This window comes from Sphaerimonospora thailandensis (assembly GCF_016863115.1).
Taxonomy (GTDB): domain Bacteria; phylum Actinomycetota; class Actinomycetes; order Streptosporangiales; family Streptosporangiaceae; genus Sphaerimonospora; species Sphaerimonospora cavernae.
Map to the genome: position 1 here is coordinate 1 of NZ_BOOG01000035.1, position 82,763 is coordinate 82,763.

The following is an 82,763-nucleotide window of genomic DNA, read 5'->3' on the forward strand; positions in this document are numbered from 1 at the left end:
ACCCGCGGCCGGCATCGTATGGCGCCGTATGGCGCCGTATGGCGCCGTATGGCGCCGTTTTCCGCGCAGCGGAGACCCGTCGGGAACACCATGAGAATATCTCCGGAAAGTCGCCGGAAGGAGGCCCCCGGCTCGTCGCGTCCCGGCACCGATCAAAAGCCCGGCAAGAAAACGATCGGGCGGATGCGCCCGAGCCCGTCCGGGCCGATCGGATAGCCAGGCTTGCTCCCATGGCGACATCTGACATGCGTTCCAGGGGGTCGACATGAGAATTCTGCACATCGGACATCGCCTGCCGCCGGAGCCGGGCGGCAAGGAACGTTACATCGAGCGCCTCGTCCATGAGCAACTCCGCCGCGGGCACGGGGTCGTCCTCGCGCATCGGCGGGGCAACGCGCCACACGGGACGGAGCTCCTGCCGCTCACCCGCACCGCCATGAGCCGGGCCGTGTCGCTGAAGTCCGATGAGATCGCGTTCGCCATGGAGTGTGCGAAGGCCCTCCGCCGGGTCCGCGGCATCGACATCATCCACGCGCACGGCGATCACCGCGAGACGCTTCACCTCGGTCCGGCCGCGCGGCGGCTGGGAATCCCGCTCGTGGTCCATGTCCACGGCGCGCTGAACACCCGCCACCGGCGGGTCATGCCGTGGGCCTTCCGCGATGTCGCCGGGTTCATCGTGTCGGGTACGAGACCCGCAGCGAACCTGCTCGCGGCCGGGGTCCCCGACCGGCTCATCCGCTCGCTGCCGGCCGGCGTGGACCTCTCCCGTCTCACCGCGATCCGGGACAGCGAACAGGTCGAGCGCGGGCTGATCGTCAGTGTGGGGTCGCTGCTGCCGGTGAAGAACCATCCGCTGACCATCGCGGCGTTCCACGAGATCCAGGCCGCGCATCCGCACGCGCGCCTGGTCATCGCCGGGAGCGGCCCGGAACGGGCCCGGCTCGAACGCCTGGCCGGCCCGGCCGTCCGCTTCACCGGGCAGATCCCGCCGGACGAGGTCTACCGCCTGGTCAGCCGGGCCGAGGTCTTCGTTCATTCCTCCCATCTGCTGCCCACCATCGGCGAGGGGATCCCCACCGCACCGCTCGAGGCGCTGGCGCTCGGCGCCGCGGTCGTCGTCTCCTCCGAGGCGTCACTCGAACCCGCGGTCATCGACGGGGCCGCCTACCGTGTGTTCCGCTCGGGATCGGTCGCGGATCTGGCCAGGCACCTGCGCGCGCTGCTCGGCGACGACGCGGCGCGGCGACGGATGGTCGCGCGCGGTGTCCGCGCGGCGTCCGATCTCGACTGGCCCCTCGTGGCCGGGCGCATCGAGGAGTGGTACGAGCGGCTGATGCGTACGAGGGGAACCGAGATCTCGATGCCCTCGTACGCCGACGCCCTCACACCCGGGCTTCACGCCCGTACCAGGTCCTCGTAGAGCTCTTCGAACCATTCCGCGGTCGTGGCCATGTCAAGGCTGTCGGGATCGCTCTGGGCGGCGCCGGCCCGCAGCTCACGATGGGTCCGCGGGTCCATCGCCTGAATCACGGCGCCGGCGAGGGCGCCGGGCGAGCCGGGGTCGGTGAGAATCCCGTTCCGCCCCGAGGTGATCAGATCGGGCAGCCCCCCGACCCTGGTGGAGACGACGGGCACCCCCGCCGCGAGCGCCTCCATGACCACGACGGGCAGCCCCTCGTGGTGGGAGCTGAGAACGAGGAGGTCGGCCGCCGCGACCAGCCTCCTCGCTCCGGGCACCGGCCCTAGGACGCGCACCTGCCCGCCGAGGCGCCGCCGCTTCACCTCGCGAGCGGTCTCGTCCCGCAGCGGTCCGTCACCCGCGAGCAGGAAGACGGCGTCCGGACGGGTCCGTATCACCTCGGCGGCCGCCTGAAGGAGCATGCGGTGATTCTTCTCGGGCCGGAAGTTGGCGACGGTGACGCACAGGAAGGCGGTCTCGGGCACGTCGAACTCACGCCGCACGTCGGCCGCCCGGGCGGCCCACCGCCGCTGCTCCCCCACGTCGACGCCGTGTACCCGGGTCAGCACGCGGCGGGAACCGATGACGGCGCGAGACCGCGCCACAGTCGGTGACACGGCTACGGTGCGGTCGTCCAGCCCCCGAGTGAGCCGGTCGAGATACATCGTCTTCGGCCATCGCACGCCGTGAACCGTCGAAACGAGAACGGGCCGGCGCCTGGTGAGGCGGACGAACGGGCGGAGCGCGATGGCGGGCGCCGGAGAATGCACATTCAGCACATGAGGCGCCATCCGGCGGACCGTGGCGACAAGCCTCGCGTAGACCAGCGCCCGCGGGCACGAGCTGAGGTCGATGACCGTGACCCCGGCCGCGCGCAACCGCTCGATGAGCTCACCGGTCGACGCCCGCAGACAGATCACCGTATAGTCCACCGCGCTGTTCACGATCCGTCTCCGGGCCGCCAGAAGTCGCTCGACGAGCAGCACTTCGGCCCCTCCGGTGTCGAGGGTCTTCACGACCTCGCACACCCTGACACCGCTCATGGCGGGCCCGGCCAGTGCCACCACATCAGCGCGATCGCAGCCGAAATTGGAATGACGGTCCATGCGTTCCACCTACCGATTCTTTGTCTGCGCCATTCGGAACCACGGGTTTGAAGTGCCTGGTGGTCACCGTGCGTCGGCTCGGCGAGCGTGCCGGAGGATATGTAAAAGGAAATCATCATGAGAGGCACAGGCAAGCGGAACACGCTCCCCTTGGCATCTCCTTTCCAGCGAACTCGGACCGCTCGTCCACACTCGGGCCAACAGCGGGTCACACCGTCGTGACCAGCTGCTTTGTTCTACTCGCCCAAGCCGGCATCCGCTCGATCAGCTACGGGTAGCGAATCTGGAAACTCTTCTCCGTGACGGTGAGCGCACCAATGCGGAAATCCTCCGGCGAGTTAGCTTCTCCGGCGTGAGTCATGCCTATCAGCGAGGAGCCCTATGAAGCCGGACAGCCGGATTCGGGTCATGGAAATCATCGCCCGGATGAACGTCGGCGGCCCCGCCATGCAGGTTTTGGGGCTGTCGGAGGGCATGAACTCCGAGGAGTTCGACCACCGGCTCTACACCGGCCACGTCGACGACGGCGAAGGCGACCATCTGCGCCTGCGCGACGCGTCGGTCCGGGTGCATCGGGTGGCAGGCCTCGGCAGGTCGGTCAGCCCGGCGGACGACGTTCGGGCCCTTTTCCGACTGGTCGGCGCCATGCGGAGGTTCCGGCCGCACATCGTGCACACCCGTACGGCCAAGGCCGGAGCGCTCGGCCGTACGGCGGCCCGCCTGTCGGGAGTGGGGGCGGCGCGGATCCACGTGTTCCACGGCCACCTGCTGCACGGATACTTCTCCCCCGCCAAACTGCGCCTTTACATAAGCGTGGAACGGGTGCTCGCGTCGATGTCGGACCGGCTGGTGACCGTCGGCGCGCAGGTCCGCGACGAACTGCTGGCCGCCGGCATCGGCCGGCCCGAGCAGTACGTCGTCATCCCGCCCGGCGTACGGCTCGGCCCGGTGCCCGGTAGAGATGCGGCCCGCGCCGATCTGGGACTCCCCCGCGACGCGCCGGTCGTCGCCTACGTCGGACGGCTCACCCGGATCAAGCGGCCCGACCGCTTCCTCGACGTGGCCCGCGCGGTGCTCCATCGAGTGCCCTCCTGCCGGTTCATCGTCTGCGGTGACGGCGAGCTGAGGCAGGAGCTGGAGCGCGGCCTCGAGCCTGTCCGGGGCTCCTTCGACCTGCTCGGGTGGAGAAGGGACGTCGAAACGGTCTATGCCGCCGCCGACGTGGTGCTGCTGACCGCGGACAACGAGGGCACGCCGTTGACGCTCGTGGAGGCGGGCATGGCCGCAACGCCCGTCGTCTCCACCCGGGTCGGCAGCGTCGCCGAGGTCGTGCGCGACGGACACACCGGCCTGCTCGCCGCTCCCGACGCCGCCGAGCTCGCGGAGCACGTCGTGCGGCTGCTCTCGGACGCCGGCCTGTCACGCCGGATGGGCGAGGCGGCCCGTGACTGGACGATGCGCGCGTTCGGCGTCGAACGCCTCGTCTCGGACACCGAACACCTTTACCGATCACTTCGCGGCGCCTCCCGGCACCGTCCTACTCTTGAGAGCAGCAACATATGAGGATCCTTGTGACGGGGGGCGCCGGTTTCATCGGCGCGAACCTCTGCCGCGCGCTCATCACCCGGCCCGAGATCGAGGCCGTCACGGTGCTCGACGACCTCAGCACCGGGGAACGACGCAACATCGACGACATCGGCGTGGAGCTGGTAACCGGGAGCATCCTGGACCGGGAGCTGCTCGCGGACCTCGTCTCGGCGGCGACGACGGTCGTGCATCTCGCCGCGCGGCCCTCGGTGCCGAGGTCGCTGGCGGACCCGCTGGCGTCGCACACGGTCAACGCGACGGGCACGCTCCACGTCATGGAGGCGTGCCGGGCGACCGGGCCGCACGTGATCCTCGCCTCCTCGTCCTCCGTCTACGGCAACTGTGCCGAGCCGTACAAGCACGAGGACCTGCCCACCCGTCCGCTCAGCCCGTACGCCGCGAGCAAGGTCGCCGCCGAGGCGTACGCCCTGGCGTACGCGGAGAGCTTCGGCCTGCGTGTGCTCCCGTTCCGCTTCTTCAACGTGTACGGCCCCATGCAGCCGGCCGGACACGCGTACGCGGCGGTCATCCCGGCGTTCGTGTCCGCCGCGCTCAGCGGCGAACCGGTGCCGATCCACGGCGACGGCACCCAGTCGCGTGACTTCACCTACATCGGGACGGTGGCCGAGGTGCTCACCGACGCGGTGGTCCGCCAGGTCACGAGCGGCACCTCGGTGAACCTCGCCTACGGGACGCGGGTCTCGCTGCTGTCCCTGAAGGACGCCCTAGCCGCGGTGTTCGGCCGTCCTGTGGAGGCCGCGTTCCTGCCGCCGCGCCCGGGCGACATAGGCGCGTCGCAGGCGTCGCCTCGGCTGCTTGCCAAGCTGTTCCCCGGCGTGCGTCCGGTGCCGCTGGATGAGGGCCTCTCCCGGACCGTGGAGTGGTTCGAGAAGAACACGGGCACTCCTGCCTGATCGCGTCCCCTCCCGACACATCCGTTTCCCGAGCCGTCATTCAACCTCAGCGCACCATGTCACGGGAGAATTCGGTGACCAACTCACCAAGGCGCACATACCTGATTACCGGGGGGAGCGGCTTCGTCGGCTCCCATCTGAGCGACGCGCTGCTCACACGCGGCGACTCAGTCGTGGTTCTCGACAATCTGTCGACGGGCCGGCGAGCCAACCTCGCCCCACACCCCAACCTGCGTTTCGTCCAGGGATCGGTGCTGGACGAGCTGGTGGTCGACGAGCTCGTCCACCAGTGCGACGCCGTCGTCCACCTCGCCGCCGCCGTCGGGGTGAAGCTGATCGTGGAGCAGCCGCTGCGCTCCTTCACGACGAACATCCGCGGCTCGGAGATCGTGATCGAGGCGGCCCACCGCTATCGCCGCAAGATCCTCGTCGCGAGCACGAGCGAGATCTACGGGAAGAATTCCGGCGGGCCGCTCACCGAGACGTCCGACCGCGTTCTGGGCAGCCCCGGCGTCGTCCGGTGGGCGTACAGCACGGCCAAGGCCGTCGACGAGATCCTGGCCAACGCCTACCACCGGGAGCGCGGCCTGCCCGCGATCATCGTCAGGTTGTTCAACACCGTCGGACCTCGCCAGAGCCCGGCCTACGGCATGGTCATTCCGCGGCTCGTCAGGCAGGCGATCATCGGTCTTCCGCTCACGGTTTTCGGTGACGGCACCCAGACCCGCTGCTTCGCCCACGTGCTCGACGTCGTGGACGCCCTGGTCCGGCTGCTCGACCATGACGGCGCGGTCGGCCAGACCTTCAACGTCGGCCGCGGCGACGAGGTGAGCATCCTGGAGCTCGCCAAACTGATCGTCGAGCTGGCCGGAAGCATCTCCGGGGTCGACCTCATTCCGTATGCCGAGGCCTACGGCGCGGGCTTCGAGGACATGGAGCGCAGAGTCCCCGACACCACGAAGCTTCGCGAGCTCACCGGGTGGGCGCCACGCCGCACACTCGATGACATCCTGGTGGAGACCATCGCCGAGGCCCGTGCGGAACTGGCGGCCTCCCGGCGATGAACGGCTCGGCTCTCCTCACCGCGGCGGTCAGCGGGTTTCTCCTCGCCGCCGCGGCAACCCATATGCTCCGCCGGGTCGCTCTGCGCTGGGAGTTCACAGATCGCCCCGGGGGCCACAAATCACACGAGCGGCCCACTCCGTACCTGGGTGGCGTGGCCATCGCACTCGGCACCATCGTTCCCCCGGTCGCGCTTGTCGGCCTGCCCGATGAGCGAGTCGCCGGGATCATCGTCGGGGCCCTGGTCCTGGCCCTGCTCGGTCTGATCGACGATCTGCGGTCGCTCCGCCCGCTCACCCGGCTGACCGTCGAAACGCTGGCCGCCGTGGGCGTGGTGCTGACCGGGGTCCGGGCCACGGTGACCGGCACGTGGCTGGACGTCCCGATCACGGTGCTGTGGATCGTCGTCATCACCAACTCCTTCAACCTTCTGGACAACATGGATGGCGCTCTCGCCGCCGTCACCGTTGTCAGCGCCGCGATCCTCGCGGCGGCCGCCTTCGTGTCCGCCCGACCTGTGGCCGGGCTGATCCTGGTGACGCTGCCGCTGTCCGTCCTGGGATTCCTGCCGTACAACTGGGTCCCGGCGAAGATCTTCATGGGGGACGCGGGCTCGCTGTTCATCGGATTCGTCCTCGCCTGTTCGGCCGCCCTGCTGATCACCGGTCGGGACACCGGCACCGCGATCGCCGGCCTGCTCCTGCCGACCTTCGTCGCGACCGTCGACACGGGAGTCGTGGTGCTGTCACGGAGGAGGGCGGGACTGCCGATCATGCAGGGCGGGACCGACCACCTGTCCCATCGCCTGTGCCGGCTCGGTCTCAGCAGGAGTCTCGCGGCTCTCGCACTCGCCGCCCTCGCCGCCACGACCGGCATGCTGCACCTGGTGATGACGCTGCGCTGGATCTCGTCGCTCACCGCCTCGCTCATCGGTCTGGGATCCGCCTGCATTCTTATCGGCCTGCCTCAGCGGGTGCGCGTCTATCCGTCGGTTCAGCCGCGGAAAACTCCTACAGGAAAGCGGTAAGGAACATGGAAGCGCTCTATTACATACGACTCGTACGCAGAAACTGGCTGTTCCTCCTGCTCTCGCTGCTCATCGGAGTGGGGGTCGCGGTCGTCGTGACCGTGAACACCCCGCCCAAGTACCCCGCGACGATCTCCATGCTGGTCTCGGGGGATGAAAAGGAGGGCGGCGTGGCCGCCGCCCTCCAGGCCGGCGCACTGTCCCAGCAGCGGGTGCGGTCCTACGCCACCCTGCTGACCAGTCGCCGGGTCATCGGCCAGATCGCGGCCGGCCGGGACGTTCCCGAGCTCCAGGCGAACATCACCGCTGAAGTCATCCCCGACACCGCTCTGCTGCGCGCCACCGTCACCGACACCGACCCGGCGCGGGCGGCCCAGCGGGCCAACGCCCTGGGGGCGGCGTTCACCAAGCTGATCGACCAGATCGAGCGGCCCTCCCCCGGAAGCCGTCCGACGGTCCGGGTCACCGTGGTCGATCGGGCGGAGATCCCACGCGCACCGGTCTCTCCCAAGCCGTCGGTCAACGTGGCGCTCGGCGTGCTGCTCGCACTGTTCGTCGGCATCGGCGCGCTCACGCTGCGCGATCGTCTGGACACCTCCGTCAAGACCTCGGACGAGCTGCGGCAGGTTGCCAAGATCCCGGTCCTCGGGGTGATCGGGTACGAGCGGGACGCGCGGCGTCACCCGTTGATCCTCCGCGGCGACGGCCGATCGTCGCGATCGGAGTCCTTCCGGTCCCTGCGGACGAACCTGCAGTTCATCGGAGTCGACAGCCAGCCCAAGTCCCTCGTCGTGACCAGCTGCCTGCCGAACGAGGGTAAGTCCTCCACCTCCACCAACCTGGCGATCACTCTGGCGCAGGCGGGCTGGCGCGTGATCCTGGTCGACGCCGATCTCCGCCGCTCTCGCATCGCCGACTACCTGGGCATCGAGGGCGCCGTAGGCCTCACCGACGTCCTCATCGAGAAAGCACACCTCCATGAGGCCGTCCAGGCGTGGGGCCGGCCGGGCCTGTCGGTACTGCCGAGCGGCCAGGTCCCACCGAACCCCAGCGAACTGCTCGGGTCGAAGGGGATGCGTGCGGTGCTCGCTCGGCTCACCCAGGACTATGACATGGTGATCCTCGACGCGCCGCCGCTGCTGCCCGTCACCGACGCGGCGGCACTCGGCGCGGTATGCGACGGCGCGCTGTTGGTCGTGCGGTACGGCAAGACGCGACGCGAGCAGGTGACGCGAGCCGTCGAACTCCTGTCGTCGGTCAACGCCCGGCTCGTCGGTGCCGTACTGAATTTCACGCCGGTCAAACAGGACGGCTACTACGGATACGGCTACGACCCGGAGCCGGAGCGGGAGACGTCGGAGGTGTTCAGGACGCCGGCGGGTGTTTGAGCAGCCGGAGCGGCGCGGCGAGCGACTCGGCGATCCGTCGCGCCGCGTCCCGGAAATCCCTGCGGGAGCCGCCGTAGGGGTCGGCGATGTCGGGATGGTCCACCCGGACCAGCCCGCGTAGCGCTCTCGCCTCCGTGACCAGAGTGTGAGCCCGCCGTTCCGGCTCGCGATGGCGCGCGATGTTCTCAGCGGGTACGGCCCGAGCCAGCGCGCCGAACTCGGCGATCGTGAATGCGCGCGCCGCCGCGAGGGGATGCAGCGCCACCGCCTCGGCACGGTGCTCGGACGAGGCGGCGAGCACGAGGTCAGCGGTGACCACCAGCTCGGCGGTGAGCGGGCACGAGACGAAGCCCTCCGCCTCCCCGCCGAGCCGGGCCAGCTCCCGCCGCGCCCGCTCGGCCATCGGGCGTCCCGGCACGGCCCGGGTCCCCGCGCTGCTCACGGTGAGCGGGGAGCCCGGCCCGAGCATCGACCGGGTCAGCCGCTCCGCCAGCGCCGACCGGCAGATGTTGCCGGTGCACACGAACAGGATGTGAAAGCCGCCGTTCATGGGCGCGACCGTAGGCCGTCCTCGGCGTGCCGCCGCCCGCGGCACGCCGTTCTTTACGGTCAAGGGGCGCAGTTCTGGCCTTCCTGCCGGATCACGGTCTGCTGAGGCCGGACGAGCGGTTGCACCGGAACGACCGGCGGCGCCGCCGAGTAGGGCTCGATCAGGTCGAACTCGAGCGTCCTCGCCTGACGGGGAGCGAACTCCAGCACGGCCGAGTAGACGGGATGCGACCGCTCCGTCTCCGCGTAGAAACCGACGGGCCGGCCGTCGAGGCGGGCCGCGGTCGCCCTGGCGCCGATTCCCGCGTAGAGCGACACCCACAGCCGGTTGGAGCCGGGCGGGTGCGAACGTCCCGGGGAGTCGAGCCGATCGGTGACGTAGGTGGGCAGACTTCCCCGCGGCACATCGTTGGCGAGCCGGATCCGTACCGTGCTGGCGCGCAGCCCGTCACCGCGGCAGGGCCCCTGCGTGTAGGTCAGAGAGCGCTTGAGGTAGTAGTCCAGCTTAGTGCCGCCCGAGTTGTTGATCACCAATCCGGCGAACGGCCCCGGCCGCTCCGGCAGCACACCGCCGAGCGGGGTGGCCGCGAGACGCCGCTCCTCGGCGTCCCTGCGACTCCAGATCTGGATCCTCCGCTCGTCCACCATCCGCGACAGGACCGGCAGCAACCGGGTCGGTTCAGCGAAGGCGTCCGATCTGACCAGCGCCTCGCTGACCGCGGCGGCGACCTTGATGAGGAACCTCTTGCGCTCCGCCGGATCCGGATATCGGCTGTACGTCGTGCGCTCGGTGAGATCGACGACGTTGCCGGCCGTCACCCTCTCGCCCCCGGGCAGCCTGACCGGCCCGATCAGCCCCAGCAGATAGGAGAGGCCGACCGGGTCGGTGGCGATGGCGCCGTCCAGGGACCGGCCGGTCTTCCGCTGCCACAGTCCGGTCCAGGTGGCCGCGGCGTACGGGAAATGCGGCGACAGGTTGGAGACGGAGAGCATGGCGGTCGCGCCCCGGCCGTAGCGTGAGCGGAAGTCCGGCCCGAAGTCGGTGACAGAGGTGGAACTGAGAGCGAGTCCGTTGTTGGCCGAGAGCCGCTCGATGCCGAGCCTGCCGTGATCGGCCGTCAGGATGCCGAACGCGCCGACCAGGCCCCCGGTGCCGCGCGCCTCGGCGTTGGTCTGGAATGCCAGGAAGTATCGGCGCGGGCCGTCGCGCCCGAGCATCGGGGGGATCAGCGAGGCGGCGTCCGCGCCCGTACGCACCCAGCCGCGCAGCCGATCCACCTCACGCAGCATCGTGTCGCGTGCCTGGTCCAGGGCCGCCACTCCGGTCCGCGCCGGCGTCCCCGCCACCAGCGACCGCACCGCGGCCAGTCGTGTGACGGCACGGTCGAGGACCGGCGCCGCCGCGTCGAGGCCGGCCAGGACCGGCCGCAGATCACCGACAGATGCGGGTCCCGCCCCCACCTCGATGAGCGGCGCGCCGGCGCGTTCGATGTCGGCCAGCATGTCGGTGACCTGCGCGACGGCTTCGGCCAGCCCGCGGGTGGTCGTGGCGCCGTCCCCCACGACCGGAGCGTGGGTGAACAGCCGCCATTCGGGGCGGTCGGTGAGCCTGCGCGCCTCGGCCGCGTGTCGCCGGGCGTCCGCGAGCGTTCCGGCCGCGGTCGTCACCGCGGTTCGCGGGTCGGCCGAACGGAGCCGGAGCAGATCGGCCCTGGTCGCCTCCAGATGGTCTCGCACGCTCAACACGAGGTGCGCCGACCAGCCCCCGGCCAGCACGAGGCCGAGGGCCAGCGACGGCAGGCCGATGACGACGGCCCGACGACTTCTCCTACCGAGCACCGGAAGACCGGCGGCGCCGTACGGAGATCAGCATGCAACCGATGGCGGCGGCGAGCAGGCCGAGCCCGGCCGCGGCGATCCCGGCCGGTGCACCGGTGAACGGCAACTGGCCCGCACCGCTCGATGCCATGGCACCTCCCGGACCGACGTTCTGCGGGGGCATGACGCCCATCGGCATCGCCTCCGGACCGACGGCCTCTTCAGGAGCCGCCTCCCCGGAAGCGGCCTCATCAGCTGCCTCTTCCTCCTCCGACTCGTCGGAATCGTCAGACTCCTCCGGCTCGGCCGCCTCGGGAGCGGTCTCCTCCCATGGTCCGGCGGCTACTCCCGGGGCGGTTTCGTCCCATGGTCCGGCGGCTGGTCCGGCGGCTGGTCCGGCGGCCGCCCCCGGGGCGTTCTCCATGCCCGGCTGAACGGCGGGTCCCACGGGAGCGGCCTGGTTCTGCGCCGCGGGCCCGACGATGGGCGTAACCTGATGCGTCGTCCCGTTTGGCGTCCCGTTTTCGCCCGTTCCTGGGCCCATGCCGTTCCCCGGCCACATGTTGGGCATATATTGCCCAAAGCCGCCCTGGGGGTACCAGCCCGGATATCCCCCATAGCCGGGATAGCCCACGTTGCCCGGGTTGCCCTGGACGGCCGGGGCCGCCTGGTTGGCCGGCACCACCTCGTCGACCAGGACCGGGTTGGTCTGCGCCTGCTCGACCTGCACAGGTTCGGACTGGAGTTGGGTAGCCGGCGTGACGACTTGCTGGGCCGGGGGCACGAATGCCGCGATAGGCGCGGCGGGGAGGGGCGGATAAGGATTCGTATCCCCCCGAACCACGACACTGGACGGCGACAGACCGGTCGCGGCCGCCGCCACCCCTCCCGTCGCCAGGGTAAGTCCGCCCGCGGCCGTCACCGCCAGCAGAATGGGTATCGTATTATTTCTCGCCACTTGGACCCCCGATAACCGTCGTTCAGGTCATAGCGCAGTTCGCCCGAAATGCTGGCGACTTGTTCGCCACTCGACAGTTATATGTGTCCGGTGAATGAGCGTCCCGCCCCGCCACACGATGCTTACCGAGAGATCGGTGACCGTTCCCGGTTCATTGACGAACCGCACCCGGCCGCACCCGCCCCGGCTTCCGGCCGACCTTAGACCGGGGGTTCGGCGATATGTGGGACCTGACCTACTTCGCACCGGCCGAACGGCGGCGCCGTACGGAGACCAGGGCGGCGCCGGCGCCCGCGGCGAGCAGGCCTGCCCCCGCCAGGGCGATCCCCGCCGGTGCGCCCGTGAACGGCAACCCTCCGGGGATGTGGCCGGACGGCACGCCGTCCCGCAGCACGGGGATGTGCGGCGGTGCGATGTCCCGCGGCGTCTTCCCGGCAGGCGTGAAGCCCCCCTGCGGGGTGGCCGTCTCCCCCGGCGGGTTCACCACCGGCCCGGAGGCGTCCCTGGGGTCCGGCCGTCCCCCCGGCTGGGCCGGCCCCCCGGGTGCGTTCCCCTTTCCCGTCTGTCCGGGTCGTCCGGACCGTTCGGGCTGCCCGGGCCGTCCGGGCCGTCCGGGGCCGTTCCTGTCACCGGTGCCCACCCCTGGCACGACGACGGACAACGCCACAGCGGGATCTTCCGGTGCCGTTCCCCTGCCCGGCCTCCTCGGGCAAGGGACGGGGACCGGTTGCCCGCAGCCGCCCCGGAGCGACGCCCCGTCTTCCTCGCGCGCCCCGCCGTACTCAGGGACCTCCTCGTCCTCGCGCGCCCAGCCGTACTCAGGGACCTCCTCGTCCTCGCCCACGCCGTCGTCCGCGGGCGCTCGGGTGTTCGCATCGCCCGGGCCTACCTGCCCGGCCTCGTCTGCCGGGCCGGCAGGAGCCTCCTCGCTGACCCCGCTGGTCGCGGTGGCCCTCCTGTCACCGCACGGGGTGGCCCGCTGGTTACACGCGGCCCGATCGCCGGCGTCGTTCCGGCAGTGGTGGGCGTGGCCGCCCTCGTCTGCCTCCCCGCATCGGGGCTTGTCGAGGCAGACGTGGTCGGCCCGCTTCAGCCGGTTGCCTCGGCAGCCGGGACTTACCGGCCAGACGCGTTCGATGTGGCTCGGACCGCAGACGGCCGGCCCGTGCCGAGGAATGAAGATCGCCAGCGATGCGGCGAGGACCGGCGGGGTGAGACTCGCGTTCTCCCGCGCTGTGGCCTTGGGCGGCGGGCAGGGCGCCGCGACCGCGACCGCGCTGGTGCCCAGCGCGAGGCCGCCCGCGGCCGTCAGCGCCAGAAGAATTGGTCCCGCATGCTTCCGTGTCACCTGGACTCCCATTAACTGTTGTTCAGGTCTGTACGGCATTCGCCCCGATCAGGTGCCGTATTCGCCAGCCAACAGTTATATTCGGCGGGGCCGGGACCCGTTCCCTCATCTACCTATTGCTTACCGAATCATCGGCCACCGTTCCCGGTTCGTTGACGTTCGGCCCGCGTTTCGTCCGTCTCGGCTCTCTCAAGGAATGCAGCCGACCTCGGCGGTGCCAAAGAATTCCCCGATCTCCGGCGAACGGCCGCCGCCTCCTGTCGAACGAGGCGATACTCGACCTGTGCTCACCGACCTGACTTCACCATGAGGGCTCTGCGCGCCATCGGCGAGCTCGGCATCTCCATGGGACTGGTGCTGCTGCTGTTCTATGCGTACCTGCTCTGGGGCACCGACTCATACACCGAGGGGCAGCAGCACACGCTGCAGCGGCAGCTCGACCATATGTTCAGCCACGAGACCACCGGGAAGAAGAGCGGCCACGCCCTGGGCAGGATCAGGCTCGGCCACGCCCTCGCGCTGCTCCGCATCCCACGGCTCGGCGCCGATTACAAGTACGCCGTAGTCGAGGGCGTGGGAGCGGATGAGCTGCGCAAGGGGCCCGGCCATTACCCCGGTACGGCAATGCCCGGCCAGATAGGAAATTTCGTGATATCCGGACATAGGACCACATATGCGGCACCGTTCAACCGGATCGACGAGCTACGACGCGGCGACGACATCGTGGTGGACGTGGCGGACGCGCGCTATACCTACCGGGTCGACCACAAGGAGATCGTGGACCCGACCGATCTGGCCGTCGTCGACCCCGTGCCCGGACACCCCGCGCTGCGACCGTCGAAGGCGATGATCACGATGACCACCTGCCACCCGAAGTATTCGGCACAGCAACGCCTGATCGTGTACGGAGTGCTCGCCACCCGCGAGGAGCGGTCATAAGGGGATGGACATGTACGGATTGATCTGGCGACGGCTGCCCGGCGGCACCGCGGCACGGGTCGTCGTGTCCCTGCTGCTGATCGGCGCCGTGGCGGCGCTGCTCTGGTACGTCGTGTTCCCCTGGCTGACGCCGCTGCTGCCCCTCGACGCGATCTGATCGGCCCGGCCCCTTTGGAAGGGGCCGGGAACTGCGATCAACGACTGATGTTGGCCTCGTGGCCGATGGACAGGCCGGAGTCGACGTCGAAGAAGTGCAGGTTGTGCGTGTCGACGACCAACTCGACCTCCTGGCCGGGGCGGACGTGGCTGCGGGCGTTGACACGCGCGGTCCACAGGGACTTGTTGCCGCCCAGCGGCAGCGAGGTCTCCTCCTCGTCGCCATCGTGCTGAGCGGCCATCGCGTCCTTGTGCTCGACCGGCGGAGCGTCGATCGTGAACAGCACGTTGATCTCGGAGCCCAGCTCCTCGGTGACGTTGGCGCGGACCGGGACGCGCACCCAGCCGCCGATGCTGCCGTGGGCCGCACGGGAGTCCTCGAAGTCCGACGGACGGATGCCGAGGATGATCTTCTTGCCGAGGTAGCGGTCGAGGCCCGGCTTCTCCGCGAACGTCGAGTCGGGGACGGGCAGCCGGTAGCCGGCGAAGACGACCGCCGCGCCGCCGTTGTCGCGGATCAGATCGGCGTAGGTGACGTTCATTGCCGGGGAGCCCATGAAGCCGGCGACGAACAGGTTGACCGGGTTGTCGAACAGGTTCTGCGGGGTGTCGACCTGCTGCAGCACGCCGTCGCGCAGCACGCAGACGCGGTCGCCGAGCGTCATGGCCTCGACCTGGTCGTGGGTGACGTAGACCGTGGTGACACCGAGGTTCTCGTGCAGTTGGTTGAGCGAGGCGCGCATGGAGACACGGAGCTTGGCGTCCAGGTTGGACAGCGGCTCGTCCATGAGGAAGGCCTGCGGCTCGCGGACGATGGCGCGGCCCATGGCGACGCGCTGGCGCTGACCACCGGACAGCGCGGCCGGCTTGCGCTTGAGGTACTGCTCCAGACCGAGCATCCGGGCGGCCTCGCCGACCCGCTTCTGGATCTCCGGCTTGGACATCTTGCGCAGCTTGAGACCGAAGGCGAGGTTCTCCTCGACCGTCATGTGCGGGTAGAGCGCGTAGTTCTGGAAGACCATCGCGATGTCCCGGTCCTTCGGCGGCAGGTGGTTGACCACCCGGTCACCGATCAGGATCTCACCGCCGCTGATGTCCTCCAGCCCGGCGATCATACGCAGCGCGGTGGACTTGCCACACCCGGAGGGGCCGACCAGCACCATGAACTCGCCGTCCCTGATCTCGAGGTCGAGGCCGTTCACGGCCTTCACCCCGCCCGCGTAGATCTTGTCGACCTTGTTCAGAACGATCGATGCCATACCGGCCCCCTGAATACAGAAGATGTGGATACGTTTTCACAACTGTCCCGTGAAACCCCGTCCAGTGTCAATATTTCGATTGATTCGGCCATGAAACTATGATGGAATCGTTTCCATGAACGGTCCAATGCAGCGCCGTACGACGATCAAGGACGTGGCGGAGGCGGCGGGTGTCGGGGTGGCGACGGTGTCTCGCGTCCTGTCGGGCGGCTCGGCGAGCGCGCAGACGCGGGAGCGTGTGCTGGCCGCCGCCGCGCGGCTCGACTACCACCCCAGCGCGCTCGGACGCAATCTGCGCCGGCAGCGGACCGGCGGCATCGGCCTGCTGATCCCGGACATCACCGATGCCTTCTACGCCAAGCTCACCGACGGCGTGCTCTCATGCGCCCGTTCGTACGGCGAGCCGGTAACGGTGGGCGTCACCGGCGACGACCCCGAGCGGGAGGCCGAACTGATCGGCGCGCTGATCGAGCAGAGCATGGACCGGGTGATCGCCGTCCCCTCCCGCGACGGGGAGACGGCCGGGGAAACCTGGGCGCCGGCACTGCGGGCCGGGCTGAACGTCGTCTTCGCCGACCGCCGGGTCCGGGCCGACGTGCCCAGCGTGGTCGCCGACGACGCGGCGGGCGTGCTGACGGCGATGGAGTACCTCATCGGCCTGGGCCACAGGAAGATCGCGTTTCTGGCGCGGCACGGGCAGTCGCGGCGAGTGGCCGCCTTCACCGACGCCCTGACCTCGCTCGGCGTCCCGGCCGATCGGGGACTCGTCGTGCACGCGCGAGCCAGCCGAGACTCGGCGTACGCGGCGGTCGCCGGGCTGCTGCAGAACCGGCCCGACGTCACCGCGCTCCTGGCCGGGGGAAACGTGCTCGGCGAGGCGGCCGTGCTGGCCGCGCGCGAGCTCGACGTGCGGATACCGAAGGACGTGTCGCTGATCATGTTCGACGACGTGCCGTGGGCGGAGCTGTGCTCCCCCCCGCTGACCGTGGTCGCCCGGCCGGCGCAGGACCTCGGCTACCGCGCGGCCGAACTCGCGCTGCGGCAGGGGCGCCGCCCCCGCACGGTCGCCCTGCCCACCGAACTGGTCGTACGGGCCAGCTGCGGACCTAGGTCGCGATGACCTTCTCGACCGCCTCGACGATCTCCGGAGCCTCCGGCTCGACACGCGGGCGGAACCGCGCGACGACCTCGCCGTCCAGTGTGTTCACAGGGATCTCGAGGATGCTCATGCCGTGACTCTAACCGCGCCCCGCACGAGAGTCGGCGAAGGGGGCTGGATCGGCAAAGAATCACCCAGCACGGACCGGCGTCGGGGGCCTACGGCCGCATGCGCGTATTTCAATCCCGCTGAGGACCCGTCGCGGCGCCCACCGGGAAACCGGATCCGGTGCAGGCCGAGCGGACGGCCGCGCTCACTCATGGGCGCGGTACGGCACGGCGGGCACGGTGTCTGCCGCCGCCCGCCCTCCGCACGCGACCCGACGACAAGGACCGATTTGGACAGCTACAGAAGCGCGCGACATGCCGCGGCCACCGCCGTTATCGCCTTCGCCGTCACCGGCTTCGCCAACTGCCCGCCGGCATGGGCCCGGGAAGGGGTCCCCCCGGGGACCCATCCGCCCTCGGCCACTCACCTGGGAGTGTGGCGGACCCAGGCCAAGGCGGACACCCGGAAGGCCCGCCGGGCTGACACCAAGGAGCGCAGCAAGGCCTTCGCCTTCCGGCTCGTGACCCGGCGCTCCTGGTCAGGCGACCAGTTCCAGTGCCTGGACAGCCTCTGGACCAGGGAGAGCAACTGGGACCATCGAGCTCACAACGCGGGCTCGGGCGCTTACGGGATCCCCCAGGCGCTGCCCGGCAGAAAGATGCGCTCGGCCGCGAGCGACTGGCGGATCAATCCGCGGACCCAGATCAAATGGGGGCTGAGTTATATCGAAGCCCGGTACGGCTCGCCGTGCGGCGCCTGGGGCCACTTCCGGTCCCACAACTGGTATTGACGGCCCCTTCTCGACTCCCCGGGGGCGGCCGACACCACCGCTATCCCTCGTGCCCGGCGGCCTGCTCCGCCCGTACGGCCATCGTCTGGACGAGCAACTCCAGGCCGAAGTCGAACTCCTCCTCGTGGTCGCAGGCCATCAGATCCGGCGCGAACGCGCTCACCATGGGGAACAGCGCCGGGTCCACCTCCGCCACCGCGATGTCGGGCCGCACCGGCGCGAACGTCGGGGTCACCCCCACCTCCCGGAGCAGGGAGCCGACGATGTAGGCGATGAACACCCGCAGCATCTGGACCGCCTCCCTGCCGTCGAAACCGGCGTCACGCAGGGTGGCCAGGGCGCGTTCGACCGGCAGCAGCCCGGCCGTCGACCTGAGCTGCCGGCTCACCACGACCATGGTGCAGCGTGGAAAGTGGTGGGCGATCTGCCGGAACGCCCTGGCCTGCATGCGGACCCGCTGCGTCCAGTGCGCCGCCGGGTCGTCGGTGAACTCGATCTGCGACAGCACGGTCTCGGCCACCGCGTCGAGCAGCGCCGACTTGTTCGGGACGTGGTTGTACAGGGACATCACCCCGACACCCAGCTCCGCGGCGATCCGGCGCATGGACACCGCGTCGGCGCCCTCGCGCTCGATGACGGCGATGGCGGCGGCGACGATCCTGTCCCGGCTGAGCATGACCAGATCCTCCCGCACCGTTGACGTACGTACAGCGTACGTGACACGCTCACAAGTACACGTACGGTGTACGTCAAGGAGGCTCCCGTGTCGACCCACGAGCTCTACACCATCCCCGCCGAGCTCTCCACCTGGGACGTGGAGATGGCCGGCGCCGCCCGCTTCACCTGGGAGTACGACGAGGGTCGCGATCGCATGCTCGCCCTCTACCAGAAGGGCAAGGACAAGCAGTGGGACTCGGTCAAACGGATTGACTGGGACCTCGAGGTCGATCCGTACGACATCCTCGGCATTCCCGACCAGACGATCGCGATCTACGGCACCCCGCTGTGGGAGCGGATGGACGAAAAGCAGCGCCGGGAGGTGCGCAGACACGGCGCGGTCTGGCAGTTCTCCCAGTTCCTGCACGGCGAGCAGGGGGCGATGATCTGCTCGGCCCGGATCGTCGAGTCGGTACCCGATCTGGACTCCAAGTTCTACGCCGCCACTCAGACGATGGACGAGGCGCGGCACGCCGAGACCTATGCCCGGTTCCTGCAGGAGAAGGTCGGGCTCGCCTACCCGATCAACAAGCATCTGAAGGCACTGCTGGACAGCACGCTCAGCGACTCCCGGTGGGACATGCCCTACCTCGGCATGCAGGTGCTGATCGAGGGGCTGGCGCTGGCCGCCTTCGGCGTGATGCGCGACATCACCACCAAGCCGCTGCCCAAGCAGATTCTGGCGTACGTGATGCAGGACGAGGCCCGGCATGTCGCCTTCGGCCGGATGGCCCTGCGCGACTATTACCGCAGCCTGTCGGAGGCCGAGCTGCGCGAGCGTGAGGACTTCGTCATCGAGGGCTGCCACCTCATGCGGGACCGCCTGCGCGGCCAGGAGACGTGGGAGAACCTCGGCCTGTCCAAGCAGGAGGTCTCCGAGGCCATGCGGTACGTCGACCAGTCCGAATATCTGCGACTGTTCCGGTCGCTGCTGTTCAGCCGCATCGTGCCGTGCGTGAAGGACATCGGACTGTGGAGCCCCCGCCTGCAGCAGGCCTACGCCGACATGGGCGTGCTGGAGATGGCCGGGCAGAGCCTCGACGCGCTGATGAAACAGGACGAGGACATCGCCGACAAGCTGGACGCGGAGCGCTTCGCCGTCGAGGAGGCCGAACGCCACGCGGAGGTCGCCGAGACCATCGACGCGGCCCAGGGAAACTAGGTCGTGATCGGTACGGCTCAGGCCGCCGCGGCGATCACCACGGCCAGTGCGCCGGCGACCACGGCCAGCGTGCCCAGCCAGGCCAGCCGGGCATCCGCGGTGACGTCGAGGGGGTGACCCTCGCGCATCGCCCGCTCCACCCGCCGGAACCGGACTCCCGTGCGGACCAGCAGCACCGCGCCGCTGAGCGCGGCCAGCGCGAAGGGCGCCACGATCCAGGCAGGGGCCTCGTGGCGCAGCGCCACCCCCGCCGAACCCAGCGCACCGGCGGCCAGCAGCGCCGCCGTGCGGACCCAGGCCAGCCGGGTGCGCTCACTCTGCAGGCCCTTGTCCGCCACGGTCGAGTCACCTGTTCACGAGGACGAACACGAGCGCCAGCACCGCCACGGCCGCCACGCCGTACCCCAGGAGGGGGGCGAGCGCGGGCGGCGGGAGCGGCTCGTCCCGGCGCAGCGCCACCTGGATTCGCCGCCACCGCGGATAGGCGGAGCCGGCCGCCACGGCGGCCAGCAGCACCAGCACGACGGCCAGCGGCGTGCGCACCCACGATCCGAAGACGTCCGCCGGCGCCACCGCCAGGCCGATGCCCCCCGCGCTCAGAGCGAGCGAGGTGCTGAGCCAGGTGAGAAACGTGCGTTCGTTGGCCAGCGTGAACCGCGGATCGGGTTCGTTCCCTTCCATGGCAATCAGGCTAGTTCCGCTGTATTTCCCCTGGATTTACCGGGGTTAGGACGTCAGCGTCCCCAATCGTCCTCGTGTCGCCGGCCGAGTTGCTGATCGTCCGGGCGCAGGCGCTCGCCGGTGACGTACATCGGATCCGGGACGTACGGCCGGGCCACGCCGAGACCGAGGGGATCATCGGGGTCCACGTCGGGCTCGGGCGAGGGGGCGGCGACCAGGCGATCCGGAGCGGAGGCCCCGCGGGCGACGAGCACGTCGTTGGAGACGGGTGGGGGAATCGGCGGCCGGGCGTACTGTCCTGTGCCCGGGTAGTCGGGATAGTCCTGGTACGGAGCCTGGTCCTGCTGATAGGGCGTGTTGTCCTGGTAACCCTGCTCCTGGTAACCCTGGTCCCGGTAGGCGACCTGCTCCTGGTACCCCTGATCCTGGTAAGTCTGATCTTGGTAGCCCTGATCCTGGTAACCCTGGTCCCGGTAGGCGACCTGTTCCCGGTAGCCCTGATCCTGGTACGCCGCCTGGCTCTGATAGGCGGTTTGATCGTGGTAGGCGGCGGTCTGATCCTGGTACGTCCCGTGATCCTGATAACTCTGGTCTCGGTAGGCGCCCTGATCCTGGTAGCCCTGATCCTGAAAACCCTGATCCGGAAAACCCTCGTGCGGCGGCGCGTATCCCTCTGGGCCCGCAGGGGCCGGTCCGTCCGGGATCTGGGCGTTCGGGATCTGGACGTCCGGGTTTTGGGGGCCCGGGATTTGGGCCTCCGGGTTTTGGGGGCCCGGGAACGGTCCGGTCGCCGGATCATCGGCGCCCTCGTCGTCGTGGCCGTCGACCTCGGCGAGCCCCTCGTCGAGGGTGTCGATCAGACGGTCCACTTCGGCCATCGGCATCCGGAAACTCGCGGTGCACATCTCGCCTCGCCACAGGCTCAGCACCAGCGTGCCTTCATGCCAGGTGACCCGGAGCACGCGGTCCTGACCTCGGGCGTCGAAGAACACCTCACCGAACGATGGCAGCGGGACAACTTCTGACATGGCAGACATAGTGCCTTTACCTGGCCTTATCCGTCCACTCGACCTCTGTAGATCACCACTGATCTCGAAAGCGTGCGGATTCAGTGTGCCATGCCGATCGGCGTCGAGTTTCTGGAACGTCAGGATGTGCCCAAGCGGTCACGCAACGAATGTCGGTGGCAGCGGGTACGGTTCTTCCCGTGCCCAAAGACCTGCCGCCCGTCGAAGAGTTGCTCACCGTCGCTGTGAAGGCGCTCGGGGGGGCCGAGCGTCCCGGACAGGTCAAGATGGCCCAGGCCGTTCAGCAGGCGGTGGAGGACGGCGAGCACCTCGCGGTGCAGGCCGGCACCGGCACCGGCAAGTCGCTGGCCTACCTGGTGCCCGCGATCCGGCACTCCGCCGAGACGGGCGATGCGGTCGTGGTCTCGACCGCGACGATCGCTCTGCAGCGCCAGTTGGTGGACCGCGACCTGCCCAGGCTCGCCGACGCGCTGGAGGGCCACCTGCCGCACCGGCCGGAGTTCGCCATTCTCAAGGGCCGCCGCAACTACCTGTGCCGGTACAAGATGGGCGCCGACATCCCGGACGACGAGGAGGAGCAGCTCTTCGACCCGCGCGAGGTCAGCGCGACCGGTCGGATGGTGCAGCGCATCCTGGACTGGGCGAACGAGACCGAGACCGGCGACCGTGACGAACTGGTGCCCGGGGTGAGCGACCAGGCGTGGCGGCAGTTCTCGGTGAGCGCCAGGGAGTGTCTGGGCGCGGCGCGCTGCCCCAGCGGCGCCGAGTGCTTCGCCGAGTTGGCACGCGAGCGCGCGGGAGAGGCCGATGTCGTGGTGACCAACCACGCGCTGCTGGCCATCGACGCCATGGAGGAGTTCGCGGTCCTGCCCGACCACGATGTGGTGGTGGTGGACGAGGCGCACGAGCTCGTCGACCGGGTGACCTCGGTCGTCACCGGTGAGCTGTCGGAGAACAGCGTGGCCCTGGCCGCCCGCCGGGTGGGCAGGCTGATCGAACAGGGGTTGGCCGACCGCCTTCAGGAGGCGGGCGAGGACCTGCGCGCCCTGCTCGCCGTGGCCCCGCCCGGTCGGATCGACGACCTGCCCCGGTCGCTGGGCGCGACACTCGCGCTGGTGCGCGACGCGGCGTCCGCCTGCCGTACGGCCCTGGGTCCGCGAGGTAAGGAGGACCAGGACGCGGCGGCACGCAAGGCCGCCTTCAGCATGCTCGACGAGATCCACGACACCGCGCAGCGGATGCTCGACGCGTTCGGTCCGCCGCCGGAGGGCGGCTCGACGAGTGATTCCGGCGGCGGTTCCGACGGTGACTCCGGGGGGAGCGTGTCGGAGATCGACCGGGCCGAGGTCGTCTGGCTCGATCCTGCGCACGAGCACGGGCGTGGCCGCGTCCCGCCGACCCTGCGCGTGGCGCCGCTGTCGGTCGGCGGCATGCTGCGCGACAAGCTCTTCGGCGAGCGGACGGTCGTTCTGACGAGTGCGACGCTTGCGCTCGGCGGCACGTTCGACGGGCTGGCCCGCCAGTGGGGCCTCGGCGCCGACGACTGGACCGGCCTCGACGTCGGCTCACCGTTCGATCACCCGCGCCGGGGCATCCTCTACGTCGCCACGCACCTCCCGCAGCCGGGCCGCGACGGGCTCCCGGAGGCGTACCTGACCGAGATCATCGAACTGATCGAGGCGGCAGGAGGTCGGACGCTCGGGCTGTTCTCCTCCATGCGGGCGGCCAAGGCCGCCACCGAGGCCCTGCGCGAGCGGCTGGAGGTGCCGTTGCTGTGCCAGGGCGACGACTCGACATCACAGCTCGTCAAACAGTTCGCGGCCGACCCGGCGACCTGCCTGTTCGGCACGCTCTCGCTGTGGCAGGGCGTCGACGTGCCGGGGCCGTCGCTCTCCCTCGTCGTCATCGACCGGGTCCCTTTCCCCCGGCCCGACGACCCACTCACCTCCGCCCGGCAACGGCACGTCGCCGCGAAGGGGGGCAACGGCTTCATGACCGTCGCGGCCACCCACGCCGCGCTGCTCCTGGCCCAGGGGACAGGCCGGCTGCTTCGCTCGATGGACGACCGGGGGGTCGTCGCCGTACTCGATCCGAGGCTGGCGACCGCGCGATACAGCGGGTTCCTGCTGAGCTCGCTCCCGCCGTTCTGGCGCACCACCGACCCGGCCAAGGTCCGCGACGCCCTGGTTCGGCTCAGCGCCGCCGCAGGGGCGTGACCGGGTCGCCGATGGAGATCGTGCCGGTGCCGCAGGACCAGATGCAAGATCACGCGGAGGGTGGGGGGAGGGGGGTGAGATCGGGGCGCTTGGGGTCGAGGCCGTCGCCGGAGGACCTGCCGCGAAGCCGGCGGCCGATCCACGGGCTGAGGTGCTCCCTGAGCCAGCGCGCGTCCTCCCGGCGCCTGGCCCGGGGGTCCGCCCACTCGCGCGGCGGCCACGTCTTGCGCCAGTCGTCGTCGATCGGCACGCCCAGAACGTCGAGCACCTTCGCCGCGACCAGGCGGTGGCCCTCGGCGTTCATGTGCAGCCGGTCCTCGCTCCACGCCCGCCAGTCCCGCAGGCCCTGCATCGACCACTGGTCGATCAGGCGGCAGCCGTACAGGTCCGAGATCGAGCGGACGTGCAGGTAGAAGACGGCGAACTTGCCGCGCACCCGGCGCATGATCGGTATGTCGCGCGGGTCGACGCCGGTGAACAGCACCACCTCGGCGCCGGTGGCACGCAGGTCGCGTACGGCGGCCGCCAACTTCTTGGCCATCCGGTCGGGGTCGCTGCCCGGCCGGAGCAGATCGTTGCCGCCCGCGCACAGGCTGACCAGATCCGGCCTCAGCTCGACGGCCCTGGGCACCTGATCCTCGATGATCTGGTCGATCAGCTTGCCGCGCACCGCCAGATTCGCGTACCGGAAGCCGGGCTCGAGCTGAGCCAACCGCTCGGCCACCCGGTCGGCCCAGCCTCGAAATCCCGTCGTCCCGGCGGGATCGGGGTCGTTCAGCCCCTCGGTGAAGCTGTCGCCGACCGCCACGTACGACCTGTAACCCATCGATCCCGCCCTGAACGTCTTTTTGCCGTTACGTTACTCCTCAGTATCCGCGATCGCGCGCAGCGCGAGCTCATAGGAGCGCATGCCGAAACCGGCGATCGTGCCGGTCGCCACCGCCGCCACCACCGAGGTGTGGCGGAACTCCTCCCGGGCGTTCGGGTTGGAGATGTGCACCTCGACCAGCGGCGCCGTACGCTGCGCGATCGCGTCACGCAGGGCATAGGAGTAGTGCGTGAACGCGGCCGGATTGAGCACGACGGGCGTGCGGCTGTCGGCCGCCTCGTGGATCCACGACACCATCTCGGCCTCGTCGTCGGTCTGCCGCACCTCCACAGAAAGACCCAGCTCGCGGCCGGTCTCCCGGCACAGGGCCGCCAGATCCTCGAAGGTCTGCGCGCCGTACACGTCGGGCTCCCGGCTGCCGAGCCGGCCCAGGTTGGGGCCGTTCAGCACGAGCACCTGCCTCACCGTGCCACCTCCCCGTAGGCGGCCTCCAGCAGTTCCTCGGCCGGGTCCTCCAGGCGGGAGACCTGGGCGATCCCGTCGAGCACGATGAACCGCAGCTTCGCGCCGCGTGCCTTCTTGTCCACTCGCATGTGATCACGCAGGTGCGGCCACGCGTCCCGCCGGTACGACGTGGGCAGCCCGACGGACTCCAGGATCGAGCGGGTGCGGTCGACCACGTCCTGGCCGATCCTGCCGTCCAGCCGGGACAGTTCGGCGGCGTAGACGAGGCCGATGGCGACGGCCTCACCGTGCCTGATGCGGTAGTCCTCCACCCGTTCGATGGCATGGGCCAGCGTGTGCCCGTAGTTGAGGATCTCCCGCAGGCCGCTCTCACGCAGGTCGGCGCCGACGACGTCGGCCTTGACCTGGATCTTCCGTTCGATGAGCTCCCGGGTGTGCTCGCCCTCCGGGGTGCAGGCGCCGGCCGGGTCGGCCTCGACCAGCGTGAGGATCGCCGGATCGGCGATGAACCCGCCCTTGATGATCTCGGCGAGACCGGCGACGTAGTCCTGGCGCGGCACGCTCACCAGCGTGGCCAGATCGCACAGCACGCCCACCGGCGGGTGGAAGGAGCCGACGAGGTTCTTGCCCTCGGGCGTGTTGATGCCGGTCTTGCCGCCGACCGCGGCGTCCACCATGGCCAGCAGCGTGGTCGGGACCTGCACCACCCGCACGCCGCGCAGCCAGGTCGCGGCCACGAACCCGGCGAGGTCGGTGGTCGCTCCCCCACCGACGCCGACGACCGCGTCGGACCTGGTCACGCCGTACCGCCCGAGCGCGGACCACAGCCCGGCGGCGACCTCGGCGCTCTTGGCCGCCTCGCCGTCCGGCACCGGCAGCGGGACCACCTCATACCCTGCCGCCTCGATCGCGCCGCAGACCGGGCGAGCGATCTCCGGCAGCCCGGCCGGGTGGATCACCGCCACGGTCCGCACCCCGTCGCCCAGCAGGCCGGGCAGCTCGCCCAGCACGCCGGCGCCGACCACGACGTCGTAGGGGTTGTCGCCCCGCACGGTGATCCGCGTCGTGCTCACTGCTCCCCCGTTTCGCCGGCGGTCTTCTCGGAGCCCGTCTCGGCGTGCTTGCCGGCGCTCTCCTCAGAGGCGATCTCGGCCGCGATCTGCGCGGCCACGTCCTCGGGGTCGCGTTCGTCGGTGGCGACCGTGATCGCGGCGAGGCTCTCGTAGATCGGGCGGCGCTCCTCCATCAGCTTCCTGAGCCGGCTGCGCGGGTTGAGCACCAGCAGCGGCCTGGCGGAGGCGAGGCCCACCCGCCTGACCGCCTGATCGAGGCCCACCCGCAGGTAGACGACACGGCGGCCGGCGAGCAGCTCCTGGGTCGGCTCATGCAGGATCGCCCCGCCGCCCAGCGACAGCACGCCCTGATGGCCGTGCACGGCCTCCCGTACGGCTGCCGCCTCCAACTCACGGAACCGGGCCTCGCCGTCCTCGACGAAGATGTCGCTCACCGACTTGCCCGCGACGGCCTCGACATCGCTGTCGGTGTCGCGGAACGGCACACCGAGGCGGTCGGCGAGAAGCCGCCCGACCGTGGATTTCCCCGAGCCCGGCGGGCCGATGAGAACCACGAGTGAATTCATGATCAGGACCTTATTGTGTTATTTGATCACCAGGGATGACAGGTACCCCGCGAGGTTGCGCGCGACCTCCTCGACGGAGTCGCCGCCGAACTTCTCGACCGCGGCGTCGGCCAGCACCAGCGCCACCATCGCCTCGGCGACGATCCCGGCGGCCGGCACCGCGCAGACGTCGGACCGCTCATGGTGCGCCTTGGCCGGCTCCCCGGTCAGCACGTCGACCGTCGCCAGTGCGCGGGGCACGGTTGAGATCGGCTTCATCGCGGCGCTGACCCGAAGCGGCTCGCCATTGGTCATGCCGCCCTCGATCCCGCCGGCCCGGTTGGTGATCCGGCGCACACCCTCCGCGGTGTTCTCGATCTCGTCGTGGGCACGCGAGCCGGGGCGGCGCGCGGTCTCGAACCCGTCGCCGACCGCCACCCCCTTGATCGCCTGGACGCCCATCAACGCCGCGGCCAGGCGGGCGTCGAGCCGCCTGTCCCAATGGGTGTAGCTGCCCAGGCCCGGCGGCAGGCCGTACGCGATGACCTCGACCACCCCGCCCAGCGTGTCGCCGTCCTTGTGCGCCTTGTCGATCTCGGCGACCATCGCGGCGCTCGCGCCCGGATCCAGGCAGCGCACCGGGTCGGCGTCCACCGCGGCCATGTCGTCGGGGCCGGGAAGCACGTCGGGCGGGGCGCTCGCCTGTCCGATGGACACGACGTGGCTGACGATGTCGACGCCGATGGCCTGCTTGAGGAAGGCCCGCGCGACCTGGCCGAGCGCCACCCGGGCCGCGGTCTCCCGGGCGCTGGCCCGATCGAGGACCGGCCTGGCGTCGTCGAAGCCGTACTTCTGCATGCCGGCCAGATCGGCATGACCGGGCCGGGGGCGCGACCGCGGCGCGTTGCGCGCCTGCCCCTCCAGGACGGCGGGGTCCACCGGGTCGGCCGCCATCACGGTCTCCCACTTCGGCCACTCGGTGTTGCCGACACGGAGGGCCACCGGCGAGCCGAGCGTGCGGCCGTGCCGTACGCCTCCGGAGATCGTCACGACGTCCTGCTCGAACTTCATCCGCGCGCCCCGGCCGTAGCCGAGCCGCCGTCGGCGCAGCGCCTCATCGATCTGGGCGGTCGTCACCTCCACGCCCGCGGGCAGGCCTTCCAGGATCGCGAGAAGTTCGGGGCCGTGGGATTCCCCGGCGGTCAACCAGCGCAACATGGTGACAAGTCTTCCATGAGCGCCCGACTGCGCCGTCACCAGACACAGTGGTTGTGGACCAACGCCGCCGGCCCCGCTTCATTCGAGGGGCAGGGCCGCCGCCGCGAGTGCGGCCACGAGCATGAACGGCCCGAACGGGAACTCGGTCTTGCGCGTCCCCCGCCTGGTGACCAGCAGCCCCACCGCGTAGAGGGCGCCCAGAAGGAAGCCGCCCATCCCCGCCGCGACCGCCGTCCGCACGCCGAGCGCACCGGTCAGCAGGCCGATCAGCCCGGCCAGCTTGACGTCGCCGAGACCGATGCCGGTGGGACGTCCGAACCACATCACCGTGTAGAACGAGACGAGCACGCCCCCCGCCGAGATCGCGTCGAACCATCTTCCTGACGGCGCGAGCAGGGCCAGCAGCACCGGATAGGACGGCAGTGTGATCACATCCGGCAACCGCCAGGTCCGCCAGTCGATCACGGCGAGCGTGACGCCCACGACGGCCGCGTACAGCCAGGCCGCCGTGACCCAGCCGCCCGCGCCCGGGACCCGCCAGGCGACCAGGGCGGCCGCCACCGCCGTGGCGGCCTCCACCACGTACGGCCTTCGGGGCACCGGCGCGGTTCGCACGGCCGTGTCGAAGGCCTCCCGGAGCTCCCCGGGATGACCGGCCGGGCCGAACCCGGCTGCGAAAGCACGGACGTACGCCCCGGCGACCAGTCCCAACGCCGAGACACCCGCGACGACAAGGGGAGTCACGCCGCCGACACTAGCGGCGGCCCCACCCGCCCCACCAGCGTCTCTTGGAACGTTCGACAGTGCCGCCCGCCTCGATCCTGGCGACGGTCGCACCCGGTACGGCATGGGCGAGCCGGTCGAGCGCGGCGGGATCGCGTCTGGCCTCCTCGACGAGCGAAAGCGCCCGCAGCATGCCGCCCTCGATCACGAACGGGATCGGGCCCGCGACGTCGACGACCACGGCCGCGGCCTCCTCATGTCGTGCGGCCTGACAGACCTGGGGCGCCGTGGCCTGCACCGGGCGTGCGTCCGGCCGCCACTTCTTCATCGGATCGACCCCGGTGAACGCCAGCACCGCCTCCCTGCCGTCCCTGCCGACCAGCTTGGGGAGCGCCATCTCGCTCTCCTTCTCCTGGCGCAGGCCGTGTTCCCCCACCTCCGACTCGGTCAGCAGGGCGACCACCGGCACCAGCAGCCTGGTCTCGGCGAGGGCGGCCAGCACGTCGGCGGCCGTAGCCGTACCGGCCTGGAACCCGGTCAGCGCCGAGGCGACCGCCTCGTCGGCGCCGCCGTCGTCGTCTGGGCGCATGGGCTGCGGAATCACTGGCACGCCTGCCAATCCTAGTGCCGCCCCCCCGCACCCCCCTCGCCGCACCCGTGCACGAACGTTCAAGACAGGCGCCGTCCGCGCCGCGTACAACCGGGTCGACGCATCGGCTTCGCTGGAGGTGGGCGGCGCATGGACATGGTGGGGTTCATCGGGCTGGGAGTGATGGGCCGACCGATGGCCCTGAACCTGGTCCGGGCGGGCGTTCCGCTGATCGTGTGGAACCGTACGGCGTCACGCTGCGACCCGGTGGTCGCCGCGGGGGCCCGGCGCGCTGACGGCCCCGGCGAGGTGTTCGAGCGCTCCGAGGTGGTGCTGCTGATGCCGGCCGACGAGACGGCGATCGACGCCATCTTGGGCCGCGGGTCCGCGGAGTTCGCCTCCCGGGTGCGCGGCCGTACGGTCGTGCAGATGGGCACGATCGACGCGTCGTACTCTCTCGACCTGGCCGCGGAGATCGCGGCGGCCGGCGGTGACTACGTCGAGGCGCCGGTGTCGGGTTCACGCGGCCCGGCCGAGACCGGCGAACTGGTCGGGATGCTGGCCGGCGCCGATCGCGCGGTCGAGCGGGTCCGTCCGCTGCTGGCGCCCATGTGCGCGGAGGTGTTCGTCTGCGGCGCGGTGCCCTCGGCGCTGGTCATGAAGTTCGCGGTCAACCTGTTTTTGATCACAATGGTGACCGGGCTCGCCGAGGCCTTCCACTTCGCGGAGGAGAGCGGCCTGGACGCGACGCTGTTGGAACGGATCCTCGACGCGGGCCCCATGGCGTCGGCGGTCTCGCGGGTCAAGGCGCGCAAGCTGGTGCGGAGCGACTTCGAGGTGCAGGCCGCGATCGCCGACGTGTTGAAGAACAACCAGCTGATCGCGGACGCGGCCCGTGGCCGGGGGGTCGCCGCCCCGCTGCTGGACGCCTGTCACGCGCTGTTCGCCGAGACGCTCGACCTCGGACACGCCGGTGCGGACATGGCCGCGGTGATCCACGCGCTGCGGGCACGCACCGGCACCCGCCCACGTGACAGTCGCCGTTCGCTATCCGGATAACAGCCTCGCCGGGAGGATAGCTGATCGCCATGGGAATGGCTATCTTCCAATTCGGACAGTTTTTAAGACCGCGTGAATCAACCCGAGTGGCATCGCAGGACAACGGAGAAACGAGCATCGGCGGATCCGTTGAACGGTAACAGCGCGAACGGCGCGAAGGAATCGCTGGCCGCCAGTCCTTCTCCATGCGAGGCCTGTCTCCGGGTGACCGAGGAGCGCAGCACTATGACCTACCAGATCTTCGATGACTCCGCCGCCGTCGCCGCGATGCTGCAGATGGCGAATGTCTACACCTGTCCCGTGCCGCACATGCTTGGGGCAGCGGGGGTGGTGCGCCGCCGCGCACAGAACGTGCTCGCAGCCTGGGGGATTCCGGCCGCCGCCGCCCAGGAGGCCCTGCTGGTGATCTCTGAGCTGGTCACCAATGCCGTTCTGTACGGCCTGCCCCCTGCCGAGTTGCGGCTCTGCCTGCACCGCCAAGGTGTGCGCACGGTCGTGCGCGTCGAGGTCGCCAACGCTGGAGCAGGGCTGGCTTCCGCATGGCCGGACAGCGCTCCGCGCGCGCGTGACCGCGGGTGCGCCAACTCCGTCGTCAAGGCATTGGCCATCCGGGACGGCACCGACAGCCTTTCCGGCACGATCATCCGATGGGCGGAACTGCCGGCCTTCTGACGGTCGTCCGGCAGTCCTTCCCGGATTCGGGTCAACGGTACAGCGTCTCCGATGGGGTCTCTCCGAACCGCTGGCGATAGGCGAGGGAGAAGCGCCCCAGGTGTACGAACCCCCAGTGAAAGGCGATGTCGGTGACCGTGGAGGTTCTCGGAGCGCCGACGGTCAGCTCGGCGCGCACCCGGTCCAGGCGCACGTCCCGCAGGTAGGTCATCGGCGTGGCGCTCAGGTGGCGGCGGAACCCCTCCTGGAGCGCGCGGGCGCCCACTCCGACGGCCTCGGCGATGTCCGCGGTCGTGAGCGGCTCGGCGGCATGCGCCTCGATCAGGTCCAGGGCCCGCTTCACCGTGGGCGGCGCGACGCGTAGCTGTTCCCCCAGCAGAGCCGGGGTGTAATTGCTGGGCTGCGCCAGGAGAAGCTGCGTCATCAGCAGCTCTTCCAACTGTTTGAAGGCCAGCGGCTGAGCGAGCAAACCGCCGCCGCGCTCCGCCTCCCCGCGAAGCAGGTCCACGATCGACAACCAGGAACGCACGGAAGGCCGGAGCAGGTCCATGCCCAGCGAGAAGACGAGAGGGCGATGCACCTGCCGCCCGAGCATTCGGCCGAGGTGGGCTTCGAGCTCAGAGCGATCCAGCGTCGTGACGAGCTGACAGGTCCCAGCCGCCCAGCGCATGTATTTACCCACCTCCGGCGACAACACGGAGGCGCGCTGCGGGGTCGCCACGATGTGCTCCCGGTCGCGGGACACCTCGGCGATGCCGACCAGCGGAATCTCGACGAAGAAACAGCTGTCCGAGGTATCTGACGTGATCAGTACCTCCGCCCCGTAGCCGATGCAGTACAGGCCGATCCGGTCGAACGTCACCGCGTTCATGTAGGCGTCGAGCCGAGCCCCATGCTCAACCAGCCGCAGCCTGTGAGGAGAGAACACACTCCCGACTTTCGCGCAGGCCTCATCGATCTCGTGCGTGCGAAACCGCTCATACTCGGCGAGCGGCAGCAGCTGAGCGGCCACCTCACCCACCCCCTCAGCGTCGCGCGATCCGGCGGCCACCACATCAGGCGGACAGCGGCCGCATACCCATACCGGACCTGGCTCAACTCGCATGATAAGAGCCGCGACGAGGCGGGGTTGACGAAGGGGCACGCTCTCTTGTGTCCAATGGAGTCAGGATCGTCGGATAAGACGATGGCCATGGGCCGTACCGACCGCCGTTGCCCAGGCCGCGGGGGTCAGGCCGTATGCCCGCTTGAACATCCGGGTCAGGTGGGCCTGGTCGGCGAACCCGGCCATGACGGCGACATCGGACAGCCGCCGGCCGGTACGGATCAGCCGTCGAGCCATGTCGAGCTGTCGCATCGTGCGGAACCGGGTGGGGCTCGTGCCGAAGGCGGCACGGAACTGGCGGGCCACCGACCAGCGGTCCAGACCCGCCACGATCTCGAGTTCCTCGGCACGGTGACGCGTGGTGGGATCATCAGACAGCAGGGCGCGGACGCGCCGCACGGCCGTCATGTCCAGTGCGACCGGGCGACGGCGGGAGGGCGCCGCGTGGGTACGCAGCACATCTGCTATCGCCGTCGCCGTCTCGGCCGCCTCGACGTCGTCGAGCGGCTCGTCGATGTTGGTGAGGAATCCGGCCAGATGCGACGGCACCGCGTGGATCACCGGATCGGCCACGAAGGGCAGCGGCCCGCCGCCGAGGGCGTCCCGTACCAGGACCGGGTCCAGATAGATGATCCGGTAGCCGAAGCCGTCCTCGGTGCCTGCGGCGCCGTCGTGAAGCTCGTCGGGGTGCAGGACGTGCCATTCTCCGGGCAGGCAGTGACGCCGCTCGCCGCGATAGCGGAACGTCTGGACACCCGCCAGCGTGATGCCCACGGCGTAGGTGTCGTGCCGGTGCGGTGAGAACGCCTCCCCCACGAGCGCGGCCTCCAGCCGCTCGATGCCCGGGGCGCCACCACCGAGCCGGAAGCGATTCCCCCCCGACGGCAGGTGCCGCCGCAGCAGCTCAACTCCGCCCGCGTTGTCGCGCATGTTCGGCACACTACGGGTGACCGTCCAAGATTTCGATCGCTTGGCCAGGACGGGATATATGAGGATGAATCGACAGAGACTCCCCTCATCGCCCGAGCACCCGGTAATCGACCATGACGTTAGTGCTGCGGAAAAGGCGTTTTCACAGCACTAACGTCGTGATCGATTCGTTCCGACAGGCGGCGAACGCTGGTCGCGGCGTCAGGAGAGGTCGGCGATGGCGATGACCGGGCCGCCGCCGGAGGGGCCCTGGTGTACGGCCGCCACCGAGACGAACACCGCCGGGTCGCCGGTCACGCTCGCCACGACACCGCCGACGGTGGCCTTGATCTGCCGGTGCCAGTGCACGTCGGAGTCGTCGAGCATGATGTTGCGGCGGCCGCGCACCCGCCCGGACGGGTCGGCCTCGCACTTCAGGAAGAGGTTGACCAGTCGGCCGCCGAGATCGCTCGGGTGCGGCCGCTCGGGCAGTTCGATGCCCGCGTCGCGGATGGCCGCCCAGACGCCGTCGGTGTCGAGTGCGTCCTTCATGACCGAATGCCCGGCGCGGTACCGCCCGCCGATGCCGCGCACGTTGCCGACCACCACGATCTGCGCGCGGTCGAGCTCCACGCCGCTGGAGCACGAGGCGACCGACGAGAAGAGCGACAGGTCCTTGTGGATCTGCTCGGCCGTCGGCATCTCGATCTCGCCGAGCGCCACGGCGATGCCGAGGGCGGTGGTGGAGTTGGAGATGTCCATCGACTTGAGCGTGTCCTCGGTGACGACCGTCTGGCCGCGCTCCTTCGCGTCGGTGATGGTGGCGAGCGTGAGCAGCGGCGTCTTGGTCTGCACGTAGTGCACGTCGGCCGGGTCGTCGATGCCCGCGATCTTCATGGCCTCCCGCACTCCGGCGGCGACCTTCTCCACCATCGCGGGCCTGCCGATGTCCTCGGGCAGGATGACCTCGCTCATGGCCACGCCGACGCTCAGTCGCGGCTCGTCGGACTGTACGGCCTGGGCAGGGTCGATCGTCGCGAAGATCGTCGCGTGCGGGCTGAGCACGCCGTCGGTGCCGCCGGACCAGACGAGCGGCACCTGCGCCGCCTCTTCGGGCGTACGGGTGCCCTTGGCCACGAGAACCTCGCGGAAGGCGCGGTCGGCCAGGATCCGGGTGTAGTCGTTGACGCCGCCGTTGCCCTCGGTCTTGCCGATCACCGCCAGCACCCGGTCGGCCTCGATCACTCCGTCGTCGATGAGTCGTGCGAGTCCGGAAGCGTCGGTGACGCTCTCGATGGCGACTTTCCGTACCTCGATCGGATCCGGCATCTATTCCTCCACCCCTCTGGACACCCTTGTCCCGATATTTCCTGATAGGGCCTCGCCGATGTGTTCCAGCGAGGTGATCACCGCACGTTCCCCGCCCTGCTCGACGAACCGCAGCGCGGCTTCCACCTTGGGGCCCATGCTGCCGCTCGCGAAGTGCCCCGCGTCCTGCAACTCGCGCAACTCGCGCACGGTCACCGCCTCGACGGGCTTGGCGTCCGGGCCGCCGAACCCGACGACGGCATGCGGCACATCTGTCGCGATGACCAGGTCGGTCGCCCGTACGGCCCGCGCCAGAACATCGGCGGCGAGATCCTTGTCGATCACGGCCTCGACGCCGCGCAGCGTCCCATCGGGGTCGCGGACCACCGGCACTCCCCCGCCACCGGCGGCGACGACCGTGTAGCCCAGCTCCATCAGCGCGATGGCGGCCGGGGCGTCCAGCACCTCGACGGGATCCGGTGAGGCGACCACCCTGCGCCAGCCGCGTTCGAACCGCCGCCAGATCTGCCCCTGCTCCTCGAAACGCCGGGCCTCGTCCTCGTCGAAGTACCGCCCGATGGGTTTGGTCGGACGCTGGAACGCGGGGTCGTCCGCGTCGACCAGGGTCCTGGTCACGACCGTGGCGACCCGGGCCGGCTCGGGCGCCGGCGCCTGTTCGAGGGCGTTCATGATCAGGTTGCCGATCGTGCCCTGTGTCTGCGCCACGCACCAGTCCAGCGGGACCGGCGGCACCGTGTGAGCGGCGAGCTGGTTCTTCAGGATCAGGTTGCCGACCTGGGGACCGTTCCCGTGGGTGAGCACGACCTGGTGGCCCGCCGACATGAGCGCGGCGACATGGGTCATCGCGCGCCGGACGGCATGCCACTGATCCGCCGGTGCCGCGCTCCCGTCGGAGGTCGTCATGGCGTTGCCACCCAGCGCGATCAGCACGCGTTTGCCCACATCAGGCAAACTATCCAGCCCGCGGCACGCCTTCATTGGCGACATTCGCCCACCCCTCACCCGCCCCTGGGCAAGATTCACCAAGGTGATCGGTGGGAGGTCCGTACGCGTTGATCGCGAGACAGAATCGGAATATGCCCCCCGTGAACGAGCAGCCCGAGAAGCTGGAAGCCACCGAGTTGGGCGCCGCCTTCGCGGCCCGGCGCGAGCTCGGCCCGCAGTACGAGCTTGAACTCGCCGAGTCGCTCACCGACCGGATCAACGCGGTGATCGACAATCGGCTGGCCGCGCAGAAGGTACGGCGCCCGCCGCTGGACTGGGCCCAGATGACACTCGGCCTCGGCTCCCTCTCCCTGTCGATCCCCCTCGTCGCGATCACAGCTGGTACAGGCGGCGGCACCGCCGCCATGCTCCTCATCTTCGCCGTGGTGGCCATTGTCAATCTGGCCTACGTCCTCACCCGCGCACTCCACCGCCGCGACTGAGGGATGTGCCCAGAAGGGTTCACCCGGCTGTCACCAGAGGTAGTCATCCCGGGCGTTTCTCGTCGAGGTGATCATCATTCAACGAACTCATGTAGCGTGCCGCCGCCGTTCTCCAGCCGCTCGATCGCCATCATGAGACGACGAGCATTCGCCGGGCTGCGCAACAGGCAGGCCGCCTCCCGCCGCGATCGATCATCGTCCAGAGAGACGGTTACCACCGACTTGCGGCCAGTACCCGTGACCGCGACATCATCACGATCTTTCTCGGCGCGCGTCATGTACTGGCGGTGAGCCGGAGGGCGAGAAGCTCGCGGAACTCGCCGACGGCGGGGCGTTCTCGCTGTTCGCGCGGTACGGCACGGAGCACCCATCGGGCCGTCTCGGTCGTCATGGCGCTGCTGGCCTCGGGACGAATGTCACCCATCACCGTCGCGGCAAGGCGCACGCCCTCGTCTACGCCCCCGTTGAGGATCACGCACAGGGCCGTGTGCAACTGGATCATTGCCAGGTACTGGTTATCACGGGTCGATGCCAGCGCGACTTCGCGGGCCTGCAAGTGGGCGGACTCGTCGCCCGTGCCCGCGTAAATCATGCACTCCCCGTAGGCCAATTGGCCCGCGCGCCAGTAGCCCGGCATGATGCTGGCCCCCGGAGGATCGGCCGCCAGCAGGTCACGGGTGACGTCGAGTGCTCGCCGAGCCTCCTCGTGCCTGCTGAGCAGGGCGAATGCCTTGGCCTGAGAACACGTGGCCAGCGCCAGCCCCAGGGACGGCCGAGATCCGGCGATCTGCTGCGCGTTCTGAGTGAGTTGGAGAACGGCCTCCGGTGCGCGCTGGCCGTACAACCCGTGGCCGGTCTCCGTTGCCAGGACGCACAGCATGAGTTCGAGATCACCGGAGGCGTCGGCGGACTGGCGGGCCGTACGCCACCAGCGCAGGGCGGCTCCGTGCTCGCCGAGCCGGGTCAGCGCGTTGGCGTGGACGGTCGCGAGCGCGGCCGTGACCCGCTGCAGCTCGGTCACGTCGGCGGGCGTGGCCGTCTCGATCTGCCGCCGTAGGGCCATCAGGTCGATGAGGAGATCGGCCGCGACCTGCGCGGGAGGGCGAGTCCGCAGCGCGTACAGGTGATCGGCACAGGCGAGGTTCCAGTCCTCGTTGCTACGGGGCTCGCCGTTCATGGCCAGGTCGAAAAGGCGGCGCACCGGCTCGTCCCCAGGACTGATCGCCCCGAAGCCGATGCCGGCGACGGCCATCTGGAGCAGGCGACGACGCTCCATCATGTCACTCTCGTCACGATTTGAGGTTTCGGTCTTGGCCACGGCCTGGAGCCGCGCCAATTCGGCCACTGCCCGATGAAGCGCGATGAGGAATCCGTCCGCCCGGAGGAAGCCGTCCAAGCGCTGCACCGAATCGGCATGAGGCAGACATTCCCCGCGTTCCCACCGGGCAATCCTCGACCAATCGGTATGAGTTTCTCGACCCACCTCGACCAGGGGAATCTCACCACGACTCCGGCGCAGCGCGAACCCGAACAGGTGCAACGGCGATGCGCTCGGGTCCACCGGGTTGGGTTTACGCGACATGCTGTGCTGCTCCAATTGGCGTTGTTGGCTTGCGCATTCCGGCCAGGTGAAACCGCTTCAGCGGTCTTTGATCCACCGTCAGTATGAACCTGAAAACGCCCAGCGTCCTGGAAATAAGGACGGCAACAAACCCCGGAAACAGCGGGACCCGCAGGCGCTGCCCACGCCGTACGGGCCCCTTGATCAGGAAGTGAGGTTTCCTGACCCGTGTCAAACGATAAAGCCACCGAGCCCGCTACGGCGTTCGCCGGGTGGCGGATCATGCGGAGCGACGTCGGACGCCTGTGGGCCAGCCGCGAGCAGCCGTTCCCCCCGGCGGCCGAGCAGGCGGGCGCCTACCGTACGGTCGACGGCGACGACCTCCGCGAACTGTGCCGCGCCATCGCCGAGCAGGAGAGCCTGGCCGAGCTGGCGGTGACCCAGTGACCGCGAACGACGTCAGGAGCCAGGCCGGAAACGACGCCGACGCTCACGGCACAAGCGGCGGCGGCGAACTCGTGGACGGCCCCGCCCCGGGCAACCGTGCAAAGCGGCCTCTCTCCAACCAGTCGTGCCCGCCCTGGTGTATGGAAGCCCACATCGACGAGCACCCCGGCGAGCGCATCCACAACGCCTGGATCCGGGCCGTCGACCTGAACGCCCTCCCCCTCCCCGGGCCTCCACAGCAACTGTGGCTCGACCTGTTCCTCGGCCCCGGAGACAAAGACCCGCGCGTCCACGTGCAGATCGACGACCGCTTCATCGCCGAGCTGACGGTGGCCGAAGCACGGGCCATCGGAACCCACCTCATCGGGATGGCCGCCCTCGGCGTCATGGAGATCCCCCCGACCTCGCCCGCCTGACGACCCCGTGCGGCCGCATCCCACCCAACGGCCCGTCTACCGGACAGCCCCTAACGGCAGGCGGGCCACGGCATGCAACTCGGGCGTCTGCTTCACCGGATACCTCTGGAGCCGAGTAGACGTCACTGACTGCCCCGCCAGCTCGTCGAGCGCAGCCGCTGCTGCCTCCATGTCGTCCGCGTCGTACGGCGCCGCGGGATCACGCCCCTTCGGCGGGCGGCTCCACAGCAGGAACGCCACGCCGTACTCACCGCCGCGATTGCACCGCCCCGCGCGCTGCACGATTGAGCTCCATGGCGCGACCTCGGTGAACAGCGTCCGGGACGTAATATCCACCCCCGCCGGCTCCACTGGCGCGTGGACACTCGGAGGGTGTCCACACACCCAATGGAAGTCGCATCTACCGCAGACCAACCATGACCGGCCAAGCAGTACGAGATAGAGATCGCGAAACTGTTGTACGTCCTCGGCGGCCAGATCGTGAACCTGCCGACCCCGAGGTACGGGCTCATCAAACGAAGCGGTTGAGGGGAGACCGCGACATCAGAGGCCGTTGGAGATTCTGATCGAGCAGGACCTTCACACGCTCTCCGCCTGCGGGAGTAGATCTCACGCTGGATCAGGGAGAGGGCATAGCCGAGTGCCTGGCGGATGTCTTCGGGCTCGATGAAAGGGAACTCTTCGATGATGCGCTCGTCGTCCCAGCCGTTGACGTGCAGTTCCACCAGGTGCTCAGCTGTGAACCGGTACCCCCGGATACAGGGCTGGCCGCCCATCTTGCCCGGTTCCACGGTCAGGCGATCGAACCCAGGTACTGTCTGCGTCACGTGGGACGTCATTGAGCGAGGCGGTTGAGAAGGGACTGCCAGCGGTGGGAGGCTTCCACTGCCAGCTGATGGACCTCCTCGTCGCCGTCTGCACGGGCAAGGTACTCGCCGATCGCGGTAACGACGATCTCCGGCACGCTGCGGCCTTCTATCTCGGCCCGGCGATAGAGAGCCCTGGTCAGCTCGTGAGTCAGGTGAATGGTCATCATCCTCACACCACCTCCATGCTCGTGCAGGACAAGTCACGGAGAGCATATGGGTCCACACACGGCGTTGGCGGAGGTTTGACTGGTGGGAGAACGCTCAGACCACGGCCGCACAGTCGCCCTTCAAAGAAACGGAGGCGCCCGGTTGGGGCGCCCCCGTTGGTGTGTCTCGTGAACCTGGATCAGACCGTGGCCAGGGCGGTCTCGGCCTCGAGGGTCGTGGCGACGGCGTTGACGACCGCCGCGATCTTGATGGCCTCCTGGACCTGCTCACGGGACAGGCCCGCGGAGCGGACGACCTTCTCGTGGGACTCCAGGCACTGGCCGCAGCCGCCGATCGCGCTGACGGCGAGGCTCCACAGCTCGAAGTCGAGCTTGTCCACGCCCGGGTTGCCGATGACGGTCATCCGCAGCCTGGCCGGCATCGTGGCGTACTCGCCACCGATCAGGTGGGCCGAGCGGTAGTAGACGTTGTTCATCGCCATGATGCTCGCCGCGGCCTTGGCCGCAGTGTGCGCCTCGGCCGACAGGTGGTCGGCCGCCTCGTTCGACACCTCGGCGATCACCGGCTGGGACTTCGTCGCGACCGCCGTGGCGAGCAGCGTCCCCCACAGCTGCTGCTCGCTCAGCGACGAGGTGGTGACGAGCGATCCCAGGTTGAGCTTGATGTCCTTGGCGTACCCGGGCAGGGCGCCCTTGAGGTTGTCGATGGACATCAGGCGCCCGCCAGCAGCTTCTGGGCGTCGAGCGTCTCCTCACCCTTGTTCCAGTTGCACGGGCAGAGCTCGTCGGACTGGAGGGCGTCGAGGACCCGCAGGACCTCCTTCACGTTCCGGCCCACCGAACCGGCCGTGACCATGGTGAACTGGATCTCGTTGTTCGGGTCGACGATGAAGGTGGCGCGCTGGGCGACGCCGTCCTCGCCGAGGACGCCCAGCTCCGACGTCAGCTCGCGCTTGATGTCGGACAGCATCGGGAACGGCAGCTCGCGCAGGTCGGGGTGGTTCTTGCGCCAGGCGTGGTGAACATATTCGGAGTCGACGGAGACGCCGAGCACCTGGGCGTCGCGGTCGGCGAACTCCTCGTTCAGCCGCCCGAACTCGGCGATCTCGGTCGGACAGACGAAGGTGAAGTCCTTCGGCCAGAAGAAGACGACGCGCCACTTGCCGTCGTAGGTCTTGTGGTTGATCGTCTCGAACGCCTTATCAGAGTCGAGCGAGACACAGGCGGTGAGCTCGTACTCGGGGAACCGGTCACCCACGGTAAGCATATGAATCCCCCCTCCTCTGGGACATTTTCATCCCAGACGCCGGATTTGTCCCCTTCAGATTGCCGGAACTACCATTGATATGAGAAATCGAGCAGTTGGACCAATCTGAGAGGTGATCCCTATCAGTGAACCGCTCCCGACCATAGCCCAGCTGCGGGCGTTCCTGGCCGTGGCCGAGCATCTGCACTTCAGGGAGGCCGCTTCGGCCCTCCGCATGAGCCAGCCCGCCCTGTCCAGCGCGGTCGCCGCTCTGGAGGAGACCCTGCAGACCCGGCTGCTGGAGCGGACCACCAGGAAGGTGCTGCTCACGCCCGCCGGCAGGCGGGTGAGCGTGCACGCGGCCCGGGTCCTCGCCGATCTCGACGACCTGGTCGCCGATGTCGCCCGGACGCGGGAGCCGTTCAGCGGGCCGACCCACCTGGGCGTCATCCCGACCGTGGCACCCTACCTGCTGCCGCTGCTGCTGCCGATGTTCGCCAGGCGTTTCCCCCGCCTGAAGCTGATCGTCCAGGAGGCCAAGACCGAGACGCTCCTGGCGGAGGTGCGCGAAGGCCGGCTGGACATGGCGGTGCTCGCGCTGCCCACGGACGTGACCGGCCTGGCCGAGGAACCCCTCTACGACGAGGACTTCCTGCTCGCCCTGCCCTGCGATCACCCGCTTGCGCGGGACGACGCGCCGCTGAGCCGGGACGCGCTGCAGGGGCTGGACATCGTGCTGCTCAACCAGGGTCACTGCCTGCGCGAGCAGGCCATCGACGTGTGCCGCGAGGTGGGCGTGCGGACCACGATGACGACGTACGCCACCAGCCTGCCGACACTGATCCAGCTCGTCTCCGGCGGTCTCGGCGTGACGCTCATCCCCGAGCTGGCGGCCCACGCGGAGATCGGTAAACCCCTCGGGCTGGCGCTGCGCCGCTTCGAGCGGCCGCCCGGCCGCCGGATCGGCCTGACCTACCGTGCCACCTCTCCCAGGGACGGGGAGTACGGCGAGCTCGCGGCCGCCATCCGTCTGGCGATCCAGGCCGAGCGCCTGCCGGTCCGCATCGTCGGGGAGGTCGTCACCGAGGGCGCCGACTGCGCGGCGTTGCCGCACGAGAGTTCCTTTACAAGGTAGATCAACCGCCGAGGCGGCGCAGGCGGGTGACGGCCTCGCCGATGACCTCGTCCTTCTTGCAGAACGCGAACCTCAGGAAGTGCCGGCCGCGGGAGACGTTGTCGTAGAAGGCCTGGGTGGGGATGGCGACGACCCCGGCGAGCTCGGGCAGCCGCCGCGCCAGCTCCAGTCCGTCGTCGAAACCGAGCGGCCGGATGTCGGTCTGCACGAAATAGGTGCCGGCCGGGCGGAGCACCCCGAAGCCGGCCGACTCCAGACCGGTGATCAGCCGGTCCCGCTTGGCCTGCAGATCGGCCCGCAGCCCGTTGACCCAGTCCATCTCCTCGCGCAGGCCGTACGCCACCGCGAGCTGCCAGGGGGCGGCGGCGGTGAAGGTGAGGAACTGCTTGACCGCCTGCACGGCGGCGACCAGCGGCGCCGGAGCGCAGATCCAGCCGGTCTTCCAGCCCGTCACGCTGAACGACTTGCCCGCCGACGAAATCATGACGGTCCGCTCGCGCATGCCGGGCAGCGTGGCGAGCGGAACGTGCTCGACACCGTCGAAGGTCAGGTGCTCGTAGACCTCGTCGCTGATCGCGACCAGGTCGCGTTCCCGGCAGACCTCGGCGATGGCCTCCAGTTCCTGCCGGTTGAACACCGTTCCCGTCGGGTTGTGCGGTGAGTTGACCAGGACCGCCCGGGTACGCGGACCGACCGCCGCCGCCAGCTCCGCCGGGTCGAACGTGAACCGCCCGGCGTCCACGCGCAGCGTCACGGGCCGGCGTACGGCGCCCGCCAGCGCGACCGCGGCGGCGTAGGAGTCGTAGTAGGGCTCGAAGACGATGACCTCGTCCCCCGGCTCGCACAGGGCGAGCACGGCGGCGGCGATCGCCTCGGTGGCCCCGACCGTGACCAGCACCTCTCCGTCGGGGTCGTAGGCCAGGCCGTACCACTTCTCGCGGTGCTCGGCGACCGCCCGGCGCAGCTCGGGGACGCCGGGGCCGGGCGGGTACTGGTTGAATCCGTCGCGGACGGCCTCCACTGCGCGTTCCAGCATCCGCGCGGGTCCGTCGGTGTCCGGGAAACCCTGGCCGAGGTTGATCGAACCGGTCTCCACGGCCAGCTTGGTCATCGTCGCGAAGACGGTCGTGCCGAACTCGCGCATCCGCCGTACCAGAGGCTCGTCGCTCACGTGGGCCAGAGTATCGGCGGCGGCGACATAACCGGCACACTGTGAGGCATGACCCGTGTAGCGCTCTGCCAGATCCCGGTCGTCCGCGAGCCGAAGACGAACCTCGAGACCGCCCGTGACGCCCTCGCCCGCGCCGCCGAGCAGGGCGCGGAGCTGGCCGTGTTCCCCGAGGCGACGCTGACGCGGTTCGGCGGCGGCGTGACCGAGACCGCCGAGCCGCTGGACGGTCCGTTCGTGTCGGGGCTCGCCGACGCGGCACGCGAACACGGCATCGCGGTCATCGCGGGCGTTTTCGAGCCGTCGGGGGACGGCAGGGTGTTCAACACGGCCGTCGCCCTCGACGCCGGCGGCCGGCTCGCCGCGGCCTACCGGAAGATCCACCTGTTCGACTCGTTCGGCGCCCGCGAGTCCGAGCTGGTCGCGCCCGGGGACGTCCCGGCCGTGGTCGAGCTGGCCGGGCTGCGGATCGGCCTGATCACCTGCTACGACGTGCGCTTCCCCGAGCTGGCGCGCGCGCTGGTCGACCGGGGCGCCGACGCGTTCGCGGTCATCGCCGCCTGGGGCGGCGGGCCGATGAAGGAGGAGCACTGGGTCACCCTGATCAGGGCCAGGGCCATCGAGAACACCACGTGGACGATCGCGGTCGGCCAGGCGCCCACCCCCTCGGCCAAGGACGGGTTCGGCGTGGGCCGCAGCATGCTGGTCGACCCGATGGGGGTCGTACGGCACGACCTCGGCCCCGGCCACGCCGTACAGGTCGGGGAGATCGACCCCGCGGTCACAGCGAGCACGCGGGCGACCCTTCCGTGTCTGGACCACCGGAAGCTCAACAAATCGTAAACTGATCCCCATGAGTGAGCCAGAAGGCCGGAACCGGATGCTGAAGGTGATCCCGCCGAGGCTGCTCGTGCCGTATCTGTCGGGCCGGCGGACGATCATCTCGGGGTACGTCTACCGCGAGCAGGACTGCGCGCGCCTCACCAGCCCGGCCGCCCTCGTCGAGGCGCTCGACCTGGGCTTCGACGGTTCGGAGCTGACCCCGGAAGTGCCCGAGCTGTACGTCATGCGGTGGTGCGCGCGGGACATCGACACCTACGTCGTGCCGTACGGCGAGCAGATGGGCGGGGATTGGAGCGATGCACCGCCGTTCACGGGCAACGGATTCACCACCTCGCGCGAGCACGTGGTGCCGCAGTTCCACACGATGCCGATGCCGATCCCGGCGGAAGCCGAGATCGTGCACCTGACCGGCTCCGGCGAGCGCCGGTTCGCCGACTACGACGGGCTCACCTGGCGGCCGGCCGCATGACCGGGACCGAGCGGGTCGAACCCGCGGGGCTGGGCTTCATCGCCGGCTACCGGAACCGGACCTTCGCCGCGGCGATCGGGCCCGGCGGCGACGACGTGGTGCTGTTCAGCGAATCGGCGGAGGACGGCTTCACCCGCGCCGGGAGTTACTGGCGGCTGCGGGTGCAGCGGGCCGATCTGGAGTCGCTGACCCTGCTGCGCACGGTCGGCGCGTTCGGCGGCGAGCCGTGCCTGGTGCTCGACGAGGACGACGGCGACGGTGAGGGCGAGGAGGGCGGCCTGCACATCGCCTACCTCGGGCACAGCGGCACCCGGGCCGAGAACCTCGGCTACTGGCTCATCGACCACGGGGCCTACGAGGTCGTGGTGCCGCGCGAGGAGGTCCAGGCGATCCGCGTCGAACGCGTACCCGTGCCGACGACGCCGGCGAGCGGCGATCAGGAACTGGGTGACGAGCCCAGCGATCGGTAGCGGGCGAACCGGGCGGCGACGCGTTCCCGCGCCGGCTGCCCGAGCAGACCGATGATCTCGTATTCGAGCGTCCTGGCCACCCGGCGGCAGAACTCCTCCGGCTCGACGGCCGCGTCCGGGCATTCCGGAACGATCCGGTCGACGATGCCGTCTCGCCTGAGGTCGGCCGCCCGCACGCCCTGGGCCGCGGCGATCCGCGGGGCGAAGTCCGTGGTCCGATGCATGATCGCCGAGGCGCCCTCGGGCGGGAGCGGGGACAGCCAGCCGTGCTGCGCGCAGACGACCCGGTCGGCGGGCAGCAGGGCCAGGGCGGCGCCGCCCGCGCCCTCCCCGAGCAGGAGGCAGACCGTGGGCGCTTCGAGCATGACCAGGTCGGCCAGCGAGCGGGCGATCTCGGCGGCCAGGCCCCCCTCCTCGGCCGCCTTCGACAGCGCCGCACCCGGCGTGTCGATGACCGTCACCAGCGGGAGGCCCAACTCGGCGGCCAGGCGCATGCCGCGCCGGGCGACCCGCAGCCCGGCCGGGCCGAGCGGGCCCGCCACGCGCTGGCGCCCCCAGTCCTGGCCGAGCACGACGGCCGGAGCCGTACCGAACCGGGCGAGCGCGAGCAGCAGGCCGGGGTCCTCCTCGCCGGTCCCGGTGCCGTGCAGCGGGGTGACGTCGTGGGCGGCGAGCTTGAGCAGGGCCCGCACCCCGGGCCGGTCGTCGCGGCGCGACCGGGTGATCGCCTCCCAGGCCGGCACGTCGGCGTCCGCCTCCTCCGGCTCCGGGCCCCGATCCAGCTCGCTTGTGGGCGCGCACAGCACGGCGAGCGCCCGGATGGCCACCTCGCGGGCGTCCTCCGCCGACACCACCGCGTCCACGAGGCCGTTGGCGAACAGGTTCTCCGCGACCTGCACGCCCTCGGGGAACGGGTACCCGTACAGCGCCTCGAACACCCGAGGCCCGAGGAAGCCGATCAGCGCGCCGGGTTCGGCCGCCGTGACGTGGCCGAGCGAGCCCCACGAGGCGAACACCCCGCCGGTGGTCGGGTGGCGCAGATACACGACGTACGGCAGGCCGGCGGCGCGGTGGGCGGCCACCGCGGCGGTGATCTTCACCATCTGGGCGAAGGCCAGCGCGCCCTCCTGCATGCGGGTGCCGCCGCTGGCCGGCGCGGCCAGCAGCGGCAGCCGTTCGGCGGTGGCCCGCTCGACGGCCCTGACCAGCCGTTCGGCCGCCACCACCCCGATCGAGCCGGCCAGGAAGGAGAACTCGCAGGCCACGATCGCGACCCGGCGGCCGTCCAGCGTCCCCTCCCCGGTGATCACCGATTCGTCGTAACCGGTCCTGTCCCGGGCCGCCGCCAGTTCCTTCGCGTACGGCGAGCCGGGGGCGGCCCGGTCCACGGGCGGCTCGTCCCACGACTGCCACGAACCGGCGTCGAGGACCCGGGAGATCAGGGTGCGGGCATCCGGCCGATTCCCCCTTTCCGTACGGTTCATCCTCTCTGGCCGATTCACTCCCTGCGACCTTCCTCCGTCTGCTCCCGCTCGCGCAGCCAGTCGAGCACGGCGTCGTTGTCCTGACCCAGGGCGGGAGGCGGCGTGTGACGATGCGGGTCCTCGCCATTGGACCCTTCCGGGGTCTCGAAGCCGTCCGGGGTCTCGAAGCCGTCCGGGGTCTCGAAGCCGTCCGGGGTCTCGAAGCGCAGCGGCGGGCCGGGAAGCTCGATCGGGCCGAGGACCGGATGGTCGACGGTCACCAGCAGGCCCTGGGAACGCACCTGGTCCCAGGCGTACACCTCGTCGATCGACCGGATCGCGCCCGCCGGCACGCCCAGCTCGCCGAGTGCGGCCAGCCAGTGCGCCCGGCCGTGCACCGCCAGCGCCTTCTCCATGTCCGCGATCAACTCGTCCCGATACGCGAACCGATCCCGATTCGTCGTATATTTCGTGATTTCAGGGTCGATGTCCAACAGCGTGGCCACCTTGCGCCACTGACCCTCGTTGGCCACCGCGATCTGGATCATCCCGTCGGCGCAGCGGAAGGCTCCGTACGGGGCGATCGACGCGTGATGGTTGCCACCCGCCCCGGGCACCCTGCCGCCGACCGTCCAGGCCGTGCCGTGATAGGAGTGCACCCCGACCACGGAGGCGAGCAGCGACGTCCGCACGACCCTGCCCCGTCCCGTCCGCTCGCGCTCGTACAACGCGGCGACCACGCCGTAGGCGCCGTGAATGCCGGCCAGCAGGTCGGCGATCGAGGCGCCCACCCGGTACGGCTCGTCCCGCGACGGCCCGGTCAGCGACATCAGGCCCGCCTCCCCCTGGGCGATCTGGTCGTACCCCGGCCGGCCGCCCTCCGGACCGTCATGACCGAAACCCGTGATCGACAAAATCACCAGGCGCGGGTTCAGCTCGTGCAGCCGCCCGAACGACAGACCCAGGCGGTCCAGCACCCCCGTACGGAAGTTCTCGATCAGCACATCGCTCTGCCGGACCAGCCGCTCGATCAGCTCACGGCCCTCATCGGACTTCATGTCGACCGTGATGGACCGCTTGTTACGGTTGGCCGCAAGGAAATAGGTGGAAATTTCCTGATCGGGGCCGACGAACGGCGGCCCCCACCCCCGCGACTCGTCCCCCGACGGATGCTCCACCTTGATCACATGGGCGCCCAGGTCCCCGAGCATCTGCGCCCCGTGCGGCCCGGCCAGCGCCCGGGAAAGATCCAGAACGACGATGCCGCTGAGGGGTCCCTGCACGTTCAGCCTCCAGAGTGTCGTGCCACGGAGAGCCTGTTCCGGCCTCCATGTCACAGCCTGGCAGGTCGCCCGCGGTCTCGACAGCCCCGCGACGTGCCAAGGAGCCCCCAGCGTTTTTGGTCGGATGTGGACGCCCGCACCCCTTCCCTCAGGTCTCAGGCTCAGCGCCTGTGCCGCTGTTCCCGCCACTGGTCCACGAAATGGCGCAGCCGCTGCCGCGTGTGCGGGTCGCGGGTCATCGTCCTGGCCTTGTCACGGGTCTGGCGGCCCGACTGGCTGTTCAGGTAGTTCCTGATCCGCTCCATGATCGACGGCATCTGTCGTCACCCCCCGTACGCCGGACTGTTTACCGGCTTATCCGGATACGGTTACCCACCGTCGCCAAGGTCAATCACCCACGCGGCCTCTCGTGCCGATCGATCAGGGGATCACATCGATGACGCGGCCCGTCAGCCACCGAGACAATGCGTCGGCGACCACATCGGGGACGGTCGGCGTGATGGTCTCGCAGTCCTCCCCGGACTCGTCCCGAAAGAGGATCTCGTAGGTCTCGTCTTCCCGTAGAGACACCCGTGCACGCCACTCGGCGTCGGCCTGGTCGGGTTGGACCGTCATGAACGTGTTGTCCACATGGTTCAGCTCGTTGATCAACACGACGAGCGCCACATGCGAGGGATCGTCGACGTGGTAACCGTCCTGGGTCCTGGCACAGTAGTGCCGCGCGGCCATCTCCGCCCCCTTCTCGCCGACCGGCTGGAACCCCAAGCATGGCAGATATCGTCACCGTACGTAGCATCTTCATCACTATTCGCTCAACGGGATCACGACGAAACCGACCGTCGGCACCGGTGACGCATCGCGGTTCCTCTGATCGAGGCGGCCTCAGATCGTGTCGACATCCGGGTAGGGGGGGCCGCCGGAGAGGCGGGCATATCCGGGGCCGCGGTCGAAGAACGGGGTGTCCTCGGGCGCGGCCGCGCGCAGTTCCGCCCGTAGCCGCTCGGTCGCCTCGGCGTCGATCCGCAGGTCGTCCCGCGGGCCTGACAGCACGACGCCGTAGTCGTCGCGGGCGCCCTGCACCGACACCTTGCCGTCGCGGACGTCGGCCGCGACCCGTTCGGCCGGGCGGTCGTACGGCGAGCCCCAGCCGCCGCCCCCGGTGGTGCGGATCCTGACGATCTCTCCGGCCCGCACCGGGAAGTCGTCGACCAGGCCCTCCATCTCCACCCCGTTGACGGTGACGACGAAGGGCCGCCCGGCGTGGCCGCCGTTCACGCCCCAGCAGGACAGGATCGACCGGTCCGCGATCGACATGTACGACGCGTCCCGCAGCATGTGGATGTGCTTGTCGTAGCCGAGGCCGCCGCGGAACTCCCCCGGCCCGCCGCTGTCGACGGCCAGCCCCAGCCGCTCGACCCGCATCGGCCAGCGGGCCTCGGCGAACTCGACCGGGATGTTCCGCGAGTCCGGCACGACGTGGATCGTGTCCTCACCATCGGCGTACCACCGGCCGCCGGAGCCGCCGCCGAGCACCTCGCGCATCAGGTACGGACCGTCGTCGGAGGTTCCGTACACGCCGGTGTAGCGGATGGTCTCCTGGTCGGCCGGCATCCGGCCGCCGGTCGCCTTGGCCAGCACCCCGGCCAGCACGCCCAGCAGCCTGAGGATGACGAACGTGCGGGCGTTGGTCGGCGCCGGGAAGATCGGCGTGAGCAGTGTGCCCTTCTCCGGGAAGACCATCGTGATCAGCGGCACGACGCCCTCGTTGACGTCCAGCTCGGCCATCCGCTCGGGCGTGTCGGCGAGGTTGCGCAGGATCGGGGCGAGCCATTTCTTCAGGAAGACCCCGTCGGCGTAGTCGCCCGCGTGGTTGATCGGCCCCTTGGCCTGCGGCGAGGTGCCGGTGAAGTCGATGGTCAGCGGCGCTTGCGCGGAGTGGTCGACGGTCAGCGTGATCCGCTGGGTGTGCAGCCGCGGCTCGTCCACCCCGTCGTGCTCGGCGTAGTCCTCCCAGACGTGCACCCCCTCGGGGATCTTCGCCAGCAGCTCCCGGCGGAACGTCTCGGTGGTCTTGGAGATGATCGCGTCGAAGCAGCTCTCGACGGCCGCCCGGCCGTACCGGTCGAACAGCTCGCCGAGGCGGCGCGCCCCCATCAGGCAGGCCGAGCACTCCGCGTCGAGGTCGCCGGCGAGCGAGTCGGGCATCCGGGAGTTGCGCGTCATGATCGTCAGTGCGGCGCGGTTGGGCACGCCGCGGTCCCAGAGCTTGATCGGGGGGACCATGAGGCCCTCCTCGAAGGCGCTGCGGGCGTGCGAGGGCATCGATCCCGGTACGGCGCCGCCGATGTCGTCGTGGTGGCCGAACGCCTGGACGAACGCCACGACCTGCCCGGCGTGGAACACCGGCACGGTGACGCACAGGTCGGGGAGGTGTCCGATGCCGCCCTCGGACAGGTAGACGTCGTTGTGGAAGAAGACGTCGCCCGGCCGCATCGTCTCGACCGGGAAGTCCCGCACGATCGGCTGCACCAGCGCCGAGTACGACCTGCCGGTCAGCTTGCGCAGCCGTACGTCATGGATGCCGGCCCGGAAGTCGTGCGCGTCGCGGATCATCGGCGACCTGGCGGTCCGCGCGATCGCGGTCTCCACCTCCGTCTCGACGGAGGCGAGCGTACCCTCGACGATCTCCACGAGGATCGGATCGACAATGCTCAACGGTCGCTCACCACCAGCAGGTTTCCGTAGTCGTCCATGGTCGCCGTGAAACCGGGATGCACCGGGAGGGTCGAGCCGTACTCCTCGATGACCGCGGGGCCGCGCACCACGGCGCCGGCGCCGAGGCCGGTGCGGCGGTAGACGACCGTGCGGCCCCACTGCTCGTAGTACACGTCGCGGGTGCACACCGGGCTGGGTTCGTCCTCCTGGCGCGGCAGCCGGGCTATCGCGGGACGGGTGATCGGGCCGATGCCGGACACCCGGAGGTTGACCCATTCGACGGCGTGCCGGGGGTCGTCGCGGTAGCCGTACCCGTAGAGCCGCTCGTGCTCGGCATGGAACCGCTCGGTGACCGCGGCGGCCCACGCCTCGTCCACCGGGCCGTCGGGGGCGGCCACCCTGACCTCGTACGCCTGGCCGAAGTACCGCAGATCGGCGCTGCGCGCGTACACGTGGTCGGCGAAGCCCTCACGGTCGAGCGCGGCGGCGGCCTCGGCCTCCAGCTCGGTGAAGATCTCCCCCACGGCCTCGGGCGAGGGGTCGCGCGACACGTGCGTACGGACATAGTCGTTCTTGACGTCGACCGTGAGCAGGCCGAACGCCGAGACGTTGCCCGGGTCGGGCGGGACGATCGCGGCGCGCAGGCCCAGGATGTCGATCAGTGAGCAGGCCAGCAGCGGCCCGGACCCGCCGAAGGCGACCATCGGGAAGTCCCGCACGTCGAGGCCGCGCTTGATGGTTATCTGGCGGATGGCGTTCGACTGGTTGAACGCGCTGATCTCCAGGATGCCGGTGGCGCAGCGCTCGGGGGTCAGGCCGAGCTTTCCCGCCAGCGCCTCGATTCCGGCGCGCGCGGCCGCGACATCGAGGGGGATCTCGCCGCCGAGCAGGTGCGGGGGCACCCGGCCGAGGTAGACGTGGGCGTCGGTGACGGTGACCTCGGTGCCGCCCTTGCCGTAGCAGATCGGGCCGGGGTCCGCGCCGGCCGATCTCGGCCCGACCTTGAGCGTCCCCTCGGGTGAGATCCACGCGATCGAACCGCCGCCGGCCCCGACCGTCACAATGTCGATCATGGGGATCTTGCACGGGTAGCGGCCGATCGTGCCCTCGGTGGTCAGGGACGGCTCGCCGTCGACGATCACGGCGACGTCGGTGGAGGTGCCGCCGCCGTCGAGCGTGATGGCCCCGGAATGACCGCCCACGCCGGCGATCAGCGCCGCGCCGAGGGCGCCGGCCGCCGGGCCGGACAGGACCGTGGTGATCGGCTGGTGCACGACCTCGGACGCCGACAGGATCCCGCCGTTGCTCTTCATGACCGAGAACCCGCGGCCGAGCCGCTGCGACAGGTTGGCGATGTACCGCCGCATGATCGGTTTCACGGCGGCGTCGACCAGCGTGGTGACCGAGCGCTCGTACTCCCGGTACTCCCGCAGGACGTCGCTCGACAGCGACACGACGGCGTCGGGGTGCTCCCGCGTCAGGACCTCGCGCATCCGCCGCTCGTGCTCGGGGTTCGCGTAGGAATGCAGGAAGCACACCCCGATCGCGGTCACGCCGTTGTCCCTGAACCACCGGGCCACCTCGACGGCCTGCGTCTCGTCGAACGGCCGGACCTCCCGGCCGAGGTGGTCGACGCGCCCGCCGACGGCCTTCACGCGGTGCGCCGGGACGATCCTCGGTGGTTTCACCCAGAAGTAGGAGTTGCCGTACCCGTCCGGCACGCTCTGCCTGGCGATCTCCAGGATGAGCTCGAAGCCCTCGGTGGTGACGAACCCGAGATCGGCGGTGCCGCGGTCCTCCAGGAGCTGGTTGGTGGCGACGGTCGTGCCGTGCACGATCGCGACTGTGTTGAACACCCGGGGCGCACCGAGGTCCACGTCGCCGCCGGTGCCGTCATGGGCCTCCAGCACCTTGTGCACGGCCGCCATGAACCCGTCGGCGGGATTGGCAGGAGTCGATGGGGTCTTGGTCGTGATGATCTGACCGGTCTCCTCGTCGACGAGGACCACGTCGGTGAACGTGCCTCCGGTGTCGACCCCGATGCGGACGCTGCTGGGCATGCTCAGTGTCTACCTGTCCGGACCGATCCGCAGAACCGGCGCACTCTGCCGAATAATCGCCATCTCGTCGTCACACCCTGCCACCGGATCCGCTACCCGCGCCGCTGCCGGCCGAGCAGCCAGCCGATGACGGCGCTGCCGAGCGCGATCCCGGCGCCCATGCCGAACGCGGTGAGCACCGGCCACGCCGGGCCGCCCGTACGCGCCGTGCGGGGGGCGGCGGGCCGGGTGAAGACCTCCGGGCTCCCACCTGCGGCGGCCGACGCCGTTTCGGATTCGGCGGCGGACTCAGGTGCGGACTTGGCGGCCTGCCCGGACAGGAGGTGACGCTCGACGGCGGAGAAGAACTCTCCGGCGGTGCGCTTGGCCACCGAACCGAGCATGCGCTGGCCCACGCCGCCGATCATGCCGCCGACCACGGCCTCCGCCTCGTAGTCGACGCGGGTGCCGCCCTCGGCTTCGCTGAGCCGTACCCGAACCGTGGCCTCGACGGTGCCCGGCGCGCCCTGGCCGCGGGCGCGCAGCACGAACCGCTCCGGCTCCTCCGGTTCTGCGAGGGCCACCTCCCCCTGGTAGACGCCCTTGAACGAGGCGACGCCCGCCGTCACCGTCATCTTGTAGACGTCCTCGCCCATCGCCTCCAGCCGCTCGCAGCCGGGGATCGTCCGTGCCAGGACGCCGGGGTCCTGGAGGGCGTCCCAGACCCGCTTGCGCTCCACTCCGAGCAGTGCACTGCCCACGACCTTCATGGCCACCTCCGATGCCGAGCACCTTAGACACTCACCGACATCGGCGAGAACGGCAACATCTGCTTACACGGCGGTTTTGGCCTCGTCAGGTCTCTTTCGGGGATGACGAGGATGCCCGGATGATCCGCTTGAGCCAAATTTGGGACAAGATGGCCGGTTATGAAGGGCAAACGACGACTGACCGGCCTGATCATCGGACTCACCTTCGCCGCCGGCTGCGGCGGCGGTGTCACGAGTGCGGGGTCACCGGGTTCGTCGAAGTCGCACAGCCCATCGGGCACCCGGTCTCCCGCCACGCCCCGCGTCTCCCCGCCACCGCGGACCGGGCTCCCCCGGCCGGGCGAGGTGGCGCGGATCCCCGTGCCGGCCAACGGGGTGCCGGTGATCAGCAGCATCCCCACGAAGCGGAAGGTCGTCTTCCTGACCATCGACGACGGGTGGGAGCAGGATCCCGGGTTTCTGCGCCAGGTGCGCGACCAGCGCATCCCGATCACGGTGTTCGCCATGCGGGACGCGGTCGAGGCCACCGGCTCGCCCGACGCCGCCTCGGGAGGCGGCCGGTACGTGGGCGCCGGCGGGTGGGACTACTTCCGCGAACTGCGGGACGCCGGCGCGCCCATCGAAGGCCACACCCTCACCCATCCCAATTTGCGGGCCCTCGGCTACGAACGGCAGAAGGCGGAGATCTGCGGGATGAGCACCCTCATCCGCCGGGAGGTCGGACGCCGTCCCGCGCTGCTGCGGCCACCGTTCGGCAACTACAACGCGGACACCATCCGGGCGGCCGCCACGTGCGACATCAAGGCGATCATGATGTGGACCGCGACCGTCCAGCCGGAAGGAAAGATCGCCTATCAGGTGCCGGACAAGCGACTGCGTCCGGGCGACATTCTGCTGCTGCACTTCCGGCCCAACCTGGCCAGGGACTTCCGAGTGCTGGTCAAGAAGATCAAGCGTCGCGGGTTCGAGATCGGCGACCTGGGCGCCTACCTGAAGGCGGCAGGAGTGCCCGTCTCCTGAACCTCGTCCGCCCCGAGGCGTACGGCGGAATCAGCCGCGCGGGGGACGCGCGGGGCGCCCCCTTCCCCCGATCCTTCATCCCGCCGGACCGTTCGCCGCGGTGCCCGGCACGCCGGGCGGGGGAAGGGCGGGGGCGCCACCCGGTTGTGACGAAGATCGCACCCACGGGAGGAAGCAATGCTCTACAAATCGTAGTACTACTGATCGTAGGACTACTCGCTGTAGAGTTCCGCGAGAGGGGACATGGACGCGCTGGACCTGGCACGGTGGCAGTTCGGGGTCACCACCGTGTACCACTTTCTTTTCGTACCTCTGACGATCGGTCTCGGCGTGTTCGTCGCCGCCATGCAGACCGCCTGGCACCGGACGGGCAAGGCCCACTACCTGACCCTCACCAGGTTCTTCGGGAAGCTCTTCCTGATCAACTTCGCGATGGGCGTGGTCACCGGACTGGTGCAGGAGTTCCAGTTCGGGATGAACTGGAGTGAGTACTCCACCTTCGTGGGTGACGTCTTCGGGGCGCCGCTGGCGATGGAGGCGCTGCTCGCCTTCTTCCTGGAGTCGACGTTCCTCGGCCTGTGGATCTTCGGGTGGGACCGGCTGCCCAAGCGGGTGCACCTCGCCTGTCTGTGGGCCGCGGTCATCGGATCCAACCTGTCGGCCTACTTCATCCTCGCCGCCAACGCGTGGATGAAGCACCCGGTCGGCTACGAGGTGGTCGACGGCCGGGCCAGGATGACCGACCTGTGGGCCGTGCTGACCAACTCCACGGCGCTCGCCCAGGTGCCCCACGTGGTCGGCGCGGCGTTCGTCGTCGCCGGGGGCTTCGTCCTGGCGGTCAGCGGCTACCGGCTCCTGCGGGAACGCGGCAGCGGCGAGCGGCCCCACATGTGGCGGGCGGCCCTGCGCACCGCCCTGGTCATGACGGCGATCGCCGGTGTCGTGGTCGCGGCGAGCGGCGACCTGTCCGGGCGGTTGCTGCACGAGCAGCAGCCGATGAAGCTCGCCGCCGCCGAGGGGCTGCGGCACGACACGGCCGGCGCGTCGTTCAGCGTCGTGCCCGGCGTCGAGGTGCCCGGCATGCTCAGCCTGCTCGCGGCGCACGATCCGGCCGCCGTCGTGCAGGGTGTGGACGACGTCCAGGCCCGGTACGAGCAGGAGTTCGGCCCGGCCGACTACATGCCGAACCTCCCGGTGATCTACTGGTCGTTCCGGGTGATGATCGGCTTCGGCATGGCCACGGTCGGGCTGTCCGCCCTCGGGCTGTGGCTCACCAGGCGCGGGCGTGGACACGGGCACGGCCGCGGGCGGCGCCGTACGGCACAGGCGGTCCCCGACTGGTTCGCCCGCGCGTGTGTGCTGGCCCTCCCGCTGCCGACGCTGGCGGTCATCGCCGGCTGGCTGCTCAGCGAGATCGGCCGCCAGCCGTGGACCGTGCAGGGCGAGCTCATGACGGCGGCGAGCGTCTCACCCGGCGTCAGCCTGACCGAGGTCGCGATCTCCCTCGCCGTCTTCACGGTCCTGTACGGCGTGCTCGCCGTCGCCGAGGGGGCGCTGCTCGTGCGCCACATCAAGGCGGGTCCGGAGGACCGGCCCGGCGATCACCCCGAACGGCCCGTGCCCGCCCCCGCCGAGACCGAGCCGGGCGAGGCGCGGCTCACTCCCACGCTGATGTACTGAGGAGCAGACCATGGTCACGTTCTGGTTCATAGTGATCGCGTTCCTCTGGACGGGCTACTTCGTGCTGGAGGGGTTCGACTTCGGGGTGGGCGCGCTGCTGCCGGTGCTGACACGCGGCGATGCCGAGCGCAGGCAGCTGCTCGGCACCATCGGGCCCGTGTGGGACGGCAACGAGGTGTGGCTGATCACCGCGATCGGTGCGATGTTCGCCGCGTTCCCGGCCTGGTACTCGGGACTGCTGAGCGGCTACTACCTGCCCTTCTTCCTGGTCGTCGTGGGTCTCATCGCGCGCGGCATCGGCCTGGAGTGGCGGGGCAAGGTCGCCTCCCGGCGGGAGGTCGCCCTGTGCGACGCCGGCATCGTGACCGGCAGCGTGCTGACCGCGTTCCTGTGGGGCGCGATCTTCGGCCACCTCGTCCGCGGCACCGCGGCCGCGACCGTCATCGGGGGCGCGCTGTCCCTGTCGGTCGCCGTGCTGCACGGCGCGGTGTTCCTGTCGCTCAAGACCACCGGACCGGTCCGCGTCCGGGCCCGGCGGGCCGCGCTGCTCGCCTCGGCCGGCGCGATCCCCCTGGCGGTGCTGGCACTGCCCGGCATCGCCGACGCGGCGCCGTCGACCTGGCTCTGGGGCGTCGCGCTCGCGGCGACGGCCGCGCTCGCCGTCGGTGTCGCGCTGATCGCCCGGCGACGTGAAGGCGCGGCCTTCACCGCCACGACCGCGTTCATCATGCTGTCCACGGCCACGCTCTTCAGCGCGCTGTGGCGGGCTCCCCTGCCCGGGCTGACCGTGGCCGAGGCCGCCTCGGCTCCCTACACACTGACCGTCCTCACCTGGATCGGCCTGCTCGCCCTGCCCGGCGTGCTCGCCTACCAGGCCTGGACGTACTGGGTCTTCCGCAGGCGCCTCACCGTGTGAGGCGCAGGGTGTGGAGGTCTGATGGGGAGATCGGCATCCGGTCGATGGGGATGCCCTCGGCGTCTTCGATCGCGGAGGCGATGACCGCCGAGACCGGGATCACCCCGGCCTCGCCGGCGCCCTTGATGCCGAGCGGGTTGAGCGGCGACGGCGTCTCCAGGTGGGCGGTCTCGATGCGGGGCACCTCGGTGGCGTAGGGCATCAGGAAGTCCATGAACGACGCGTTGAGCAGCTGGCCGTGCTCGTCGTAGGCCATCTTCTCGTAGAGCGCGCCGCCGACGCCCTGGGCCACGCCACCGTGGATCTGCCCCTCGACGATCATCGGGTTGATCAGCCTGCCGCAGTCGTGGACGACGGCGTAGCGCAGGATCTCGATCTCGGCGGTCAGCGGGTCGGTCCGCACAATGGCCGCGTGCATGCCGCAGGCGAAGGTCGACCGGATCGGCGAGTAGTAGTCCTTGCCCTCCAGTCCCGGCTCCTGCCCCTCCTCGATGGGCGGCCGGTCCATCGATGATGCCCCGGAGAACTGCGTGGCCCGCTGGGCCTCCTCGTCGAAGGCGTACCGCAGCGGGTTGGACAGCACGGCGACGGTCGCCAGCGGGATCGACGCCGACGGCGCGCCGGCCACGTGGACGACCCCGTCGGTGATCTCCAGGTCGCGCGGGTCGGCCTCCAGGGCGTCGGCCGCGATCCGCAGCGCCTTCTCGCGCACCTTCCGGCAGGCGAGCGCGATGGCGTTGCCGCTCATGACCGCGGCACGCGAGGCGAAGGTGCCCACGGCGTACCCGAACCGCCGGGTGTCGCCGGTGACCACCGACACCTTCTCGATCGGCACGCCGAGTTCGGTGGCGGCGATCTGGGCGAACACGGTCTCATGACCCTGCCCCTGCGAGGTCAGTCCGGTCGACACGTGGACCCGGCCGTCGGAGGTGATCTGCACGTGGCCGCCCTCGTACGGTCCGACCCCGGTGCCCTCGACGTAGCAGCCCAGCCCGATGCCGATCGTGCGGCCCTCGGCGGCGGCCGCGGCCTTCAGCTCCGGGAAGGAGTCCCAGCCGATCAGCTCCTTCAGCATGCGCAGCGCCTCGGGATAGTTCCCGCTGTCGTAGATCAGCGGCCGGCCGTCCTGGAAGATCAGGCCCTGGTCGTAGGGGAACTCGTCGGACTGGATGAAGTTCGCCGCGCGCACCTCGGTCCGGTCCAGGCCGAGATGCGCGGCGATCTTGTCCATCGTCCGCTCCATGCAGAACACGCCCTGCGGGCGCCCCGCGCCCCGGTACGGCGTGACCTGCACGGTGTTGGTGTAGATCGAGGAGAACTCCACCCGGTAGGCGCCGATCTTGTACGGCCCGAGCAGCTGGGTGGAGGTGATGATCGGCACGATGATTCCGTACGGCGTGTAGGCGCCGTGGTCGTGCAGGATGTTCACGTCGAGGCCGAGGACGCGGCCGTCGTCGTCGAAGCCGACCCGGACGTACTGCACCTGGCCCCGCTCGTGGGCGGAGGAGACGAAGTGCTCCCGGCGGTCCTCGGTCCACTTGACCTCGCCGCCGAGCAGCCGGGCCGCCCACGGGATCAGGACCTCCTCCGGCCACGGATGGACGATCTTCACGCCGAAGCCGCCGCCCACGTCCGGCGCGATGACCTCGACCTTGGGCAGCGGCAGTCCCAGCTTGGCCGCGATCGCCATCCGCACGCTGGTGGACGACTGCGTGGAGGAGTAGACGCGCAGCGACCGGTCGTCGTCGTCCCAGCGGGCGTACACCCCCCTGCCTTCCAGCGGCATGCTGGCGCTGCGCTCGACGTCCAGCCGGAACGCGAGCGTGTGCGGGGCGGTCTCGACGGCCTCGCGGGCCGACCTCCCGTCGGCCGACGGCACCTCCTGGACCAGGTGCGCCCCGACGTTGCCCGGCACGTCCCCGTGTACGAGGTGTACGGCCCGGGCCGCCTCCTCCACCCCGACCACCGGCGTGAGGATCTCGTAGTCGACGCGGATCAGCGAGCAGGCGTCCTCGGCCAGGTACCGGTCGCGGGCGACGACCATGACCACGGGCTCCCCGACATGCCGGACGATCTCGCGGGCGAGCGGACAGGCCGTGCGGCCGTGCGTCAGCGCGGGATGCGGGATCAGCAGCGGCAGCGGCTCGGCCAGCGCGCCCGGCAGGTCCTCCCAGGTGTAGATGGCGACCAGCCCGTCCACGTCGAGCGCCGCCGAGACGTCGATGTCCAGGATCCGGGCGTGCGCGTGCGGCGATCTGACGAAGGCGGCGGCCGGCGCACCCGCGCCGAGGTCGTCGAGGTAGCGGCCCCGGCCGGTGATGAGCCTGGCGTCCTCGCGCCGCTGGACCGGCTCCCCGAACAGTTTCGTCGTCACCGGGCCCCCTCCTCCTTGTCGGCTCGGGTCTCGGCCTGGAGTTCGGCCGCGCGGTGGACCGCCTTGATGATGTTCTGGTAGCCGGTGCAGCGGCACAGGTTTCCGGAGATCGCCTCGACGACCTCCTCGTCGGTCGGTGCGGCGTTCTCCCGCAGGAAGGCCGTCACCGTGCACAGGAAGCCGGGGGTGCAGAAGCCGCACTGCAGGCCGTGGCACTCGGCGAAGGCCCGCTGCGCCGGCGACAACGTGCCGTCGGCGGCCGCCAGTCCCTCGACCGTGGTGATCTCGTGGCCGTCCGCGGTCGCCGCGAACATCAGGCACGAGCGGACCGGCTCGCCGTCGAGCAGCACCGTGCAGGCGCCGCAGACTCCGTGCTCGCAACCGACGTGGGTGCCGGTCAGGCCCAGATCGTGGCGCAGGCAGTCCGACAGCAGCCGCCGCGCGGGCACCGTCGCCTCCCGCACGACGCCGTTCACGGTCAGCGTGATCGGGTGGTTCATGTCCCCTCTTCTCCGGCCGCTTCGACGGCGGCGCCGCGCAGCGCCCGTACGGCGAGCACGCCGGTGAGATGCCGGCGGTAGTCGGCGGTCGCGTGGATGTCCGCTTCCGGCTCGATCCGGTCCCGTACGGCGGCCGCCGCCGCGGCCCAGTCGGCGGACGCCTCCGGACGTCCCCCACATGCATCGGCGACGTCCACGACCACCGGGATCGGGCCCACGCTGACGCAGGCGACCCGGGCCGCCGCGATGCGGAAGTCCTCGTCCAGCGTCACCGCGGCCGCCACCCCCGCCATCGCGTAGTCGCCGTGCCGCCTGGCCACCTCGCAGAACGCGGTGCCCGACCGCGGCGGCCGCGCGGGGAAGAACGCGGAGACGGCCAGCTCTCCCGGTGCCGCGGCCGACTCCATCGGCCCGGTGAAGAACTCCGCCGCCGCCACCTCGCGCTCGCCGCCCCGGTGGGCGAGCCGTACGGAACCTCCGAGCAGGGCGAGAACCGCGGGCAGCTCGGCGGAGGGGTCGGCGTGTACGAGGCTGCCGACCACGGTTCCCCGGTTGCGGATCACCGGGTGGGCGACCAGGCGCAGCGCCTGGCCCAGCAGCGGCTGGACGGCCGCGGCCGGGGTGGACCGCTCGACGGTCGCGTGCCGGGCCAGTGCGCCCACGCGGACCCCGCCGGGTCCGGCCTCGACCGTGGCCAGCTCGGTCAGCCGGTTGATGTCGACGAGGTGCGCCGGCGCGGCCAACCGCATGTTGAGCAGCGGGATCAGGCTCTGGCCGCCCGCCAGGACCTTGCCGCCGTCCGGGCCGACCCGGGCGAGGACGTCGAGCGCCTCATCCAGGTCGGCCGGGGCGTGATAGTCGAACGGAGACGGTTTCACCGGCGTGGAACCTGCCTGTCAGCCGACCGCCGGGTCCTGTTCGCGTCCGATCTCCCCAACGGAGGCCTCCTTTGCCGGTCTGCGCGCGATGGCGCGGAGCAGGTGATATCCACCAAGTACCACGATGGTGCCGAACGCGATGCCGGCCAGCGAGAAGTCGCCGGTGACCTGGTGGGAGACCGGGCCGATGGCGAGGATGATGCCCGCGCCGACCGGCACCATGTTGATCGGGTCGGCGAAGTCCACCCGGTTCTCGACCCAGATCTTCGCGCCGAGCATGCCGATCATGCCGTAGAGGATGACCGTGATGCCGCCGAGCACGCCGCCGGGCGTGGCGGCGACGAGCGCGCCGAACTTCGGGCACAGGCCGAACAGGATCGCGACGATCGCCGCGACGTAGTAGGCGGCGGTCGAGTAGACCCGGGTCGCCGCCATGACGCCGATGTTCTCGGCGTAGGTGGTGGTCGGCGAGCCGCCGACCGCGCTGGCGATCACGGTGCCGACGCCGTCGGCCGCGATGGCCTTGCCCATGTGGGGGTCGACGTCGGCGCCGGTCATCTCGCCGACGGCCTTGACGTGGCCGACGTTCTCCGCGATCAGGGCGATCACCGCGGGCAGCACGAGCACGACCGCCGACACCTGGAAGGTCGGCGCGTGGAAGTTCGGCAGGCCGATCCAGTCGGCGTCGATCACGCTCTGGAAGCTCACCCGGGGGTGCGTGTCGATCTCACCGATGCCCGCGTTGAACGCGGTGATGTCCCCGAAGACCTTGTCCACGACCCAGGACAGGACGTAACCGAAGACCAGCCCGAGCAGGATGCCGATCCGGCCCAGGAACCCGCGGAACAGCACGATGATCAGGAACGTCGCGATCATGGTGATCAGGGCGATCCAGGGGTCTTGCGGCCAGTAGGTTTCGGCCACCACGAAGGCGAGGCCGAAGCCGATCAGCATGACCACCGCGCCGGTCACGACCGGCGGGAAGATCCGGTTGATGATCTGGGCGCCGAGGAAGTGGACCGCCACACCGATGGCGATGACCACCACGCCGACGACGAGGATCGCACCGGTGACCGTGGCGCTGTCGCCTCCGGCCGCGCGGATGGCGACCACGCCGCCGACGAACGCGGCCGAACTGCCGACGTAGCTGGGGATCTTGCCCTGCACGATGAGCAGGAAAATGATCGTCGCGACACCCGACATCATCACGGCGATGTTGGGGTCGAGTCCCATGACCAGGGGGAACACGAATGTGGCGCCGAACATCGCGATGACGTGCTGGGCGCCGATGCCGACCGTGCGCGGCCAGCTCAGGCGCTCATCGGGCTTTACTACCTCACCCGGCGCCAGGTTTCGCCCATCGCCGTGTACTTTCCATTTCAGAGCCATATGAAGCCCCTTCGGGTAACGGGCCGTGGGCCGGTGGCCACCCGCACTCGACCGTTTGGGGCACTTTAGGTCTGGCCGCGCCCATAGACATGGGCATGATCTGCCAAACTCAGATGCCCCGCATGCGCAGTACGTGCAGTGCCAGCGTGAGGTTGAGCCGGAGGTGGGCGTCCTCGGTGAAGTTGCCCAGCATGCGTTCCAGCTTCCCGATGCGATAGCGCAGCGTGTTGTAGTGGAAGTGCAGCCGGCGGGCCGTCTCCGCCACGTTGAGGTTGGTGTCCAGCAACATCTGCAGGGTGCGCCGCAGGTCGGCGTTCTCGGCGTCGTCGTCCCCGGCCAGTGAGCCCAGCGTCTCGCGCACGAACGCGTGCAACTCACCCGTGTCGTTCACCAGCGACAGCAGCCGGTAGACGCCCAGCTCGTCGAAGTGGGCCACCGCCCCCGCGCCGTGGAGCTGGCGGCCCACCCGGGCGGCCTTCAGGGCCTGGCCGTACGCCCCCGGAATCGCGTCGACCCCGTCGGCGACACGGCTGAGACCGGTGGAGAACGTGCCGTCGCAGACGGCGGCGAGCGCTTCGCGGGCGAGCCTGGTCGTGTCCACCGCGGCCCCGACGATCGCGACCACCTCGTGTGAGAACCCGGCCACCGCGCCGCGCGGGTCGTGCCTGCGGACGGCCGCCTGCCAGGCGGCGAGCATGCGGTCCTGGACCGGCCGGTCCTCGGCGTCCGGGTCGAGCTCGGCCACCACGACGCCGACCCGGCGCTCCAGGTCCCAGCCGAACCCCCTGGCCCGCTCGGCCACCCTGGTCCCGCCCCGGCCGGTGAGCACGTCCCTGAGGAAGTCGGCACGGTACTTGCTCTCGACCGCGGTGACCGCCTCCTGCCGGGTGATGACCAGGGCGGCGACGGTCGCCGCGCGTTCGAGCAGCCCGATGTCGCTGGGGGTGAGCGGACCGGCCGCGCCGTACGCGATGATCTTGCCGTGGTGGTGGCCCCCGGCGACCACCGGCACCGCGGTGCAGCGCCCGCCACCGGACGTCCTGCTCCCGCGCGGCACGACCAACTCCTCGCGCAGCAGCGCCACCTGATCGGCCTCCCCCGCCGTGGCGAGGATCCGGCCGGAGGTGTCGACCATGGCCACGGCCACCTGAAGCAGCCCGGCCACCTCGGCTGCCACCTCGCGCATCCCGCCCCCGGCGAGCACGATCTGCACGAGCGCACGATGCGCCTCCTCCGCGCGCGCGAGGGTCGCGGCCTGGCGGTTGAGGATGTCGGTGAGCACCTGGTTGAGGATGTCGTCGAAGGCGACGTCGTTGGGGAGCAGGATCAGCGGGAAACCGAGCCGGTCGGCCTGCTCGACCATCTCGCCGGGCAGTTCGTCCAGATAGCGCCCGAGCTTGATCGCCAGCGCGGCCAGGCCGCGCTCGTCGAGATCCGCCACCAGGCGGTCCAGCGACTGCGGGGTGTTGCGCAGCGGATAGCCGGTGGTGAGCAGCAACTCGTGCGGCTTCACCCAGGCGAGGATGTCGGGCACCTCCATGACGTTGAGCCGCTGGACGATGCGGTCCAGGCCGCTCCGCCCCGCGATCAGCCGGGCCTCCGCGAGAGTCGACACCCCCAGCACCTCGCCGACGGACACTCCGTACAGGATCGTTCCGGTGCTGGCCAGACGCATCGCCGGAGGAGCCGGATCGTTCTTCATGGGCAGATTGTGCCCGACCGACCTTCCTGGCAGGAAGAGCCAAGCATTCGCCGGACTGTTGGCATCTTTCCCCGTACGGGCTCCGCCGGTGGCGCTTTAGCGTCGGCAGCAGATGGCCGAGGTGTCCCGGCCGGCAGGAGGGGAGGTCCGGTGACCGTTGGCACGCGCCCTCGAAGGGTGACGCGGGTGACCGGGGCGGCCAGCGCCGCCCTGCGCTCCACACTGGAGTCGCCGCGCCGGCCCGCCCGCGTGCTGGCGGCCTTCCCGCTCGCGGTCTACCTGGAGGTCAGGAGCGAGACAGAACCGCACGTCATCGCGGTCGTCACCGGAGAGGCCAGCCGGCTGCCCAACGCGGTCGTGCTGACCGAGCCGCTCGACGGGCTCTCCTCGGGCGACGAGGGCTGGGCGGGCGACGGAACCGTCGGGATCGGCGGGCTGGAGGTCGGGGTCCGCCGGTGGTGGGACCCGGCGCCGCCGTTGGGCGCCGCCGATCCGGTACGGCTGCCCGCCGCCCTGGCCGTGCTCGACGCGATCGGCGCCAGGTCGCCCCGGCGGCCGGGGCTGGACCCGGCCGGAGCCCCGGCCCTGCTGGCGCGGGGCTGCCTGTCCGGCTCCCTGGTGGACGGTGTCACGGCGGCCGAGGGACTCATCGGACTCGGCCCGGGACTGACCCCGAGCGGCGACGACATGCTGTCGGGGCTGCTGGTCACGCTGCGGCACCTCGGCCGGGCCGCGGACGCACCCGGTGCCGTGCGGCTGGCCGACTGGCTCGCGGCCGCGGTGACCTACGACGCCCGCACCCGGACGACGCCGATCTCGGCCACCCTGCTCCACTGCGCCGCCCACGGTCAGGCCGGCCCGGAGGTGCTGGGGGTGCTGCGCGGCGTCGCAGGTCTCCAGGCGCTGGAGCCCGCGGTCCACCGTCTGCTCCGCCTCGGCCACACCTCGGGCGCCGACATGCTGCTGGGCATCCGCATCGGCCTGTCCGCCGTCATCGCCGAGGCCGCCCCGTCCGAGGCCGCCCCGTCCGAGGCCGTCATGTCCGGGAAGGAGCGTTCTTGAACGATCTGGTGGAAGTCCGCGCCGGGGTCTACCGCGACTCGGTGAGCCTGATGCGCGTGAGCCGGGCGCTGACCGCCCGGCCATGGGTGAGCGTCGCCCTCGTCGCGATGGCCACCGCGCTCAACGTCGAGATGGCCCGCGACCTCGGCTTCGCCGTACCCGGCACCGCGACGCCGGGTGACCTGCTCGTCGCGATCAGGGCCGGGTCCGCCGACGAACTGGCGGATGCCGCCGCCGACCTGGAGCGGCACCTGGCCGAGCGGGGTTCTGCGGCCGGATCCGGTGGGGCCCGGACCGAGGGGGCACGGCCCGGTGGCACGCTCCCCCGCACCGTGCGCTCGGCGGCCAGAACGGCGCAGGCGTCCGCGGCCCCCGCGACCCCCGCGACCCTGGCCCTCGTCAGCGTCCCCGGGGAGCACGCCTTCGCCGAGGCGATGGACGCGGTGGCGGCCGGGCTGTCGGTCATGATCTTCAGCGACAACATGCCGATCGAGCAGGAGATCCTGCTCAAGGACCGGGCCCGTGAGCGGGGCGTCCTCGTGATGGGACCCGACTGCGGCACCGCGGTGATCGGCGGCGCGGGCCTGGGCTTCGCCAACGTGCTGCGGCCCGGCCCGGTCGGCGTGGTCGCCGCCTCCGGCACCGGCGCCCAGCAGGTGACGAGCCTGCTCGACCTCGCCGGGGTGGGGGTCGGCCACGTGCTCGGCGTGGGCGGCCGGGACCTGTCCGCCGAGGTCGGCGGGCGCTCCACCATCCAGGCGCTGCGCGCGCTCGACGCGGACCCCGCGACCGAGCTCATCGTGCTGATCTCCAAACCGCCCGCTCCCGAGGTGGCCCGGGCCGTACGGGACCTGAGCCTCACCAAGCCGATCGTCGCCGCGCTGCTCGGGCCGGGCCAGGACGACCTGACGGCAGCGGCTGCGAAGGTGCTCAGCACGCTCGGCGTCCCCGTCCCCGGGTGGCCGCACTGGCCGGCCCCGCGGCCGCTGTCGGGCGGCGGGCCGCTGCGCGGGCTCTACTGCGGCGGCACGCTCTGCACGGAGGCGGAACTGATCACGCGGGCGATGCCCGCCCGGGAAACCGCCGAGTTCACCGACTTCGGCGCGGACGAGTACACCCGTGGCCGCGCGCACCCGATGATCGACCCGGCGCTGCGCCTGGAGGCGCTAGCCGCCGTGGACCGCGGCGTGGTGCTGCTCGACGTCGTGCTGGGCCACGGCGCCGACCCCGACCCGGCCGCTTCGCTTGCGCCCGGGCTCGCGCGGGCCGCCGCCCGGGGCGTGGCCGCCGTGGTCGCACTGGTCGGCACCGACGGCGACCCGCAGGGCCTGCGCGCTCAGGCCGCCCGGCTGAACGAGGCCGGCGCCGCCGTGTTCACCTCCAACGCGGCGGCGGCCCGCCACGCCGCGCGCCTGGCCGTACCCCTGACCGGAGGAGCGGTATGACCCTCTCGATGCTGAACGGCGAGCCCCATGTGATCACGGTGGGCGCCGAGATCCTCGGCGAGGCTCTGGACCGGCAGGCCGTGCCGAGGACCGGGGTGGACTGGCGGCCGCCGATGGCCGGGGTGGCCGCCGACGTCCTGGCCGGGGTGCTGGCCGACCCGCGCCGTGAGCGCGCCAACGAGACCGCCGTGGGCAGGCTGGTGTCCGCCCGGCCCCGGCTCGTCGGGGTACGACCGGCCCGCGAGGTGCTCGGCCTGGAACCGGGCACGTTCTTCCACGCCGGCCCGCCCATCACCTGGGACCGGGCCTCCGGGCCGATGCGGGGCGCGCTGATCGGCGCGATGCTCTTCGAGGGCCTGGCCCGCACGCCGGAGGAGGCCGAGGCGGCGCTGGCGGCGGCCACCGGCCCGGACGGGGGCGCGGGAAGCGGCCGCGGCGTCACGCTCGACTCCTGCCACCACCATCGCACGGTCGGGCCGATGGCGGGCGTGGTCAGCCCGTCGATGTGGATGCTGGAGGTCGCCGACGACGAGCACGGCGGCACGGCGTACTGCTCGCTCAACGAGGGCCTGGGCAAGGTGCTGCGGTACGGCGCGTACGGCCCCGAGGTGATCGACCGCCTCCGCTGGATGGGCGAGGTGCTGGGGCCGGTGCTCCGGGCGGCGCTGGAGCGGTGCGGGCCGATCGACCTACGGTCGCTGACCGCACAGGCCCTGCAGATGGGCGACGAGTTGCACAACCGCAACCGGGCGGCCACCTCGCTGCTGGTCCGCGAGATCGCCCCCGCCGTCGTGGAGGCGGCGCCGGACCGGGCCGCCGAAGTTCTCCGTTTCATCAACGGAAACGATCATTTCTTCCTCAATGCGGGAATGGCCGCGGCGAAAGTAAGCGCCGACGCGGCCAGGAACGTTCCCGGTTCCAGCCTCGTCGTGGCGATGGCGCGCAACGGGACCGATTTCGGGATTCAGATATCCGGGCTGGGCGACCGCTGGTTCACCGGCCCCGCCGGGGTGCCGGACGGCCTGTACCTCGGCGCGTACGGCCCGGCCGACGCCAACCCCGACATCGGTGACTCCACCATCACGGAGACGACCGGGCTGGGCGGGTTCGCGATGGCGGCCGCCCCGGCGATCGTGCGGTTCGTCGGCGGCGACGTCGCGGACGCGGTGACCGCCACGACCTCGATGTACGAGATCACGCTGGCCGAGCACCCGGCGTACCAGATCCCCGGTCTCGGCTTCCGCGGCACCCCGGTAGGCATCGACGTCACACTGGTGGCGCGCACCGGACTGCTGCCGGTCGTCAACACCGGGATCGCCGGGCGCGTGGCCGGGACCGGTCAGGTGGGCGCCGGTCTGGTGAGCCCGCCCGCCGAGGCGTTCACCACCGCGCTGGAAGCGCTGGCCGGAGCACTGAATTCCCCTTGACCGCCAATTGACTCTAGTATCGGTGGTCAGCCTCAGAAAATCCGGCGGTGAATTGGGGACCATTTCTGATGACGACCGATCGCCTGCTCGGTCCGGTAGGGCAGGGCCGCCTCATCGGACGGCGTTACCGGCTGCTGTCCCCCGTGGGCCGGGGCGGCATGGGGATGGTGTGGCAGGCCCATGATGTGCTGCTCGACCGTGACGTCGCGGTCAAGGAGCTGATCCTCCCGTTCGGTCTCGACGACGCGGGCATGCAGGCGGCGCACCGCCGCATGCTGCGGGAGGCGCGGTCGGCGGCCCGGCTCAGCCACCCCGGCATCGTGACCGTCCACGACGTGGTCGAGGAGGACGGCCGGCCCTGGATCGTCATGGAGCTGGTCCGCGCCTGGTCGCTCGAGCAGGCCGTGCGGCAGAGCGGGCCGCTGCCCGTGGTGCAGGCCGCCGAGATCGGCGTCCGGGTGCTCGACGCGCTCCGCCACGCCCACGCCGCCGGCATCCTCCACCGGGACGTCAAGCCGGGCAACGTGCTGCTCACCAGCGACCGCGTGGTGCTCACCGACTTCGGGATCGCCGCCATCGAGGGCGATGTCAGCATCACCCAGACCGGGCTGCTGATGGGCTCTCCCGCCTACATCCCGCCGGAGCGGCTGCGGGGTCGCCCGGTCACCCAGGCGGCCGACCTGTGGTCGTTCGGCGCGACGTTGTACGCCGCGGTGGAGGGCCGGCCGCCGTACGAGGGACCGGACGCGGTCGCCGTGCTCGGCGCGGTTCTGACGCAGGAGCCGAACCGGCCGCAGCGCGCGGGCGCGCTGCTCCCGGTCATCGACGGCCTGCTGCGCAAGAACCCGGCCGACCGCCTGCCCGCCGCGCAGATCGCCGGGATGCTGGAAGGGATCCTGCACAGTCACGGCGCGGCCGTGACCGGGCACCCGGGCTCCCTGACCTCCATGCCGACCCCGCAGGACTCCACGCCGGCCGGGCTGCTGCCGCCGCTGGACCTCCCGTCGGGGCCGCTGCCCTCGCGCATCATCGAGACCCCGTCGGGTCCCGTCCGCGTGCCGGTCCACCCCGAGGACGCGCGGCCGCACCCGGCGCAGCCGCCCGGGAGCCACGCTGCGCAGCCGCCCGGCCCCGACGCGCCGCCGCAGGGCCCGTTGGCCGCCCCCACCCCGGCGGCCTCCGGCTCCCTCACCAGCCCCACCGGTGCTTTCGGAAATCCCGATGCTCTCGGAGGGCCCGGTGTTCTCGGAGGGCCCGGTGTTCTCGGAGGGCCCGGTGTTCTCGGAGGGCCCGGTGCGCTGGGGAGCCTCACCGAGCCCGCGGCCCCGCCCGCGCGCCCCGTCCCCGCCGTCGGCCGCAGGCGCAAGGAGACCCCCGAGCCGCCGCCGCGCAAGCAGGCCTCCCGGTCCTCCATGGTCCTCGTGGCCCTGGCGGCGGTCGCCGTCATCGCCGTGGTCGTCACGTTGCTGCTCACGTTGCTGCCCGGCGACTCCCCCGATGGCTCAGAGAAGGAGACGCTGGGCGGGACGCGCACCACCGCGGCCGCCACCTCTTCGAATACTTCTTCGAACGAGCGGCTACCGTCGGCGGCGCAGGCGCCCAAGGGCTTCCGGACCCACACCGAAGCCGGGATCTCGCTCGCCGTGCCCAAGGAGTGGACCGTCTCGGTGAAGGAGGACACCGTCACGTTCTCCGGGCCGAGCGACAGCGGGCAGGCCATCACGGTACGGAAGATCGCCGACGGCGGGCTGGCCGCGCTGCAGGCCGCCGAACGGAGCCTGAACGTCGACGACCACCCCGAATACACTCAGATCCAGCTCCGCGAGACGCCCTACCGCTGGCCGGCCGCCGAGTGGGAGTACACCTATATGGACTCCCACCAGGTCACCGTGCACAAGGTCACGCGCTATGTGACCGCCGGGGGACAGGCCTACTCGATCACATTCACCGCGCCCGACTTCGACTGGGCCGAGTCCTCCCCGCCGGTGCGCAAGGCGCTCTGGGACACGTTCACCCCCGCCTGATCGGGCTCACTTGGCCTCGGCATAGCACCGTACGGCCACGGCCTCCATCGGGAAGCGCACAGGGGTCGGGCCGAAAAGCAGCCGGGTGGCCTCCTCTGCCGCCCGGGCGACGGCGGCGCGCACCTCGTCCGCCAGGTCCAGCGGGCAGTGCACCATGACCTCGTCGTGCTGGAAGAACACCAGCCTGGCCGGCTCGGGCAGCAGGCCGCGCAGCACGGCCATGAGCGTGAGCGCCCACTCGGCCGCGGTGGCCTGGACCACGAAGTTCCGGGTGAACCTCCCCCGGTCCCGGGCCGCCCTGCCGCCCTCCGGGCCGGAGACGAGCTCGCGCCAGCGGGCGGACGGCGGTGGGCAGGTGCGGCCCAGCCACGACCTGACCAGGCGCCCCTCCTCTCCCAACCTGGCCGCGTCCTCCACGAAGGCGTACGCCCTGGGGAAGCGCTGCCGCATGACCGCCAGCAGCTTGGGCGCGTCGCCGCTGGTCCCGCCGTACATCGCGGACAGCATCGCGATCTTCGCGGCGTCCCTCGACCCGCCGAACGCCTGAGCCAGCGCGGCGTACAGGTCGATCTCTCCGGCGGCCGCGGCGAGCCCGCGATCCTCCGACACGGCGGCCAGGACCCGGGGTTCCAGCTGGGCGGCGTCGGCGACGACCAGCGACCAGCCGTCGTCGGCCACGACGACCTTGCGCATCACCTTCGCGATCTGCAGCGCTCCCCCGCCGCTGGTGGCCCAGCGCCCGCTCACCACACCGCCCACGACGTACTCCGGGCGGAAGCGTCCGCCGCTCACCCACTGGTCGGCCCACGCCCAGCCGTGGAAGCTGTGCAGCCGGGACAGTTCCTTGTACCGCAGCAGCGGCTCGACCGCCGAATGCTCAACCTGCTTGAGCACGTGGGACCGGGTGGACGAGATCATGATGCCGAGACCGCGGAAGGCCCTGACCATCTGCTGCGGCGAGTCGGGGTTCATCGGATGCCCGAAGGCCGCGGAGACCTCGTCGGCGAGCGCCTGCAGCCGGGCGGGCCGCATGCCGTGGGCCGGGCGGGGCCCGAGCAGCTCGGTCAGCAGCGCGTCGTGGACGTCCTCCCGCCACGGCATGCCGTCATGGCTCATCTCGGCGGCGATCAGGGCGCCGGCCGACTCGGCCGCGACCAGCAGACGGAACCGCCCGGGGTCGGCCGTCCGGTCGATCCTGTGCCGCTGCTCGGCGAACCTCTCAGCGACGAGACCGGCCCGCTCGGAGTCCGACGGTCCCACCTCGTCCGCCGGCTCGAAGAGGCTGCCCTGCGTCCCCTGGGGCCCCTGCGTCCCCTGCGTCCCCTGGGGCCCCCGGCCGTACGGCGCCGCCTGGCGCCCTCTCGGCTCCTCGGCGCGGCCCTCTGCGGCTCGGCTCTCATGGGGGCGGCCCTCCGCGGCCAGCAGCAGCGCCTCGGTGAGGGCGACGTCGTGGCAGCGCGAGAGCCGTACGCCACGGGCCAGCATCGCCGGGTAGACCTCCCGCGCGTCCGCCCAGACCCAGCGGGGCCGACCGGCCTCGAGCGCCCGCACGGCCTCGGCGAGGTCGGGCACACGGGCCGGGACGCCCCCAGCCGGGACGTCTCCCCTCAGTCCCCGGCCGAGGGGGTGGATCGTCCCGCCGCCGCCCGGGCCTGCCGTCACCACAACGTGCACGGCTCCAGCGTGCCAGGCGGGACCGACGGTTTCTCAGGTCGTGCCCGGCAGTCACTACCCGGGCCCGTACGGCTGTCAGAGCGGGATCTCGACCTCGTCCTCCAGCGGCGGGTCGATCTCCTGGGGGAGGCACCCGGTCGCGGCGTAGCAGCGGATGCGCAGGCTGTCGCCGCCCACCGAGAGATGCAGGAAGTTCTTGAAGAACGGCGGGGTGTCCCAGTCGGACAGCTCAGAGATCCACCGGTGGAAGAACCGCCCCACGGGCAGATGAAACGGCATCCGCCAGCCGCCGAGCAGGCGGGCCGCCCACCGCATCCGGACGGTCAACCGGAGGTTCGACGCCGGTCGCGGCGGGACGTTGCCGATCTGACGGGACATCAGCGCCACCCCCTCCTCGGGCGTGACGTAGAGCCCGCGCAGGTGCAGCCGCCTGCTGTAGAGCAGGCTGTAGAAGGACAGCGAGTCCCCACGCAGGGGATAGCACCGGAACTCGTCCTCTTCGACGCCCCCGACGTCCACTCTGGGGATGGTGTGGGTGGCGTGTGTGAACGCGCCGCCTCCGCCGGACACGACGTACTGGATCGTCCGGTCGTCCACCCGGATCGGATAGCGCTGGTAGTTGTGCACGTCCCCGCCGATCACCGCCACATAGCGGTTGGCCGGGTCGCGGACGACGTCGTCGACGGTCCCGCCGCCCTCGATGGGGCAGGGGTGATGGGCGTTGTTGACGTAGATCGGCTTGCCGGTGATCAAGATTTTGGGCAGGGGATCGGCCGAGACGCGGCGCAGCCACTCGCCCTGCTCGCGGTCGAGCGTGCCGTCGATCCCGGTGTCGATGCCGACGATCAGCAGCCTGCCCGTGTCCAGCACCCAGTACGGGCCTGGCTGCACGGCCCACCGCCCGTCCCGGTCACGCTGCCCGCGCCGTTCGTACTGCCCGCGCTGCGCAGGGAGGCCGCGCAGCTCGCGGGCCTTCGCCAGCGCGGTTTCGTCGATGGGGTCCGGTTTCTTCCACAGCAGGCCCCGCAGCCCCGAGAGAGACGGCCGGAACCCCTGCCGCCGCGGCGCGAGCGGGGGCGTGTCGCAGAAGACCCGCATGAATCCGCCGAGCCCGTCGTACCAGTCGTGATTGCCGGGGACCGCGTAGATCGGCGCGGGGTAGTCCTTGTAGGGCCGGAAGAACTTGTCGCAGTACTCGTTGCCCGAGCCCGTCGGATAGATCACGTCACTGGCGATGATTGCGAACGAGGTGCCCCGGCCGATCTTGAGCATGCCTGGCACGACGGCGTACTGCGAGGCGTCGCCCTCGCCGGTGTCCCCCAGGACCAGGAAGGAGAACTCCTCCCCCGCTGCCACGGGAACGCGGAAACCGGGGTCGGCGCCGCGCTCCCGCTGGCCCGCCACCCAGCGTCGGCGCACCTGCGGTGACGGGTCACCCAGCCATCTGGCCAGGATCTCGTTTCTCGACCGCCACAGGGTGGTCGGGCGCAGCCAGGTGAAGGTGCTCTGGTTGGGCCGGAGCTTTTCGAACGTGCCGATCTTCTGACAGGCCCACCCGGCCCCCCGCTCCGACACTCGAGACGAATCCTCCATGAGGCAATCTTGATGGTTTCCGGGGGATTGTTTCAGCGAATCCGCACACCTGCTCGCGGCGGCTCCGAAGGTGTCCGCTAAGGTTAGACTTACCTAATTCACACGGGAGGGACGGCTACCCAAATGGCGAACGGCTGCGATCATCCCGCCGCCTGCCACACGGGCGAGGCGCCGATCCTGGCGAGCGCGACCGTCGGGGCCCGCGCCTGGCTGCTCATCGAGCACGCCGGACCGTGGGCGGCGCACGCCGACCAGTGGCGGCTGCCGGCGGCCATGCGCGCGCTGGTCGACCGCGCCACCTCGCTGGGGATCCGGCCCCAACTCATCCGCCGTCCGGGCCGGCGGGACGCGCCGGCCGCACCGCTGCACGTGTTCGTGGCGTCGTCGACGGGAGATGATCCGTGGCTGGCCGAGGGCCTCTTCGAGCACCCGGACGATCTTGACCTGCACCTTCTCGTGCACGGAGTGGTTCCGGAGTCCTGCATACTGGTGAGCGAGCCGATGTTCCTGGTGTGCACGCACGGCAAGCGCAACGCCTGCTGCGCCCGTCTGGGACTGCCCCTGGCGAGGTTCCTCGGTGAGAACCTACGTGGCGAGGTGTGGGAAACCACACATTTGGGCGGCGATCGATACGCCGCCAACCTCGTATGCTTGCCACACGGGCTTTACTACGGCAGCATGTCTCAGGCTGCTGCGATCGCGGCGGCAAACGCGTACCGGCACGGCGAGGTCGTCCTCGACCGTTTCCGGGGACGTGCGGGTATCCCTGAGCCACTGCAAGCCGCTGAGCATTTCGTCCGGTCCCATACGGGGGAGCTCTCGGTCGGCGGGGTGGCCGTGGAATCCTCCCGGTCGGAAGGCGGCACCACGGTGTGCGTCGTGCGCTGCACGGCACAGCGTGGATCGTCGCGATTTCGGGTCGTGGTCGAACCCACGGTGTTCACGACACCGTGCGGTACGACCTGTGCCGACGAGATCTCGACCTACAGGTTGGCCGAGCTGAGGCAGCTCACCCCGGCATTGACCTGAGGGCTCGACAGAGACCGGGAACATTCACGGCTGATCCCGGCGTTGGTACCAGGGACGCCATAAGCGTCCAATGCGGCACAAACACGAAATACCTCTCACCGAAGGTGGTTTCCCATGTCTCAGGTACGTCGGCAGCTCGCCCGCCCGCGCCCCAGCTGGGGTTGGCAGGATGATGCCGCGTGCCGGGGAGAGGACCTTGTGCTGTTCTTCGGGCCTGACGGCGAGCGTCAGCCGGAGCGTGACATCAGGGAGCGCAAGGCCAAGGCCATCTGCGCCCAGTGCCCAGTGCGCGCTGAGTGCCTCGACTACGCCCTTTCCCGGCCGGAGAAGTACGGCACATGGGGTGGGCTCAACGAGGACGAGCGCGCTTCCGAGCGCCGTCGCCGCATGCGCCGCGCCGCGAGCGCAGGCATCAGCGCCGTAGCCTGAGCGACGTCTTCCCCCTTCCCCGACACGCCTCGTCATCGTGGGGTGTCCCGTCCGGTACGCGCCGTGCCCGAACGGGACACCCCTCGATCATTCCTCACGCGCGTCCCAGCAGTTCGAGAACGTCGTCGTCGGCGAGCTGGTCGAAACGCTCGTACCACTGCCCCACGGCCCGGAAACCCGCGGGGGTGGCGACCACGACGACCTCGTCGGCCTCCGCGCGCAGGCTCTCCACGGTTTCGCCGGCGGCCACCGGCACGGCGAGAATGACCCTGCCGTTTCCCTCCTGCATGGATCGCACCGCCCGCACCGCCGCGCGCGCCGTGCCGCCGGTGGCCAGCCCGTCGTCGACCACGACCACGTCGCGATCAGCCACCTCGGGCAACGGCCGATCGGCCCGGTAGACCCGCACCCGTCTGGCCAGCTCGCGCCGCTCGCGCTCGATCACCGGGGCGACGTCCTCGGGCTCGAAGCCGAGCCGGTACAGCAGTTCGCGGTCGAACACCGGCTCACCGCCCTCGGCTATCGCTCCGACGCCGAGCTCCGGCTGGTCGGGGCAGCCGATCTTCCTGGTGACGAGCACCTCCAGCGGCACCGCCAGCCGTTCGGCCACGGGTACGGCCACCGCCACCCCACCGCGCGGCAGGGCCAGCACCACCGGATCAGCCAAGGCCATGCCGGACAGGACCTCGGCCAGCAGCGCCCCCGCCTCCGCGCGGTCGGTGAACGGCAACCGTACCCGATTCATAGAGCGGTCCCTACCCACTCTCAGGGGCGGTTTCGCCCGGATCGCCGCATCTCCTTATGGATGATCTTCCATTTGCGGGTCTCCTCACTGCGCAGCCGCGCGTCGGTCCGGGTCGCCATCCAGCGCGCCTCACGCCGCAGACGGCGCCAGCTCTCCAGCCGCCGCTCCGGCAGCTCCCCGGACTCCAGCGCCTCCTGTACGGCACAGCCGGGCTCGGCCGTGTGCCCGCAGTCGGAGAACCGGCATCCCTCGGCCAGCTCCTCGATGTCCGAGAAGACCCGGTCGACACCGTCGCTCATGTCGTAGAGCCCGACCCGGCGGATGCCGGGAGTGTCGATGATGAGCCCGCCGCCGGGCAGGATGATCATCTCACGGTGGACGGTGGTGTGCCTGCCGCGCCCGTCGGCGGCCCTGACCTGCTGCGTCTCCATGACATCGACGCCGGCGAGGGCGTTGACGAGTGTCGACTTGCCCGCTCCCGACGGGCCGAGCACCACGGCGGTCCCGGCTGCGGCGGAACGGGCCCCGGTGAGATGGGCCCCGGTGAGATGGGCCCCGTTGAGGTGAGCACGGACGAGGTCCACCCCCTCCCCGGTCAGTGAGCAGACCGGGTGGACGTCCACGCCCGGCGCGGCGGCGGCGACGTCCGCGAGGAGATCGTCGAGGCCCAGATCGAACAGGTCGGGCTTGGTGATCAGCACGACCGGCCGGGCCCCGCTCTCCCAGGCGAGCGCGACGAGCCGCTCGATCCTCCCAAGGTCAGCGCTGTGTTTACCCGGGGGGAGCACCCCCCGGACCCCCTCGGGCGGCATAGAACGCATCGAGGGCTCCGCGACGAACACCACGTCGACGTTGGCCGCGAGCACCTGACCCTGGCCGTCGCCGGACAGGCCCCCGCGCGAGTCGCGGCTCACCCCGCCCCGGACGAAGGCGGTCGTACGCGGCAGCACTGCCGCCAACTCGTAGCGGCCCCCCTCGTAGGCGGCCGCGTCGAGCGGGCTCAGTGCCACCCAGTCGCCCACGCATGGCAGCGCGACGGGATCGTCGGCGGCGGCCCGCCGTACGCGGGCGCCGAACCTCACATGATGCTCGCCGCCGGCCGAGAGGACCTCGGCAGCGCCCCTGTGGACCCGAGCCACCCGGGCGGGAACGGTGCCGTCGGGGAGCAGGGCCTCGAGCCGGTCGTGCCAGCCGAGCAGAGACAGATCGAAAGAAGAAGACATCGGTGGAAAACACCCTTCGGAAACCGGGTGTCCCAGCGAAATGTCGAAGGCTAGGCGGACACCCGGGAGTTGACGGACGGCGTGGTCGTCAGAAAGACCCGCATAGTCCTCACCTCCCCAACCGGCGGCCGCGCCCATCGCGGCGTCTGCCCGAACAGTAACAGCCCCCTCACCAACCCCCGCAACTCATTTTCCCCCACCCATTCCCACCCCCTGGCCGTGATCTTGCAGTCGGATCGCCACTGCAAGATCACGGATGCCGTTAGGCGGTCGCGGGCATCATGCCGGTCTGTACGGCCTGGTGCTGTACGGCCTGGGCGTACCGTTCGAGGAGGATCGTGGCGAGTTCGGGGGCGGGGCCGAGGACGTCGGCGACACGGTACGCCCCGGCCAGGAGGGTGTCCTGCCGCACCTTGTCGGAGAAGTGACCCGGCGCGAGCAGATAGGGGGCCACCACCACCCTGGGGGCTCCGGCGCGCCTGAGCCGTACCACCTCCTCGGCCGGGGTGGGGGCGGCGGCCGAGGCGTAGGCGGCCGTGACCGACCACCAGGGGCGCAGCCCGGCCCATCGGCGGGCGAGGCGGCCGACGACGGCGTTGGCCCGCGCGTCGCTTGAGCCGGCGGAGACCAGGACCACGGCGGTGTCCGGATCTCCGACCTCCACTCCGGCCTCGGCGAGACGGCGTTCCAGTGCGGTGACAAGCAGCGGGTGCGGGCCCAGGGTCGCGCCGAGGTGGACGCGCAGCCACGGCCGACGCACCGACGCCTCGCGCAGCGCGGCGGGGATGTCGACGCGGCTGTGGTAGGCGGCCGTGAGCAGCAACGGGAGGACGGCGGCCTCGTCCAGGTCGGCCAGCGCCCGGGCCGGGGCCGGGGGCGTGTGGTCCAGGTAGGCGGCCCGCACCTCCAGACCGGGACGGGCGCGCCGCACCCGGTCCAGCAGGGCCTCGACAGTGGCGGCGGCGCGCGGGTCGCGGGACCCGTGCGCCACCGCGATCAGAGGTGGATACCGCATTCGATCTTGCCGAGGCCGGCCCAGCGGCCGCTCCTCGGGTCCTCGCCCGGCTCGACGCGGCGGGTGCAGGGGGCGCAGCCGATCGAGGGGTAGCCGTCGTAGTGCAGCGGGTTGATCAGCACGCCGTTGTCGGCGATGTAGTTGTCGGCGTCGGCCTGCGTCCAGGCGGCGATCGGGTTGATCTTCACCATCTGGCGGTTGGCGTCCCACTCCACCACCTTCGTGTTCGCCCGGGTCGGCGACTCGTCGCGGCGGATCCCGGAGATCCAGGCGAGGTACGGCTCGAGCGCCCGGTTGAGCGGCTCCACCTTGCGCAGGTAGCAGCACAGGTCGGGGTTGCGGCCGTACAACCGGGGGCCGAGGTCGCGGTTCTGCTCCTCGACCGTGCGCGACGGCTTCACGTTGATCACGTTGACCTTGTAGACCGCCTCGACCGCGTCCCGCGTGCCGATGGTCTCCGCGAAGTGGTAGCCGGTGTCCACGAACAGCACGTCGACGCCGGGCTTGACGCGGCTCACCAGGTCGATCAACAGTGCGTCGCTCATCGAGGAGGTGAGGCAGAGCCGGTCGCCGAACGTCGCGGCCGCCCAGCGGATGATCTCACGGGCGGGCGCGTCCTCCAGGAACCGGGCCGCCGACTCCACGATGCCCTGCAGGTCGAGCGTCGCGCGCTGCCGTTCCAGTCCGGCCTCGATCGCCATCAGTGTCATCGCTACTCCACTCCTCACGCGTGCCGGTACACGTGCTGGTCATTTCTGCTCATAACGGGCGACGGACGCCGAGTCCGAGGAACCGCACCCGGAACGCCCGGGCGCAGGATCGGCAGTACCAGCCGTGGCTCTCCTCCTCGGTGACGTAGGGCTCCAGGTCCTCCTCGCCGCAGTAGGGGCAGTAGAAGGGGACGGCCCGTTCCGTACCGGGGGCGCTCACCGGAGATCGGCCTCGTCTGCCCGCCGGACCCACTCGCTGAAGCTCTCGCCCTCGTCGCGCTGCTTGGCGAAGTTGCGCACGACCCGCTCCACGTAGTCGGGCAGCTCCTCGGTGGTGGTCTTGAGCCCGCGGACCTTGCGGCCGAAGCTCGACTCGACGCCGAACGAGCCACCCAGGTGGATCTGGTAGCCCCCGACCTGCTCGCCCTTGTCGTTGACCACGAGCTGGCCCTTCAGGCCGATGTCCGCCGTCTGGATGCGGGCGCAGGAGTTCGGGCAGCCGTTGATGTTGATCGTCAACGGTTCCGTGAAGTCCGGCAGGCGGCGCTCCAGCTCGTCGATCAGCGCGGACGCGGCGTCCTTGGTCTCGACGATCGCGAGCTTGCAGAACTCGATGCCGGTGCAGGCCATCGTCTGGCGGCGGAAGGTGGACGGGGTGACCCGGAGGTCGACGGCCTCCAGTTCGGCGACGATCGACTCCACCCGGTCGGGCGCGACGTCGAGGATGACCATCTTCTGCTCGATCGTGGTCGCCACCCGGCCGGAGCCGTGGCGCTCGGCGGCGTCGGCGATCCGGTGCAGCAGGTCGCCGCTGAGCCGGCCCACCCGGGGGGCGAAGCCGACGTAGAAGTTGCCGTCCCGCTGCGGGTGTACGCCGACGTGGTCGCGCCGCTCGCCCCTCGGCGCCGCGGGAGCCGGGCCGTCGGGCAGGTCGTACTTGAGGTACTCGGTCTGCAGCACCTCACGGAACTTCTCCGGTCCCCAGTCGTTGACCAGGAACTTCAGCCTCGCCCGGCTGCGCAGCCGCCGGTAGCCGTAGTCGCGGAAGACGCCGGTGACCCCGGCCCACACCTCCGGAACCTGCTCGGGGCGGACGAACACGCCGAGCCGCTTGGCGAACATCGGGTTGGTCGAAAGGCCGCCGCCCACCCAGAGGTCGAAACCGGCCTCGCCTCGCTCGTCGACGACGCCGACGAACGAGATGTCGTTGATCTCGTGCACGGTGCAGTGCGCCGCACAGCCGCTGATGGCGGTCTTGTACTTGCGCGGCAGGTTCGAGAACTCCGGATTGCCGATGTAGCGCTCGCGGATCTCCCGGAGCTGGGCCCTGCCGTCGATCACCTCGTCGGCATCGATCCCGGCGAGCGGACAGCCGAGCATCCCACGGGGCGTGTCGCCGCATGCCTCGGTGGTCGACAGGCCGACGGCCTCCAGCCGCGCCCAGATGTCCGGCACCGACTCGATGTCGACCCAGTGGAGCTGGATGTTCTGCCGGTCGGTGACGTCGGCCGTACCCCTGGCGTGCTCGTTGGAGATGTCGGCGATGACCCTCAGCTGCTCCAGGCTGAGCTGGCCGCCGTCGGTGCGGACCCGCATCATGAAGTAGCGGTCCTCGAGCTCCTCCGGCTCCAGCACGGCCGTCTTGCCGCCGTCGATGCCGGGCTTGCGCTGGGTGTACAGGCCGTACCAGCGGAACCGGCCCCGCAGGTCGGACGGGTCGATCGAGTCGAAGCCCTGCTTGGCGTAGACGTCGATGATGCGCTGACGGACGTTGAGCCCGTCGTCGTTCTTCTTGTTCTCTTCTGTCGCGTTCAGCGGCTCACGGTAACCGAGAGCCCACTGGCCCTCACCGCGTTGGCGCTTGTGGTGGCGGTTCGCCGGGCGGGCCGGGGTGCTCATGGGCGCGTCCTTTTCCGAGAATCGATGTCGGATCGGTCCCGGGCGCGGCGCAGGCGGCCGCCCGCCTCGTCATCGAAGGCGGGGGCAGGAAAAGAAGACGCCAGGCGGCGCGCCCGAATGGAACAGCGGAGGGCGGCGGTCAGCCGGCGTCGATACAGATCGCGCTGCGGACGCGCTGGAGGTCGACGTGGCGTCGCACGACGAGCAACGGGTCCGCTGGCATGTCACAAACGATACCCGGGAGATCCCAGATGTCCAAGTTCCCGTCCAACATGCGGACGTCAATCATGAGACGGTGGGCTCACCCCTGGCGGACCCAGTTCTCCGGGGGCTCGGCATGGCCTTCGTCCATGGGCTCCTTGTGCTGGCAGTCGCACCACGAGCCGCCGCGGCAGTCCTCGTGCCTGCGGTCCTTACACGCTTCGCAGATCATCGTGCCGCATCCTCTCCCGAGCATTCCCACCTGCCCCCTATCCTGGGCGTCTAGCACGTTTCTCACACCGGTTGGGTGCGTATTGATCTCCACGGACGCGTCGGCGCGCACGCGGCGAACGCCGAGGCATCTGTCACGCCGGGGAATGACGGCGGCCAGGGCCGGCTTGACCTGGGTCAGGGAGACCAGCGTCTGGGCCCTGGCGAAGGCGACCACGATCGCCGGAATCAACTACCGGGTCACCGGCCTCGCCGGCGAGGCGGCGTTCTTCGCGCTGCTGTCGCTGCCGCCGTTCGTGCTCGGACTGCTCGGCGTCATGGGCCACCTCAGCGGTCTGCTGGGCGACCAGACCGTCCGGGACATCCGGCGGTGGGTCATCGACCAGTCGGAACTGCTGTTCACCCACAACACCGTGGAGCGGGTGGTCGAGCCGCTGCTGTCGGACGTGCTCACCGGCGGCCAGGTCTCGCTGATCTCCGTCGGGTTCCTCTTATCGCTGTGGTCCGGCTCCCGGGCGCTGTTCGTCTACGTGGACCTGATCTCCATCGCGTACGGCCTGGGCGAGGAGCGGGGGATCATCCGCACCCGCGTCATGTCCTTCGGGCTCTACGTGGCCGCGCTGCTGATCGGCCTGATCGTCATGCCGATCCTCGTCATCGGGCCCACCCTGCTGTCCAACGCACTGCCCCGGTACGAGGTCGTCGTGACGGTCTTCTACTGGCCGGTGGTCGTGGTCGGCTCCGTGCTGATGCTCACGCTGCTCTACCACGTCAGCGTGCCGCACCGGACCCGGTGGTGGCGCGAGCTCCCGGGGGCCGTGCTCGCCCTCTTCATCTGGATCCTCTGCGCGGCCGTGTTACGTGAGGTGCTGGCCGCCTGGTTCACACCGCTGTCGATCTACGGCTCGCTCGCCGCCCCCATCGCCCTGCTGCTCTGGCTCTACATCACCGCGCTCGCCGTGCTCATCGGGGCCACCCTGAACGCCGAGGTGGACCGCCTGTGGCCGTTGAACGGCAGGGCCCGGCACGACCACAAGCCCGGCGACGCGTGATTTCCGGCTCCTGAGCCGGACCCGGCGCTCGGGCGAGAGACCCTCGGATAGTGTTGAAGGCACCGCGACTGGCGCTGGCGTGCCCCCGGGCACGGGTAACAGGTGGGGCACCACCGGGGAGCGAGTCAGCGGCGGCCGTGCGCCTGGGTCGCCGCCCTCGATGAAGTGTCGATGGAGAAAGAAGGCGCCATGGCCGAGAACTCGCTGAACGTCGTCGACCCGGAGATCGCCGAGCTCATCAGGGCGGAGGAGCGGCGGCAGACCGACACGGTCAAGCTGATCGCCTCGGAGAACTACGTCTCGAGGGCGGTCCTGGAGGCCACCGGGACCGTTCTGACCAACAAATACTCCGAGGGCTACCCCGGCAAGCGCTACTACGAGGGCCAGCAGGTCATCGACAAGATCGAGACGATCGCCGTCGAGCGGGCCAGGTCGGTCTTCGGAGTGCGCCACGCCAACGTCCAGCCCTACTCCGGCTCCCCCGCCAACCTCGCGATCTATCTGGCGTTCCTCAAGCCCGGTGACACCGTGCTCGGCATGGGCCTGCCGTTCGGCGGTCACCTCACCCACGGCTGGTCGGTGTCGGCCACCGGCAAGTGGTTCAACCCGGTGCGGTACGGCGTGCGCAGGGACACCGGCCGGGTCGACATGGACGAGGTGCGCGCCCTCGCGCTGGAGCACCGGCCCAAACTGATCTTCTGCGGCGGCACGGCCATCCCGCGCACCATCGACTTCCCGGCGTTCGCCGAGATCGCCCGCGAGGTCGGCGCGGTGCTCGCCGCCGACATCGCGCACATCGCGGGTCTCGTCGCCGGCGGCGCGCATCCCTCACCGGCCGGCCACGCCGACGTGATCTCCACGACCACGCACAAGACGCTGCGCGGGCCGCGCGGCGCGATGCTCATGGCCGACTCCGACGAGCACGCCACGGCGCTCAACAAGGCGGTCTTCCCCGGGCTGCAGGGCGGCCCGCACAACCACACCACCGCCGCCATCGCCGTGGCCCTTCACGAGGCGGCCCAGCCGGAGTTCAAGGCGTACGCCGCGCAGATCGTGAAGAACGCGAAGGCCCTCGCCGACGAGCTGCTCGCCCGCGGCTTCGACCTGGTGTCGGGGGGCACGGACAACCACCTGATCCTGATGGATCTGACACCCAAGGGCATCGGCGGCAAGCCGGCCGCCCAGGCCCTCGACCGGGCCGGTCTGGAGACCAACTACAACGCGGTGCCGTTCGACCCGCGCAAGCCGTTCGACCCGTCGGGCATCCGCATCGGCACCCCGTCGGTCACCTCGCGCGGGATGGGCGAGGCGGAGATGCGCCAGATCGGCACGTGGATCGACGAGGTGGTCACCGCGGTCGCCAAGGGCGAGGCCGAGGCGGAGGACGTGATCACCCGGGTCCGCCGCGAGGTCACCGAGCTGACCGCCCAGTTCCCCGCCCCCGGCCTGTCCTGACATCACACTCATTTCCGCCTCCGTGATCACCGCAAGATCACGGAGGCGGAACAGCTTGCCACCGCGTATAACTACGGAGAGAAATTCTCCGGATACTTTCCGTGCTGTTTCGGTCCCGAAACGGGCGGCGCTGCTTTACGGTGACCCCATGACACGCATGATGGAGAACATGGAGCGCATCGGAGTCACCGAGTTCAAAGATCACGCCGCCGACTACCTCGACAAGACCCTCGCGGGCGAGACCATCGAGGTCATCGAGAACGGCCGCACCGTCGCGCGACTGGTCCCCGTACCCGGACCGAGCGCGATCCTCGCCGAGTGGGTGGCCCAAGGCCGCGCCATCCCCGCGACTGGGAATCTCCGCCAACTCCTGGCCGAAATGGAGACCGAGCCATACGACGACGTCAACGTCACCGAAGAGCTCATCCGGATGAGGGAGGAGGAGCGGTTTTGATCTACGTCGACAGCTCTGCGATGATTAAACTGATTCATCCGGAACCAGAGTCGAAGGTCCTTTCCAACTGGCTTGCGGAGCGGGTGGATCAGGGTGTTTTCTCCTCCGCCTTGATCGAGGTGGAGACCCACCGTGCCATCCGGCGGTTCGCACCCGAGCGCATTCCGGTGATCGCCCCATTCCTGGCTGAAGTCGATCGGATTGAAATGGACGTCGCCATCCGTGGCGTTGCTGCGGCGTTCTTCGACCGGCACCTAC

At 70.4% G+C, this 82,763-nt stretch carries 85 protein-coding genes and 1 pseudogene; 34 read left to right on the plus strand and 52 right to left on the minus strand.

Annotated features, from left to right (window positions below; all coding sequences use genetic code 11):
- The first annotated feature begins 265 nt into the window (after positions 1–265).
- Positions 266–1,423: a glycosyltransferase family 4 protein gene (locus Mth01_RS18365; protein ID WP_204017114.1), complete on the plus strand. Its 1,158-nt coding sequence runs from the start codon at positions 266–268 to the stop codon at positions 1,421–1,423.
- Here the strand turns inward: Mth01_RS18365 and Mth01_RS18370 are convergent.
- Positions 1,399–2,568: a glycosyltransferase gene (locus tag Mth01_RS18370; protein WP_204017115.1), complete on the minus strand. Its 1,170-nt coding sequence runs from the start codon at positions 2,566–2,568 to the stop codon at positions 1,399–1,401. The two genes, Mth01_RS18365 and Mth01_RS18370, sit on opposite strands and share 25 nt — an antisense overlap.
- Before the next feature lie 381 nt (positions 2,569–2,949).
- Between Mth01_RS18370 and Mth01_RS18375 the strand changes: the two genes are divergently transcribed.
- From Mth01_RS18375 to Mth01_RS18395, 5 genes are all read left to right on the plus strand, one after another.
- Positions 2,950–4,131: a glycosyltransferase gene (locus Mth01_RS18375; protein WP_204017116.1), complete on the plus strand. Its 1,182-nt coding sequence runs from the start codon at positions 2,950–2,952 to the stop codon at positions 4,129–4,131.
- Entirely contained in the window at positions 4,128–5,069 is a 942-nt protein-coding gene (locus Mth01_RS18380) for an NAD-dependent epimerase/dehydratase family protein (protein ID WP_204017117.1), read from the plus strand. The genes Mth01_RS18375 and Mth01_RS18380 overlap by 4 nt, the downstream gene beginning before the upstream one ends.
- Positions 5,070–5,143: 74 nt before the next feature.
- Entirely contained in the window at positions 5,144–6,133 is a 990-nt protein-coding gene (locus Mth01_RS18385; RefSeq protein WP_239089790.1) for an NAD-dependent epimerase/dehydratase family protein, read from the plus strand.
- The gene (locus Mth01_RS18390) at positions 6,130–7,158 is read left to right on the plus strand and encodes a glycosyltransferase family 4 protein (protein ID WP_204017119.1); all 1,029 of its coding nucleotides are present in this window, start codon (positions 6,130–6,132) and stop codon (positions 7,156–7,158) included. Before Mth01_RS18385 ends, Mth01_RS18390 begins: the two co-directional genes overlap by 4 nt.
- A 5-nt stretch (positions 7,159–7,163) precedes the next feature.
- Positions 7,164–8,546: a polysaccharide biosynthesis tyrosine autokinase gene (locus Mth01_RS18395; protein WP_204017120.1), complete on the plus strand. Its 1,383-nt coding sequence runs from the start codon at positions 7,164–7,166 to the stop codon at positions 8,544–8,546.
- Here Mth01_RS18395 and Mth01_RS18400 read toward each other — a convergent pair.
- The 4 genes from Mth01_RS18400 to Mth01_RS18415 all read right to left on the minus strand — a co-directional run bounded on the left by Mth01_RS18400 (position 8,524) and on the right by Mth01_RS18415 (position 13,219).
- Positions 8,524–9,096: an arsenate reductase/protein-tyrosine-phosphatase family protein gene (locus Mth01_RS18400; protein WP_204017121.1), complete on the minus strand. Its 573-nt coding sequence runs from the start codon at positions 9,094–9,096 to the stop codon at positions 8,524–8,526. The two genes, Mth01_RS18395 and Mth01_RS18400, sit on opposite strands and share 23 nt — an antisense overlap.
- A 59-nt stretch (positions 9,097–9,155) precedes the next feature.
- Positions 9,156–10,934 carry a DUF4012 domain-containing protein gene (locus tag Mth01_RS18405; RefSeq protein ID WP_204017122.1) on the minus strand — a complete coding sequence of 593 codons (1,779 nt, stop codon included), beginning with the start codon at positions 10,932–10,934 and terminating at the stop codon, positions 9,156–9,158.
- A complete protein-coding gene (locus tag Mth01_RS18410) occupies positions 10,924–11,697 on the minus strand; it encodes a hypothetical protein (RefSeq protein WP_204017123.1) in 774 nt (257 codons plus the stop codon). The genes Mth01_RS18405 and Mth01_RS18410 overlap by 11 nt, the downstream gene beginning before the upstream one ends.
- A 409-nt stretch (positions 11,698–12,106) precedes the next feature.
- The gene (locus Mth01_RS18415) at positions 12,107–13,219 is read right to left on the minus strand and encodes a hypothetical protein (protein ID WP_204017124.1); all 1,113 of its coding nucleotides are present in this window, start codon (positions 13,217–13,219) and stop codon (positions 12,107–12,109) included.
- A 306-nt stretch (positions 13,220–13,525) separates the two neighbouring features.
- Here Mth01_RS18415 and Mth01_RS18420 point away from each other — a divergent pair, with 306 nt between their 5' ends.
- Positions 13,526–14,158 (plus strand): class E sortase, encoded by a 633-nt coding sequence (locus Mth01_RS18420; protein WP_204017125.1) that lies wholly within the window; start codon positions 13,526–13,528, stop codon positions 14,156–14,158.
- Positions 14,159–14,168: 10 nt separating this feature from the next.
- Positions 14,169–14,315 (plus strand): hypothetical protein, encoded by a 147-nt coding sequence (locus tag Mth01_RS18425; protein WP_204017126.1) that lies wholly within the window; start codon positions 14,169–14,171, stop codon positions 14,313–14,315.
- 37 nt (positions 14,316–14,352) lie between these two features.
- Here the strand turns inward: Mth01_RS18425 and Mth01_RS18430 are convergent, their stop codons facing one another.
- On the minus strand, positions 14,353–15,573 hold the full coding sequence (locus Mth01_RS18430; RefSeq protein ID WP_204017127.1) for an ABC transporter ATP-binding protein: 1,221 nt from the start codon (positions 15,571–15,573) through the stop codon (positions 14,353–14,355).
- A gap of 115 nt (positions 15,574–15,688) precedes the next feature.
- Between Mth01_RS18430 and Mth01_RS18435 the strand changes: the two genes are divergently transcribed.
- Positions 15,689–16,693, plus strand: a complete 1,005-nt coding sequence (locus Mth01_RS18435) for a LacI family DNA-binding transcriptional regulator (protein ID WP_239089791.1) — start codon at positions 15,689–15,691, stop codon at positions 16,691–16,693.
- On the opposite strand, the gene Mth01_RS30155 is transcribed toward Mth01_RS18435, so the two are convergent.
- The gene (locus Mth01_RS30155) at positions 16,680–16,802 is read right to left on the minus strand and encodes a hypothetical protein (RefSeq protein ID WP_275408978.1); all 123 of its coding nucleotides are present in this window, start codon (positions 16,800–16,802) and stop codon (positions 16,680–16,682) included. The two genes, Mth01_RS18435 and Mth01_RS30155, sit on opposite strands and share 14 nt — an antisense overlap.
- Before the next feature lie 267 nt (positions 16,803–17,069).
- On the opposite strand from Mth01_RS30155, the gene Mth01_RS30290 reads away from it, so the two are divergent.
- A complete protein-coding gene (locus Mth01_RS30290) occupies positions 17,070–17,570 on the plus strand; it encodes an aggregation-promoting factor C-terminal-like domain-containing protein (protein WP_204017128.1) in 501 nt (166 codons plus the stop codon).
- 40 nt (positions 17,571–17,610) lie between these two features.
- Here Mth01_RS30290 and Mth01_RS18445 read toward each other — a convergent pair whose 3' ends face one another.
- Entirely contained in the window at positions 17,611–18,246 is a 636-nt protein-coding gene (locus Mth01_RS18445; RefSeq protein WP_204017129.1) for a TetR/AcrR family transcriptional regulator C-terminal domain-containing protein, read from the minus strand.
- An 87-nt stretch (positions 18,247–18,333) separates the two neighbouring features.
- Between Mth01_RS18445 and Mth01_RS18450 the strand changes: the two genes are divergently transcribed.
- Positions 18,334–19,449, plus strand: coding sequence for a ferritin-like domain-containing protein (locus tag Mth01_RS18450; protein WP_204017130.1), 1,116 nt, complete (start codon positions 18,334–18,336; stop codon positions 19,447–19,449).
- Positions 19,450–19,466: 17 nt separating this feature from the next.
- Here Mth01_RS18450 and Mth01_RS18455 read toward each other — a convergent pair whose 3' ends face one another.
- The 3 genes from Mth01_RS18455 to Mth01_RS18465 are packed head-to-tail and all read right to left on the minus strand — an operon-like array spanning position 19,467 to position 21,158.
- A complete protein-coding gene (locus Mth01_RS18455; RefSeq protein WP_204017131.1) occupies positions 19,467–19,787 on the minus strand; it encodes a DUF202 domain-containing protein in 321 nt (106 codons plus the stop codon).
- Between the two features lie 7 nt (positions 19,788–19,794).
- The gene (locus Mth01_RS18460) at positions 19,795–20,130 is read right to left on the minus strand and encodes a YidH family protein (RefSeq protein WP_204017132.1); all 336 of its coding nucleotides are present in this window, start codon (positions 20,128–20,130) and stop codon (positions 19,795–19,797) included.
- A gap of 53 nt (positions 20,131–20,183) precedes the next feature.
- Positions 20,184–21,158: a hypothetical protein gene (locus Mth01_RS18465; RefSeq protein ID WP_204017133.1), complete on the minus strand. Its 975-nt coding sequence runs from the start codon at positions 21,156–21,158 to the stop codon at positions 20,184–20,186.
- Positions 21,159–21,307: 149 nt separating this feature from the next.
- Between Mth01_RS18465 and Mth01_RS18470 the strand changes: the two genes are divergently transcribed.
- A complete protein-coding gene (locus Mth01_RS18470; RefSeq protein WP_204017134.1) occupies positions 21,308–23,374 on the plus strand; it encodes an ATP-dependent DNA helicase in 2,067 nt (688 codons plus the stop codon).
- 49 nt (positions 23,375–23,423) lie between these two features.
- On the opposite strand, the gene Mth01_RS18475 is transcribed toward Mth01_RS18470, so the two are convergent.
- The 7 genes from Mth01_RS18475 to Mth01_RS18505 form a co-directional block, all read right to left on the minus strand.
- Positions 23,424–24,200 carry an SGNH/GDSL hydrolase family protein gene (locus tag Mth01_RS18475; protein ID WP_204017135.1) on the minus strand — a complete coding sequence of 259 codons (777 nt, stop codon included), beginning with the start codon at positions 24,198–24,200 and terminating at the stop codon, positions 23,424–23,426.
- Between the two features lie 33 nt (positions 24,201–24,233).
- Positions 24,234–24,668 carry a type II 3-dehydroquinate dehydratase gene (gene aroQ, locus Mth01_RS18480; RefSeq protein ID WP_204017136.1) on the minus strand — a complete coding sequence of 145 codons (435 nt, stop codon included), beginning with the start codon at positions 24,666–24,668 and terminating at the stop codon, positions 24,234–24,236.
- Complete coding sequence (gene aroB / locus Mth01_RS18485) at positions 24,665–25,741, minus strand: 3-dehydroquinate synthase (protein ID WP_204017137.1); 1,077 nt, start codon at positions 25,739–25,741, stop codon at positions 24,665–24,667. Before aroB ends, aroQ begins: the two co-directional genes overlap by 4 nt.
- On the minus strand, positions 25,738–26,307 hold the full coding sequence (locus tag Mth01_RS18490; protein WP_204017138.1) for a shikimate kinase: 570 nt from the start codon (positions 26,305–26,307) through the stop codon (positions 25,738–25,740). The genes aroB and Mth01_RS18490 overlap by 4 nt, the downstream gene beginning before the upstream one ends.
- Positions 26,308–26,325: 18 nt before the next feature.
- Positions 26,326–27,504 carry a chorismate synthase gene (aroC, locus tag Mth01_RS18495; RefSeq protein ID WP_204017139.1) on the minus strand — a complete coding sequence of 393 codons (1,179 nt, stop codon included), beginning with the start codon at positions 27,502–27,504 and terminating at the stop codon, positions 26,326–26,328.
- Positions 27,505–27,582: 78 nt separating this feature from the next.
- On the minus strand, positions 27,583–28,248 hold the full coding sequence (locus tag Mth01_RS18500) for a prepilin peptidase (protein ID WP_204017140.1): 666 nt from the start codon (positions 28,246–28,248) through the stop codon (positions 27,583–27,585).
- 10 nt (positions 28,249–28,258) lie between these two features.
- A complete protein-coding gene (locus Mth01_RS18505; RefSeq protein WP_204017141.1) occupies positions 28,259–28,837 on the minus strand; it encodes an SseB family protein in 579 nt (192 codons plus the stop codon).
- Positions 28,838–28,966: 129 nt separating this feature from the next.
- Between Mth01_RS18505 and Mth01_RS18510 the strand changes: the two genes are divergently transcribed.
- Together Mth01_RS18510 and Mth01_RS18515 are read left to right on the plus strand one after the other, a co-directional pair.
- Entirely contained in the window at positions 28,967–29,875 is a 909-nt protein-coding gene (locus tag Mth01_RS18510; RefSeq protein ID WP_239089792.1) for an NAD(P)-dependent oxidoreductase, read from the plus strand.
- Between the two features lie 225 nt (positions 29,876–30,100).
- Positions 30,101–30,547 carry an ATP-binding protein gene (locus Mth01_RS18515; protein WP_204017142.1) on the plus strand — a complete coding sequence of 149 codons (447 nt, stop codon included), beginning with the start codon at positions 30,101–30,103 and terminating at the stop codon, positions 30,545–30,547.
- Positions 30,548–30,578: 31 nt separating this feature from the next.
- Here Mth01_RS18515 and Mth01_RS18520 read toward each other — a convergent pair whose 3' ends face one another.
- The 4 genes from Mth01_RS18520 to Mth01_RS18535 all read right to left on the minus strand — a co-directional run bounded on the left by Mth01_RS18520 (position 30,579) and on the right by Mth01_RS18535 (position 34,832).
- Positions 30,579–31,559 carry an AraC family transcriptional regulator gene (locus tag Mth01_RS18520; RefSeq protein ID WP_204017143.1) on the minus strand — a complete coding sequence of 327 codons (981 nt, stop codon included), beginning with the start codon at positions 31,557–31,559 and terminating at the stop codon, positions 30,579–30,581.
- A 153-nt stretch (positions 31,560–31,712) separates the two neighbouring features.
- Complete coding sequence (locus Mth01_RS18525; protein ID WP_204017144.1) at positions 31,713–32,582, minus strand: AraC family transcriptional regulator; 870 nt, start codon at positions 32,580–32,582, stop codon at positions 31,713–31,715.
- A 201-nt stretch (positions 32,583–32,783) separates the two neighbouring features.
- A complete protein-coding gene (gene bar, locus Mth01_RS18530) occupies positions 32,784–33,890 on the minus strand; it encodes a barbiturase (RefSeq protein WP_204017145.1) in 1,107 nt (368 codons plus the stop codon).
- Positions 33,891–34,832: a carbamate kinase gene (locus tag Mth01_RS18535; protein ID WP_239089793.1), complete on the minus strand. Its 942-nt coding sequence runs from the start codon at positions 34,830–34,832 to the stop codon at positions 33,891–33,893.
- Between the two features lie 143 nt (positions 34,833–34,975).
- Between Mth01_RS18535 and Mth01_RS18540 the strand changes: the two genes are divergently transcribed.
- A complete protein-coding gene (locus tag Mth01_RS18540; protein WP_204017146.1) occupies positions 34,976–35,317 on the plus strand; it encodes a hypothetical protein in 342 nt (113 codons plus the stop codon).
- A 74-nt stretch (positions 35,318–35,391) separates the two neighbouring features.
- Here the strand turns inward: Mth01_RS18540 and Mth01_RS18545 are convergent, their stop codons facing one another.
- Entirely contained in the window at positions 35,392–35,595 is a 204-nt protein-coding gene (locus Mth01_RS18545) for a type II toxin-antitoxin system Phd/YefM family antitoxin (RefSeq protein WP_204017147.1), read from the minus strand.
- Complete coding sequence (locus Mth01_RS18550) at positions 35,592–36,596, minus strand: hypothetical protein (RefSeq protein WP_204017148.1); 1,005 nt, start codon at positions 36,594–36,596, stop codon at positions 35,592–35,594. Before Mth01_RS18550 ends, Mth01_RS18545 begins: the two co-directional genes overlap by 4 nt.
- Before the next feature lie 510 nt (positions 36,597–37,106).
- Here Mth01_RS18550 and Mth01_RS18555 point away from each other — a divergent pair.
- Positions 37,107–37,325, plus strand: coding sequence for a hypothetical protein (locus tag Mth01_RS18555; protein ID WP_204017194.1), 219 nt, complete (start codon positions 37,107–37,109; stop codon positions 37,323–37,325).
- On the plus strand, positions 37,322–37,741 hold the full coding sequence (locus tag Mth01_RS18560; protein WP_204017149.1) for a DUF6907 domain-containing protein: 420 nt from the start codon (positions 37,322–37,324) through the stop codon (positions 37,739–37,741). Before Mth01_RS18555 ends, Mth01_RS18560 begins: the two co-directional genes overlap by 4 nt.
- 36 nt (positions 37,742–37,777) lie before the next feature.
- Here Mth01_RS18560 and Mth01_RS29810 read toward each other — a convergent pair whose 3' ends face one another.
- The 5 genes and pseudogenes from Mth01_RS29810 to Mth01_RS18580 all read right to left on the minus strand — a co-directional run bounded on the left by Mth01_RS29810 (position 37,778) and on the right by Mth01_RS18580 (position 40,044).
- Positions 37,778–38,125, minus strand: a complete 348-nt coding sequence (locus Mth01_RS29810) for a hypothetical protein (protein WP_407695957.1) — start codon at positions 38,123–38,125, stop codon at positions 37,778–37,780.
- Positions 38,126–38,382: 257 nt separating this feature from the next.
- Positions 38,383–38,580: pseudogene (locus tag Mth01_RS30420) on the minus strand (DUF433 domain-containing protein); the annotation flags it as partial.
- A complete protein-coding gene (locus Mth01_RS18570) occupies positions 38,577–38,777 on the minus strand; it encodes a hypothetical protein (protein ID WP_204017151.1) in 201 nt (66 codons plus the stop codon). The pseudogene Mth01_RS30420 and the gene Mth01_RS18570, both read right to left, overlap by 4 nt.
- Positions 38,778–38,956: 179 nt before the next feature.
- Positions 38,957–39,490, minus strand: coding sequence for a carboxymuconolactone decarboxylase family protein (locus tag Mth01_RS18575; RefSeq protein WP_204017152.1), 534 nt, complete (start codon positions 39,488–39,490; stop codon positions 38,957–38,959).
- Entirely contained in the window at positions 39,490–40,044 is a 555-nt protein-coding gene (locus tag Mth01_RS18580) for a peroxiredoxin (protein ID WP_204017153.1), read from the minus strand. Before Mth01_RS18580 ends, Mth01_RS18575 begins: the two co-directional genes overlap by 1 nt.
- 112 nt (positions 40,045–40,156) lie before the next feature.
- On the opposite strand from Mth01_RS18580, the gene Mth01_RS18585 reads away from it, so the two are divergent.
- Positions 40,157–41,158 (plus strand): LysR substrate-binding domain-containing protein, encoded by a 1,002-nt coding sequence (locus Mth01_RS18585; RefSeq protein ID WP_204017154.1) that lies wholly within the window; start codon positions 40,157–40,159, stop codon positions 41,156–41,158.
- 1 nt (position 41,159) lies between these two features.
- Here Mth01_RS18585 and Mth01_RS18590 read toward each other — a convergent pair whose 3' ends face one another.
- Complete coding sequence (locus Mth01_RS18590) at positions 41,160–42,329, minus strand: pyridoxal phosphate-dependent aminotransferase (RefSeq protein ID WP_275408979.1); 1,170 nt, start codon at positions 42,327–42,329, stop codon at positions 41,160–41,162.
- 48 nt (positions 42,330–42,377) lie between these two features.
- On the opposite strand from Mth01_RS18590, the gene Mth01_RS18595 reads away from it, so the two are divergent.
- The 3 genes from Mth01_RS18595 to Mth01_RS18605 are packed head-to-tail and all read left to right on the plus strand — an operon-like array spanning position 42,378 to position 44,108.
- Entirely contained in the window at positions 42,378–43,169 is a 792-nt protein-coding gene (locus tag Mth01_RS18595) for a carbon-nitrogen hydrolase family protein (protein ID WP_204017155.1), read from the plus strand.
- Positions 43,170–43,179: 10 nt separating this feature from the next.
- Positions 43,180–43,638 carry a hypothetical protein gene (locus tag Mth01_RS18600; protein WP_239089795.1) on the plus strand — a complete coding sequence of 153 codons (459 nt, stop codon included), beginning with the start codon at positions 43,180–43,182 and terminating at the stop codon, positions 43,636–43,638.
- On the plus strand, positions 43,635–44,108 hold the full coding sequence (locus Mth01_RS18605; protein WP_204017156.1) for a hypothetical protein: 474 nt from the start codon (positions 43,635–43,637) through the stop codon (positions 44,106–44,108). The genes Mth01_RS18600 and Mth01_RS18605 overlap by 4 nt, the downstream gene beginning before the upstream one ends.
- Here the strand turns inward: Mth01_RS18605 and Mth01_RS18610 are convergent.
- The 7 genes from Mth01_RS18610 to Mth01_RS18640 all read right to left on the minus strand — a co-directional run bounded on the left by Mth01_RS18610 (position 44,075) and on the right by Mth01_RS18640 (position 52,378).
- A complete protein-coding gene (locus tag Mth01_RS18610) occupies positions 44,075–45,592 on the minus strand; it encodes a carboxyl transferase domain-containing protein (protein WP_204017157.1) in 1,518 nt (505 codons plus the stop codon). The genes Mth01_RS18605 and Mth01_RS18610 overlap by 34 nt on opposite strands.
- 14 nt (positions 45,593–45,606) lie before the next feature.
- Positions 45,607–46,854, minus strand: coding sequence for a CaiB/BaiF CoA transferase family protein (locus Mth01_RS18615; protein ID WP_239089796.1), 1,248 nt, complete (start codon positions 46,852–46,854; stop codon positions 45,607–45,609).
- Between the two features lie 161 nt (positions 46,855–47,015).
- Entirely contained in the window at positions 47,016–47,171 is a 156-nt protein-coding gene (locus Mth01_RS18620) for a hypothetical protein (protein ID WP_204017158.1), read from the minus strand.
- A 103-nt stretch (positions 47,172–47,274) separates the two neighbouring features.
- Entirely contained in the window at positions 47,275–47,619 is a 345-nt protein-coding gene (locus tag Mth01_RS18625) for a hypothetical protein (RefSeq protein WP_204017159.1), read from the minus strand.
- A gap of 117 nt (positions 47,620–47,736) precedes the next feature.
- A complete protein-coding gene (locus Mth01_RS18630) occupies positions 47,737–49,569 on the minus strand; it encodes a hydantoinase B/oxoprolinase family protein (protein ID WP_239089797.1) in 1,833 nt (610 codons plus the stop codon).
- Complete coding sequence (locus tag Mth01_RS18635; RefSeq protein WP_204017160.1) at positions 49,566–51,629, minus strand: hydantoinase/oxoprolinase family protein; 2,064 nt, start codon at positions 51,627–51,629, stop codon at positions 49,566–49,568. Before Mth01_RS18635 ends, Mth01_RS18630 begins: the two co-directional genes overlap by 4 nt.
- Positions 51,630–51,721: 92 nt before the next feature.
- Positions 51,722–52,378, minus strand: coding sequence for an SRPBCC family protein (locus tag Mth01_RS18640; RefSeq protein ID WP_204017191.1), 657 nt, complete (start codon positions 52,376–52,378; stop codon positions 51,722–51,724).
- 159 nt (positions 52,379–52,537) lie between these two features.
- Here Mth01_RS18640 and Mth01_RS18645 point away from each other — a divergent pair, with 159 nt between their 5' ends.
- The 3 genes from Mth01_RS18645 (at position 52,538) to cydB (ending at position 55,994) form a co-directional block, all read left to right on the plus strand.
- Positions 52,538–53,398, plus strand: a complete 861-nt coding sequence (locus Mth01_RS18645) for a polysaccharide deacetylase family protein (protein ID WP_204017161.1) — start codon at positions 52,538–52,540, stop codon at positions 53,396–53,398.
- Between the two features lie 243 nt (positions 53,399–53,641).
- Complete coding sequence (locus Mth01_RS18650; RefSeq protein WP_204017162.1) at positions 53,642–55,078, plus strand: cytochrome ubiquinol oxidase subunit I; 1,437 nt, start codon at positions 53,642–53,644, stop codon at positions 55,076–55,078.
- A 10-nt stretch (positions 55,079–55,088) separates the two neighbouring features.
- Positions 55,089–55,994, plus strand: a complete 906-nt coding sequence (gene cydB / locus Mth01_RS18655) for a cytochrome d ubiquinol oxidase subunit II (protein WP_204017163.1) — start codon at positions 55,089–55,091, stop codon at positions 55,992–55,994.
- Here cydB and cutA read toward each other — a convergent pair.
- The 5 genes from cutA to Mth01_RS18680 form a co-directional block, all read right to left on the minus strand.
- The gene (gene cutA / locus Mth01_RS18660; protein WP_204017164.1) at positions 55,984–58,368 is read right to left on the minus strand and encodes an aerobic carbon-monoxide dehydrogenase large subunit; all 2,385 of its coding nucleotides are present in this window, start codon (positions 58,366–58,368) and stop codon (positions 55,984–55,986) included. The two genes, cydB and cutA, sit on opposite strands and share 11 nt — an antisense overlap.
- Positions 58,365–58,868 (minus strand): (2Fe-2S)-binding protein, encoded by a 504-nt coding sequence (locus Mth01_RS18665; RefSeq protein ID WP_204017165.1) that lies wholly within the window; start codon positions 58,866–58,868, stop codon positions 58,365–58,367. The genes cutA and Mth01_RS18665 overlap by 4 nt, the downstream gene beginning before the upstream one ends.
- The gene (locus Mth01_RS18670) at positions 58,865–59,746 is read right to left on the minus strand and encodes an FAD binding domain-containing protein (RefSeq protein WP_204017166.1); all 882 of its coding nucleotides are present in this window, start codon (positions 59,744–59,746) and stop codon (positions 58,865–58,867) included. The genes Mth01_RS18665 and Mth01_RS18670 overlap by 4 nt, the downstream gene beginning before the upstream one ends.
- A gap of 18 nt (positions 59,747–59,764) precedes the next feature.
- Positions 59,765–61,135: a uracil-xanthine permease family protein gene (locus tag Mth01_RS18675; protein WP_204017167.1), complete on the minus strand. Its 1,371-nt coding sequence runs from the start codon at positions 61,133–61,135 to the stop codon at positions 59,765–59,767.
- 109 nt (positions 61,136–61,244) lie between these two features.
- Positions 61,245–62,837: a PucR family transcriptional regulator gene (locus Mth01_RS18680; RefSeq protein ID WP_204017168.1), complete on the minus strand. Its 1,593-nt coding sequence runs from the start codon at positions 62,835–62,837 to the stop codon at positions 61,245–61,247.
- Between the two features lie 150 nt (positions 62,838–62,987).
- Between Mth01_RS18680 and Mth01_RS18685 the strand changes: the two genes are divergently transcribed.
- From Mth01_RS18685 to Mth01_RS18700, 4 genes are all read left to right on the plus strand, one after another.
- Positions 62,988–63,899 (plus strand): DUF2877 domain-containing protein, encoded by a 912-nt coding sequence (locus Mth01_RS18685; protein WP_204017169.1) that lies wholly within the window; start codon positions 62,988–62,990, stop codon positions 63,897–63,899.
- Complete coding sequence (locus tag Mth01_RS18690) at positions 63,896–65,344, plus strand: FdrA family protein (RefSeq protein ID WP_239089798.1); 1,449 nt, start codon at positions 63,896–63,898, stop codon at positions 65,342–65,344. Before Mth01_RS18685 ends, Mth01_RS18690 begins: the two co-directional genes overlap by 4 nt.
- Positions 65,341–66,771: a YlbE family protein gene (locus Mth01_RS18695; protein WP_204017170.1), complete on the plus strand. Its 1,431-nt coding sequence runs from the start codon at positions 65,341–65,343 to the stop codon at positions 66,769–66,771. Before Mth01_RS18690 ends, Mth01_RS18695 begins: the two co-directional genes overlap by 4 nt.
- Before the next feature lie 68 nt (positions 66,772–66,839).
- Entirely contained in the window at positions 66,840–68,795 is a 1,956-nt protein-coding gene (locus tag Mth01_RS18700; RefSeq protein WP_204017171.1) for a serine/threonine-protein kinase, read from the plus strand.
- A gap of 6 nt (positions 68,796–68,801) precedes the next feature.
- Here the strand turns inward: Mth01_RS18700 and Mth01_RS18705 are convergent, their stop codons facing one another.
- Both Mth01_RS18705 and Mth01_RS18710 read right to left on the minus strand, forming a co-directional pair.
- Complete coding sequence (locus tag Mth01_RS18705) at positions 68,802–70,469, minus strand: bifunctional 3'-5' exonuclease/DNA polymerase (protein WP_204017172.1); 1,668 nt, start codon at positions 70,467–70,469, stop codon at positions 68,802–68,804.
- A 75-nt stretch (positions 70,470–70,544) separates the two neighbouring features.
- Positions 70,545–72,062: a metallophosphoesterase family protein gene (locus Mth01_RS18710; RefSeq protein WP_204017173.1), complete on the minus strand. Its 1,518-nt coding sequence runs from the start codon at positions 72,060–72,062 to the stop codon at positions 70,545–70,547.
- A gap of 123 nt (positions 72,063–72,185) precedes the next feature.
- Between Mth01_RS18710 and Mth01_RS18715 the strand changes: the two genes are divergently transcribed.
- Both Mth01_RS18715 and Mth01_RS18720 read left to right on the plus strand, forming a co-directional pair.
- The gene (locus tag Mth01_RS18715; RefSeq protein ID WP_204017174.1) at positions 72,186–73,091 is read left to right on the plus strand and encodes a sucrase ferredoxin; all 906 of its coding nucleotides are present in this window, start codon (positions 72,186–72,188) and stop codon (positions 73,089–73,091) included.
- 114 nt (positions 73,092–73,205) lie between these two features.
- Positions 73,206–73,520 (plus strand): WhiB family transcriptional regulator, encoded by a 315-nt coding sequence (locus tag Mth01_RS18720; protein WP_076434697.1) that lies wholly within the window; start codon positions 73,206–73,208, stop codon positions 73,518–73,520.
- Between the two features lie 94 nt (positions 73,521–73,614).
- On the opposite strand, the gene Mth01_RS18725 is transcribed toward Mth01_RS18720, so the two are convergent.
- The 8 genes from Mth01_RS18725 to Mth01_RS30160 all read right to left on the minus strand — a co-directional run bounded on the left by Mth01_RS18725 (position 73,615) and on the right by Mth01_RS30160 (position 79,545).
- Positions 73,615–74,265, minus strand: coding sequence for a phosphoribosyltransferase (locus tag Mth01_RS18725; protein WP_204017175.1), 651 nt, complete (start codon positions 74,263–74,265; stop codon positions 73,615–73,617).
- Positions 74,266–74,285: 20 nt separating this feature from the next.
- Positions 74,286–75,488 carry a ribosome small subunit-dependent GTPase A gene (gene rsgA, locus Mth01_RS18730; protein WP_204017176.1) on the minus strand — a complete coding sequence of 401 codons (1,203 nt, stop codon included), beginning with the start codon at positions 75,486–75,488 and terminating at the stop codon, positions 74,286–74,288.
- Positions 75,489–75,750: 262 nt separating this feature from the next.
- Entirely contained in the window at positions 75,751–76,503 is a 753-nt protein-coding gene (locus Mth01_RS18735) for a sirohydrochlorin chelatase (protein ID WP_204017177.1), read from the minus strand.
- On the minus strand, positions 76,485–77,213 hold the full coding sequence (locus Mth01_RS18740) for a phosphoadenylyl-sulfate reductase (RefSeq protein ID WP_204017178.1): 729 nt from the start codon (positions 77,211–77,213) through the stop codon (positions 76,485–76,487). Before Mth01_RS18740 ends, Mth01_RS18735 begins: the two co-directional genes overlap by 19 nt.
- A 49-nt stretch (positions 77,214–77,262) precedes the next feature.
- Positions 77,263–77,433, minus strand: coding sequence for an Insertion element protein (locus Mth01_RS18745; RefSeq protein WP_204017179.1), 171 nt, complete (start codon positions 77,431–77,433; stop codon positions 77,263–77,265).
- Positions 77,430–79,112 carry a nitrite/sulfite reductase gene (locus Mth01_RS18750; RefSeq protein WP_204017180.1) on the minus strand — a complete coding sequence of 561 codons (1,683 nt, stop codon included), beginning with the start codon at positions 79,110–79,112 and terminating at the stop codon, positions 77,430–77,432. Before Mth01_RS18750 ends, Mth01_RS18745 begins: the two co-directional genes overlap by 4 nt.
- Before the next feature lie 139 nt (positions 79,113–79,251).
- The gene (locus Mth01_RS30425) at positions 79,252–79,401 is read right to left on the minus strand and encodes a putative leader peptide (RefSeq protein WP_407695958.1); all 150 of its coding nucleotides are present in this window, start codon (positions 79,399–79,401) and stop codon (positions 79,252–79,254) included.
- A gap of 12 nt (positions 79,402–79,413) precedes the next feature.
- Complete coding sequence (locus tag Mth01_RS30160; RefSeq protein ID WP_275408980.1) at positions 79,414–79,545, minus strand: hypothetical protein; 132 nt, start codon at positions 79,543–79,545, stop codon at positions 79,414–79,416.
- A 145-nt stretch (positions 79,546–79,690) separates the two neighbouring features.
- Here Mth01_RS30160 and Mth01_RS18755 point away from each other — a divergent pair, with 145 nt between their 5' ends.
- The 4 genes from Mth01_RS18755 to Mth01_RS18770 form a co-directional block, all read left to right on the plus strand.
- On the plus strand, positions 79,691–80,596 hold the full coding sequence (locus tag Mth01_RS18755; protein ID WP_204017181.1) for a YihY/virulence factor BrkB family protein: 906 nt from the start codon (positions 79,691–79,693) through the stop codon (positions 80,594–80,596).
- A gap of 171 nt (positions 80,597–80,767) precedes the next feature.
- The gene (gene glyA / locus Mth01_RS18760) at positions 80,768–82,051 is read left to right on the plus strand and encodes a serine hydroxymethyltransferase (RefSeq protein ID WP_275408981.1); all 1,284 of its coding nucleotides are present in this window, start codon (positions 80,768–80,770) and stop codon (positions 82,049–82,051) included.
- 148 nt (positions 82,052–82,199) lie between these two features.
- On the plus strand, positions 82,200–82,505 hold the full coding sequence (locus Mth01_RS18765; RefSeq protein WP_204017182.1) for a type II toxin-antitoxin system Phd/YefM family antitoxin: 306 nt from the start codon (positions 82,200–82,202) through the stop codon (positions 82,503–82,505).
- Positions 82,502–82,763 (plus strand): PIN domain-containing protein (locus Mth01_RS18770; protein WP_204017183.1); only part of this gene is annotated, 262 nt, incomplete at its 3' end. The genes Mth01_RS18765 and Mth01_RS18770, both read left to right, overlap by 4 nt.

What these genes read in the sequence shown, in the direction of transcription:
- Mth01_RS18365 (WP_204017114.1), top strand. Translation starts at nt 266, where the DNA reads ATGAGAATTCTGCACATCGGACATCGCCTGCCGCCGGAGCCGGGCGGC.
- Mth01_RS18370 (WP_204017115.1), bottom strand. Translation starts at nt 2,568, where the DNA reads ATGGACCGTCATTCCAATTTCGGCTGCGATCGCGCTGATGTGGTGGCA.
- Mth01_RS18375 (WP_204017116.1), top strand. Translation starts at nt 2,950, where the DNA reads ATGAAGCCGGACAGCCGGATTCGGGTCATGGAAATCATCGCCCGGATG.
- Mth01_RS18380 (WP_204017117.1), top strand. Translation starts at nt 4,128, where the DNA reads ATGAGGATCCTTGTGACGGGGGGCGCCGGTTTCATCGGCGCGAACCTC.
- Mth01_RS18390 (WP_204017119.1), top strand. Translation starts at nt 6,130, where the DNA reads ATGAACGGCTCGGCTCTCCTCACCGCGGCGGTCAGCGGGTTTCTCCTC.
- Mth01_RS18395 (WP_204017120.1), top strand. Translation starts at nt 7,164, where the DNA reads ATGGAAGCGCTCTATTACATACGACTCGTACGCAGAAACTGGCTGTTC.
- Mth01_RS18400 (WP_204017121.1), bottom strand. Translation starts at nt 9,096, where the DNA reads ATGAACGGCGGCTTTCACATCCTGTTCGTGTGCACCGGCAACATCTGC.
- Mth01_RS18420 (WP_204017125.1), top strand. Translation starts at nt 13,526, where the DNA reads ATGAGGGCTCTGCGCGCCATCGGCGAGCTCGGCATCTCCATGGGACTG.
- Mth01_RS18425 (WP_204017126.1), top strand. Translation starts at nt 14,169, where the DNA reads ATGTACGGATTGATCTGGCGACGGCTGCCCGGCGGCACCGCGGCACGG.
- Mth01_RS18430 (WP_204017127.1), bottom strand. Translation starts at nt 15,573, where the DNA reads ATGGCATCGATCGTTCTGAACAAGGTCGACAAGATCTACGCGGGCGGG.
- Mth01_RS18435 (WP_239089791.1), top strand. Translation starts at nt 15,689, where the DNA reads ATGAACGGTCCAATGCAGCGCCGTACGACGATCAAGGACGTGGCGGAG.
- Mth01_RS30155 (WP_275408978.1), bottom strand. Translation starts at nt 16,802, where the DNA reads ATGAGCATCCTCGAGATCCCTGTGAACACACTGGACGGCGAGGTCGTC.
- Mth01_RS18445 (WP_204017129.1), bottom strand. Translation starts at nt 18,246, where the DNA reads ATGCTCAGCCGGGACAGGATCGTCGCCGCCGCCATCGCCGTCATCGAG.
- Mth01_RS18460 (WP_204017132.1), bottom strand. Translation starts at nt 20,130, where the DNA reads ATGGAAGGGAACGAACCCGATCCGCGGTTCACGCTGGCCAACGAACGC.
- Mth01_RS18465 (WP_204017133.1), bottom strand. Translation starts at nt 21,158, where the DNA reads ATGTCAGAAGTTGTCCCGCTGCCATCGTTCGGTGAGGTGTTCTTCGAC.
- Mth01_RS18470 (WP_204017134.1), top strand. Translation starts at nt 21,308, where the DNA reads ATGTCGGTGGCAGCGGGTACGGTTCTTCCCGTGCCCAAAGACCTGCCG.
- Mth01_RS18475 (WP_204017135.1), bottom strand. Translation starts at nt 24,200, where the DNA reads ATGGGTTACAGGTCGTACGTGGCGGTCGGCGACAGCTTCACCGAGGGG.
- Mth01_RS18490 (WP_204017138.1), bottom strand. Translation starts at nt 26,307, where the DNA reads ATGAATTCACTCGTGGTTCTCATCGGCCCGCCGGGCTCGGGGAAATCC.
- aroC (WP_204017139.1), bottom strand. Translation starts at nt 27,504, where the DNA reads ATGTTGCGCTGGTTGACCGCCGGGGAATCCCACGGCCCCGAACTTCTC.
- Mth01_RS18510 (WP_239089792.1), top strand. Translation starts at nt 28,967, where the DNA reads ATGGACATGGTGGGGTTCATCGGGCTGGGAGTGATGGGCCGACCGATG.
- Mth01_RS18515 (WP_204017142.1), top strand. Translation starts at nt 30,101, where the DNA reads ATGACCTACCAGATCTTCGATGACTCCGCCGCCGTCGCCGCGATGCTG.
- Mth01_RS18525 (WP_204017144.1), bottom strand. Translation starts at nt 32,582, where the DNA reads ATGCGCGACAACGCGGGCGGAGTTGAGCTGCTGCGGCGGCACCTGCCG.
- bar (WP_204017145.1), bottom strand. Translation starts at nt 33,890, where the DNA reads ATGCCGGATCCGATCGAGGTACGGAAAGTCGCCATCGAGAGCGTCACC.
- Mth01_RS18545 (WP_204017147.1), bottom strand. Translation starts at nt 35,595, where the DNA reads ATGACGCGCGCCGAGAAAGATCGTGATGATGTCGCGGTCACGGGTACT.
- Mth01_RS18550 (WP_204017148.1), bottom strand. Translation starts at nt 36,596, where the DNA reads ATGATGGAGCGTCGTCGCCTGCTCCAGATGGCCGTCGCCGGCATCGGC.
- Mth01_RS18570 (WP_204017151.1), bottom strand. Translation starts at nt 38,777, where the DNA reads ATGATGACCATTCACCTGACTCACGAGCTGACCAGGGCTCTCTATCGC.
- Mth01_RS18575 (WP_204017152.1), bottom strand. Translation starts at nt 39,490, where the DNA reads ATGTCCATCGACAACCTCAAGGGCGCCCTGCCCGGGTACGCCAAGGAC.
- Mth01_RS18580 (WP_204017153.1), bottom strand. Translation starts at nt 40,044, where the DNA reads ATGCTTACCGTGGGTGACCGGTTCCCCGAGTACGAGCTCACCGCCTGT.
- Mth01_RS18595 (WP_204017155.1), top strand. Translation starts at nt 42,378, where the DNA reads ATGACCCGTGTAGCGCTCTGCCAGATCCCGGTCGTCCGCGAGCCGAAG.
- Mth01_RS18600 (WP_239089795.1), top strand. Translation starts at nt 43,180, where the DNA reads ATGAGTGAGCCAGAAGGCCGGAACCGGATGCTGAAGGTGATCCCGCCG.
- Mth01_RS18605 (WP_204017156.1), top strand. Translation starts at nt 43,635, where the DNA reads ATGACCGGGACCGAGCGGGTCGAACCCGCGGGGCTGGGCTTCATCGCC.
- Mth01_RS18610 (WP_204017157.1), bottom strand. Translation starts at nt 45,592, where the DNA reads ATGAACCGTACGGAAAGGGGGAATCGGCCGGATGCCCGCACCCTGATC.
- Mth01_RS18620 (WP_204017158.1), bottom strand. Translation starts at nt 47,171, where the DNA reads ATGCCGTCGATCATGGAGCGGATCAGGAACTACCTGAACAGCCAGTCG.
- Mth01_RS18635 (WP_204017160.1), bottom strand. Translation starts at nt 51,629, where the DNA reads ATGCCCAGCAGCGTCCGCATCGGGGTCGACACCGGAGGCACGTTCACC.
- Mth01_RS18640 (WP_204017191.1), bottom strand. Translation starts at nt 52,378, where the DNA reads ATGAAGGTCGTGGGCAGTGCACTGCTCGGAGTGGAGCGCAAGCGGGTC.
- Mth01_RS18645 (WP_204017161.1), top strand. Translation starts at nt 52,538, where the DNA reads ATGAAGGGCAAACGACGACTGACCGGCCTGATCATCGGACTCACCTTC.
- Mth01_RS18650 (WP_204017162.1), top strand. Translation starts at nt 53,642, where the DNA reads ATGGACGCGCTGGACCTGGCACGGTGGCAGTTCGGGGTCACCACCGTG.
- cydB (WP_204017163.1), top strand. Translation starts at nt 55,089, where the DNA reads ATGGTCACGTTCTGGTTCATAGTGATCGCGTTCCTCTGGACGGGCTAC.
- Mth01_RS18665 (WP_204017165.1), bottom strand. Translation starts at nt 58,868, where the DNA reads ATGAACCACCCGATCACGCTGACCGTGAACGGCGTCGTGCGGGAGGCG.
- Mth01_RS18675 (WP_204017167.1), bottom strand. Translation starts at nt 61,135, where the DNA reads ATGGCTCTGAAATGGAAAGTACACGGCGATGGGCGAAACCTGGCGCCG.
- Mth01_RS18680 (WP_204017168.1), bottom strand. Translation starts at nt 62,837, where the DNA reads ATGAAGAACGATCCGGCTCCTCCGGCGATGCGTCTGGCCAGCACCGGA.
- Mth01_RS18695 (WP_204017170.1), top strand. Translation starts at nt 65,341, where the DNA reads ATGACCCTCTCGATGCTGAACGGCGAGCCCCATGTGATCACGGTGGGC.
- Mth01_RS18700 (WP_204017171.1), top strand. Translation starts at nt 66,840, where the DNA reads ATGACGACCGATCGCCTGCTCGGTCCGGTAGGGCAGGGCCGCCTCATC.
- Mth01_RS18710 (WP_204017173.1), bottom strand. Translation starts at nt 72,062, where the DNA reads ATGGAGGATTCGTCTCGAGTGTCGGAGCGGGGGGCCGGGTGGGCCTGT.
- Mth01_RS18715 (WP_204017174.1), top strand. Translation starts at nt 72,186, where the DNA reads ATGGCGAACGGCTGCGATCATCCCGCCGCCTGCCACACGGGCGAGGCG.
- Mth01_RS18720 (WP_076434697.1), top strand. Translation starts at nt 73,206, where the DNA reads ATGTCTCAGGTACGTCGGCAGCTCGCCCGCCCGCGCCCCAGCTGGGGT.
- Mth01_RS18725 (WP_204017175.1), bottom strand. Translation starts at nt 74,265, where the DNA reads ATGAATCGGGTACGGTTGCCGTTCACCGACCGCGCGGAGGCGGGGGCG.
- rsgA (WP_204017176.1), bottom strand. Translation starts at nt 75,488, where the DNA reads ATGTCTTCTTCTTTCGATCTGTCTCTGCTCGGCTGGCACGACCGGCTC.
- Mth01_RS18735 (WP_204017177.1), bottom strand. Translation starts at nt 76,503, where the DNA reads ATGCGGTATCCACCTCTGATCGCGGTGGCGCACGGGTCCCGCGACCCG.
- Mth01_RS18740 (WP_204017178.1), bottom strand. Translation starts at nt 77,213, where the DNA reads ATGACACTGATGGCGATCGAGGCCGGACTGGAACGGCAGCGCGCGACG.
- Mth01_RS18750 (WP_204017180.1), bottom strand. Translation starts at nt 79,112, where the DNA reads ATGAGCACCCCGGCCCGCCCGGCGAACCGCCACCACAAGCGCCAACGC.
- Mth01_RS30425 (WP_407695958.1), bottom strand. Translation starts at nt 79,401, where the DNA reads ATGATTGACGTCCGCATGTTGGACGGGAACTTGGACATCTGGGATCTC.
- Mth01_RS30160 (WP_275408980.1), bottom strand. Translation starts at nt 79,545, where the DNA reads ATGATCTGCGAAGCGTGTAAGGACCGCAGGCACGAGGACTGCCGCGGC.
- Mth01_RS18755 (WP_204017181.1), top strand. Translation starts at nt 79,691, where the DNA reads ATGACGGCGGCCAGGGCCGGCTTGACCTGGGTCAGGGAGACCAGCGTC.
- glyA (WP_275408981.1), top strand. Translation starts at nt 80,768, where the DNA reads ATGGAGAAAGAAGGCGCCATGGCCGAGAACTCGCTGAACGTCGTCGAC.
- Mth01_RS18765 (WP_204017182.1), top strand. Translation starts at nt 82,200, where the DNA reads ATGACACGCATGATGGAGAACATGGAGCGCATCGGAGTCACCGAGTTC.